This window comes from Kaistella gelatinilytica, from assembly GCF_015679325.1.
Taxonomy (GTDB): domain Bacteria; phylum Bacteroidota; class Bacteroidia; order Flavobacteriales; family Weeksellaceae; genus Kaistella; species Kaistella gelatinilytica.
This window is the reverse complement of the sequence record NZ_JADPVI010000004.1, coordinates 57,672-173,014: the sequence shown is the minus strand read 5'-3', so window position 1 is coordinate 173,014 and position 115,343 is coordinate 57,672. Positions and strand designations below refer to the sequence as shown.

Here is a 115,343-nt window from a genome sequence, read left to right as displayed (position 1 = left end):
AGCCCTGAATTGGATTTTCGCAAGAATAATAGAAACAAACACGCCACTGAAAGGTTCATTTGCTCATGGCGAAATTAGCGTCGACGTTCAAAAACAAATATTTTTTGGTCAAGCATTCATTGATGCTTTTCAATTACAGGAGGATGTTGATTATTTCGGAGGAGTTGCTCACCACTCAATTGATAAGTATATCTTCGAAAATAAAATTGAGGGAATTGATCAACAATTATTTGAAATTGTTACACCCTTAAAATCCGGAAAAATAAGGCATTTAAATTTAAAATATTTCCCTTTCATTGTTTATGAAGACGACAAAAAAATGTATGAGTATTTTGAAAAATTTAAATTCTCTGCATCTGGAAAGGCAAGGAAATATTTAGAAAACACAATTAATTTCTACGACGATTATTTAAAATCTTTAAAACTCCAAAAATTAAAAGATTAGATCTCTTCACCATTTTACTTTTTTTTAATAATCGTCATCTGATATGAAAAAATCTACGCTAAAGAAAATGGAAATTAAACCTATTAAAACCGAACAAGATTACAATCAGGCACTGGAAAGGCTTGAAGTAATTTTTGATGCAAGAAAAGGAACGAAAGAAGGAGATGAATTAGAAGTTTTAGGAATTCTTATTGAAAAATATGAAGATGATTATTTTCCGATTGATTTGCCTGATCCTATTGACGCTATAAAATTCCGAATGGAACAAATGAATTATTCTCAAAATGATTTGGCAAAAGTGATTGGTTTAAAAAGTCGTGCGAGCGAAATTCTCAATAAGAAACGAAAACTTTCTTTAGAGATGATTAGAAACTTACACACGATTATGAAAATTCCTACTGAAGTATTAATTCAGTCTTATTGATTTTTAAATCTGATATCACATTTTAAACATTTATATCACTTAATTTAAAACCGAATCTGCAGCCCGACTTGAACGGAGCTTTTTTTAATTGGTGGCTGAGCTTGTCGAAGCCACCAATTAAAAAAGCGGGAGTGGAAGGCGGAAATGTCTGCCCAAATAAAGAGAATTATTCGCGAACAAATTCGAGCAAAAACCAAACTTCAAAGACTATTTTGAAGTTTTTTTTATTTTGATGTAATATATTTCGGAAATTAGTTGTCTTACTTATAGAAACTAAACAATGACCCACGATATTTTTAAAAACACGGTATTCTGTCTCAAGGATGAGATGTATCGTTTTGCGAAAAGATTCGTGATCAGCAGTGACGAAGCTGAAGATGTAGTGCAGGATCTGATGATGAAATTCTGGCAGAAAAAAGAAGAACTTGCGGGTTTCGGAAATTTGAAATCTTATGCGATGAAGTCGGTGAAGAATGAATGTTTGAACCGCTTGAAACACGAAGATGTGAAAATGGGTTTCGCAGATTTTCAAAAACACAGAAGTGAAATTCATGAAGTGGAATCGAATAATATGAAAGACCAGATCATCGGTTTTATTAATCAGCTTCCAGAGAAGCAGAAAGCGGTGATTCATTTGAAAGATGTAGAAGATTTCGATGTTGTGGAAATTGCAGAAATTCTGGAAATGGAGCAAAATGCAGTTCGTGTAAATCTGATGCGGGCAAGAACAAAAGTAAAAGAACAAATCCTGAAACTGATGGATTTCGAAAATAGAATGATTGAAAATTTATAACAATTATTACCATGGAAAAAGATAGATCTCAAGATAAATATAAGGAAATTACCCAGGAACTTAAGGAAGAGAAAATGAACTGGGATTTCGAAGATTTTCTGAAAAAAACAGAAGAAAGTGAAAAAATAATTCCTCTGGTTAATAAAACGAAAGGTGGTTCCTTGTCGAAAACATTCTGGATGGCTGCAAGTGTAATTTTGCTTCTGTCAATAGGAATTTTCTTTAATTATGAAACTAAAAAATCGGTTAAAGAACAGGACAATTTGGTTCAAAATGAAATCCTGAAACAGAAAGATACTTTCCAACAGGAATCACAACTGGCGATCAACCTGACCAATGATTCTTTAAAAATAAAATCCGACAGCATTATATCTGATTCTACATCAACCGTTGATCAGAATGAGACCGATATTATGAATCAAATTTTGCCTAAACGAGGTCGCATCAGAAGAGAATCGAGACCGAGATATGCGAAAAATTCAACTCCGACTAAAACTGTATCCAAAAATGAAAACTCTGACTATAAATCTAATTACGTAATAATTAATGGTCAGAAAATAGAAAGTGAACAGGAAGCGATTGACTTGACGAAGTATTCCTTCCGAATTCTGTCTGAAAATGTATCGAAAACAGTGGCTCAAACCGATGTCCTAAACAACTTTAAAAATGATTACTAAAATATAATATCATGCAAAAATTACTTATCATATTCGCCCTTTTCTTTTCGCATTTTTTTCAAATTAATGCGCAGAAAGATAAACTGGATCAGCTTTTTGAAAAATATCAGGAAGCGGAAGGAGTTACCTCCATCAAAATTGCAAAACCAATGTTTAATATGCTCAACAAATTAAATATTGCCGACGACGAACTGTCTCAAATTAAACCGTTGCTCAGTAAAATTAATGGTTTGAAAATTCTGATCGTTGAAAAACCAAAAGTTTCTGCAAAGCCGGAAGATCAAAAACAGCAATTGCAGTTTCAAAAATTACAGGCCGACATTACAAGTTCCTTAAAAAACATGAAGTATGAAGAACTCATCACGGTAAATAACAAAGACAATAAAATAAAATTTCTTTCCTCAGATGCTGCGAATGGGATTTTAGATGATCTCTTGCTCAGCATTAATTCAGAAGGAAATACGATGTTGCTGATGCTGGAAGGAAAAATTTCGATGGATGATGTAAACAACTTAGTCAACGAAGCTCAGAATTCTACGCCGATCAGTTCAGTTACTTCCCAAAACATCAGTTCAAATGCTAATACGCAGGTTCGGAATGTAGGAAAATTTACAGGCGTTTCAGTTTCAAGCGGAATTAAAGTGAACTTCACGCAGGGAAATAATCAATCTGTTATTGTGGATACTGATTCAAATTTGCAGCAATATGTTTCGACGGAAGTTCAAAACGGAATCTTAACCATTGCAGTTAAAAATAAAGATAACAAGAATTTGAATTTCAAAAAGCTATTGGTCACTATTGAGGCGCCTCGACTTTCTTCTGTAAAAGTGAGTTCCGGATCATTGTTGACCACTTTAAATACCATTAATGAAAATGATTTCGAAACCAAAATTTCTTCCGGCGCCAATCTGAATGCAGATTTAAATATTGCGAACAGTGTAAAAGTGGATATCAGTTCCGGCTCCAGTGCAAGAATTGAGGTGAATTCTAAAACCATAGAAGTTGATGGTAGCAGCGGTTCAATGGCAACCATCGAAGGAAATGCAGAAAAAATCTCCATCGATTTATCGAGTGCAGCGGCTTGTAATGCGCAGAATCTGGTCGCAAAAACTGCAATGGTTCGTGCTTCTTCCGGCGCTACAGTCAAAGTTCATGCAACTGAATCTTTAAATGCCAATGCAACTTCGGGTGCCTCTATTCGGTACAAAGGAAATCCCCAAAATTTCCAGGGAGAAAAATCATCAGTGAGCGGCGGAAGTGTGAAACCTTTAAACTAATGTCATGAAAAAATTATATTCTTTAAGTGCTTTTTTATTACTAATAATTACACTTCAATCCTGCATTGTTTCTCAAAAACCAAAAATGGATTTCTTTGATCATTCAAATTATGATAACAAAGATGTAAAATTCATAAGTGTAAATGTGCCCATGTTTCTGGCAAAACCCATTGTGAAAAGAGCATTGCGCGAAGATGGTGAAAGCGAAGAACTCATTAACCTCATCAAAAAAGTATCAGACATCAAAGTAATGACGGTGGAAAATGGAAACGAAAATATGGTTTCTGATTACACAAAATATCTGACCAAAAACAATTACGAAGAATGGATGACGATAAAAAAAGATAAAGAAATCATCAAATTTCAGGCGAAACAAAAGGGAGAAGAAATCAGAAGATTACTCATCACAATAGCTTCCGAGAAGGATCTGGTTTATGTAGATGTTTCGGGAAAATTTACAGCAGATGATATTTCCAGAATTATTAATTATTCAGAGAAAAATGATATTAAGAAATTGGTTTCGAAATAGTTAGATTTCAGTAAGAAGCAGCCACAGATTTATTAGTGGCTGTTTCTTTTTATCAGGAACATATATTCAATTTCCATTAGTTTGTTAAGATTCCAGTTAAAAAAAGAGTATTCTATCATTCAATTAAAGTGTATTATTTGCTAACTTTGAATTAAATAACCAAATAAACTAAATCATGAAAACCCTTTTTCAAACCAAAGCCATCAATGCAGATGGAACTGCCGAAAGTGAAATGAGATATGTGTACGAACAAATAAACTTAGATCAGCCGACTGATATTTTAGTTCAGGTTCATCTTTCAAGTATGTTTATCAATCAACAAACTAATTCGTACTGGAATCTCGGAATAACGGTCGACAGTTATGAATTTGAAGAAAATGGCGCAAAAAAAACCGTCAATGTACCACCCTTTTCCGCCTGGAATAATCTTGAGATCTCAAAATGCAGTTGGGTAAAAGTTCGGCTTGAATATCAAAATGGTGGTTGCAGTGGAATCATCAATATTTTCAAAGAATCTTCTCTAAAACTTTCTTTAGAATAAATTAATGAAAATTAAAAATTTAAAATAACCGCATCCTTTTTTGCGGTTATTTTTTTTAAAAATTTTAAATATCAAATTAAATAATTAACAACAAAAACCAAAAACTTTCATTTTAAAAAAAAATAACTTAATTTCGCACAGAAAGTAAAAGATGTCTATTCACAACAAAATCGTAGAAACTGCCATCACTTTCGATGACGTTCTCTTAATTCCTGCTTACTCAGAAGTTTTACCTAATCAGGTTTCCCTAAAATCACGACTTTCCGATAAAATTACGCTCAATGTTCCCATCGTTTCCGCAGCTATGGATACGGTGACAGAAGCAGAAATGGCAATTGCTTTGGCGAGAGTTGGCGGTATTGGTTTCATTCATAAAAATATGCCGATCGAGGAACAGGCAACTCAGGTTTACAATGTAAAACGTTCTGAAAATGGGATGATCTCTGATCCTGTGACTTTATCGAAAGATCATACGTTAGCTGAAGCCAAGGAATTAATGACGAGATTTAAAATTTCCGGACTACCTGTTGTTGATGAGACGAATACTTTGATTGGAATTATTACGAACCGTGATGTCAAATACCAGGAAAATTTAGATTTGAAGGTTGAAGAATTAATGACGAAAGATAAACTCATCACTTCTGATAAAGCCACAAATTTAGATGAAGCCAAAGAAATTCTTCTGAAAAACCGCGTAGAAAAACTTCCTATTGTTGACAAAGACTTCAAACTTGTTGGCTTAATCACCATTAAAGATATCGACAATCAAATGGAATATCCGAACGCCAATAAAGATAAAAATGGTCGGTTGATCGTTGGAGCCGGTGTTGGAGTTGGTGACGACACCATCGATCGCGTTACAGCTCTGGTCAACGCTGGAGTTGATATTATCGCTGTTGATTCTGCGCACGGACATTCAAAAGGAGTTCTTGATAAAGTAACAGAAATTAGAAAACATTTTCCAGATCTTGATATTGTTGGTGGAAATATAGTCACCGCAGAAGCTGCGAAAGATTTAATTGAAGCGGGTGCAAATATTCTAAAAGTCGGTGTTGGTCCAGGTTCGATCTGTACAACCCGAGTTGTAGCCGGAGTTGGAGTTCCGCAATTGACTGCGATCTACAATGTGTTCGAATATGCTAAAACAAAAAACGTTGCTGTAATTGCCGATGGTGGAATTAAATTATCCGGAGATATCGTCAAAGCTTTAGCTTCCGGTGCAAGTGCCGTGATGCTCGGTTCTTTACTAGCCGGAACTGATGAAGCGCCGGGTGAAGAAATTATTTTCCAGGGTCGAAAATTCAAAGCGTATCAAGGAATGGGTTCACTTTCTGCCATGAGACGCGGTGGAAAAGAAAGATATTTTCAAAGTGAGGCCAAAAAATTTGTACCGGAAGGAATTGAAGGCAGAGTTCCACACAAAGGTAAATTAGAAGAAGTTGTATTCCAGTTAACGGGCGGAATTCGCGCGGGAATGGGTTACTGCGGAACGAAAGATATCGACACTTTACAAAAAGACGGTAAAATGGTGATGATAACCGGAAGTGGTTTGAAAGAATCTCATCCTCATGATGTGATCATCACGCAGGAAGCTCCGAATTATTCCCTTTAAAAAAAATAAAATATATAAAGCCGACTATTTAAAAAAGTCGGTTTTTTTTTCGGATTGCTCAAAATCAGTTTATATTTACGTTCTACAAAATCAGCAATGAAGTCTTACTACTTTCTTTTTCTTTTTCTGCTTTTCGGAAGTTGCGATGTGATTTCCAATGCTCCCAATTATGGCGGTACTTCTTCCTCAAATAATGAAGTACAGGAATTCAGAACTTTAATGGAGAAAGATCAAATCAATAAAACCCGCGTAAATGCTGAAGTTTTAACTTATTTATTGAATGATTCAGATCCTGCAGAAAAAAATACAGCAGCAGTTATCGAAAACAGGTCGAACTGTAATATTATCGTAAGAATGGTCGGAAAATCTAATAATCAAATCTACAATCTGCCGATTGCTGCAAACTCCAAAAATCAATTCGTCATTCAAAAAGGGAGTTATACCTTGAGATCAAATATTTGTGCTGCTAAATATTATTCCCAGAAGAATATTCTGGATCCGCTGAGTCTGAAACTTTCTAAAAATTAGTCAAACTGGAATAGAATGTTGAATGCACGGAAAGACCTGAAATTAGCAGAATAACGGTAAGCGAAACAATCATTTTTCATTTCTGATAAAACTCATATCTGAAAACTTTGAAATTAAATCTAATTCGGATAATTTTGTCCTATTAAAAAACAGTTAAATATCAATTCATGAAAAACATTCTTACAACCTTTGCACTCGCTCTTTTAGCGCTTCAGGCGTGCAAAAAAAATCCGAACGAAACTTCCGCAGCAAAATCAGAAAGCGCTGCAATGGACATTAAAGTTAGTGGCGAAACAGAAGACCAAAAACCTGTGAATCCTCCAACAGTTCCTGCACCGGTTGGTGACAGAGCTGCTAAAAAAGTGATCGTACATTTAGAGGCGACAGAAGAAGTTGGCGAACTTGCAGACGGCGCTACTTACAAATTCTGGACTTTTAACGGAACCGTTCCGGGATCATTTATCAGAATCAGAGTCGGCGACGAAGTTGAACTTCATTTAAAAAATGCAAGTAACAGTGTAATGCCGCACAATATTGATCTTCACGCCGTAAACGGTCCAGGTGGAGGTGCAGAAGCAACCAATGTTGCTCCAGGAAAAGAAGCGATCTTTAATTTTAAAGCTTTAAACCCGGGACTTTTTGTTTATCATTGTGCTGCAGCACCGGTTCCATTACACATTGCAAACGGAATGTATGGATTAATTTTAGTGGAACCAGAAGGAGGTTTAGCCAAAGTTGACAAAGAATATTACATTATGCAGGGTGAATTCTATACGAAAGGAAAAACCGATGATAAAGGTCTTCAGGAATTTGACCAGGACAAAGCACTCGACGAAAGACCATCTTATGTAGTCTTCAACGGCAAGAAAAACGCTTTAATGGGTGAAAAAATGCTTCAGGCAAAAGTAGGTGAAACAGTACGTATTTTCGTAGGAAATGCAGGACCAAACTTAGTTTCTTCTTTCCATGTTATTGGGGAAATCTTCGACAAAGTTTATGCAGAAGGTGGAACAAAATACAATGAGAATGTTCAAACCACAGTAATTCCTGCAGGTGGAGCAGCAATGGTAGAATTCAAAGTTGAAGAGCCGGGAGAATATGTGATCGTTGACCACTCTATTTTCAGAGCTTTCAACAAAGGAGCCATCGGTAAATTAAAAGTTACGGGAGAGAAAAATCCGAAAGTTTACCATAAAGTACAATAATCGAAAATCTTAAATATCAAATAAAAGAAACTGCCATGTCATCAATTTTCAAAATAGTTCTGTTCATCGGCGGTTTCTTTTTTATTCTGGTATCCTGCAATAAAAAGAGCACAGAAATTTCTACAAAAAAAGTTCCTGCTGCTATTACTCAGGAAGCCGCAATTCATCCGGACGTGAAAATGATCACCATCAAAGGCGGAAGTTATTTATCTTTTTACGGCGACAGTTCTCTGGTTAAAGTGGATGATTTTCTTTTGGATGAAAGACCTGTAACAAATAAGGAATTCCTCGATTTTGTGATCAAAAATCCGAAATGGAAACGCAGCAACATCAAAACTATTTTTGCAGACGACACGTACTTGAAAAATTGGCAAAATGACGAAACGCTTCCAAAAAATGCTGATCCAGATGCACCTATCACTTTTGCTTCCTGGTTTGCCGCAAAAGCTTACGCGAAAAGTGCAGGAAAAAGATTACCAACTTTAGACGAATGGGAATTTGTAGCAATGGCAGACGAAGAAACTGCAAATGCCCGAAAAAAACCTACGTATTCCGCTCATCTCATCAATCTTTACAATGAAAAATTAAGAGAGAAAAATAAGGTAATGATTTCAAAACCGAATTTTTACGGCGTTTACAATATGTTCGATCTGGTTTGGGAATGGACGGACGATTTCAATTCGATCATGTCGACCGCGGATTCCAGAAATGGAGAATTCGATGACAAAGGATTATTTTGTGCTTCAGCAGCAACGAGCGCAACGGATGTTCTGAATTATGCCTCGTTTATGAGATACGCTTTCAGATCAAGTTTAAAAGCCAATTTCACGGTAGAAAACTTAGGATTCAGATGTGCAAAAGACCTTCAAAAAAAATAAAATGAAAAATTTCACCATACTCATTTTCTCTCTTCTTTTCCTTTTTGCCTGCAAAGACAATTCTGAAAAACCAGAAGATATCAAAGTAAAAACTGCAGATTCTATCTTCTTATTAGATTCAAAGTGGCAAAATCAAGATGGCAAGGAAATTCAACTGAAAGATCTAAAAGGTAAAAATTTGGTTGTTGTAATGATTTTCACGAGTTGCCAAACAGCTTGTCCGCTTTTGGTAGCCGATATGAAAAAAGTAGAAGCTAAAATCACGAAAGACAAACTCAAAAATACTTCAATGGTGTTGATCACGATCGATCCGACGAATGACACGCCGGAAGTTTTGAAAAAATACGCTCAAAAAAGAGACATGTACGGTGAACCCTGGGTTTTCCTTCGCAGCGATCTTGAATCAACCCGGGAATTTGCAAATGTTCTGGCGGTGAAATACAAAAAAATTACGCCAATTATTTTCTCTCATTCCAATATCATTTCTATCTTTAACAAAAATGGAGAAATGGTAAGTCAGGAAGAAGGAACTGTAAATTCTGATGCGATCGCGAAAACAGTAAATGGTCTGAATTAAAATAACACTAAAAACAGCCATTAATGCCTGCTTAAGAAATTTTGCAGGTATTTTTTTTTGAAAATCTTTTGGTTTATTTCCCCAGTTTATCTTTAAAATCATCGATTCGAAAATCGGTTAAGGCATTTCCTTTTTCTATTTTTTCTTTGGAATATAATTTAAAATCATTTTCAGTTTTTTCTAAAAGATGATCATAAGGTCCAACCGAAGAAATTAGTTTAACCAGAACCGGCGAAATTTCTAAAGTGATAAAAAGCCCCATGATAAAAGCAGCAGCAACTCCTATAATCGCTGAGTTTTTACCCAATTCATCTAAAGCTTGAAGTCTTGCGGCAAAACCGTTGAACTGATCTTCGAAGGTTTCTGTTTTATCTCTTTCTTTTTCGATATTGGTATACACTTTTGAAACTTCTTTATCCAGATATTCCAGTCGGGGACCAATTTGTTTTTGATAATTTTCCAGATCCTGTCGACGCTGTTCTTTTAATTCAGCTTTTCTTTTGGCATTCGTTCCGTAACCAACTTTTCCACTGGTTAAGCCACTTTGTTTCCCTAAAATTTCTTTTTCTAATTCGACCGACGCAGAATCATAGGATTTTTGATACTCGACAACTTTGTTTTGAATTTGTTTTTTCTCTGTGTCAAATGGACCGGATTGCTGCAAAATCCTGCCGTTCATTTCGGCTTGAAGCTGGGTTTTATTTCTCTGAATAATGGTATTCAATTGCTTGTTAACTTCTTTTTCAAATATTTTCAATTCTAAAGGTTTCGAAATAATGATCCCTAAAAAAGTCGCTAAAATCAATCTCGGAATGGCCATCAAAATTTGATTCCACCAAGTCCCCGTTTTTTTGATGGAGGAAACAATATACCGGTCGAGATTAAAGATCATTAAACCCCAAAGAATTGCAAATGCCCCTGAAGTCCAGATATTATCGAAAATTGTAAACATCGCGTACCCGGCAGAAAGTGTTGCAAAAACTGCGGTGAACAAAACGATTCCGCCTATTCCGGCAAACTTATTCCATTCGCTCGGTGTTTTTCTTAAAATATGGATGTTGCTGCCGGAACAAATCATCAGAAATTTCTGAAACCAATTCATAGAATGAGCGGTTTGAATTACTGGATTTATTTTTTGATTTTTCATTGGTTTAAAAAATTAAAACTTTAACTAATCTGTCTTAGAAAACGCAACAATGTTACAGATAGTATTAGGTTTAGCCAAGTAAATCCTTTGTGTATTATTTGTAAATCAAATTTACAAAGTAAATAACTGAAAATTAAGAGATTGATCTATTTTAAACGATCGGGATTTTGTTTTAGAAAACTGTCCCATCCGGTGTAAGATTTATCAGTAGAGATGGTACCCGAATTGAAATGATGACAAACCGCAACTGCCAAACCATCGGAAGCATCCAAATATTTGGTGGGAAATTCTTTAAGATTTAAAAGGTTTTTCAACATTCCTGCAACCTGTTCCTTACTCGCATTTCCGTTTCCTGTGATCGCCATTTTAATCTTTTTGGGAGAATACTCAGTGATCGGAACATCGCGATAAAGAGACGCCGCCATTGCAACTCCCTGCGCGCGACCCAGCTTCAGCATCGACTGTACATTTTTTCCAAAGAAAGGAGCTTCCAGCGCAACCTCATCGGGATGAAACTCATCAATTAAAGACAAAGTTCTCTCGAAAATATATTTCAGTTTGGTTTCGTGATTCGGATATTTCTTTAGAATAAGTTCATGCATAGAAATCATTTCTATTTTGTTTCCTTTCACTGAGATCAATCCGAAGCCCATGATCGTGGTTCCGGGATCGATTCCTAAAATAATTTTTTCTGTTTGCACGCTGCAAAAATAATCCGTTTAATTTAATAACATCAGATAAATACTTATAATTTAGTATTTTATATTAATTTTGTTTAGAAATAATTGCGCTATGGTTCGACTTCTTTCCTTTTTTTACCTGATTCTGTTAATTTTGATGGGTTCCTGCAATGTACAAACTGCCGTGCCCAACAATACTGGTGCAATCCCGAAAAGCGTTGCCCCAGAAAACAGCATTATTTATCTTTTTTTTGGAATTGAAAAAACACCGTCCGGCTCTGAAAAAGTAACACATACCGAAACAAGAATAACAAAAGGAATTATAAAAAATACCTCCATTGACAACAAAGAAAATAAGGCAGGAAATCTCCTGATCACCATGCTCGGAAAAGGTGGGGAAATTTTGGAAGAAAGAATTATCGAAGATCCGCTCAATCCTGTTCTTGAAGTGTTTGCAGAAGATGGATTGAGTAAGAATAAAGTCAATTTATCAAAAGCTGAGTTCAGCGTAAGGTTTAATCAAAAAGGAGAGATCTCTTCCGTGAAAATTGAAAAAATTACTACAACCTCAAAAAACAATTTAATAACCTTAAAACTTTAAACGATGAAAAAAATTCTACTATTTTTGATGATGAGCCAGTTGTGCTTTTCTCAAGTTTTTGAAACCGTCCCCATTATAGAGAACGGACCCAGAGATAAAAGGATCAATATGGTGGTTCTGGGAGATGGATTTACTGCGGCGCAACAGGGAAATTTTATCGCAGATGCAACGACTCTGATCAACTACATTTTCGCAAAATCACCATATAATCAGTACAAAAACTATTTTAATGTTTACGCGATCAAAGTAATCTCTTTGGAATCCGGCGTAAAACATCCGGGAACGGCAACTGATGTGACAGAACCTGTATTTCCGGTAAGTAATCCCAATAATTTTTTAGGAACAACTTTCGACGTTGGTGTTCATCGCTGCGTATATTCGAACACGACCAATAAAGTAACCGGTGTTCTGGCGAGTAATGTGCCTGATTTTGACATTGCATTTGTCTTAGGAAATTCTCCGGAATACGGTGGTTGCGGCGGAACGTACGCTTTCCTGTCCAATCATCCTTCCGCGCCCGAAATTGTAGTGCACGAGCTTGGACATTCCTTCGGAAATTTAGCCGATGAATACTGGTTTTCAGGAACGGGTGAATCTCCAAATAAAACGAAAGACAATAATCCTGCAACCAACAGATGGAAAAACTGGTTAGGAATTAATTCAACCGGCATATTTCCGTATGAGGAAAGTCCGACCTGGTTCAGACCTAATCAAAATTGCGAAATGCGTTATTTAAACCGCGAATTTTGCTCAGTTTGCAAACAACAATTGATCGAGAGAGTTCATACTTTGCAAAATCCGATCGATTCCTTTACACCAAGCAATGCAGCAGCAATTAATCTTACTGCTCCGATTACCTTTAATGTAAATGAAATTTTACCGGTACCAAATACTTTAGCAAATTCCTGGAGTTTAAATGGAACCTCTTTGACGAAAACCTCAAACGCGACCACCATTAATCCTGCAAGTTTTAATATGGGAAATAATACGGTACTTTTTTCGGTCGTGGACAACAACAGTTTATTGAAGGTTGACAATCACTCTTCTCTACATGTTGGAACCGTTTCCTGGACCGTAACGAAAACACTTGCTGCAATTGATGTAAACGCTACGCAAAGAAATTTTACGCTTTATCCAAATCCTGTGAAATCCCAGATCTTTATTAAAGATCAAAATAAAAGTTTAAAGAATATCTCCGTAGAAATTCTTGATGCTTCAGGGCGAAGTTTAAGAACGCCGAAAGTAGAACTTTTGAGTTCAGGTGAAGTTTCCGTAGATGTTGAAGGACTTTTGCCACAAACCTATTTTATCAAAGTGTACGAAAATAAATCTTTGATCCTGACCCAAAAGATCATTAAAGAATAAATTTATTTTTTAATTCATAACAATCCGGATCCTTATGGAATTCCGGATTTTTTTATTTAAATTTTAATCGCAATAATTAGATATTTAACAAACATTTATAATTTTCAGTATCAATACATTAAAGAATAGTATTAAATTTGGTAATATTAAAAATAAAAACATGAAAAAACTTCTACTGGGTCTAAGTTTAATGGGAACATTCGCACTTTCCAATTTTACGTTTGCTCAAAAAACCGAAACTCCGAAATTTGTCGGAAACATTGAAGGAATAAAAGAATATTCTTTAACCAACGGAATGAGAGTTTTGTTGATTCCAGACGGTTCACAGAGCAATATGGTCGTTAACATTATTTACCATGTAGGTTCCAAAGATGAAGGTTATGGAGAAAAAGGAATGGCGCATTTGCTGGAACACATGCTTTTTAAAAGCACGAAAAACCTGGGTGATATTAAGAAACAATTATCCGACAAAGGCGGTGCTGCAAACGGAACCACTTATTATGACCGAACCAATTATTACGAAATTTTTCCTTCTAATGATGAGAATCTGAAGTGGGCAATTAATATGGAAGCCGATCGAATGATCAACGCGACCATTTTGCAAACCGACTTAGACAAAGAATTTTCTGTGGTTAGAAATGAATTTGAGATCGGGGAAAACAATCCTTCCGGCGTTTTGATGGAAAAGGTATTTTCTACGGCGTACATGTGGCATAATTACGGAAATTCTACGATTGGAAGCAAAGAGGATATCGAGCGAGTAAAAGCAAATACGCTCCGAAAATTTTACGAAAAATATTATCAACCCGACAATGCAACCCTGATCATTGCGGGAAAATTTGATGAAAACAACGCTTTAAAATATATTGCGGAAAATTTTTCAAACTTACCAAAACCAACCAGAGAACTGGGCGGAACTTACACAGTAGAACCACCACAAGACGGAGAAAAAACGGTAGTTCTGAACCGCGCCGGAGAAAGTAAACTGGTTGCCGCAGCTTATCATACTTCTGCGTACGCCGATAAAGATTTTGCAGCTTTGGCAGCTTTGAGTGAAATTTTAACAGGAAATCCTTCTGGATATTTATACAAAAGTTTGGTAGAAACACAAAAAGTTTCCGCGATCTGGGCTTATTCTCCAGAATCAAGAGATCCGGGGATGATGTATTTCAACTTTGATGTGCCGAAAGACAAAAATTTAGACGTCACTGAAAAATTGGTAAAAACTGAATTAGATAAAATCGCCACTACTAATTATACAGAAGAAGATTTAGCACGCGCAAAATCAAAACTTGTAAAACAGATTTCAGACACCAAAAATAATACGATCGGTTATGCGATCTCTCTGACGGAAATTGTCGGAGCAGGGAATTACAAACTGTCATTTTTATATCGCGACAATGTAGAAAAACTGACCCTTGCAGACATTAAAAGTGTGGCGCAGAAATATTTTAAAAGCAACAACAGAACAATCGGGCTTTTTGTACCGAGTGCCAATGAAATGCGGGTGAAACCTTCAGAATTTCAACCTGACCAAATCGCCTCTTTAACCTCTAATTATAAGGGAAAAGATTTAGAAAAAGAAGCTGCACCGTTTGAAGCTTCTATTGCGAATCTGAAGAAAAATGTAACAGAAGGCGTTCTTTCCAACGGAATGAAATATGGCCTCATCAATAAAGAAGTAAAAGGTGATAAAGTAATGGCTACTTTTAAGTTTCTGCTCGGAAACGAAAAAGATCTGGCCGGTAAAAATACAATTGGCGACTTAACTGCAGATCTTTTGAAAGCAGGAACCAAGACCAAAACAAAAGAGCAGATTCAGGATAAACTTGATCAATTAAAATCATCTATTGACACAAGAATTAGTGGACAGAACTTATTTATCAGTTTGTCAACTTACAAAAATAATTATCCGGAGGTGATGGATATTTTAAAAGATATGTTGGCTAATTCTACTTTCCCACAAAATGAATTAACTAAAACAATTTCAGAATATACGACTGCTTTAGAAGGTCAACTAAAAGATCCGCAAGCACTCGCGCAAAATGAGCTGCAACGCTTAGCAATGCCATATCCAAAAGAAAGCGTTTTTTACACTGCCTCTTTACAGGAAGAAATTGATAATACCAAAAAAGTCACCCGAGATCAAATCGTAAATTTCTACGAAAACATAATGGGTGCGAACACCGGATTCGGAACGGTTTTAGGAAATCTTGATCCGAAAATCGCAGCTTCTTCCTTAGAAAACACTTTCGGAAAATGGAATGCAAAATCGAAATACACCGAAATAAAACCTACCTATTTTGATACTAAAAAAATTGATAAAAATTTCTTGACGCCTGACAAAGAAAATGCCATGGCTTTAGGAACAGAAAGTTTTAAAATGGATCAGAAGAGTGCAGATTATCCGGCGCTACTTTTGGCTAATGAAATATTGGGAAGTGGCGGATTTTTATCGGCAAGATTACCGATGAGACTGCGTGAAAAAGAAGGAATAAGTTATGGAGTTGGTTCATTTTTAAATGTCCCTGTTTCTAATGATGTAGCGTCCTGGGGATTTTATGCCTTATTAAACCCGACCAAAAGAGATGCTGTAGAAAGTGCAGTGAAAGATGAAGTAAGCAAAGCTTTAAAAGACGGTTTTACCGCAGATGAAGTTACGACCAACAAAAAAAGTTACGCCAACATTCAGAAAACCATGTTGGGAATGGATAATACGCTGATCAATCTGGTGAATAAAAAATTACAGTACGGCGTTTCTCTAGATGAATATGACGCTTTAAATTCTAAGATTGCCAATTTAAAACAGGAGGAAGTAAATGCGGCACTGAGAAAATATCTGACTTTAGATCGTTTGACTTCTGTGTACGCAGGAGATTTCAATAAAAAATAAAATTCAAAAAATAAGATCAAATCCGGTTCAGAAATGGGCCGGATTATTTTTATTAGGTCCAAATGATTTAAGTCATTTTTAATAAAAATCCAAAAAAGATTACATACATAAGAAAATTATACATAGATTTGTTAGGTATTAAATTTTAGTCATGAAAAAAAATGGACTTTACAAAGGAACCTTACAGAATATCATTCTAAAACTTTTGGTTAAAGAAGTAAAAATGTACGGTTATCAAATGACCCAGCGCGCCAAAGAATTAACTCAGGGTGAGCTGGAAATGACTGAAGGTGCACTTTATCCAATACTTCATAAACTGGAAAATGACGGCATTATTTATTCAAGTATAGAAACCGTAAATGGTCGCGACAGAAAATATTATTTTCTTACGGAAAAAGGAAAAAAACAACAAGTTCAACAGGAAGCCGAAATGAAAAGTTATCTGTTTAATCTTAAAACCATTTTTGAAATATGATGACACTCTCTGAAAAAACACACATCCGTAATTATTTGATATCTAAAAAACTCCCGCTAGACGTGTTGATGGAAGTTACTGATCATTTTGAAATCCAAGTTGAATCATTACAACGCGAGGAAGAAATTTCTTTTGATGAAGCCTTTAAACTTACTAAAAATATCTGGCAAAAGGATTTCCGTCTCACGAAAAAATCATTTTTTTCCTTTGGAAAAGTACCTGTAATCGTAAAGGAAATTCAAAGAGAAATCAACAAGAAACTCCTTAAAAAGTCTTTAACGATAGCTTTTGTACTAATGTTATTGCAATTTCTTACTGCAAAGTTTATGATGAAAGATTACTATTTTATGATCAATGCAGTAATTTATGTTTTGTTAGGAATATTAATTGTGGTAATGATCCTCGTTTATGCTTTTTCAAGAATTAGTAAACAAAGAACAAGGGCAGAAAAATATTTCTACAATCAGCTGCTGAATATTTTTCTTTTATCTATTTTACTTGCAATTTTGGGTGTCTTCACAAAACTTCCAACCAATTCTTTTAAAGTGGTCTATGACTTTTTACACGGCTCTAATTTGTTTTCTACAGAGATTTTTATTGCTGCGGTCACAAGCATTGTATTCAAAACAGCAGTCACTTTTTATCTGTACTTCATGTTACAGGACCGCTCAGCTTCAATAAGGAAAGTTAAGGATTATGAGAACTCTTACTCTTAAATTCACAGAAATATGTCAAAACAATCCGGTTCAGAAATGGGCCGGATTTTTTTTGGGAAATTTTTCTGTAAAAAAGGGGAAATCTTTTTAACTTTAAACAATACGTGATGTCAAATAAAAAATCTTCTGTCTTATGAAAAAATTGTCAACTCTCTTCTCGTTTTTGCTGTTTTCAAATTTGTTTTTCGCTCAAATTCCCATCTTGGAAATTGCGGGGAAAAATGGAGATTATAAAATGAATAACGAGGTAATTCTTCAAAGTTTAAATTATGACATCAAGATCACTGGAAACATTTCTACCACCGTTGCAACAATGGTTTTCAAAAATAATTCCAGCAGAATATTAGAAGGTAGAATAACATTTCCTTTGCCGGAAAACGTTTCCGTAAGTGGCTATGCTTTAGATATTAATGGGAAATTACGCAATGCAGTTCCCGTTGAAAAAGCCAGGGCGAAAGAAGTTTTTGAAAGTATTGAGAAAAGAAGAGTTGACCCCGGAATTTTGGAAAAAGTAGAGGGAAATAATTTTCGGACGCGTATTTATCCCGTTCTCGCCAATGGAGAAAGAACCGTTCAAATTACTTATAATCAAGAATTAAAAAAATCGGGAAATAATCTCGAGTATTTTTTACCGCTGGATTATAAAGCTTCTATTCCTTTTTTTAGTTTAAAAACTACGGTTTTTGAAAACAGCACAATGCCACAATTAGAAGAAAGACCCGATGGAAGTTTTGATTTTAAAAAGAATGGAAATGTTTGGGTTGCGGAAATTAAAAAATCTAATTATAAAACGACAGAAAACCTGCGAATTAATCTTCCTCAAAATAATGAAGAAAATTCTGTTTTGATGCAGAAAGCGAGTGGCGATCAATTTTATTTTTTGGCAAATATCCCCGTGACGGCTTCTTCAATTTCAAAAAAAATTCCGCAGACGATCGGCATTATTTGGGACAATTCTTTGAGTGGTTTAAAACGCGATCACGAAAAAGAATTTGAGTTACTGGATGAATATTTTAAAGTGGCAAAAAATATCAATGTCAAATTATCACTTCTTAGCAATGAATTTGAAGAAAGCAAAAGCTTTAAAATTACTAATGGAAACTGGACGGAATTAAAAACTTTTTTAAAGACTCTAACCTACGATGGAGGAACAGACTTCGGAGAAATAAAGAGTCTGAATGTAGAGGAGTATTTTCTCTTTTCCGATGGCCTGTCTACTTTTGGAGATTTAAATCTAACTTTAAGAAAACCCGTTTATACCATCATTTCTTCGCCGAAATCTAACTTCAGTCAGATGAAATTCATCAGTTTAAAAACAGGTGGTGAACTCTTAAATATCAATCAAAACTCACCTCCGCAGGAGGTAAAAAAATTGCTTTTCCAAAATCTAAAATTTCTGGGTATTACACCTGGTTCGAATTTGAGTGAAGTTTATCCACAACTTCCACAAACTGTTAATAATAATCTGGTATTGACAGGGATTTCAAATCAGGGAAAAACTTCAATCACTTTACTTTTCGGCTTTGGAAATCAGGTTTCTCAAGAAAAAGTAATAACCATTAATGCTGAAAACCAAAGCACCAAAGACTGGGATATTTCGAAATTTTGGGCACAAAAAAAGATTTCTGAACTGGAGCTTTTTGGAGAGAAAAATAAAGAAGACATTCAGGAATTAGGTAAGCAATTTGGTATCGCCACCAATAGCACGAGTTTAATTGTCTTAGAAAATGTACAGGATTATGCACGTTACGAAATTTTTCCACCTGCAGAATTGCGGGCAGAATATGATCAAATCATAAAAGGAAACCGAGATCAAAGAGATGCCCGAATGACGAATTTAATGGAGAAAGCGGAACTGATGACAGAAGATCTGAAAAAATGGTCGAATACTGATTTTAAAAGTCCGAAAAAATATCCAAAACCATTGGGTCGTCAAAATCAAGCGCCATCAGTCAATAATTCTGAAGTTCACAACGAATTATCCGGTCAGGTTCAGGGGGTTCAAATTCGTGGAAATAATTCTGAAGAGAGGACTCAAGATATTCAGGAAGTAGTCACAGTTAGAGGAATTAGTTCAGCCAGTAATAAAAGCAGGAGTGACGATGAAGTCAGTAATGACAAATCCGCTGAAAAAGAAAACATCGCAAAAGGAAAGATCACAACCATCGATGTGAAATCTGATCAGGAATACATGAAGTTTTTTGACAAATTAAATTCCGCAGAAAGTATTTATACGCAATATTTGGTGCAAAGAAAAAATTACATTCAAACACCGACTTTCTATTTTGATGTGGCAAATCTGCTCTTTCAACAAAATAATAGAAAATTAGGTTTAAAGGTTTTGAGTTCAATTGCGGATCTGGATCTTGAAAATGAAGAACTGTACAAGCTCCTGGTTTACAAATTAAAAGAACAGAATATCAACGACAAACAAGTCTGGATCGCCAAAAAAATTATGGAGTGGCGACCGATGGATCCTCAGAGTTACCGCGATTATGCATTGGCATTGGAAGATGAGGGGAAACCACAGGAAGCATTGAATAATCTTTACAAAATTTTGAATAGATCGTACACGCAGGAACTCGCAAACCGAGATAACGGAATAGAAGAAACCATCATCATGGAATTGAATGAATTGATCTCCAGAAACGGTAATAAACTCGATCTAAGTAAAATTAATCCAAAATTAATAACAGATCTACCTGTCAATATTCGCGTCGTTCTGAACTGGAATAAAGACAATACCGATATTGATCTTTGGGTGACCGATCCGAACGGAGAAAAATGCATGTATTCTAATAAAAAAACGGCGCTTGGCGGAAGATTGAGCGATGATTTCACGGGAGGATTCGGACCGGAACAATTTTTATTAAAGAAAGCCATCAAAGGAAAATATAAAATAGAAACCAATTTCTATGGAGAAAACCAGGTGACTTTGAGTGGACCAACTGCAATCTTAGCGGAGATCTATCTTAATTACGCTACTGGTAAACAGGAAAGAAAACTCGTTATTTTTCAAAATCAGAAAAAATCAAAAGAAGGAAACGGCGATGGTGTTTTGATCGGAGAGTTCGAATTTTAATTTTTTTTTCATCGAGAAATTCACTATTGTTAAACTAAGTTAAATCTTACTATTCCTCGGAAATTGGAATGTTTTGTGCACTAATGAAGGAAATAACATTAAAAAATATTACAATGGAAAACGACAAAGTAGTTAGCTTATTAAACGATTTACTGACCAAAAATTACGACGCTGAGAAAGGATATAAAGAAGTTGCTGAAAAAATTGAGCACACTTCTCTTAAATCTTATTTTGATGCTCAAGCTCAAAACAGATATGATTTCGGACATCATATCAAAGAATTAATTTCAAAATATGGTGGCGAACCGCACAAAGGAACAAGTATTGTGGGAGATCTACACAGAACCTGGATCGCAATCAGAGACGCATTTACAGATGGAGACAATGCGATCTACGCAGAAGCAATTCGTGGTGAAGAAGCATTTTCCGCAGAGTACGGAGACATGTTAACCAAAGAAGTTTTACCACAAGATGTAAAAGATATGGTTCAAACTCAGAAAAATTCTGTAGACAAAGCTTTAGCATCATTAAAAGTGATGGATGGTTTTCAATCCTAAAAAATTTCAGAGATAGCATTAAAAAATGGTTTCGGCAGTGCTGAAACCATTTTTTTTGGAATGAAAACAAATCTATTAGAGCGAAGAAAGTGGTTTCAACATTTCCGTCCGCAACTCAACTACTTTGTTTTGAACTGAATCTGCAATCTTTTTCATTTCCTTATGCGGATTAAAAATCGCATTTTTTCCTTTCGCCTCATCAGCAATATTGGACAAAATGATGACTGAAGTTTTAGTTTCCGGATAATAAATATTGAGTGACGGCGCACCTTTTACATAACCCGAATGAAAATAAGAACGAGGTTCCATATTGTTCATCATAATTCCGAAACCATATTCCATTTTTCCAAAAACCGGATGATTTCTATCCGCTGATTTTTCAGTCATTTTTTTCAAAGTTTCCGGCTTCAGAATTTGTCCGTTATACAGTTTTGTATTCCAGAGATGAAGATCAGAAACGGTGGTCAAGATTCCGCCGGCAGGAACGGAGATCTCTTTGTTTGCTAGACGTTTCGGCATATTTGCAATTTCCTGAAGTTTTTTCGAATTCCCTAAGAAAGCTCCTGCAAGATGATTTCCCTGCGATAAATTAGCGGTAGAAGAATTGTTCATTCCAACTTTTTTAAAAAGTTCGAGCGCGTTTTCATCGTAAGATTTCCCTGAAATTTTTTCAATAATTTCGCCCAACAGCCGATATCCCTTGTTAGAATAATGAAATTTTTCTCCGGGTTTTGAAAGCAATCCATTTCCAGAATCACTGATTCCTGAGGTATGATTTAATAAATTCTTAATGCTGATATTTTCAAAGCCACCTTTTTCAAAGCCCTTCAAGTATTTTGAAATTTTATCTTCTGTGTTAAGATGGGCCTGATCTTCCTGAAGCAAAATAAGAACCGCGGTAAACTGTTTACTGATCGACGCAATTGCAAAAACCGAATTGCTGTCGAGCTTAGACTTATCCTTAAAATTTTGAAATCCTTCACTTTTTTGATATAAAATATTTTCACCTTTCAGAACTGCCACAGAACCATTGAAATGATATTTAGAAAAGACAGAATCAATTTGGGCAGTCAATAATTTTTTCTGAAAACTGTTGATCGTACTGTCGATCACTGCATCCCGCGAAATCGTTTTTTCCGCAATTTTTTCTGTTTCTGACTTACAGGAAAATAAAAGGATGAAAATAAACAGGAAAAATGTAGTTTTAAAATTCATATGAAATTGTCTTTTTTCAAATATAAAGAATGAAAAATAAATGACCTTTGATGAGACATAAATTTTTCAGAATTTTAAATAATTTTTCAGTTTAGACTAAAAAAAATCTCCCAAAATTTGAGAGATTTTAAGGTACTTGATCTTGAGGTTTTACAATGAAGATGCTCCGGCCTCTGCAACTGCGTGATCATTTTCAACAGAACTTCCGCTTACTCCGATCGCACCAATAATTTCACCATCGGCATTTTTCACCGGAATTCCACCTGGGAAAGTTATTAGACCACCGTTGGAATGTTCGATGTTGTAAAGCGAACCTCCGGGTTGAGAAAGATTGCCGATCTCCCCGGAATTCATATCAAAAAATCTTGCTGTTTTTGCTTTCTTAATGGAGATATCCAATGATCCTAACCAAGCGCCATCCATTCTTGCGAAAGCGACTAAGTTTGCACCACCGTCGACTACGGCGATATTCATTTTACAATCGATTGCTCTGGCTTTTTCCTGTGCTGCAGAAATTAATTTTTCAGCTTGCGATAACGTAATATTCATTTACTAAATTTTTTATTTGTTTAAATTTTTGCTTTTAAAAAGTATAAAAAAGACCCTCAAACCTATAAAAATTTGATGGTCATATGTATTAATTATTGTTGTTCTCTCAAGGAGCTACTTTTCGCACGTACAGCCTTTGCAGGTACAGTTGGTACACGTACATTTTTTACAGTCTCCTGATTTGCAAGATTCGCAGTTGCAGGTACAATTCGTGTTTTCCATAATTTCTATTAAATTAATATTAACGTAAATGTAAAAAATGATTTTCAAAGAAAGATCGTAATTATCTGATTTAACGAAAATTAACGTCATTGAAAAAATTAATAAAAAAAACCGTGTCAAGATTTTGAAGTTTGACACGGTTGGTAAATAGATGAAGATTTAAAAAATTGAACTACATATTTCTTCGATACATTCCGCCCACTTCAAATAAAGCATTGGTGATTTGTCCGAGTGAACAGTATTTCACCGCTTCCATCATTTTTGCAAATAAATTTTCATGATTGATAGCGGAAGTCTGCAGATCTTTCAAAATTCCGTCGCTTTTATCAGCGTGAGATTTCTGGAAGTTTTCTAAATTTTTTATTTGAACCTGCTTTTCTTCTTCCGTAGAACGAATAACTTCACCCGGACGAACCGTTGGCGAACCGTCTTTTCCAAGGAAAGTATTCACGCCGATAATCGGGAATTCTCCGGTATGTTTCAGCATTTCGTAATGCATACTTTCTTCCTGAATTTTCGAACGTTGATACATGGTTTCCATTGCACCCAAAACGCCGCCTCTTTCAGTAATTCTGTCGAATTCTGTATAAACTGCATCTTCTACCAAATCGGTTAATTCTTCAATAATAAATGAACCTTGTAAAGGATTTTCATTTTTCGCTAAACCTAATTCCTTATTAATGATGAGCTGAATTGCCATTGCTCGACGAACGGAGTCTTCAGTCGGAGTCGTGATCGCTTCATCATAAGCATTGGTATGCAACGAGTTACAGTTGTCATAAATCGCGTACAACGCCTGTAATGTTGTACGAATATCATTAAAGTCAATTTCCTGTGCATGCAGCGATCTTCCGGAAGTTTGAATATGATATTTCAACATTTGAGATCTTTCGTTCGCGTGGTATTTCAGCTTCATTGCTTTTGCCCAAATTCTACGCGCAACACGACCGATTACAGCGTATTCAGGATCCAATCCATTAGAAAAGAAGAAAGATAAATTCGGTGCGAAATCATTGATATTCATTCCGCGGCTCAAATAATATTCTACGTACGTGAATCCATTTGCCAAAGTAAATGCCAATTGAGAAATCGGATTTGCGCCCGCTTCTGCAATATGATACCCGGAAATTGAAACTGAATAAAAATTTCTCACTTTCTCATCGATGAAATATTGCTGAACATCACCCATCAATCTCAAAGCAAATTCGGTGGAAAAAATACAGGTGTTTTGTGCCTGATCTTCCTTTAATATATCTGCCTGAACCGTTCCACGAACATTTGCGATGGTTTCTGCTTTAATTTTATTATAAACCTCCGCATCGATCACTTCATCACCTGTAATTCCTAACAATTTTAAACCTAAACCATTATTTCCTTTTGGAAGTTCGCCTTCGTAAGCAGGTCTTTTCAAACCTTGATCATCAAATTTGGCTTTTAATTTTGCCTCAACTGCGTCCCAAAGATTATTTTCTGATAAGTATTTTTCGACATTCTGATCGATGGCCGCATTCATAAAAAAGGCGAGCAACATTGGAGCTGGACCATTTATGGTCATTGAAACCGAAGTCATGGCATTCACCAGATCAAATCCTGAATACAATTTTTTCGCATCATCTAACGTCGCAATAGACACTCCGGCATTCCCGATCTTCCCATAAATATCTGGTGGAAAAGCTGGATCCTGTCCATATAATGTAACCGAGTCGAAAGCTGTGGATAAACGTTTCGCGTCCATATCTGCGGAAACATAATGGAATCTACGGTTCGTTCTTTCCGGTCCACCTTCTCCGGCAAACATACGAGTTGGATCTTCTCCTGTTCTTTTAAAAGGAAATAATCCTGCCGTGTAAGGAAATTGTCCCGGTACATTTTCCTGACCTTTCCAACGAAGCAAATCTCCCCAATCCTGAAATTTCGGTAATGAAAGTTTTGGGATTTTTAAATGAGATAAAGATTCGTATTTGGTTTCGACTTTAATTTCTTTTCCACGAACAAAGTAAGAATAAGCGTCCTGTGACATTTCTTCTTTAAAGTTTTTCCAGCCTTTTAGAAAAGCGATATTTTCTTCAGAAAGTTCTTTCTTCGTTTTAAGAAAAACTTTTTCTAATTTTTCTACAGTATGCTGATCGTCGGTGATCAAAACTTTCGCGCCTTCAAGTAAATACATTTTCTTTGCGATCAAAGCCTGATTTTCTACTTCTTTGTCATAAGCGTGATTGCTTTCTACAATTTCAGAAAGATAACGAACTCGTTTTGGTGGAATTACAGTGGTGTCTTCAGAAATATTCTGCTCTACAAATTCTCTAAATTTAGGGGCAGTTTCACCAGTAGTTTCAACTAATTTATCGTTGACTTTATTAATTAAAGCATTGTATAATTCGGTCGTTCCATAATCATTGAACTGACTGGCTTTCGTAAAGAAGACCGGCATTTCCTCTAACGGTTTATCAAAAGCGGTATGATTTCTCTGATAGGTTTTACGAACAGCTTGCAAAGCATCTAAAGCGCCGCGTTTGTCGGATTTATTTAAAGCAATTAAATCTGCATAATCCAACATATCAATTTTCTCCAGCTGCGTCGAAGCACCATATTCCGGCGTCATCACATACATTGAAACATCTGCGATATCGGTAATTTCAGAACCGGATTGTCCAATTCCGGAAGTTTCCAAAATGATAACATCAGGTTTTGCTAATTTTAGAATATTTAAAGCAGAATGAATATAAGGCGAAACTGAAACATTATTTTCCCGAGTCGCCATTGATCGCATATAAACACGCGGATCATTAATTGAATTCATTCTGATTCTGTCTCCCAATAAAGCTCCACCTGTTTTCTTTTTGGAAGGGTCGACGGATACAATTGCAATTTTTTGTTCAGGATTTGACCTTAAAAAACGACGAACCAGTTCATCTGTTAAAGAAGACTTTCCTGCTCCACCTGTTCCTGTGATTCCGATAATTGGGATTTTAGAATCCGCTGCTTTTTCATCTATCGCTTTTACGAGATCTGGCTTTTCATCGGAGAAATTTTCTACGGCTGAAATAATTTCGGCAATTGATTTTGAATCTTCAAATTTTATTTTTTCTAAATCACGAATTTCGATTTTTTCACCCGTTGCAAAATCAGATTTTTGCACCAGATCGTTGATCATTCCCTGCAATCCCATTTCGCGACCGTCATCCGGAGAATAAATACGGTCGATCCCATAATCCATTAATTCTTTTATTTCTTCAGGAAGAATTACGCCGCCTCCACCACCAAAAATCTTAATTTGAGGCGCACCTTTTTCCCGCAGAAGATCGTAGATGTATTTAAAGTATTCGTTGTGGCCTCCTTGATAAGAAGTCAAGGCAATCGCATTTGCATCTTCCTGAATCGCACAGTCAACCACTTCTTCCGCAGATTTATCGTGGCCAAGATGAATAACTTCGGCTCCTGTAGCCTGAATCATTCTTCTCATAATGTTAATAGCAGCGTCGTGTCCATCAAATAAAGAAGCGGCGGTTACGACTCTCACTTTATTTTTCGGCGTATATTTTTCTTGATTCATAATATAATTTCGGTTGTCTTCAAAGATAATGAATTAAATAAAATTTTAAAAGTTATCTTAAACAATTGAATGAAAGAACTTTAAAATAAAATATCCTCTTCCAGGTTTAACAGAAAATCAATTTAAAGCCAGGGATTATTTAATTTTCAATATTTTTGCCAAAATTTAAAGATGAAAAGAGCACTCCTATATCTAGCAGGCGGAACCGCAGTCAGTTTTTTATTGAATTACTTTCTATTGGGAAGTCAAGGCTGGGAACTGGATCTGTATTACGGATTTGCGTTTGGTTCTGCGTGGGGAATGGCTTATTTTCTGGATGATCCAAAATTTACATTGCCTCAAAAACTGGGAATTTCTTTTCTTGGAATGGGCTTGTTAGTCCTGATCGGATTTTTGCTTTTCGGTCTGGAACTCGCTGTACCTTCAGTCATTAAATTCTCCATGGTTTTCGTTGCGTACTATTTGATCGCAAGCTTCAAACCTTCAAAATCACTTAGAAATTAGGCAATTTATCGTGCTATTAACCTTTAAAATAAAGAATGATCACCACTTCTAAGATTTTCTTTTCCAAATGATTGCAATAAATATTGGCAAAAGGTTTTCAGATAGAAAAATATTTCATAGCTTTGCACACCCTTTTTAAGGGAAAAATTATGTTTAATCGTAAACGAAAAAAGTGTGAATACATTAAGTTACAAAACCGTCTCAGCTAACAAAGCTACTGCAAATAAAGAATGGGTTGTGGTAGACGCTGAAGGACAACCTTTAGGAAGATTAGCTTCTAAGGTTGCAAAGATTTTGAGAGGTAAGCACAAAACGAATTTCACCCCTCACGCAGATTGCGGAGATAATGTGATCGTTTTGAATGCTGGAAAGATTACTCTTTCCGGAAACAAGTGGGCTGACAAAACTTACATTTGGCATACTGGTTATCCAGGTGGTCAAAAGTCAATGACTGCGCTCGAACTTCAAAAGAAAGATTCTTTGAAAGTATTGGAAAAATCTGTAAAAGGAATGATCCCAAAAACTAAATTAGGGAATCAATTGTTCAAAAACCTTTATTTATATGAAGGAACAGAACATAAACATGAAGCTCAGCAGCCGAAAGTAATTAATATTAACGAATTCAAATAATTAATATGTCAATAGTTCATAAAATCGGAAGAAGAAAAACTTCTGTTGCAAGAGTTTACGTGAGACCAGGTTCTGGTGCAATCACGATAAACAAAAAGGATTCTAAGGAATACTTCGGAACTGACGTTTTGGTTTACAAAGTGAATCAGGCATTTTTGTTAACAGAAACAGTAGGTCAATATGACGTAACTGTGAATGTTTTCGGTGGTGGAATTACAGGTCAGGCTGAAGCAATCAGACTCGCTATTTCTAGAGCTATGTGCGAAATCAATGAAGAAAACCGTTTGCTTTTGAAGCCGCACGGATTGCTTACAAGAGACGCAAGAATGGTAGAAAGAAAGAAACCAGGTCAGAAAAAAGCAAGAAAGAAATTCCAGTTCTCAAAACGTTAATATTCAACGTGAGATTTGGAGAAACGAGATCAGAGAATTTATTTTCTTATTTCAATTCTTTTTACAAAAATTTATTTTTAATCACAAAATGCCCCGTTAGTTTAGCACCCAAACATTTCTCCCATCAAAGAAATCGTTGATTGCATAAAGCGGCACGTAAACTAAAAACAAAAAAGAGACATGGCAAAAGCAAATGTTAAAGACCTTTTAGAGGCAGGAGTACACTTTGGTCACATGACCAGAAAGTGGAATCCAAATATGGCTCCATACATTTTTATGGAGAAAAACGGTATTCACATCGTAGACTTACATAAAACAGCTGTGAAATTAGACGAAGCTTGTTCAGCTTTAGAAAAAATCACTTCTGCAGGTAAAAAAGTTCTTTTCGTAGCGACTAAAAAGCAAGCGAAAGAAGTTGTAGCGAAATATGCAGCAGAACTTAATATGCCTTATATTACTGAAAGATGGCCTGGAGGAATGTTAACAAATTTTGTTACCATCCGTAAAGCGGTTAAGAAAATGAACCACATTGATAAAATGAAGAAAGATGGTACTTTCGAAACTTTATCTAAAAAAGAAAGACTACAGGTTGATCGTCAAAGAGCAAACCTGGAGAAAAATTTAGGTTCAATTTCTGACATGGTGCGTCTTCCATCAGCATTATTTATTGTTGATATCATGAAGGAACACATCGCTGTTACTGAGGCGAAGAAATTGGGAATTCCAATTTTTGCAATCGTTGATACTAACTCAGATCCAAGAAAAGTGGAATACGTAATTCCTGGAAATGATGATGCATCTAAATCTATTGATATGCTGTTGAGCGTAGTTTCAGCTTCAATCAAAGAAGGTTTGTCTCAAAGAAAAGCAGATAAAGAAAAATCTAAAGAAGAAGGAGAAAAAGTTTCAGCTGATGCTGATACAGATTTCGATTCTGAAACTCCTGCAACTGCAGCAGAATAAGATTTTATCTTCAAATATAAAAAGGTTCAGAATTATTTCTGAACCTTTTTTTGTGACTTGATCTTTGGTTTGCGAAAAGGCCTTACTTTCTATTAATAAGAAGCACCATTTTTATTTTGTGCATAAGTTCTACTCTGAGAGTTCACCACTGGATTATTTAGAATGACCAGCATATTTTTAGCGATCGATTTGGTAGAGGTATATAAGGCATCACAAACATTACTTCTCAGCTGATAGTCACCTTTCTTTATGACCACCGAATTTTCACCGTGTGCAGGAACGGCCAAATTATAAAATTCTTTACCCTGAATTCTTACGATCATGTTACAGTCCGAATTATTTTGCATCAAAAGAATAGCCTCTTTATTTGTAATATCATTTTCGAAAAGCTGATTTAATAATTTTACCGTTTTCTCGTCGTGCTTTGCAGAGTTTTCTGAAATGAGTATTTTAAATTCCTCCACTTCATTATTGTCCTTCTGCTGCATTACAGCTTTCGGAATTTCGATGTATGTAGGTTTTAAATTCAATACTTTCTGCTGATCTGGCTTCATCCATGCAGAATTTTTAAGCGCGATCAGTTTCGATTTCAACACCGTTCTTCTGCCATCATCGGGATGCGCAGTTTTCAGGAAATTTTCGATCTCCTTGATGTTTTTGCTGTTTAAAATATCTTTATTTTTTTTCTGTGCTGAAAGTGACAGACCCGTAACTACAGTGAGTGTAAAAATAATTTTCTTCATTAATGCTCTAACGGGAAATTATAATTTAAATTTGATATAGGTGATTGTTTTTCCTTTTGACTCGAATAAAGTTTCGTAATACGTTTTAATTTCTCTTAATAATGGTGTTTCCGGATCGAATTCTGGCGCTCCGTAAATGTCATGATTGGCAAAAAGAATTTCCCTGTTTTGACCCTGAAGCAAACCTAAAGTATAACCATGCAGAAATTCAGAATCAGTTTTCAAATGCATGATCCCGTCTTTTTTTAAAATTTTCTGATATCTTTCCAGAAATTCCGGATGCGTCATTCGATGTTTTGTCCGTCTGTATTTGATCTGAGGATCGGGGAAAGTGATCCAAATTTCATCAACCTCATCTGTTTCAAAAAAATTGTCAACCAGTTCAATTTGAGTTCGGAGAAATGCAACATTGGTCAGATCTTTTTCGATAGCTTCTTTGGCACCGAACCAAAATCTTGCTCCTTTAATGTCAATTCCAATAAAATTCTTCTCTGGAAATGCTTTTGCTAAACCAATGGAATACTCCCCTTTTCCACAACCCAGTTCCAAAACAATTGGATTACCATTTTTAAAAACTTCACTACGCCACTTGCCTTTTATATTAAAACCTTCGAGTGCTTCAGCTCTGGTTGGTTGAAAAACATTGGGAAGCGTTTTATTTTCGTCGAATCTTTTTTGTTTATTTTTACCCATTTCGTATTCAGTAACATACAATTTGTAATATTGCAGTTTTTTTTATTTTTAAATTTATTTTGCGGGAGAATCACCCAGTGCAACCATGATCGCCTTCTGCACAGTTTTCTGAGAAGCATACTGCGCTCCACAAACCAGACTGGAGAAAAGATAATCACCTTTTGAAATTACAATTGTATTTTGTGCATGCGCCGGAACTGCTAAACGATATTTGGTATTTCCCACACCGTCGATCCTCATGATGAGATTGCAGTCGGATTTATTTTCGATCATTACGATACTTTCTTTGCTTTCAGGATTATTATCAAACAGTGAATTAAGGATCTTCACGGTATTGTTCTTATGTTCGATGGGACTTACCGATAATAACATCTTAAACTCCTCAACTTCTGTATCTACGGAACTGCCAAAAGTTGTGGCGTTATTGGGTGTAGATTCGCTACCATAAACGGTCGTAATATAAGTGATCGAACTTCCATCTTTTTTTCTTAACTCTTCTTTGAATTTCGCGATTTGCTTCTGTCGGATAATTTCATTCAGCTCCTCGAAACTGATCCGTGTTGAAGCTCTTTTCCGCAGTAAGACAATTTTTTCCTGAAAATCTTTAACCCTTTGATCACCAACATGCGCAGTTCTGATGTATTCTTTGAGCATCTTCACCAGTTTAGGTTTCAGTACAGTTCGTTTCGGATCATCCGGATGAGCATCTCTTAGATAGGCATCGATCTCGTAAATATTGGTACTGTTAAGAATATTGCTGTAATCTTTAATCTTTTTCTGTGCAGAAAGATTAGAAAATGATAACAGGATTAAAAGAAAGAAAATATTTTTAAGGGAGAACATTTGACTTAAAATTTTGTACAATAAGACTCTTTCTCACTTGAGTCTGATTTTAAAATTAAATTATTGATAAACAGTTAGTTTAGCGAAATTAAAAAAAATATTGAATATCATCTTAGTTCAAGGATTAAACCTTATTTAAGATCCATCAGGTGGGAATTTTTTAATCTTCTTTGGTAAATGGGCAGGTATTTCTCAATATAAATCGCAATTGCTTCGTAGTTATTCGCTTTAATGTAAGGATATAAATTGTCTGAAGTATAGATGAACTGCAGGAAATTATCAATCAAAGGCGCAGGAATTTTTAAGTTCGTAAAATAATCAGTACCATAATAACTCTTAATTCCACTGATCGTAGAATTCATTTTTTCGTATTGCGTAGCTCGTTCTTTCTTTTTCCGTTCACCGGATAGAATATCGTAAATACTGTCTAAACCAAAAGTAAGTCCACCACCGGAAAGTCCAGCTACCGGAAGTTGAGTTGGCGTTCCGTCTCCTTTCGGAGAAGGAAGACCAAGCATTTTTTGAAGGGCTAAAGTTTTCTCTCCTGTTTTTAAGGAGCTTACGTCTTTTCGCAGATTTCCCGTAGGTCTGAATCTGCTGATAACAACTTCCTGAATATCGTAATAAGCGACTTTCAACTCCACAAAGTTATTGGTATTTTGAATGTTTTCTGCGGTGACCAAAACATCTTTTCTATCGGTAACAATTGACGTAAATCTGATCACGTCTCCTACTTTCGCCGGAATTTTAAATGCTCCAAAATAATCAGTGTACACTGTTTTTTGTGCCGTTATATTGGTAACATATACCTGATTCAGATAGTAAACAGAATTATCTCTGATGATAATATCCCCGGAAAAAAACTGGGCATTTACTTCTGTTAAAATAAAAAAAGTGGCAAGCAGAAAAAGTTTCTTCATATAGAGCGCAAAAATAATTGAATTTTCGCAGAAATACGCTAATATGGGTAAAATTTGGTGGTTAAAGTTTGGTTAAATAGTACCAAATACTGTTAAATAGATATGAAAAATAATTAAGTGAAGCGCAAAAAAAATCCCCAGAAAATTCTGGGGATTTCAATATTTAGAAAAAGTTATTATTTCTTAATAAATTTCACCTGGCTTACTTCACCACCGTTATCAACAGCGATTACATAAACACCTTTCACTAGTTGTGAAACCTGCACTTTATTGTCAACTATTTTTCCTTTCGCTACAACTTGACCTGCCATATTGACGATCGTGTAAGTTGCCTTGTCAGAAACTTTAGTAATATTTAACAAATCAATTGCTGGATTTGGATAAACCTGAGCAGATTGAACAGTCGCTGCATTTACTCCAAGTGTCGGAGAGATCAGTACTGCATAATCTTCTACTTCACCGTAAGTATAAGTACCGCAAGGTGATGTTTGAGGAGTACTAAATCTTAAAGCTACTCTCATTCCAACTGTTTTATCACCTGAATAAGCCGTTGCTGGAACAGCGAAAACTTGAGTTACAGGTGTTGTGCTATTTGCCGCTGTAGCCATCACTACTTCGTTCGCGTCAAAAGTTCCACTTCTATCAAAATCGATCCAAACAGTTACTGCTTCAGTATATGGAGTTCCTGTCCATGCTTTTGTTACAGAAAGGGTATTATTAGTTGTTCCTTTTGCCAATTTCACCAATCTTGTAGGATCTGCTGAATAATTGGTATAATTGGAAGCACCAGAAGTACTGTTTACTCCTGCTGCACCTTCTGCAGTAATTTTAACATTAGAAATATACTCATCATTTGAATTCGTAGACGTCAATGTACAATAAGCGATCATTGATGTCGTGAAATTAACAGTTGCGGAATAAGCACCGGTTGTACCAGTACAAACTGCTGCAACTTGCACATTATATGCAGTACCTTCTTCTAAACCTGTAATAGCATAAGTATTTGTTGCTACTGCTACTTCAGTCCACGTCGCATCTGCTGCTTTTTTGTATCTAACGATATAAGTTGCGGATGCAATTGGATCCCAAGAAACTGTTGCACCAAGTGTTGTAATTGAAGATGCTGCAAGTCCTGCAGGAGCAGTACCATCGCAAGCAACAAGTGCAGAAACAGTAACTGGAGCAACCGCATAAAATACGTTACCAATTGAAGAAATTCTAACTTTCAAAGCTGTATTGGTTGGCAAAGATGCGAAACTGAAATTCTCTGATCCATCATTTGGAGTAGATGCAGATAATACAGTCCATGTTGTACCATTATCCATTGTATAGTCAATTTTTACATTGGCTACATTAAATGGAGCAACATCAGTTCCTACTACATCCCAAGTTAATGGTCCTGGAGCGTTGTTATATACTTTCGTAGAAGTAATTTTGAAAGGTCCGTTTGCACTTACCGTCACTTTTTGTAAAGCATTTTGAGTTTGTCTCTGCTTAGGATCTGCAGGAGTGTCTCTTACAGTAACCCGGTAATTAGAAGCTCTTGCTACAGAAGAAACTGCTTCCCAACCGTTTGGATTACTTAATACTCCAGACATTACCGTTGCAAATTTCGGGAAGTATCTTTCTGGACTTGCAGTACCTGTGATCGATCTGAAACTTGCTCCAGAAGTTGTAGTTCCTAAATTAGTTTTTGAGATTGCAACTGTTGCGTTGTCAACTTCTTCCCAAGTATAGGTCATGGGGTTACCTTCTGGATCTGTTGCCTGAGCTGTTAACACAAATGCAGTTCCTTTTGGAATAGTAACATCTGGAAGTGGTGTAATAACCGCTGGATTATTAGCAACCGGCACTTCAACATCACAAGTTTTAGCTATTAAATTCGTTTGAACCTGGATGATAGAATTAATATGGAAATAAGCATCAGAATGTGCCTGTACATCCGTATTTGCTCCTGTAATCCCAGCATAACCCATGATCGTAGATCCAGAACCTGGTTCAACATTCTGACCTGTACCTTCAAGACCTTGAGAGAAAGTATGATTTGCTCCTAATTGGTGACCCATTTCGTGGGCAACATAATCAATATCAAAATTATCTCCCTGTGGGATTCCGTCTGCAGGAGAAGTAATACCTGAACCTTTTGCTTTAACACCTGGACCTGTTGGATCAATACAAACACAACCGATACAACCTGCATTTCCGCCGCCGCCTGAAGCCCCGAACATGTGTCCGATATCATAAGCTGCACTTCCGATAACAGTTGTTAGCGTATTCTGTAATTCTACATTCCAGTTTGCTAAGGTTGAATAAGGATCTGTTGCTGGATTTGTATAGATCAAAGCAGGGAAATCCTGAAGGATCAAATGTAAACCAAAATCCATTTCAAAAACACCGTTGCAACGGGTAATAGTAGCATTTATTGCTGTAACTGCACCTGCAACACCACCGAAGTAGGTCGTGTATTCACCATTTACAGACATTGCAAGACGCATTGTTCTGTATTTTTTATCAGATGCTCTGCTGAAATCACTTGGATTATTGGTAAAAGTTTTACCAGACATATACAACTTGTCGATTTGCTGCTTCGTTAAAGGAGCTTCACTTGTTGCACAAATAAAAGCTTTGTCAGCTTCAGATTTGTTTGTTTTTGGATGAACTCCGTAAACAGACTTGTCTTTATTTTGAGGCTCGATAAATTCATATTTTCCATTTCTCACTACCATCGACTGAAAATCGTTTGGAGCTACAGAAAAACGAATATGAGCAGTTGGATCATCGATACCTACTCCTACATAAGAGCCTAACTGGTAACGGTCTGCCAAACTTTTTACAACTACGGGTGCACTGTACACGGCAAATCTTTCAATTTTACCATCTAACGTAGGGATTTTAATTTCAACTGGAACCGAATTTTTTCCGGTTTCTTGCGCTTTGGCAAGTGTAGATCTCATGGATGCAAGATCTAGTGAATAATAACTTGTGACATTAGATGTCGCGCGAATTCTGTCACCTTGCATTGAGGTCGGGCTCCATTGTGCAAAAGCAGCCGTAGTCATCAATCCGCAAAGCAAAGAAGTAAAAATTTTCTTCATAAGATTAATTTATTAAAATTGTTCCCCAAAAGTAGATTTTTTTCCCTTCTAATCAAAATAAAAATGTTAAACTTTCTTGTATTTTTTAAAAAATAAGACAAGTCATAAGAACTATTAATAGCTTATTTATATCGTTATCACCGAAAATTTACAGAATATCTAAATGAACAAAAAAGATTAAGAAAATAGTTGTAAAATAACAGCAAAAAAAATATCGATAAGATATTCATTGCATAATATGTACATTCTTTAAAAGTGATAGGCAATGTTCCAGGAAAAGCCCATATTGAATTTCGCTGAACTTTTACCAAATCCCGGAACGATCATCGGTTTAATTTCATCCTGCGTAGTGGAATAAACCAAATATTTAGGCTGTACATTGACATCAATATAAAAAGGAGATTCAAAAAGCTGAACTCTGCCACCAATGGTAGCTTCAATCCAGTAAGAACTTTGAGAAGAGGGCGGGAAAGCGATAGAAGTTGCGCTTCCACCAAATCCACGCACCGGTACTGCTTTATATTCCTGCTTGTAAAATGAACCGCCTACTTTTCCGCCTGCGTAGAAACCGTTCAGTTCATTTTCGCGATCATTTGCCAACATATAAAAAGCGCCCAGTTTCAAAAAAGGACCATTGGCGGAAGCATCGTACTCATTTTTCTGATAAATATTTTTTTCAAAACCAGCCTCAGCCACGGCATGAATATTTTTGGTAATTCGGGACGAAACAAATCCCTGAAAAAGTTTACGATCAGAGAATGCTCCAATTCCCACATTCAAAAGATCAAAACCCACCATAAAATTGGGTTGATATTTCCATTTTGCCTTTAAAGAATCCTGGTCTTTTTTTTGTGCAAAACCAAAGGAAAACAAGAGGCTAAAAAAGAAGGTAAAAATGAGTTTTTGATTCATCGGTAATTTGGTTTTGATTCTGTTCAACAGCTAAGACAGGGTTCGGAACGTCTAGAACTGAAGTCACATTTTCGTATATTCTTTTTACTCCACACGCAGGAGAAACGTACTGCGATTTCGTGGTATAATTTATTTTAATTTCAGAAGTTACCGCCTTTTTCGTGATTCCCACATAAATTTTGGTAAAAGGAACATCATCAACCCGCAACGGGATTAGTACAGAATCAACTTTTGATTTAGCCACCACCGAAATAGGACCATTTCCATAATCTACATTCACGTAAAGCGAATCCATCGTTTTCAACTTGCCTGTAGACTGGGTTTTAAATCTCAGTTTCATTCTTGGAGTTGCTTCACCGCCGAGACAAATATCATCATCACTTCCGCAAGAAAAGAGGGAAATTAGAAAGAGCGAAATCAAGAATATTTTAAGAAATTTCATGAAACAAATGTAGAATTTAAATTTTTACCAAAAGTGCAATATTTTCTACGTGATGCGTTTGTGGAAACATATCGACCGGAAGGATTTTCACCAATTTATACTGCTCTTTCATCAAAGCCAGATCTCTTGCCTGTGTAGCAGAATTACAACTTACGTAAACAATTTTCTCCGGAGCCAGTTTCAGAATTTGCTCAACTACTTTTTGATGCATTCCGTCTCTTGGTGGATCAGTGATCAATACATCAGCTTTTGGATGATTTTCTAAAAATTCATCATTAAAAATAGCTTTCATATCACCACAATAAAAAGTACAGTTGTCTAAACCATTTAATTTGGCGTGTTCTTTTGCAGCTTCAATGGCTTCTGGAACGGATTCTATTCCAATAACCTGTTTCGCATTTCTCGCGACATATTGCGCGATCGTTCCGGTTCCGGTATATAAATCGTAAACAACTTCATGGCCTTTTAAATCGGCAAATTCTAAAGTTTTACGGTATAATTCTAAAGCCTGTTTGTAATTCGTCTGGAAAAAAGATTTCGGTCCGATCTTGAATTGCAGACCATCCATTTCTTCCATGATAAATCCTTCACCGAAATAAGTCTGAACATCCTGATCATAGATCGAATCATTTTGTTTTGAATTGATACAGTAAACCAACGTTTTGATCTGCGGGAACTTTTCCAGTAAGAAATCAAATAATTTCGTGCGGTTTGCCTCATCTTTCCGATACAGCTGAAACAAAACCATCCATTCTCCTTTGGAATTCTGACGGAGCATTAAAGTTCGAAGAAATCCCTTTTGTTCTTTAACATCGAAAAATTCTAACCCATTATTGATCGCATAATCTCTCACTGCAAGTCGAATAGAATTAGAAGGTTCTTCTTGCAACCAACATTCTTTCAGATCAAGAATCTTGCTCCACATTCCGGGAATATGAAATCCTAAAGCATCTCTGTTCCCAAAATTTTCTTCAGAACTGATCTCATACTGCGTTAACCAACGTGCATTGGAAAAAGAAAATTCCATTTTATTGCGGTAAAAATACTGCTCTTCACTTCCCAGAATCGGTAAAGTTTCGAAATCTTCTAAGCCGCCAATTCTTTTAATATTATTGAAAACTTCGTCCTGTTTAATATCAAGTTGTTTTTCATAAGAAAGATTTTGCCATTTGCAACCACCGCAAACTCCAAAGTGAATACATTTTGGTTCTACTCTGAAAGGCGACTTTTCTAAAATCTCTATCATTTCAGCTTCAAAATAATTTGATTTCGATTTCTTCACGCGTACATTGACCAGATCGCCCGGAACTGCGCCGGAAACCAGAACGGTTTTTCCTTCCTCAGTCCTTCCTACTGCAATACCTTTTGATCCTGCTGAAACCAATCTAATATTTTCTAAAACGATATTTTGCTTTTTTCTTCTCATGGAAATTTTAATGGTGGCAAAAGTAAGGTTTTAAAATAAAAAAAAGACGATAAATCGCCTTCTCTTTCAAATTAAGTGTTTAAAGAAAATCTTTAATATTTTGAAGCCTATCGATTTAGAAAACTTTCACCTCAAGCCTGGGCAAAATATTTAGGCCGGCTTCGCAGATAAAATAAACCTGTAATTCCACCTGAAATTAAAAATCCTAAAGTCCAGAGATATTTTCCTGGAATGTTGTTTCTGAAGACATCAGATATTAAAATTAGAGCGACAAGAAAACTGCACAGAAAAGCGATATACGTCAGAAATTTCCCGGCTGCGAGTGGAATTCCAAAAGATGTCAAATCGAATGACACTGTAAAAACGGTAAAAATTGCACCAAATAAGGCAAGCGGAATCAGAATGTTTGCGGGGATGAGTAGTTTTGTTTTCATAATAGAATTTTATCAAATATAAAAAAAAATTCCTGACAGAAAAATCTGCCAGGAATTATATGATTAATGAAATTTTTATTTCGTTGGAGCAGGTTGTGGAGCCTGCTGCTGTTGAGCCTGTGGTTGTGGCGCTAATAAATCATTTTGCAATTGTGCTTGTGGTTGAGCAGTCGGCGCTTTCAAACCAGAAACTTTATCTAATGCCGTTATCAATTCAGGATCTCCTAAATTATTAAAAAATCTGCTTGCAATTTTTCCGTCTTTATCTAAAACAACGAAAGAAGGAAGTTTGAAACCGTAAAGTCCTAGATCTTTCGCAACCTGAGAATTTAATCCACCATCAGCATAAACATTATTTCCAGGAAGTCCTTTTAACATTGCATTGCTGGTTTTGATGAACTGATCTTTGGTATCATCGAAATTCACATAAGTGAAATCCATTTTTGATTTGTAGAAATTAGCAACTTCTTTCAAAACAGGAATGGTAGCTTCAGAAATATAAGGATTCCAGGAAGCGTAAAACATTACTAATGTTGGTTTTCCTTTAACATCTGCCAGTTTAAAATCGCTGCCATCTTGCTTGATCAATTTTGCAGTTGGAACCGCTTCTCCGATTTTCGGTCCGCTAATTACAAACTGAAGATGCTCTAAATCTTTTTTGATCCCGGCGTCTTTGATCTTATCTTTAATGGTGTTTGCAACGGCAGCAGCATGTTCTGCAGTCATTCCCGGCGCAAGATCACCACCAATAACATATGCTAAAAGGTAATCTTTGGTAATTTGTGACAGGTCTTTTTTCGTATCTAAAAATCTAGAAAACATAGAAGAAGGAAGTTCGCCTTCTTTTTTATTAGTCGTACTAAATGTTTGAATTTCCGGACTTAATTTTCCTAAGAGATAATTTCTGTAAATAGGCTGCTCTTTTAATAATCGGTCGCTGTCGCCCTCCAATTTTTTTACAGCATCTTTGAATTTCTGAGAAGGTTTGTAAGCAACGTCCTGTGCAGCTTGTGCATGATTCGTTTCGTACTGATTCATCAATCCTAAGATACTTGCATTAAGTTCGTCTTTTTTCCATTTTACAACTTCGCTGTCCGCTGAAGTATTCTTTGCAGAAGCATCGATATTTTTTTCAATATCCGTTTTGATTTTGTCAGCTTCTTTCAAAAAGTTAGCTTCATCTTTCGCAACCAGTTCTCTTACATTGATTTTACCGGCGTAAGTCTGAATGAATTTTTGAACTTCAAGAAGAAAATCATTATTCTTTTTTGCATCACCAGTAATGGTAAATTGATTTGGGAAATTCTCAGCTTTACCGGAGATATTAAATGTCTGACCACCTTTTAGATAAACCATAGCAGTTTTTCCGGCGTAAGACATAATGTACATTCCGTCTTTCGGTGCATCGAAACTTCCGGAAAAACTTCCTTTCGCGTCAACACCCATATTTACAAGCGGTAAAGTTGCAACACCTGAAGCTTCTACAAATTCGATTCTTTCTAATGGAGAACCGCCTGCAAAATTACCTTTTACTTCTACTTTTTTTGAACATGATATCGTCGCAATCGCAACGAAAAGCATCAACAAATAATTTTTCATCTTTTAAATTTAAATTTCCGCAAAAATAGGTGTTTTATTTTGAATGTATCCCCTATCAATTCACAAAAAAACGTTAAGATTGATTTTTACACAAAAAAAATCGCCTTCAGTTAAAAAGGCGATTTAATTTTATAACAAAATAAAAATTTTATTCTTTCTCGATATTGGCAACTGCGAATTCTCTGTTCATTCTTGCGATCACTTCTAACGTAATTCCTTTCGGACATTCAACTTCACAAGCACCGGTGTTGGAACAGTTTCCGAAACCTTCTTCGTCCATTGCTTTCACCATATTCAGAACTCTTCTTTTCGCTTCTACTCTACCTTGCGGAAGTAAGGCGAACTGAGAAACTTTTGCACCAACAAATAACATGGCAGAACCATTTTTACATGTTGCGACACAAGCTCCACAACCGATACAAGCTGCTGCATCCATCGCTTTATCAGCATCTTCTTTCGGAACTAAGATCGCATTTGCATCTAAAGTATTCCCGGAAGTATTTACCGAAATAAATCCTCCTGCAGCCATTACTCTGTCAAAAGCACTTCTGTCAACTACAAGATCTTTGATCACCGGAAAAGCAGCGCTTCTCCAGGGTTCGATGTGAATTGTTTCGCCATCTTTGAACATTCTCATGTGTAGTTGGCAAGTTGTAATACCAGTATCCGGACCGTGAGGTCTTCCGTTGATATACAAAGAACACATTCCGCAAATTCCTTCGCGACAATCATGATCAAAAGCTATCGATTCTTTGCCGTCGTTGATCAATTGCTCGTTCAACATATCGAGCATTTCTAAGAATGATGATTCTGTAGAAACACCAGAGATCTTATGGGTTTCGAATTGTCCTTTTGTTTTATTATTTTTCTGTCTCCAAATTTTTAGAGTCAGGTTTAATCCTTTTTGTGTACTCATTTTCTTATTTACTTTATTGGAGATTATTTGTAACTTCTTGTTTTAACTTCGATGTTCTCATAGATCAAATCTTCCTTATGTAAAACTTCTTGCTTAATGTCGTTTCCTTGATATTCCCAAGCGGAAACAAATTTGTAATGTTCATCATCTCTTTCAGCTTCACCTTCAGGTGTTGCGTGATCCCAACGGAAATGTCCACCGCAAGATTCTTCTCTGTTCAAAGCATCGATCGCCATCAATTGTCCCAGTTCAAGGAAATCGGCAACTCTAAATGCTTTTTCTAATTCAGGATTCATGCCGTCTGCTTCGCCAAGAACTTTTACATTCTGCCAGAAATCTTTTTTAACCTCATCAATTTCTGCGATCGCTTCTCTTAAACCTTCCGGCGTTCTTCCCATTCCAACTTTATTCCACATAATGTGTCCTAATTTTTTATGGAAATAATCGACTGAATGAGTTCCTTTATTCGTCATGAAGAAATTCACTTTATCCTGAACGTCCTGTGCAGCTTTATCAAAATCAGCAGTATTCGTTGGAATTGCTCCCGTTCTAATATCTGCGGAAAGATAATCTGCGATAGTGTAAGGAAGTACGAAATAACCATCTGCCAAACCTTGCATCAAAGCCGAAGCTCCTAATCTGTTTGCGCCATGGTCAGAAAAATTAGCCTCACCAATCACGAAACACCCCGGAATGGTAGACTGCAAATTATAATCAACCCAAACTCCGCCCATCGTATAATGAACCGCCGGGTAAATTTTCATTGGAGTTACGTAAGGATTTTCACCTGTAATTTTTTCATACATGATGAAAAGGTTTCCGTATTTTTCTTCGATCCAGGCTTTACCCAAATCAATGATCTGCTGCTCTGTAGGATTGTGAACATTTTGTTCCTGTGCGGCTTCCTTTCCTTTTTTAATAATTTCTGTAGAGAAATCTAAGAAAACTCCTTCCTGAGTATCATTATTTTCGATTCCATAACCTGCGTCGCATCTTTCTTTTGCAGCTCTGGAAGCAACATCACGTGGAACAAGATTTCCAAAAGCTGGATATCTTCTCTCTAAATAATAATCGCGGTTTTCCGGGAGAATGCTTTCTGCTTTTAATCTGCCTTCGCGAATTGCAACTGCGTCCTCAATATTTTTAGGAACCCAGATTCTTCCTGAGTTTCTTAATGATTCTGACATTAAAGTCAGTTTCGATTGTGCTGTACCATGAACAGGAATACACGTTGGGTGAATCTGTACATAACAAGGATTTGCAAAGTAGGCTCCTTTTTTATGAATTTTCCAGGCTGCAGAAACGTTCGATCCCATCGCATTGGTAGAAAGGAAATAAACATTTCCGTAACCTCCGGAAGCAATCACAACTGCGTGTGCAGAATGTCTTTCAATTTCTCCGGTTACTAAATTTCTTGCAATAATTCCTCTTGCTTTCCCATCAACGAGTACCAGATCCAGCATTTCGTGACGGTTATACATTTTAATTCTACCTTTTCCTACTTGTCTGCTGACTGCGGAATAAGCTCCCAGTAAAAGCTGTTGTCCGGTTTGACCTTTCGCATAGAAAGTTCTTTTCACCTGAACACCACCGAAAGAACGGTTATCTAATTGTCCACCGTAATCTCTTCCGAAAGGAACACCTTGGGAAACACACTGGTCAATAATATTTGTAGAAACTTCTGCAAGTCTGTAAACGTTAGCCTCTCTTGAGCGGTAATCACCACCTTTGATGGTATCGTAAAACAAACGATACGTTGAATCACCGTCGCCCTGATAATTTTTCGCTGCGTTGATTCCACCTTGTGCTGCAATTGAATGTGCTCTTCTTGGTGAATCCTGGTAGCAAAATGCTTTTACATTATAGCCTTGCTCTGCTAAAGTTGCAGCAGCAGAACCTCCTGCTAAACCTGTTCCCACAACAATAATATCGATTTTATCTCGATTGTTTGGTGAAACAAGGTTCATGTGATTTTTATGATTTGTCCATTTGTCCGCTAAAGGACCAGCCGGAATTTTTGAATCTAATTTGCTCATTTTCAGAAATTTTGAATTTTTAATATACTCCCGAATTTCAAAATATAAATTTGAGGTCGCGAATACTTCGTGTTTTAAACTTTAAAATAAAATCTAAAATACTATTGAGTTAAAAAATGATATAATGCAATGAAAATAAATCCTGCAGGAATAAGGATAGAATACCAGGTCCCAACAGCTTTAATCACAGGTGTATATTTCGGATGTCTTGCACCGATCGACTGAAAAGACGATTGAAAACCGTGCGCTAAATGCAGTCCTAATAAAACAAAAGCAACAACATAAATTACTACCCGCCACAGATCTGCAAATTTCGCATGCATTTCTGGCCAGAATCTCGCTTGATCCGCTGTATTTCCTTCAATATATTTGAAGTTGATCTCATGCCACCAAAAGTCGTAGAAGTGAAGGCCTAAAAAAGCCAGAACAACCAATCCGGAAATGATCATGTTTCGCGACATCCATGTAGAATTCGCAGCACCATTGTTCATTCCGTACTTAATTGGTCTTGCACTTCTGTTTTTAAGTTCAAGAACAAATCCCATTACAAAGTGAAAGATAACTGCAAAACCTAAAATAGGCTGCATTAAAAACTGAACCAGTGGATTGTAACCCATAAATTCTGAAGCCGCATTGAAAGGGCCGTCAATTCCAAAAACCGAAAGTAAGTTCACCGAAAGGTGGATGATAAGGAATATGAGCAAAAACATTGCAGACAATGCCATTGCGTACTTTCTACCGATAGTAGAACTTGTAAATCCTGCCATAATTAATATTTAAATTGAATTTTCACAAAGTTAAAAAAATGTTAAGCTATTTCGAGATGAGAAAAGTCACAATCTTTTAGTTTGTAATCCTTCTAAATAAGATTGGATCGTTATTATAAAGTGTAGAAGGATATTTATTAGCAACAATAAATTTGCCATGAAGCGTCATTTTAAAATATATTTTACTCCATCAATATTGATCTGCTCAACTGATCTTGGAATTTGAACGATCTCAAAATTTTTGGTTCTTCTGGAAGTTAAATAGGGTTCGATAACAAATTGCTCAATTTTCTCAGGATTTGAATTTTCATGCATGATAAACCGAACTTTGTTGTTTCCTTTTACCGAAATAACTGCTTCTTTAAAATATTGATGGACTAAAACCTCATCGATCTGATCCGCTTTAAAATTTAAAACAAAACGCAATGCGATAAATGTCAAAACAAAATAAGTGACTCGAAGGAAGTTTTTTACATTGAATTTTAAAATCGCGAATCTTAATAAATAGATGATGATAAAAGCCACGAAAACCTCTAAAAGCGTCAGAGGAATGATCTTATAAAAAGCCAGATCGATCTCTGCGAAAAAATGAATTTCCTTCAACGTGTACGTTACGCAGAAATCATAAATCAAATTCAAGGAAGTGAACTGTAAAGAAAACGCGGTGAGCACCGTCATTAACAAAGCGAAAATAATTAAGATCTCTGAAAAAGGAATTATAACTAAGTTTGCGATAATTGAAATAAATGAATACTGATGAAAATAATAGATCACCAAAGGAAGTGTCGCCAACTGCGCCGAAATACTGATCGAAACAATGTTCATGAAAAAATTCTGAAAATTATTTTTCGGTTTTGGCAAATATTTCAAAATAGGTTGATTAAACCAGAATATTCCTAAAACCGCCAGAAAACTCAATTGAAATCCTACATCGAAAAGCTGATTGGTATCCGTAATTAAAATTGCGAGTCCCGCGATTGCCATAGAATGAAGCAGATCCGTTTTTCTTTGCAATAAAATAAAAGTGTAGTAAGCCGAGATCATCACGCAACTCCGAACGACAGAACTCCCGTAATCAATAAATATGGCAAAACTCCAGATCAATAAAAGCGAGATTATAATTTTGTAATTCTTTAATTTCGGTGGAAAGACTGGATTCAAAACAAGTAAGATCAACCAAAAAATAATCGCCATGTGAGAACCGGAAATCGCTAAAATATGCACCAGTCCAGATTTGCTGAAATCCCGAACAATCTCTTTATCCATTTCTGTGCGATCGGCGAGAATAATTCCTTTCGTAAATTCCCGACTTGCCTTACTTAAATTGGAATCGTCGATTTTACTTAAAGTTTCTAAACGTTTCTGACGAATTTTCTCCGCAAAAGAAAGATCATTTCGTTTACTGGATCGGAAAGAATTGGGCAAATAACTTTGAAAATAAATACCTTTTCTCCCCAGATATTTGCCGTAATCAAACTGAAAATCGCTGTATGGTTTTTCAATTTTGTTGATATAAATTTCGGCTTTGTAATAATGAAGATAATCAAAATCTTTTTCGTCTTTAGGAATTGACAATACACTTTTAAAAGATTCATTTCCTTTCCAGGCTTCAATTTCGTAGCGACGGCTTTTCTGATTGGAATTAAGCTTTTTAGTAATTTTGAAAATAATATTTTCTTTACTCTTTAAGTCTGGAAGTTGTGGTTTTTGCGAATTCAAAAAATGCGCGAAAATTCCCAAAGAGAAAAACAAAAGGAAAAGAGAAAGATGTCGTAACCGATAAAATAAGAATTTCTTAACAAGAAAAACGAAGAGCGAAAGAAAACATAGAATTAAAAACAAATAGATGTAATTACTTTCAACGTTGAAAGAATCCTGAAAGAAAATTCCAAGAATAAAACAAATACAAAGGATAAAAAGTGGTTGTTTTTGCAATGGTGTTTTCGTGTAAAATTATCAACTTCAATTGATAAAATTACGCGTGAAATCACCCTTTTATAATTATATCTGCGGCGTGGTCGCTTGCTCCTTTTCCGCCCAATTTTTGTCGTAAAAGTTCAAAATCCTGCAACATTTTTTCTCTGGAATTTCCGTCTAAAATCAACTGCAGTTCTTTAACTAAGTTTTTAGTATTAAGATCACTCTGAATCAATTCAGTCACAATTTTCTCATCCATAATTAAATTGACCAGAGAAATATATTTGATGTTTTTAACAACTCTTTTACCGATTTCATAGGAGATTCGGCTGCTTCTATAACATACAACTTCTGGAATATTGAGCAAAGCTGTTTCCAGAGTTGCAGTTCCTGATGTAACTAACGCCGCTTTCGAACATCGCAATAAATCGTAGGTTTTATTGGAAACAAAATGAACGTTTTCATCCACATATTTTTGGTAAAATTCTTTCGGCAAACTTGGCGCGCCTGCAATTACGAATTGATATTCTTTAAAATAAGGACGAACTGAAAGCATCAATTCTAACATCTTCGCCACTTCCTGTTCACGAGAACCCGGTAAAAGCGCAATAATTTCCTTTTCGTTTAAATTATTTTCCGCCTTAAATTTCTGAATATCTATTTCCTTTAAATCTGAAATCGCATCTAATAAAGGATGTCCTGTGAAATGCGCATCAACCTGGTGTTTTTTGTAAAAGTCTTTTTCAAACGGCAATATCACCAACATTTCATCGACAAATTTTCTAATTTTTTCTACACGACCTTCTTTCCAGGCCCAAAGCTGCGGCGAAATATAGTAGATGATTTTTATGCCTAAATTTTTTCCAAACTCTGCTATTCTTAAATTAAATCCAGGATAATCAACCAATATTAAAACATCGGGTTTATAATTCTGAATATCTTCTTTGCAAAATCTAATGTTTTTTAGAATTGTTCCCAAATTTTTGGCAACTTCAAGAAATCCCATGAATGCTAAATCCCGATAATGTTTCACGGGCGGAAATCCCGCAACTTCAGTCATTAAATCTCCACCCCAGAAACGAAATTCTGCAGTTGGATCTTTTCTTAAAAGTGACTTCATTAGATTGGAAGCGTGCAGATCTCCGGAAGCTTCTCCTGCGATAATGTAATATTTCAATTGATATTTTAAATTTAAATTTTAGTTTTAGGATCTTTCAACCATCAAATTAAAACCGATTATTTACCTTAATTTTGTTCAAAGATAAAATAAAAAAATGTCTGATTTAGAAATAAAAAATAAAATAGCCGAAAGCGGATTGGTCAATTTTGATCTCTCGCAACTGGTGCCAAAAGGAAAAAGAATCGGTATTGATTTAAAAGATTTCCTTTTCGAAGAACTGATTTTAAAGGAAAAAGATTTCAGAGAAAAAATCGAGAACATTAATGCAGAGGATTATAAAGATTGCTACGTTTACATTTATAATTCTGCAGATGCGATCGTTCCACTTTGGGCCTATTTTCTGCTGACCGCAAAACTGACGGAAACGGCAAAAAAAATAGTTTTTGGAAATCGCGAAGATCTAGAAGTTCTCTTGATGCATAATGCGGTGCAAACCTACGATTTTACAGAAATGATCGGTAAAAGAGTTTTGGTTAAAGGATGTTCCGATGAATCAATTCCCGAGAATGCGTATATCGAGCTGGTGGAACAATTGAAACCCCTCGTAAAATCTTTGATGTTCGGAGAAGCCTGTTCAAATGTCCCTATTTTTAAAAATTAAAGTTTAACATTTATTTAAGTTTTTGCAAAAAGTTTTAGGACTAATTTTTGATAACTTTGATTGTCAAATATCATTAACTTAATAATAAAACACTATGAGCTTACTCGACTTAATCACAGGCAGCACAGGAAATCAAGTTGCTTCTGATGCTGAAAACAAATTCGGAATCAGCAAAACGCAGGTTATCGCTTTACTGGCAGTTGCTGCACCACTGGTTATTTCTTACTTAAGAAAAAAATCCCAAGACAGTCCTGCAGATGCAGAAGCCTTGAATACAGCGCTTGATAAAGATCACGACGGAAGTATTTTAAATGATCCTTCTCAGGCAGCTGATCGGCAGCAAGAAGGAAGTTCAATTTTAGATCACGTTTTTGGAGATCAAAAATCAACGGTAGAAAATCAACTTTCACAGAATACGGGGATTTCAATGGATAAGATCGGACCGATTTTAGCCATGTTAGCTCCTGTCATTATGGGATTTATCGGGAAAGAAAAACAATCGAACGGTGTAACTTCCGGCGGTGGTTTAGGAGATCTGCTGGGCGGAATTTTGGGCAATGCAAGCAGCCACGTTCAGCAACAACAATCGCAAGGCGGCTCAAATCCTATAACTGATATTTTAGGAAGTGTTCTTGGCGGCGCGAACCAAAATTCAGGCGGTGGACTAGGAGGAATTCTCGAAAGCGTTCTTGGCGGTGGCAATCAGCAACAAGGTCAAGGCGGTTTGGGTGGACTTTTAGGCGGTCTCTTTGGCGGAAAATAATTCTACAAAAAATCAAATCATAAAAAAAACCGAGGATCATTCTTCGGTTTTTTTTATATCTACTCTTTAGTTTTCACCTCTTCGGTGTCTTCTTTTTTATCTGCTTTCGGTTTTGCAGCAGCTTTTGGTTTTTTTTCTACTTCTGCATTTTCAGTTTTCTCTGCTGGAGAAGCGACTGCTTTTTTCACTTTCTCCTTCGGCGCTTTTTTATCATTTTCATCTAATACTTTAACCGGGATTTCTATGACAGAACTGGCTTTTCTTGGTCTTTTGTTACCGTAGCTTCCCGCTATAATTTTTCCCTTTCTTGATTTTTTGTCTCCTTTTCCCATAATTAATTATTTTTAATGTATTGATTATACCAAAGTTAAAATAATAATTTGGCAAGCACTTCTTAAATAATCATAAAGTTTTGGGCGTGACCCTTTCCAGCGCTTATAATTATGCTGTAAATATTTCCAGCCGCTTGGGTCGGGCTTTCCATTACAATTCCTCATTCCACTTTGTTTCATTCCGGGATTTCCATTGCGATCCCTCACGCAGGGAATCGCTGAAAAATCACTTCTGAAAATCATCCAAAAAACTTATCTTTGCACCTGAAATTTCAGAGTAAATCTCAATTTCAATTTTAACTTCTAATATTTGAAAATTATGTTTCGTACGCACACCAACGGAGAATTAAACATCCAAAATCTTGATCAAACTGTTACTCTTTCCGGCTGGGTTCAAACCATCCGCGACAAAGGTTTTATGATGTGGATCGATCTTCGCGACCGTTACGGAATTACACAATTGGTATTTGATGCAGACCGTTCATCCGCAGAATTATTAGAAAACGCAAACAAACTCGGTCGTGAATTCGTCATTCAAGTTGAAGGAAAAGTCATTGAAAGAGTCAGCAAAAATCCAAAAATTCCAACCGGAGAAATTGAAATCCTTGTTGAAAAACTGACCATTTTAAATGCATCAGAAGTTCCACCATTTACCATCGAAGACCAAACTGATGGTGGCGAAGAACTGAGAATGAAATACAGATATTTAGACATCCGAAGAAATCCGGTGAAAGACAAATTAATTTTCCGTCACAAAATGGCGCAGAAAGTGAGAAACTATTTATCCGAACAAGATTTCATCGAAGTAGAAACTCCGGTTCTTATCAAATCAACTCCGGAAGGAGCGAGAGATTTCGTCGTTCCAAGCCGGATGAATCCTGGACAGTTTTATGCCTTGCCACAATCGCCACAAACATTCAAACAATTATTAATGATCGGCGGAATGGACCGTTATTTTCAGATCGTTAAATGTTTCCGTGATGAAGATTTAAGAGCCGACCGTCAACCGGAATTTACACAGATCGATTGCGAAATGGCGTTTGTAGAACAGGAAGATGTTTTGGAAATCTTCGAAGGAATGACCGCAACTTTATTGAAAGATATCGCTGGAAAAGAATTCGGCAAATTTCCAAGAATGACTTTCGCTGACGCCATGAAAAAATACGGAAACGATAAGCCGGACATTAGATTCGGGATGGAATTCGTGGAAGTGAATGAATTGGTAAAAGAAAAAGATTTCAAAATATTCGACGACGCAGAATTGGTAGTCGGAATCAATGTTGAAGGTTGCGCAGAATATACCAGAAAACAAATCGACGAATTGATCGATTGGGTAAAACGCCCACAAGTTGGCGCAAACGGAATGATTTGGATTAAATTCCAGAATGATGGTGTTGTTACTTCTTCCGTAAATAAATTTTATAACGAAGAAGATTTAAAGAAAATCACAGAAAAATTCGGAGCAAAAGCAGGAGATTTAATTTTCCTAATGTCCGGAAACGAAAATAAAGTAAGAACCCAACTTTCTGCCTTGAGAATGGAATTGGGAAACAGATTGGGATTAAGAAATCCAAAAGAATTCGCACCACTTTGGGTCATCGATTTCCCATTGTTAGAATGGGATGAAGAAACAAATCGTTATCACGCAATGCACCATCCGTTTACTTCGCCAAAACCTGAAGACGTTCATTTATTAAAAACCGATCCAGGAAAAGCCAGAGCAAATGCTTATGATTTAATCCTCAACGGAAATGAAATCGGTGGTGGTTCGGTAAGAATTTTTGATAAAGATCTACAGGCTAAAATGTTCAATCTTTTAGGATTCACCAAAGAAGATGCAGAAGCACAATTTGGATTCTTGATGAATGCCTTCCAATATGGAGCTCCGCCTCACGCAGGTTTAGCTTTAGGTTTTGACCGTTTGGTTGCTATTTTAGATGGCAATGAAGTAATTAGAGATTATATCGCTTTCCCCAAAAACAATTCCGGACGAGATGTGATGATTGATGCGCCAAGTGCGATTTCTAACGAGCAATTGGATGAGTTGGAACTTAAGTTAAATTTAAAAGCTTAAAACTTTACGCATTACTTTGCCTATTTTCTGATGAATGAAATTATGACGATCCAACTCTACTACGATGAAGATATAGAAAGAGAAAATCAAAAATTCTTATTTAAACTGACGTGGAAAAAATTTTTGAAAGATTGGAAAAAACTCGTACTTTTTACTTTAGTTATCGTGTTTTTGGGATTTTACCCGATAAAAAATTTCGATAGCAATTTGATATATTACCTTATTAGATTCGGAGCGATCTACCTTTTAATTTATTGGGTAATCATATTGCGTTCCTATATTAAAGCAAAAAAAGAATTTCAAAAAAAACTTGATCAAATGATCACCGAATTAAATAAGGCTGATCAAAATTTATTTGCAATTATTTTAAATGAAAATTTAATTGAAATTAAAAATCCTTTTAACAACTTTAGTTCCGTTTGGGACAAAACCAGCTATCAGTTGATTGAAAACAGGATTATAATAAGCTTTCTAAACAATACTTTAAATTTTGTGCTCGATCATTCTGAATTTAGAAATGCAGACTTTGAAATTTTGAAAGATTACATTCATGAAAAATCTTCTGAGCTATTTTAAGGCAATTTCGCCACTAAACTCTCCGGCAGTATTTTCAAAATAAAATAAATCATTTTCCATTTGAAATTCGGAACAATCCAGAAGGAATTCCCTGCATTTACAATATGTTTTGCGACATAATCTGGTTCCATCAAAAGGTTTCTATTCAATTCTAAACCTTCATTAATTTTGGTGTTAATATATCCGCTCACCAAAACATTAACGATAATATTTCTCGAAGATAATTCTTGTCGAAGTCCAGCCAAATATTGCGTGAACGCAGATTTCGTACTTCCATAAATGAAATTACTTTTTCTCCCACGAACGCCGGAAAGTGAGGACAGACCGACAATTCTTTCCAGATTTTTATTCGTTTCATCCGTCACAATAATATTCAGAATAGAAACTGCACCTATATAGTTGACTTCCATCATTTGTTTTGCACTTGTGAAATCGTGCAGCGCTTTTTGATTCTCCACTAAAAAACCTGCAGCATAAATTACGATGTTTGGTTTTCTTGGAAGTTCATCATAAAATTTTTGATGAGAATTAAAATCGGCTGCATCGAAATAATTGACTGTAATTTTTGAAGAATCTATATTATTTTCTAGAACGAAACTCTTCAAAGAATCGAGATTTCGAGAAGAAGCAATAATGAAAAAACCCATTTCCAGATATTGCAAAATGCATTGTTTCGCCACATCGGAATTAGCGCCTAAAATAAGAACTGTTTTGTTGGAATTATTATTCATCGACTATTTGGCACGAAGTCTCTCTTTAATTTTACCAATATTTTCTTTCGCAGAATCTTCTAAAATTAAACTCGCACTCATCAAAATTCTTTCGGGCATTAGCTGTTCGAAATGCTCCGTTCCTTCCCAGGAGACTTTTTTTATCAAAGCCAAAGCGTCTGAACTTCGACCAGAAAGAACTTCCATAAATTTTTCAATTTTAGCATCCATCTCCGGAATATTTTCAGAAACTGACTGATAAATATCGTGGCTTTCACACCATTCTGCACTGCGGAAATCAGCATCAATCGACATTGCAGAATAAGCGGATTTTCCAATTTTCCTTTCTACAAATGGTCCAATCACAAATGGTCCAATTCCTAAATTTAATTCTGTTAAAGCCAAAGCAGACTCTTTTGTGGCAAAACAATAATCTGCTGCGCAAGCAATTCCGACTCCACCGCCAGTTGTTTTTCCCTGAACTCTGACAATGACTAATTTCCCGCAAGATCTCATGGCATTTAAAACTTTAGCAAAACCTCCAAAGAATATTTTTGATTTTTCCAGTTCTTCAATTTCTAATAATTCATCGAAACTTGCACCGCCACAAAAGGATTTTTCTCCTTCGCTTTTTAACAAAATTGCTTTTACTTCTTTTTTTGCGCCTTCGTTTAAAATAGTTTGAGCGAGTAATTCTAAAATTTCTCCCGGTAAAGAATTACTTTTTGGAGTTCCAAAAGTGATTTCTGAGATATTATTCTTTAATTCTTGATTGACAAATCCGTTGTTCATTAGGCTTTATTTAGGGCGATTAAATATTTATCGATGTATAATTGTTTTTCCTTGCTTTTGTATTGCTGGATATATCTCGGATGCTCCAACACGGTCAGTTTATCAAAGAAATGTTCCTGCCTGTTGATCTTATCAATGAAGGTGGCGTTCTTTTTTCCTAAGATGAAAACTTCCGAAGTATCTAAACCCAAACTAATATGATCTTTTAAAGTTTGAATCATAAAAGGTTTTACGGCTTCGAAGAGTTTTTTATCATCATAATAATTAGCATTTAATCCACCCCGAATTGTTTTGCGAATAATTGCGAGCGGAAACGGAGAATTAATATAGAATTCCTTGTAAAAATTTTCCGGTCCGCCGAAGTTCATAATAACATCATAGAGATAAACTGAAGAAATTTCATGTGTGTGCGAGGATTTCATTTCAATTCCACAAACCGTTTCCAGTCTTTTTGTATCGGTAAAAGGAACGCCAGTAACTCCAGCTCCGTGGCGACTGGGATTAATTCCGATGATGAATTTTCTTTGGTTGTGATCATTGTAAAACTTTTTGTAAAAATCGGTCATCACAGTTAAAGTTTCGGGATTATCGAAGAAAGGATTGAGCACATCGAAACCTTCAGGAAGCTCTCCAGAATAATGTAATTTTTTATTGAATTCTACTACTTTTTCGCCGATGGTTTTTTTCAAAACAGTACCTTTAATTTATTTAGATAGCGTTCCTCAGGAACGCAAATACATTATTTCCAATTTAATTCTACAGAGATAAAGTTCCTCAGGAACATTTATCTTATTTACAAAATACTTTCTAAATTATCATCTTTAATAGATCAACTGCTTCTTCTCTTTTTTACTCCACCCAGCTTGACTTTGATATTTCCCAAAGAAAATTTTTAAATCTGCCTGGCTTTCGAAATCTACAAAATAGATTTTTTTGTCCGCCTGACTCGGATATTTCACAAAGAACCACTTTCCTTCGTTTCCTTCGGCTTGGCTTTGGTAATCGACTTTATAAACTTTTAAATCTGCCTGACTTTCATATTTCACTACATAAACTTTCACATCTGCTTCACTTTGGTAATCAACAGAAAAAACTTTCTGTGCAGGAAACTGCAAAGTAAAAAAAAGTCCAAAAATCAAGGCTAGATATTTTTCCATTTCATTTAACTTGTAAAAAGTCCGAATTGTTCAAAATGATGAGTCACATGTTTTTGGTGAAATAATTCCATCATCTCTTTATTTAAGTTTCCAAAGACGAAATGCAAATGTTCTGCATCTGGGTTTTCCCGGTAATAGATCTGATAATTCTTAACGGACTCTATAAAATGAGTTTTGGCTTCCTCTAGATTTTTATATTTCAATTCGGGTAATTTTCCGTCTTCTAAAAATGGTGCTGGGAAATCTTTAGGCATTTTATAAAAATTATAAAGGGAATCCTGATATTTCTCTAGTTGTTCCTCCGGAGTTTTACATTCAGAAGTTTCCAATTCGCCGGTGCTGTATTTCATGGTTGTTTCTAAATGTTCCAACATTTGTTGAGCATTCATTTGTCCCCAATTCGGTACAGATTTATCCGTTAAATTATTTAAACGTTTTGCAAAGTCTTTATAATCAATTTTAATAAAAGGAGATTTTTTCGCAACCAAAGTTAAAATCGTAGCGACACAAACAGTTTCTTCTCTTTGATTCACGACTTCAACCAACCATTTCACAACGCCGCTTGGAACGTTTCTTCCTTTTACACCTTTGTTGATTCTTTCTTTCGCCGTTAAATAAACGGTGATCGTATCTCCCGCATAAACTGGCTTAAAGAAATTGGCATTTTCCAAACCATAATTTGCGATAACCGGACCTTTTTTGCCAGAGACAAATAATCCTGCAGCGGCGGAAAGAATGAAATATCCATGAGCCACCGTTTTGTCGAAAATAGTTCCGTTCAGGGAAGTTGCATCGGTATGGGCATAAAAATGATCCCAAGAAACATTTCCAAAGTTTACGATATCTGCTTCAGTAACCGTTCTTCCGGCAGTTTCTAATGAATCACCGATTTCTACTTCTTCAAAATATTTTCTAAATGGATGTTTTTCCGAATAATTTGGAGTCGCTCCCTGCTGATAAACTTTGGTGATCGCTGTTAAAATATCTGGTGAACCTTGAATCGCTGTTTTTTGTAAGAAGAAATGAAGTCCGTTTAAACCACCCATTTCTTCGCCACCTCCTGCTCTTCCGGGACCGCCGTGCATTAATGTCGGCAAAGGTGAACCGTGACCTGTAGATTCTTTCGCATTATCGCGATTCAGAACAAAAATTCTTCCGTGCGTTGTTGCCATTTTCCAGGCAGTTTCTGCTACAAATTTTTCGTCGTGAGAAATAATGGAACCCACCAAACTTCCTTTTCCGCGTTTTGCTAAAGCTGCAGCTTCTTCCGCATCTTTGTACGGCATTATTGTGGAAACCGGACCGAAAGCTTCTACATCATGGGAAATGTTTTTTTCAAAAGGTTTGTCATTTAAAAATAATTTAGGACTCATAAATGAACCACTTTCGTAATTAGCATCTACCAGATTCTGTTTTCCGTCGTAAATTAATTCGGTTTCAGTTTTTAATAATTCTATTTTTTCAGAAACTTCAGCGAATTGATCTTTTCCCGCAAGTGCGCCCATTCTGGTTTCGCGGCTTAATGGATTTCCGATTTTTACCTGATCTAAAGATTTTATCAGCGAATTTTGAACATCTCCAATTAAATTTTCGGGAACTATAATTCTTCGGATTGCAGTACATTTCTGACCAGATTTGGTCGTCATTTCATTTCGAACTTCTTTAATGAAAAGGTCATATTCCGGAGTTCCGGGTTTTGCATCTAAACCTAAAATGGAGCAATTTAAAGAATCGGCTTCCATATTAAACCGCACTGAATTTTGCGCGATGGAAGGCATTGATTTTAATTTTTTTCCCGTGGAAGCAGAACCTGTGAAAAGCACAGAATCTCCGTCTTTCATATATTCCAGCATATTTCCGGCACTTCCACAAATGAGTTGCAGTGAACCTTCGGGAAGAATTCCGCTTTCAATAATATCCTCGAAAACTGCATGAGTCAAATAACTTGTTGGTGTTGCAGGTTTCACTAAACTTGGAACTCCGGCCAAAAGCGAAGTTGAAAGTTTCTCTAACATTCCCCAAACCGGAAAATTATAGGCATTTATTTGTACTGAAATCCCTTCACTTGGCGTGAGAATATGTGTTCCGAGAAAAGTTCCATTGGCTCCCAATTTCTGGGTATCGCCATCGACCCAAAATGGGGTGTTTGGTAACATTCTTTTTGCCAAACCGGAATAAGTGAAAAAAGTTCCGAATCCACCTTCGATATCTACCCAGGAATCTGCATGAGTTGCACCAGTTTTGTAAGAGATTTCGTAATACTTTTTCTTTCTCTCGAGAAGATATAATGCGATATTTTTCAACATTTCGCCCCGATCATAAAAAGTCATCGAAGCTAAATTTTTGTAACCAACTGTTCGACCAAAATCCAAAGCGTGTTCGAAATTAATTCCTTTCGTGTCAACAATGGCAACTTTATCGCCATTCACTGAATTATAGAGCTGTGTTCCGTCGCCGGATCCTTCGACCCATTCTCCGTATATATAATTTTTAAGTTTCATTATTGATTAGAATTTTTAAAATTATTAGTAATGATTTTAAATAAAAAATAGAGCAAAGTTAAAATAAAAACAAAATCGAGGGTGATCACCACCGCTGCAAAAACATTATAAATAAGAACTTTTTGATGCAGGAATTCTGCTGCTTTTTGATTATCAACATGTTCTAATGCCTCTGTAATTCCGATGCTTTGTCTGATGAGATAGAAAGCCAGAAAATTGAGTGGAAGTAAAATAATTATTCCGGAAATGGTCCATCTTTTCTTGGTAAAATTTTTAAACATTCACCGTTGTTTTTATCGTGTTAAATTACGAATTTTATCTTTCGCAGAGTAAACAGAAGTAATAAATAGGAGTAATATAAACCCGATGAAAAAGCGATATTCTCCGGGTGCGGGAAAAAACGCAAACTTAAAAAAAACATTAAGAACAAGAAGCGCGGCTAAACTTCTGACCCAAAGATCTTTGGTAAAGTAAAAAACTGCAATTAAACACACAAGTGAAATCAAGGTTATTTTTTTGAAATTAGTAATGTTATCAAGAAAAACCTGTCGGTATTCGTGAAATGAGAAATTTGCATTTCCGGTTATAATCATTCTTCTTTGGATAAAGGAATCATAGAAGACATCTTTCCAGCCGGGATAATTATTGATTTTTAAAATTAAAAAGTAAGTTGCCATCATTCCGACTCCAAAAACTATAGGCATCCAATTGATTTTTCTTTTTTTATATAAATGATAAAGAAAATATATCCCCAAATAACTAATCCCGAAAATGATAAAATCTGGTCTGGAAAAAATGACGAGCATTAAAATCATAAACTGGATGTATAATTCCTGCTTTTTCACTACGCTATAACCGAACCAAGTTAAAATTAAGACAGTCAACATATCGGGAGACGGAATTGTAGCGAGATATCTGAAAGGCGGAATCAGCAATACAATCAAGGTTAAAATAAAAGGAATTAATTTTTTATCTTTTAAAATTTCTTTGAAAATAGAATAAAGCACGAATCCAAAAATAAAAAAGGAAATAATATTGGGCAAAAACGCAGCAATTGGGAGGGAAAAACCGATTTTATGGAAACAGAAAATTAAGAATACGTAAAAAACTTTAATGGAATAATAGGAAATCTGGAGGTTGAAAGCGTCACCATTTTTAGAGATCCAATCATTCCAATTTCCTTTCACATGAAAGCCGACCATTTTCTCATACTGAAATTTTGGAGCTTCGCTTTTAATGAGTGCATAAACATTTTCTTGAATATTTAAATTATTGGAGGGATTTTCTACAAGGTAATAACTCCCTAAATATCCCGGCATATCCCATCCATACTCACGATTTTCAAAATTTAAATAAAATAGTACGAAACTTATTGTAAATAAAATTAGGAGATAAATTTTATTGCTCCATTTTTCAAAGGTCATAGGAAAAAAGGGTTAAAAGATGGTTATTAATTCTGAGGGTTAAATATAATGAATTTTAAATTTTGCGGGCATCTCATTTGAGCAAAAATCTGCGCCCCATATTAAACGGCACGTTTGAACTCTCCCGGTGCACTTGATCGCGAAGCGAGTAGTGAAAGCCGGAAAATGCGCGCTAGAAAAATTAGTAGAAAAGCCTTTAGAGGAAGTGAAGCATGCGCTAAGAAAAATTCCCTCTCAAAATAAATTGAAAGGGAATCTGTAAGTATTTGAAGAATTTATCTTTGGTTCATCTCCACGTAATCGCGTTTTTGAGCTCCCTGATAAACCTGTCTTGGTCTGCCGATCGGATCGTTGTGCAAACGCATTTCTTTCCACTGAGAAATCCATCCCGGTAAACGTCCTAAAGCGAACATTACAGTGAACATTTCTGTCGGAATTCCTAAAGCGCGGTAAATAATTCCGGAATAGAAATCTACGTTTGGATAGAGTTTTCTGCTTACGAAATACTCGTCTTCCAGCGCTACTCTTTCTAACTGACGTGCAATATCTAAGGCTTTGTCTTCGATTCCTAATGAATTAAGAATGTCATCTGCTGCTTTTTTGATGATGGTTGCTCTTGGATCGAAGTTTTTGTAAACTCTGTGTCCGAATCCCATCAAACGGAAATTATCGTCTTTATTTTTTGCTTTCTCTACATATTTTGCGACATTACCACCATCTTTTTCGATCATTTCAAGCATTTCGATCACTGCCTGATTTGCACCACCGTGAAGTGGACCCCAAAGTGCAGAAATCCCTGCGGAAACTGAAGCGAAAAGACCTGTATGTGCGGAACCAACCATTCTTACAGTTGATGTAGAGCAGTTTTGCTCGTGGTCTGCGTGAAGAATTAATAATTTATCTAAAGCGCCAACAACAACCGGATCTAAATGAAACTCCTGGTTTGGACGACGGAAACACATTTTGTAGAAATTCTCTACATAGTTTAAACTGTCATCACCATGATTGATGGAAAGTCCCATTTTTTTACGGTAAGTCCAGGCGCAAAGGTGAGAAAATTTAGCGATGAGCATTTCTGCAGCGTGATCCATATCTTCTTTTGAAGTTACATCAACCGCTTTTGGATTAAAGGCTGTTAAAGCAGAAGTTAGGGAAGATAAAACTCCCATTGGATGGGCTGAACGAGGAAAAACGTCGATGAGTCTTTTCATTTCGTCAGCAACGAAATTGTATTTCTTGATTCCTTTTTCGAAACCTGCAAACTGGTCTGAAGTTGGTAAACTGCCGTTCAACAATAGATAAATTACCTCGGTAAAATTCGATTTTTCTGCAATTTGCTCAATTGGATAACCTCTGTAATATAATTCTCCATTATCGCCATCTAAATAAGTGATATCACTGATCGTCGCTCCTGTATTTTTATATCCTAAGTCTAAAGTAATTAATCCGGTTTGGTCCCTCAATTTTGAGATATCGATTCCTCTGTCGCCGATTGTACTTTCTATGATGGGATACTCAAAGGCTTTCCCGTCATAATTTAATATAACTTTGTTATCTGACATTTTAATTTATTTTTTTACTAATTTATGAATATTAAGAGAAAACCACAAACGATTTTTCTCATTCCCGATTAATTCTATCTATTATCGCTTTATTTTGAAAGCATCCATTCCAGGGAAAATTGCTGTCTCCCCTAAAGCCTCTTCAATTCTCAAAAGCTGATTATATTTCGCCATTCTGTCTGAACGGGAAGCAGAACCGGTTTTGATCTGGCCGCAATTCATTGCAACCGCTAAATCAGCGATGGTTGAATCCTCGGTTTCTCCTGATCTGTGAGACATTACGGTGGTGTATTTGTTATTTTGGGCCATTTGCACAGCTGCCATGGTTTCAGACAAAGTACCGATCTGGTTTACTTTAATTAAAATAGAGTTTGCAATATCTCCGGCAATTCCTTTGGCTAAAATTTCGGTGTTCGTTACGAATAAATCGTCACCAACGATCTGAACCGTTTTTCCTAATCTTTCGGTTAATAATTTCCAACCTTCCCAGTCATTTTCATCCATACCGTCTTCGATTGAAATGATCGGATATTTGGAAGCCAGTTCAGCTAAATAGTCAACTTGCTCTTCGCGAGTTCTGCATGCACCATTTTCTCCTTCAAATTTTCTGTAATCGTATTTTCCATCAACATAAAATTCTGAAGCTGCAGAATCTAAAGCAAACATAATATCATCTCCAGCTTTGTAACCTGCGTTTGAAATTGCTTGTGTTAAAGTATCTAAAGCGTCTTCCGTACCATGAAATTTTGGGGCAAAACCACCTTCATCACCAACTGCGGTGGAAAGATCTCTCTTTTTTAAGATTGATTTTAATTCGTGGAAAATCTCTGTCCCTTTCTGTAACGCGTGAGAAAATGAATCTGCCTTTACGGGCATGATCATGAATTCCTGAAAAGCAATAGGCGCGTCTGAATGCGAACCGCCATTAATTACATTCATCATCGGAACAGGAAGTGTATTTGCATTTACACCGCCAATATATTTATACAAAGGAATTTTTAATTCTATCGCCGCTGCTTTTGCTACTGCTAAAGAAACACCCAGAATTGCATTTGCACCAAGGTTGGCTTTGTTTGGAGTTCCGTCTAACTCGATCATCAGCTGATCGATAAAATTTTGCTCAAAAACAGAAGTCCCAATTAATTCAGGAGCAATAACTTCTCTTACATTTTCTACGGCTTTCAAAACTCCTTTTCCGCCATATTCTTTAGCTCCATCGCGTAATTCTACGGCTTCATGTTCACCTGTAGAAGCTCCGGAAGGAACTGCAGCCCGTCCCATTGCACCACTTTCTGTGAAAACATCAACTTCAATTGTAGGATTTCCTCTGGAATCAAAAATTTGTCTTGCTTCAATGTAAGAAATGTAACTCATTGTATTTATTTTAAGTTTTATTAATGATTACAAATTTAGTTAAAATTGAATGATTGCCGTTGATTTCTGCAATGATTTTACCTGGGTTTGAGTTAAAATTAAGTTAATTGTACGGCTTAACTGAGAATTAGAAAAGTTATCATTAAATTTGAATTAACGACAAAATCACTACCAATGAAAAAGACAATCATCACCCTATCAACTTCCTTACTTCTGTTGACATTTAGCTGTAATAAAAGTACAGAGGGTAATAAAGGTGTTATCAAAAAGGAAAATGGATATTCGGAAAATCTGCCAAAAGACAGTTTAAGCGTTACCGAAAATGCCGGAAATAAAACTGCGCAGGAATATACTGAACGTTATGTTGCTGAGGATGGCTCATCTGCTTTGGTCACCTTTAAAAATACGGATAAAGAAAAAAGCATCAGCATTAGAAGCAATAACAAAACGATCTCTGCACCGGAGAAAAAGAAAACTTCAGATGGTACGATTTACGGAAACTACGATTTCGAGATTATGGCGAAGACCGACAGTATTACGATTACGCAGGGAAATAATATTATTAAGTTGAAGAAAGCGAGAGGACAGTAGGTGAAGACTCATGGAAAAAGAGCCAAGTGAAAAGATCCAAGTAAAAAGTAAAAATACCCAAGAAGAATTTGAGGATTTGAGGATTTGAGGATTTGAGGATTTGAGGATTTGAGGATTTGAGGATTTGAGGATTTGAGGATTTGAGGATTTGAGGATTTGAGGATTTGAGGATTTGAGGATTTGAGGATTTGAGGATTTGAGGATTTGAGGATTTGAGGATTTGAGGATTATCAAAAAGTTAAAAAAATTTTGGGAGATCAGTTGTTTTTTTCTAATTTGAAAAGACACTACTTTTACACGGTATTTCCTAGCCCCGATTGAAGCGGCATCCTTTTCTGAGGAGGCACGACGAGCAAAAGATATAGCCCTTCGACAGGCTCAGGATAAACTACAAGCGGGATTAAGCTACATAAAAAAAGCCATTCAAATTAATGAATGGCTTTTTAGTATATCAAAGTTGGGGATAATTATTCCGCAGCTTTTTCTTCTGTTGAATCAGCAGCTTCTGCTGTTGGCTCTTCAGTTTTAACTTCTTTGGCAGGGATCGTTGCTGCGTCAGCTACAGTTTCTGTCGCTTTTGGAGTCGCTCTTCTGCTTCTTCTTGTTACTTTTTTCTCTTCAGCATTCGGGTTGTAAAGCTCATTGAAATCTACCAATTCGATCATTGCCATATCGGCAGCATCTCCTTGTCTAAATCCTGTTTTAATGATTCTTGTATAACCGCCTGGTCTTGATGCAATCTTAGGAGCAACTGTTCTGAATAATTCAGTAACTGCTTCTTTGCTTTGCAAGTAGGAGAAAACCGTTCTTCTGTTGTGTGTAGTATCGTCTTTCGATTTTGTAAGGATAGGCTCAACGTACACTCTCAAAGCTTTCGCTTTTGCAACAGTAGTCATGATTCTTTTATGCTCAATAAGAGAACAAGCCATATTAGAAAGCATCGCACTTCTGTGTGAAGCTGTTCTAGATAAGTGATTGAATTTTTTACCGTGTCTCATTGTTATTTATTTGTCAGCGTCTAATTTATATTTAGCAACGTCGAAACCGAAGTTAAGACCTTTTGCATGCACTAATTCTTCTAATTCTGTTAATGATTTTTTACCGAAATTTCGGAATTTCATCAAATCAGACTTCGTGTAAGAAACCAGTTCTCCTAAAGTTTCTACTTCAGCAGCTTTCAAGCAGTTGAGTGCTCTTACGGACAAGTCCATATCTGTTAATTTAGATTTAAGAAGTTGTCTTGTATGTAAAGTTTCTTCATCGTATTGAATAGATGCTTTTACAGCTTCAGTCTCCAACGTAATTCTCTCGTCGGAGAACAACATGAAGTGATAAATTAATATCTTAGAAGCTTCAGTTAAAGCATTTTGAGGGGAGATGGAGCCATCAGTCTCAATATCTAAAACGAGTTTTTCGTAGTCTGTTTTTTGCTCGACACGATAATTTTCAACACTGTACTGCACTTTTTTGATCGGCGTAAAGATAGAGTCGATTGCAATGGTACCAATAGCAGCATTGTTCGTCTTGTTTTGATCCGATGGAACATAACCTCTTCCTTTCTCAACGTTGAATGTAATTTCGAATTTCACATCCTTGTTAAGATTACAGATGATCAACTCTGGGTTCAAAATTTCGAAACCTTGAATTGATTTTCCTAAATCTCCTGCAGTTACGGTCGTTTGTCCGGAAACTTTTGCAGAAACTGTTTCTGCCGTAGCAGCTTCAGTTTTAGCTTTAAGTCTTAACTGTTTAAGATTCAGAATAATTTCTGTAACGTCTTCTATAACACCCGGAATTGTTGAAAATTCGTGCTCTACGCCTTCTATTTTGATAGAGGAAATAGCATATCCTTCTAGAGAAGAAAGCAATACTCTTCTCAAAGCATTACCGATCGTAAGTCCGAAACCTGGCTCCAATGGTCTGAATTCAAATTGACCTTTGAAATCATCGGAGTTAAGAAGGATTACTTTATCGGGTTTAATAAATGTTAAAATTGCCATATAATTTGGGTTGAGCAAAAATTTGAAAAAATTATTATTTAGAGTAAAGTTCGACGATCAACTGTTCTTTCAAGTCTTCCGGGATTTGAATTCTCTCCGGAGCTGCGATGAAAGTACCTTGTTTAGTTTCGTCGTTGAATTGTAACCACTCATAACTTGACTTATAAGCTAATGAATCAGCAATAACTTCCAAAGATTTTGATTTCTCTCTGATTGCTACCACGTCTCCAGCTTTAAGCGTGTAAGATGCGATGTTTACTAATTCTCCATTTACTGTGATGTGTCTGTGAGAAACCAATTGTCTTGCACCGGCTCTGGTTTTCGCAAACCCGAATCTGTACACTACATTGTCTAATCTAGATTCACATAATTGCAATAGTACTTCACCTGTAACGCCTTTTGCTCGGTTGGCTTTTTCGTACATATTAGCAAATTGTCTTTCTAAAATACCATAGGTATATTTAGCTTTTTGCTTTTCCATTAACTGAACAGCATATTCGGATTTCTTAGATCCTCTTCTTTTGTTCACACCATGTTGTCCTGGTGGTTGGTTCTTTCTTTTCTCGAAGTTTTTGTCGTCTCCGTAAATTGCAGCACCAAATTTTCTTGCAATTTTCGTTTTAGGTCCAATATATCTTGCCATATTTTATAAGATTTTAGATTCTAGATTTTAGATTTTAGATCAGAATGGGTTTGCCATTAAGAATTTAAAACTAAAACATAAAATGATAGATTATACTCTTCTTCTTTTTGGTGGTCTACATCCGTTATGTGGCATAGGAGTCACGTCAACGATTTCACTAACTTCAATTCCTGAATTGTGAATAGTTCTGATGGCAGATTCTCTACCTGCACCAGGACCTTTCACGTAAACCTTTACTCTGCGTAGTCCAGCGTCATGAGCTACTGTAGAGCAATTTTCTGCAGCCATTTGTGCTGCGAAGGGAGTATTCTTTTTAGAACCTCTGAATCCCATTTTTCCGGCAGATGCCCAAGAGATTACTTCTCCGTTTTTATTCGTTAAAGAAATAATGATATTGTTAAAAGTTGCCTGAATATGAGCTTCCCCAATTGCTTCAACTTTAACTTTTCTTTTCTTAACTGCTTTTGTCTGTTTTGCCATAATTCTTACCGATTATTTACTTGCTTTTTTCTTGTTAGCAACAGTTTTTCGTTTTCCTTTTCGGGTTCTAGAATTATTTTTAGTTCTTTGTCCTCTTAAAGGTAATCCAAGTCTGTGACGTATTCCTCGTTGGCAACCAATATCCATCAATCGCTTGATGTTAGTTGAAGTTTCAGTACGCAATTCACCTTCTACTTTTACGTGTTCAGTGATGTAGGTTCTGATCAATGCCAATTCATCGTCATTCCATTCGTTGACTTTCTTGTCTTCGCTGATACCGGCGGCTTTAAGGATCTTAGAAGAAGTACTTCTTCCAACTCCGAAAATATAGGTTAAGCCGATAACGCCTCTTTTGTTCTTTGGTAAATCAATACCGGAAATTCTCGCCATAATTTAATTTTAGCCTTGTCTTTGTTTAAATTTTGGGTTCTTCTTGTTGATCACGAACAGAACGCCTTTTCGGCGAACGATCTTGCAATCAGCACTTCTTTTTTTGATAGATGCTCTAACTTTCATTCGTTACTTTTCTTTTTTAATTTTACAACGGTTAAATGAGATCTTACGGAATCATTCCCATTTTGTTTAAATTTAGAACTTCAATAAAATTATGTAATTCTACAAGTTCTCGTTTATAGTTAAATTCAGTTGACCTGAAATTAATATCTGAAGGTGATTCTTCCTTTCGATAAATCGTAAGGAGAAAGTTCTAATTTTACCTTATCTCCAGGTAAAAGTTTGATGTAATGCATTCGCATTTTACCAGAAATATGAGCGATAAGAACATGCCCATTTTCCAGTTCTACACGAAACTGCGCGTTCGAAAGTGCTTCCGTGATCACGCCGTCTTGTTCAATATGTTTTTGTTTAGCCATTTATTATTTACAGATTGTTGCTTGTTCTGGATAATTTCGACTGCATCAAGCCATCATAATGATGATTTAATAAGTACGTATTGATCTGCTGAATCGTATCCAGTATTACACCAACCATGATTAATAGTGATGTTCCACCGAAGAAAAGAGCAAATCTATCCGTCTGAACAAACGCTCCGTGCACTATTGCCGGAAGGATTGCAAAGATAGCTAAAAACATCGAACCTGGCAAAGTTATTTTTGAGAGGATATCATCCAGATAATCAGAGGTTTCTTTCCCAGGTCTTACCTTTGGAATTAGACCGCCGTTTCTTTTCAGATCATCTGCCATTTGATTCACAGGAATTGTGATCGCAGTGTAGAAGAAAGAGAAGATGATAATTAATATCGCAAATAATACATTGTATTGCCAGCTGAAAACATTTTTGAATCCTGCCAGGAATGTATTTGACTCATCAACTTTCGTTAAAAGTCCAGGAACAAACATTAAGGCCTGAGCAAAAATGATCGGCATAACTCCGGCAGCATTCACCTTTAAAGGAATCCACTGTCTTGCGCCCTGCATCAAATTTTTTGTTACTCCACCTCTTGCCTGTGCTCTGCTTACATACTGAATAGGAATTTTTCGCACTGCAACCGATAAAATAATCGCTAATAGTACTACAACCATCCAGAATAAAACTTCAATAAGAATCATGATCGTACCAAATCCTCCTTTTCCGGTTTGTGTAGCGATTTCCTGAATAAATGCTCCAGGTAGATCTGCTAAAATACCAACCATAATTAAGATCGAGATACCGTTTCCGATTCCTTTATCAGTAATTTTTTCTCCTAACCACATTGCAAATACGGAACCTGCTACCAGAATTACGATACTTGGCAACCAGAACATAATTGATTCCGGATGTACAAAATATGCAGAAGCAAACTGTGCATGCGGCAAAAACATCTGAGTGATCGAAGTAAGATAAGAAGGAGCCTGTACCAAACAAACTGCAATTGTTAACCATCTTGTAATTTGGTTCAAAGTATTTCTACCACTTTCCCCATCTTTCTGCAATTTCTGAAGGTACGGAATTGCCATACCCATCAACTGCACAATAATGGAAGCAGAAATATAAGGCATGATCCCGAGCGCCATAATTGAGGCTCTGGAGAATGCACCACCTGTAAACGAAGAAAGCAAGCCAAGAAGTCCTGCTCCTTGCTTGTTGCCTCCTTGCTGTTTGTAAATGTCCAAAAGATTTCCTACTTCTGACATGTTAATGGCAGGTAAAGAAATATAAGATGCGAATCTATACACAAGGATGATACCGAGAGTAAACATAATTTTATCCCTCAATTCCTTAAGACTCCAAATGTTTTTTAGTGTTTGTATAAATTCTTTCATTGTCGTAATTATAGAGTAATTGCTTTTCCGCCTGCTTTAGCAATTGCTTCTTCAGCAGATTTTGTGAATTTGTGAGCAGAGATAGAAACACCTGATTTCAATTCTCCTCTTCCCAAAATCTTTACGATTTCGTTTTTCTTCGCTAATCCGTTTTGTACCAATACTTCTTGAGTAAAGTCAGTGATGTTCTTAGTATCGGCTAACACTTGAATCGTATCAATATTGATCGCTCTGTATTCTTTTCTGTTTACGTTAGTAAAACCGAATTTAGGCAATCTTCTTTGCAAAGGCATTTGACCCCCTTCAAAACCGATTTTTTGTGAATAACCAGCTCTTGCTTGCTGACCATTGTGACCTTTCCCAGCTGTACCTCCTTTACCACTACCTTGTCCTCTACCGATTCTTTTAGTACTGTGTGTAGAACCTGCTGCAGGTCTAATATTATTTAAATTCATTATTTTTAGATTTGAGATTTTAAGATTAGAGAAAAGAGACTGTAATTTAATTAGAGTCTCTTGCCCCTTTGTCTATTTTCTATTTTACAACTACTACGAGGTGAGCTACTGAAGATACCATTCCTAAGATAGAAGGAGTATCATCATGTTCCACAACTTGGTGAAGTTTTTTTAATCCTAATGCTTCGAGCGTTCTCTTTTGAGTTTTGGTTCTACCAATAGCGCTTTTTACTTGTTTTACTTGAATTTTTGCCATTGTTTTATATTAACCGTTAAACACTTTATCTAATGAAATACCTCTCAATTTTGCAATTTCTTCAGGTCTTCTGATATCCAATAATGCTTTGAAAGTAGCTTTCACAACGTTATGGGGGTTAGATGAACCTTTAGATTTTGAAAGAATATCTTTGATTCCAGCAGCTTCAACTACCATACGAACAGTACCACCTGCGATTACACCTGTACCGTGAGTTGCAGGTCTCAAGAAGATATCTGCACCACCGTAACGAGCGGAAGTTTGGTGAGGAATGGTATGATTTACAACAGGAACTTTTACTAAATTTTTCTTAGCATCTTCTACTGCTTTTGCAATAGCTGAAGCTACTTCTTTAGATTTTCCTAATCCGAAACCTACGGTTCCAGCTTCATCACCTACAACCACGATTGCAGAAAACCCGAAAGCTCTACCTCCTTTGGTTACTTTGGTAACTCTGTTTACTGAAACGAGACGATCTTTAAGTTCTAATCCTCCCGGTTTTACTTTTTCTATATTATCTAGTCCTAACATATTTCCGAAATTTAATGATTAGAATTTTAGTCCGCCTTCTCTTGCACCGTCTGCCAAAGCTTTCACTCTACCATGATATACAAATCCGTTTCTGTCGAACACTATTTTTTCAATTCCTGCAGCTTTAGCCTTTTCAGCGATCGCTTTTCCAACTTCTGCAGAGATTTCTACTTTGTTTCCTTTAGCAGTCAACGCTCTTGACGAAGCTGAAGCTAAGGTTTTACCATCTTTATCGTCGATCAATTGAGCGTAAATTTCTTTATTGCTTTTGTAAACAGATAATCTTGGTAATTCAGCAGAGCCAGAGATTTTCCCTCTTACTCTTCTTTTAATTCTATTTCTTTTTTGTACTTTGCTTAGTGCCATGTTCTTAAGTTTAAAAATTAAGCAGATTTACCAGCTTTACGTCTTACAATTTCTCCAACGAATCTAACACCCTTTCCTTTATACGGCTCTGGTTTTCTGAAAGATCTGATCTTTGCAGCAACCATTCCTAATAATTGTTTGTCAAATGATGACAGAGTGATGACAGGGTTTTTACCTTTTTCGGATAAAGTTTCTACCACAATTTCTTTCGGAAGATCAAGTACGATCCCATGAGAGAATCCTAAAGCTAATTCTAATTTGTTTCCTTGATTAGATGCTCTATATCCTACTCCTACTAATTCTAGTTTTTTAGACCAACCTTCGGAAGTTCCTAAAACCATATTATTGATTAACGCTCTGTAAAGACCGTGTAATGCTTTGTGTGATTTTGATTCAGATGGACGGTCTAAAGTTAAGATTCCGTCTTCTTGTTTTAGAGTGATCCCCTCTTCTAATTGCTGTGTAAGTTCGCCTTTCGGTCCTTTCACAGTTACCAGTCCGTTTTTCTCGGTTACCGTAACATTAGCGGGAATTTCTATAATTGCTTTACCAATTCTTGACATTTTCCTTTGATTATTTATTAATAAACATAGCAGATTACCTCTCCACCAACTTTTTCCTGACGTGCTTTTTTATCTGTCATTACTCCTCTTGAAGTTGAGATAATAGCTATACCCAATCCGTTTAATACTCTTGGCAGTTCTCCTGACCCTTTGTATTGTCTCAAACCTGGTCTAGAAGCACGTTGAATGCTTTTGATAACCGGTTTGTTGGTTGTTTTGTCGTACTTTAAAGCGATTTTGATATTTCCCTGAACAGCGCTTTCCTCGAACTTGTAGTTCAAGATAAAACCCTGGTCAAACAAAATTTTTGTAATCTCCTTTTTGATTTTCGATGCAGGAATATCCACCACTTTGTGGCCTGCGCTTTGTGCGTTCCTTACTCTGGTTAGGAAATCTGAAATTGGATCTGTTACCATTTTTCTATTTTAAATTATTGGTTTGTGATGAGCAGTTTTGATAAGAGCTGAGTAAAAATTAAAGAGAGCCAAGACCGAAGTCTGTTTTCAAAATATATTTTCACCGCAATCAAATCAACTTGATCATCTCGATTGTTCTAAATTATTACCAACTTGCTTTTTTCACTCCCGGGATCAGACCGTTGTTGGCCATTTCTCTGAAAGTTACTCTTGAAAGACCGAATGTTCTCATGTAACCTCTTGGTCTTCCAGTTAATTTACATCTGTTGTGTAGTCTTACTGGTGAAGCATCTTTCGGCAATTTTTGTAAACCAAGATAATCATTAGCTTCTTTTAAAGCTTTTCTTTTCTCAGCATATTTTGCTACCGTAGCTTCTCTTTTGCGCTCACGCGCTTTCATTGATTCTTTAGCCATCTTTTAGTTCTTTTTGAAAGGTAAACCGAAGTGAGTTAATAATGATTTCGCTTCTTTATCAGTTTTCGCAGAAGTAACGAAAGTAATGTCCATCCCCTGGATTTTTTTTACTTTGTCGATTACGATCTCAGGAAAAATGATTTGCTCAGTGATCCCTAAATTGTAATTTCCTCTTCCGTCGAAACCATCAGCTTTGATACCGTTAAAATCACGGATTCGTGGTAAAGCTGAAGAAGCTAGTCTGTCTAAAAACTCATACATCTGGTTTGCTCTTAAGGTTACTCTCGCACCAATTGGCATTCCTTTTCTTAATTTAAAGGCAGCTTCATCTTTCTTAGAGATCGTTCCTACTGCTTTTTGACCAGTGATCATTGTAAGTTCTTCTACTGCATAGTCAACAATTTTCTTGTCGGCAGAAGCAGCTCCTAAACCTTGTGATACAACGATTTTAAGCAATTTAGGAACCTGCATAACAGATTTGTACCCAAATTCTTCCATCATTGCAGGAACAATTTTCTCTTTATATTGTTGTTTTGGTCTTACTATATATTCCATCGTCTTTTATAATTATAAAGTTTCACCGGTTGATTTCGCAACTCTTACTTTTTTATCACCGTCAACCTTAGATCCTGTTTTAGTCGTCTTACCGTTTTTGTCGATAAGCATTACATTTGAAATATGGATGGATGCTTCTTTTTCTACAATTCCGCCTTGTGGATTACCTGCAGATGGTTTAGTATGTTTTTTAACAATATTTAAACCTGCGATAATTACTCTGGCGTCTTTGCCTTCTTTTCTGATCACTTCAATAACCTCACCTTTTTTACCTTTAATTTCTTTCTTTCCGGTAGTGATGATTACGTTATCTCCTTTTTTGATTTTTAACTTTGTCATTTTTGTAAATTTTAAAATTAAAGTACTTCAGGAGCTAATGAAATAACTTTCATATATTCTTTGTCTCTTAGTTCACGAGCAACGGGTCCGAAAACACGTGTTCCTCTCATTTCACCTGCAGCATTTAACAAAACGCAAGCATTATCGTCGAACTTGATGTATGAACCATCTTTTCTACGTACTGCTTTTTTTGTTCTTACTACAACTGCTTTAGAAACAGTTCCTTTTTTCGCTTGTCCTTGTGGTGCAGAATCTTTGATAGTAACTACGACTTTATCACCAACTGAAGCATATCTTCTTCTAGTTCCTCCCAGAACTCTAATAACCAGTACTTCTTTGGCACCTGTGTTATCAGCAACTTTTATTCTTGATTCGGTTTGTAACATTACTTAGCTTTTTCAATGATTCGTACTAATCTCCATCTCTTACTTTTACTTAAAGGTCTTGTTTCTGTAATCATTACAGTATCGCCTTCAGTACACTCGTTGTTCTCATCGTGAGCGGTGTATTTTTTCGTTTTCAAAACGAATTTACCGTACATTGGGTGTTTTACTCTTGTAGTTTCACTAACAACAATGGTCTTTTCCATTTTATTGCTGGAAACGATTCCGATTCTCTCTTTTCTTAAATTTCTATCCATGATAAAATGAAATTCTTATTGTTGTTTTAGTGTTAGTTCAGTTTCCAGACGTGCGATTGTTTTTCTCATGTCTCTGATTTGAATAGGATTTTCAATTGGACTAATAGAATGAGACATTTTCATTTTATTGAAATCTGCTCTTATTTCAGTTAATTTGTTTTGAATATCTCCTGCGCTTAGATTTTTGATGTCAGCTTTTTTCATAATAATTCAGATTATTGAGGTTGAACAAAATCATTCGCCACTACAAATCTTGTAGTTACAGGAAGTTTCTGAGCAGCAAGACGCAATGCTTCTTTTGCTACTTCATAAGGAACACCTCCTACTTCGAACATTATTTTACCAGGTTTCACTACAGATACCCAATATTCTACGGCACCTTTACCTTTTCCCATCCTTACTTCGGCTGGTTTTTTCGTAATCGGCTTATCCGGAAATATTTTGATCCATAACTGACCTTCTCTCTTCATATATCTTGTCGCTGCGATACGCGCTGCTTCAATTTGTCTTGCAGTGATCCAAGCACCTTCGTTGGCTTTGATCCCGAAAGTTCCGTAAGCAAGTTGACTGCCTCTATGAGCAACCCCCTTCATTTTCATCTTGTGAACTTTACGGAATTTGGTTCTTTTTGGTTGTAACATAATCTATTAAATTTTAGATTTTAGATTTTAGATTTTAAAAAAGTAACGGTCATTTAAAACTGGCCTCTAAAATTTTTTAATTATTTTCTATCTCTTGGTCTTCTGTCTGGTCTGTCACCTCTTTCGCCACGATCATTTCTGTCGTTACGGTCGCCTCTTCCGGCAGGTGCTCCTTTTTTCTGTTGTCCTACTAGTGGCATTAAGTCACGTCTACCGTAAACTTCACCTTTCATAATCCAAACTTTCACTCCTAATTTCCCGTACTGAGTTAAAGCTTCACCGATATGGTAATCGATATCTGCTCTAAATGTTGACAAAGGAATTCTTCCGTCTTTGAAAGATTCGCTTCTTGCCATTTCAGCTCCGTTTAATCTACCAGAGATTTGAACTTTGATTCCTTCAGCTCCCATTCTCATAGTGCTTTGGATAGACATTTTAACTGCTCTTCTGTACGATATTCTGTTCTCGATTTGTTTTGCGATGCTGTCTGCAACTAAAACCGCGTCAAGTTCAGGTCTTTTGATCTCGAAAATATTGATCTGAATATCTTTATCCGTCAATTTTTTCAACTCTTCTTTTAATTTGTCAACTTCCTGCCCACCTTTACCGATAATTAAACCGGGTCTGGCTGTAGTAATTGTAATTGTAACCAGTTTTAAAGTTCTTTCAATATAAATTCTTGAAATTCCTCCTTTTGATAAACGAGCTTCAAGATATCTTCTGATTTTAAAATCTTCAGCAAGTCTGTCGCCGTAATCTTTACCACCATACCAGTTAGAGTCCCAACCTCTGATGATTCCTAATCTGTTACCTATTGGATTTGTTTTTTGTCCCATAACTTGATTATATAGTTTCTTTGTTACCCAAAATTAAAGTAATGTGGTTCGATCTTTTTCTGATTCTATGACCTCTTCCTTGTGGAGCTGGTCTTAGTCTCTTCAATTGTCTTGCACTATCAACCATAATTTCTTTTACGATTAAATTAGCTTCTTCAATATCCGCACCTTCATTTTTCAACTGCCAGTTGGCCATTGCAGAAAGTAAAACTTTTTCTAACTTGTTAGAAGCGTCTTTTTTCGAAAATTTAAGAATTGCCAAAGCTTTGTCAACTTCAACTCCTCTGATAATATCAACTACTAATCTCATCTTTCTTGGGGAAGACGGGCAATCGTTATGTAAAGCTTTCGCTACATCCTGGTTTGCTATTTTACGTGCCAAAGCACTTTCTCTTTTTCTTGATCCCATGATTATCTACCTCCTTTATTTTTGTTACCACCGTGACCTCTAAAAGATCTTGTCGGAGAAAATTCGCCTAACTTGTGACCTACCATGTTTTCAGTTACATAAACAGGGATAAATGATTTCCCGTTGTGTACTGCGATAGTTTGTCCTACGAAGTCTGGAGAGATCATTGATGCTCTAGACCAAGTTTTAATTACTGTCTTTTTACTAGACTCTATATTTGCCTGAACCTTCTTATCTAAAGTGTGAGCAATGAAAGGTCCTTTTTTAAGTGATCTTGCCATAATTATTTTCTTTTAGATACGATAAATCGGTTAGACGCTTTATTTTTAGTTCTTGTTTTGTAACCTTTAGACGGTTGTCCGTTTCTAGATCTTGGGTGACCTCCAGAAGATTTACCTTCACCACCTCCCATTGGGTGATCGACAGGGTTCATTACTACTGGTCTTGTTCTAGGTCTTCTTCCTAACCATCTGCTTCTACCTGCTTTACCAGAAACGGTAAGCTGATGATCAGAGTTAGAAACAGATCCGATCATTGCCATACATTCAGTAAGGATCATTCTGGATTCTCCTGAAGGTAATTTAACGATTGCGTATTTACCATCTCTTGAAGTTAACTGTGCCGATGAACCTGCACTTCTTGCCATTACTGCACCTTGACCAGGTCGCAATTCGATACAAGAAACAACAGTTCCCAAAGGAATGTTTTTCAACTTCATTGCATTACCAACATTTGGTTCTGCGGTTTCTGCAGAAATTACTGTCATGTCTACTTTGATACCGTTTGGAGCGATGATGTATCTCTTCTCTCCGTCTGTGTACTCTAATAAAGCGATGAAAGCAGTTCTGTTTGGATCGTACTCCACAGTTTTTACCGTAGCTTCAACATCGAATTTATTTCGTTTGAAGTCGATAATTCTGTATTTTCTTTTGTGTCCACCTCCGGTGTAACGCATGGTCATTTTACCAGTATTGTTACGACCACCTGACTTACTTAGACCAACGGTTAGAGATTTCTCTGGTTTGTTGGTAGTAATTTCCTCAAAGTTATTTACAACTCTGAATCTCTGTCCCGGGGTGATAGGTTTTAATTTTCTAACAGACATTACAATTATTTATAATTAATAAAATAGTATTTATAAAGCGAAGGTTATGACCTAAGCTGTTGCGAAAATATCGATCACTTCTCCTTCTGCAAGGGTAACGATCGCTTTTTTCAATTTGCTGGTTTTACCAACCTGCAATCCTTTTTTGGTATTTTTCGAAGAAACTTTCGGAGCGTAAATCATTGTTCTTACGTCTGAAACTTTCACACCGTAAAGTACTTCTATCGCTTTTCTAACCTGGATTTTATTCGCCTTTGGATTAACCAAGAAAGAATAAGCACCTCTTAGATCAGTAAGATAGTTGGCTTTCTCTGAGATGATGGGTTTAATAATAATAGACATGATTTATTTCTTTAAATTTTCTTGAAATTTTTCGATAGCACCTTCTAAAAAGATAATCTCACCTGCATGAACTAAGTCATAAGAACTAATTTCGTTATAAGTCAAAACTTTAGTTTTCGCTAAGTTTCTTGAAGACAAATAAACATTTTTGTTCGCTTCCGGTAAGATATAAAGAGCTTTTTTACCTTCGAATCCTAAGGCAGTATTCAAAGTGATAAATTCTTTGGTTTTAGGAGCATCAAAATTGAAGCTTTCTAATACCATGATAGAATTGTCTCTCATTTTTTGAGAAAGCACAGATTTTTTAGCTAATCTTTTCAAAGCTTTGTTCAGTTTGAAACGGTAGTCTCTTGGTTTTGGACCGAAAATACGACCTCCACCTCTGAAAACTGGAGATTTGATATCACCATATCTTGCAGAACCTGAACCTTTTTGCTTTTTCAACTTTTTAGTTGAACCAGCGATCTCGCTTCTTTCTTTTGATTTATGTGTACCTTGACGCTGAGCGGCAAGATATTGCTTTACTTCTAAGTAAACCGCGTGTTGATTTGGCTCAATTCCGAAAATTGTTTCGTCAAGAGTTACTTTTCTTCCGGTTTCTTTTCCTGATGTATTAAGTACTACTAATTCCATTTTCTAATAATTACATAAGAATTTTTTGCTCCCGGAACAGCTCCTTTTACTACTAAAAGATTTTGTTCTTGATCCACTCTTAACACTTGAAGGTTTTGTACAGTAACTTGCTTACCACCCATTCTTCCAGCCATACGCATTCCTTTGAATACTCTGGATGGATCGGAACCTGCACCAATAGAACCTGGGGCTCTTAATCGGTTGTGCTGTCCGTGAGTTGCTTGCATTACCCCCGCAAAGTTGTGTCTTTTTACAACCCCTTGGAAACCTTTACCTTTTGAAGTTCCTGTTACATCTACATATTCGCCTTGAGCAAACAGATCTACTTTCACTTCATCTCCTACGCTTAACTTTTCTACGAAAGCATGATAGAATTCTACCAATTTAGCTTTAGGAGTAGAACCAGCCTTTTTAAAATGGCCGATTAACGCTTTACCAACGTTCTTTTCACTCTTGTCATCGAAACCAAGTTGAGCAGCTTTGTACCCATCCTTTTCTATGGTTCTGACCTGTAAAACCGAGCAAGGACCTGCTTGAATAACGGTGCACGGCATATTTTTGCCGTTTTCGTCAAACAGAGAAGTCATCCCGATTTTTTTTCCAATAATACCTGACATTGTTTATATATATTATTTATATTCACTGATTGTCAATCAAGGTTGCTGTGATTTCTACGTTTGAAATAGGCGCACTTCTTCCTTAAATTGAGTGTGCAAATGTATGAAGATTTTTTGAAATGACAATATTACATGTAGAAATATTTTGATTTTTAACATATTAGTATTTTTTATACTTTTATCGAATGAAATTATTCCGATTAATTTTTCTTTTCGCATTTTTCCTCTCCTGCCAAAATTCTGAAAAACATTCTTACACCTTTTACTATTGGCGCACGACCCTTTCTTTAAACAATGCTGAAAAAGAAGCCTTAAAAAAATCAGACCTTCCTTATTTATACACGCGGTTTTTCGATATTGAAAAAGTAGATGGGAAATTTCAGCCAGTTGCCGTCATTACAAAAGACGAAAGCTTCAAAACCGAAAAAGAAATTGTTCCCGTTGTTTTTATTAAAAATGAAGTCTTCTACAATATCACTTTAGATGAAATTAATTTTCTCGCAAAAAACGTTTCTTCTTTAATTGCGAAAAAGCAAAAAGAATTTGGTTTCAAAATTTCAAAGGAAATTCAAATCGACTGCGACTGGACCGCTGGAACAAACAAAGAATATTTTGAGTTTTTAAAAGAACTAAAACAAATCAGCGCAAAAGAAATTACCTGCACCTTGAGATTGCATCAGGTAAAAAACAGCAAACTTTCCGGGATCCCGCCGGTTCATAAAGTTTATCTGATGTGTTACTCTACTTCCTCTCCTTTAGAAAACTCGACAAGAAATTCAATTTTAGATTTACCGACCTTAAGAGATTATCTGAAAAACATTGATAATTATCCTTTGGATCTAGATGTTGCTTTACCTATTTATTCCTGGGGAATTGTCACGAATCATTTTGGGAAACACAAACTCATCAATGCACTGTCGGCAAAAGATCTGGAAAACCCTAACTTTAAAAAAATCGGAAATCATAAAATTGAGATCTTAAAAGACGGTTTCTATTTCGGAAATTATCTGAACAAAGGTTTTACGATTAAAGTGGAAGAAATCACCGATGATCAATTACATGAAGTCAAAGCCTTTCTCAACAAAAAATTAAAAAACTACACTATTGTATATTATCATTTAGATGGTAAATTTGTTGACACCCACAAATTCTAGTTATGAAAAAATTGATCCTTTCCGCTACCGTATTATTTTTAATGTCCTCGAAAGTTGTGGCTTGTTCGTGGTATGATCCCGATTATGAATATTTCAATCTGTTTACACAAAGCATCATTAAAGATAAAACCTACCTGCCTTTTCTGCATACTTTATCGAATAGATTTTATGGTCATGAACATTTTGAAATCCCGAGTGAAAATATTGAAAGTTGGCAGAAGTTTTTTGGCAATACTTTAAGTTATGCTGAAACCCAAACTCTGGTTGAGAAAATGCCAATGAGCGATCTGAATTCTTTCAAAAAAGGAGTTTCTGGAAATACGATTCTTTCTAAATTGGTTTCTTATCAAAAATACGCGGAAGCAATTGATTATTTAATTGAGGCGAAATATCTGGAACCTTTCATGCGGATCAATTATGTAGAAAGTCCAGATTCTTTCTATTTTACTCCGGAACAGAATGATAAAAATGCGACGAAGCTTGATTATGCCAAAACAGTTTCCGCGTTAACCACACTTTATAATGCCGCAAAAAATCCGGAAATTAAACTGCGGTACGGTTATCAGTTGGTTCGGTTTAACCACTACACCAGAAATTACGAAGCTTCAACGCAGGCATTCAAAAAATACGTGGAACCGTTACAGTTAAAAACGGCTCCTTACTTTTTAGCTTTGGATCAATTGGCAGGCGCGCAACGAGGTTTGAAAATGACAGGCGAGGCAAACTGGAATTTTTTCCAGGTTTTTAAGAACAGTAAAAGCCGAAAAGAAAGCGCGTTTATTTCGATGCAATTAACAGATTCTGCCTCATTTAACAATTTGCTGAAAAGAGCGCAAACTCCAGAAGATAAAAACATGGCTTATTTTCTTTTGGGATATGAAGACTACAGCAATCCACTTCCGATGATGGAAAAAATGTACGAGAATGATCCAAATTCAGAGATCCTAAAAGTTCTCGCAGCTAGAAGTGTGAATGAACTGGAGAGAAGTTATTTGCCCACCTATTTTAATCCAACAAACACAGATAAGTCTACAATAAAATCTTCAGAGGCAAAAACTCCTGAAACCGCAAATGATCAAATTGAAAAAAAGGATGTAGGTTTTTGGCAAAAGATCAAAAATTTCTTCACGAACTTATTTTCATCCAGGCAAAATGAAACGTCCCCGAAAGGTTCTGGTCAAAGTGATGATCAGCTGCTTAACAATCCGAACCGAATTCCGTTTTACACGCAAAACCAGGTTTATGGCAGTGATGATAAATCAGCCAATTTTATTAATGATTTTGAAAAGTTGACCTCAAAGATAAAAGAGAAATCCACCGATGAATTCTGGCAAATTACTGATGCTTATCTTTCTTTTTTAAAAAAAGATTATGAAAAAAGCAAAGAAACTTTAGATCAGATCAAAACAACCAATCCGGAATATCTTACGCAGATTAACCGAATGAAAATGCTTAATGATATTGTATCGCAACCCGAAATTAATTCTGATTTTGAAGATCATTTGATGCAAGATTATAAAGATTTTTTCACCATTAAAGTCCCTAAAAAAGAAACAGATTCTTTGGCAGAAAACTACGGATATGATGAATATTCACAACCATCCACCAACGATTTCCTACGTGATATTTTAGCGAACCGATATTTTATTCAGGGCGATGATGCAAAATCATTTTTGATGAATAACCAGCTTTCTGATCTGCGTTATAATCCAAATTTAGACCTGACTAAAAAACTGGAAATTTTCTGTATTAAAAAAGATAAAACGAATTTCGAGAAAGAAATTATTGCGAAGAATATAAATGAAGTGGGAAATCCGGAAGCTTTTTTTAATGTTATCTACGGAGATTTCGCAATGCGTTCTGCAGATTTTGCGAGTGCCAAAAAATATTATGAAAAGGGCGAACAATTTTCCGGACTGCCTTTACCTGAAGGTCGATACGATTACGCAACCGACGACTATAAAAAATATACAGATACCAGTAAACTTTATAATGGTTTTAATAATATTTCGGGATTAATTTTCGGTCACAATGTTTGGGAAAGTTATCAGAGCAACGAAGATCAAAGTATGAAAGCGGAAGATTTCGTGAATCAATTTCCGCAGATCAAATCAAATATGACGAAGCTTGAATTGGCTATCGCGGTTCTGGATCTGCAGAAAATTGGAAATGGAAATGATGAAAGAGCGGCAAAAGCCAACCAACTCATTGGGAATTTATTGTACAACACTTCTATTCTCGGATATTACCGAGAGGTTTTCGTGATGGATTTTGATAATGCAAATGGTGGTAAAAATTATTTCGGTACAACCGAAAGTCCGTTTCAATATTATTATAAAAATTACAGCAATAATGTTTTTATAAAACCAGATAATTTTGATCTCGCTATTAATTTCTACAATAAAGCCTTGACAAACTCTAAAGATCAAGAACAGAAAGCGCGAATCCTTTTTCAAATGGCAAGTGCAGAACAGGGGAAATATTATCAGTATGAAGCGAAAAATTCTCCTGAAATTAACTATGATGATCCGGATTATTCTAAGAAGCAGGAAGATTTCATGAAAAATATGGCATTGACAAAAAACACTAAATACAGAACCTATTTCGCGGAGTTGAAAAAGAACTACGGACAAACGCAAACGGGAAAATCTTTGCAAACGAGTTGTTCGTATTTTGATTATTTCATGAAGAAAAACTAAACAAAAAAGGAATCAATGAGATTCCTTTTTTTATTTGAGATCCTTCGGGAATTTATAAATTTCTATAGCGCTAAAAGATATTTTTGATTGTTGTAAATTAAAAAGATCAATAAAATCTGAAGCATGATGACAAAGAAAATTTTCAACAGGAAACTATCTTTTGATATTTTATGGTTGAAGACGATCATTCCTAAAATCGATCCGATGGTTCCGCCGAAGAAGGTCAGCACTAATAAACTGTTTTCTGAGATCCTGTTTTGGTGTTTTTTGGCTTTGCGTTTATCGATGCCGAAAATAACTAGGGTGAAAATCGATATTCCGAAAATATAGGCGATGAGCATTTCTTTCATTGGGTGAAAATACTGAATTTTGGTTTTGCTTTTTATATTTAAACTTCACTGAATAACCTTGACAAGGTTGAGGAAAAGCTTTTGAAAATAAATAAAATCTTTGTTCTAGCCCCGATTGCAGCGGCATCCTTTTTTGAGGAGGAACGACGAGGAAAAGATAAAGCGGAAAGCGGGTGTGATCTTTGGGATTTGAAATGATCTGCTTGCTCCCACTGTAGCTAACAGATTTCACAGATCTGCACCGATTCTAAATATCAATTCTTCTACGAAAATTTGATAAAAAAAATCCCTGATCTTGCGAAGAGGGATTTTAAATATTAGGTAGATTTTTTCGAGCCACGACGAAATCGCGTCTCTACAATCATCATACTTTAATTTCTACGTCAACTCCTGAAGGAAGTTCTAATTTCATTAACGCATCTACAGTTTTAGAAGAAGATGAATAAATATCCATCAATCTTTTGTGTGCAGAAAGTTGAAACTGCTCTCTTGCTTTTTTGTTTACGTGTGGAGATCTCAACACAGTGAAGATTCTCTTATTCGTTGGCAAAGGAATTGGGCCATTAACAATAGCGCCAGTTGCTTTTACCGTTCTTACGATTTTCTCAGCAGATTTGTCTACTAAATTGTAATCGTAAGATTTTAATTTTATTCTGATTCTTTGTGACATTTTAATCTAATTTAAATATTAACCTCTTGCTTTTTCGATTACAGCTTCAGCTACACTTTGCGGTGCTGCTTCGTATTTTTCGAATTCCATAGATGAAGTTGCTCTTCCTGAAGAAAGTGTTCTAAGAGTAGTTACATAACCAAACATTTCTGAAAGCGGAACGAATCCTTTGATTACTTTCGCGTTGTTACGGTCATCCATTCCATTGATAGTACCTCTTCTTTTGTTAAGGTCACCTACGATGTCTCCCATGTATTCTTCCGGTGTTACCACTTCAATTTTCATGATAGGTTCCATGATTACAGGTTTTGCTTTTTTACCAGCTTCACGGAAACCGATCTTCGCTGCTAATTCAAAAGATAGAGCATCTGAATCCACCGGGTGGAAAGAACCGTCTTTTAAAACAATTTTAAAGCCTTCTACTTCGAATCCTGCTAAAGGTCCGTTTTTCAAACATTCTTTAAATCCTTTTTCTACAGCTGGTATAAATTCTTTTGGAACGTTACCACCTTTGATCTCATTTACAAATTCTAAACCTGCTTTACCATCTGTAGCTGGACCAATTGTGAAAACAATATCAGCAAATTTACCACGACCACCAGATTGTTTTTTGTAAACTTCTCTGTGATTGGCTTCCTGTGTAAGGTTTTCTTTGTACTCAACTTGTGGTTGACCCTGGTTAACCTCAACTTTGAATTCTCTTCTCATACGGTCAACAAGAATATCTAAGTGAAGTTCACCCATTCCTGAAATGATCGTTTGACCAGAAGCTTCGTCAGTTTTAACCTGGAAAGTAGGATCTTCTTCAGCTAATTTAGCCAAAGCATTACCCATTTTATCCTGGTCAGCTTTAGTCTTAGGTTCAACCGCGATACCAATAACCGGATCAGGGAAAACCATAGATTCTAAAACAATTGGATGTTTCTCGTCGCAAAGAGTATCACCAGTTTTGATGGATTTAAATCCAACCGCTGCACCAATATCTCCTGCTTCAATATATTCTACCGGATTCTGCTTGTTAGCATGCATTTGGTAAATACGTGAAATTCTTTCTTTGTTACCAGATCTTGTGTTCAAAACATAAGAACCTGCATCTAATCTTCCGGAGTATGCTCTAAAAAATGCTAATCTACCTACGAAAGGATCGGTAGCAATTTTAAAGGCCAATGCCGCGAAAGGTTCAGTAACGCTTGGTTTTCTTGTAACTTCTTGCTCAGTATCAGGATTAGTTCCTACGATATCATTTTTATCCATTGGAGAAGGCAGATATTTACAAACTGCATCCAACATGAACTGAACTCCTTTATTTTTAAAGGAAGAACCACAAGTCATTGGAATAATAGAAAGATCGATCGTTGCTTTTCTCAAAGCTTCATTGATCTCGTCTTCTGAGATTGAATCTGGATCTTCGAAGAATTTCTCCATCAAAGTGTCATCATAATCAGCAACAGCTTCAACTAATTTTTCTCTGTATTCCAGAACTTCCGCTTTCATGTCTTCAGGAATTGGCACTACTTCATAAGTTGCACCCTGTCCTGCTTCATCCCAAACGATTGCTCTGTTTTTAATTAGATCTACAACACCTTTAAATGTTTCTTCAGATCCAATTGGCAAAACGATAGGAACTGCATTAGAACCTAACATTTCTTTTACCTGCTTTACAACATTTAAGAAATCTGCACCTTGACGGTCCATTTTATTTACGAAACCAAGTCTCGCTACGTTGTAATTATCAGCTAATCTCCAGTTGGTTTCAGATTGTGGCTCAACACCATCAACTGCTGAAAATAAAAATACCAAACCATCTAAAACTCTTAAAGATCTGTTTACCTCAACCGTAAAATCTACGTGTCCAGGAGTATCAATAATGTTAAAGTGATAAGATTTAGATTCTGGAAGAACTTTACCTTGCGTTGTTGGAAAATTCCATTCGCAAGTAGTTGCTGCAGAAGTAATGGTAATACCTCTTTCAGCTTCCTGCTCCATCCAGTCCATTGTAGAAGCACCATCATGTACTTCTCCAATTTTATGATTAACTCCGGTATAGAATAAAATTCTTTCTGTAGTGGTGGTTTTCCCTGCATCAATATGTGCAGCGATCCCGATGTTTCTTGTTAATTTAAGATCTCTTGCCATTTCAGATTAGAATTTAAAGTGTGAAAATGCTTTGTTTGCTTCAGCCATTCTATGAGTGTCTGTTTTCTTTTTGTACGCAGCACCTTCTTCTTTTGCAGCAGCGATAACTTCAGAAGCTAATTTCATAGCCATTGATTTATCGTTTCTTGCAGTAGAATATTTAATTAACCATTTCATCGCCATAGAAATTTTTCTATCAGCTCTAATTGGCATAGGAATTTGGAAGTTTGCACCACCGATTCTGCGTGAACGTACTTCTACGTGTGGCATTACGTTAGTTAAAGCATCTTTCCAGATCTCCAAAGAATCTTTTTCGTTTTCTCCTTTTTTTGCTTCTACGATATCCATTGCATCATAGAATATTTTGAATGCGATTGATTTTTTACCATCAAACATCAAATTGTTTACAAATCTTGTTACCAGTTGATCATTAAATTTTGGATCAGGTAACAACGGTCTTTTTTTCGCTTTCGTCTTTCTCATTGTTTCGTTTCTTAAAAATTAATGATTACTTTTTCTTACCTTTTGCTGGTGCTGCAGCTGCCTGACCTGGTTTTGGTCTTTTGGCTCCGTACTTAGATCTTCTTTGAGTTCTTCCAGCTACACCTGCGGTGTCCAAAGCTCCACGAACAATGTGATAACGTACTCCCGGTAGGTCTTTCACCCTTCCTCCGCGTACCAATACTATCGAGTGCTCTTGAAGATTATGTCCTTCGCCGGGAATGTAGGCGTTGATCTCTTTACCGTTTGAAAGTCTTACCCTTGCAACTTTTCTAAGTGCAGAGTTAGGTTTCTTAGGAGTAGTTGTATATACTCTAGTACATACACCTCGTCTTTGTGGACATGAATCAAGGGCAGCCGATTTACTCTTCTTGGTAAGTGCGACTCTTCCTTTTCTAACTAATTGTTGAATAGTAGGCATTAAATTGCTTTTTATTTTAGGGTGCAAAAATAGGAATAATTTTTAAATCTACAATCATAAATATTTAATTAATAAAAAATTGCAGCATTCACCGACAGAAATTTATTTCAAAATTAGGTCAGAAGTATATAAAACCTGACTCTTATCTTTAATGGTATCGTACTTTAACCATTTGATCTGAGGATTGATCGTTCCGGCGATGGCGCGTTTAATATCTCCCTTCTGATTATTGGTATGTTTATACTGGAAAGTTTTATTAATGATCGGAAGGTGATAAGTTGTCAATGAAATATTTGCGCCCTCTTCATTATTAAATATAAATTTTTTATGCTGAAATTTTGCCATTTGAGGCTCGATCTGTTTCCGGTTCTTCAAATAATTTTCGGGCATTTTTAAAATGTAAAAAGTGAGGAAGACCAGAAAAAAACATCCAATTCTAAAAAGGAGTTTATCCGACTTTAAATTTTTGAAATAAATGATGAGAAAAGAGAAAAATAAAATAAAGTTCGCCGCAGCCAACATTCTTACATTCATCTCCTCGATCTGCTGAAAATATCCGGAAGCAAAAACAGCAATTGTATAAACTCCGGAGATGACCCAGAGCAACCGATGAAAATTTAAATCGATGACCGTTTTTTTTCTCTTGACTAAATTGATAAAATACCGCAGAAGCATAAAATCAAAAAGCATCAATAACACTTGAAAAGTCAGACTCACAAAACTATTAGAAGAAGGTTTAATTCCGATAAAAGGATCTACAACATTTGTTACGCCAAGAATATCGCGTAAAATATACACGGGATAATATTGAGCCGGTGCGCCACGAAGATTTTCTCCCGTAAAACTTCCATATATATAATGATTAAAAAGCAGATAAGCGAAAATCCCAGATCCGCTCCATAAAAGCACTTTAAAAAAATCTTTAATTAAAGCAGTAGATCGGTTTTTCAAAAACATCACCACCCAAAAAATTCCAAATCCAAGATAGATATAGATCCCGGAATATCGCACAGAGAATAAAAGAATAAATAATAAGGAGGCAAATATTATAAAAAACTTAGGTTTAATCCGGTCCTGAAATCGTTCATGAAAAAGATAGATCAAAAAATAGAGCATAAAAACAAATAAACCTTCGGAAACGGCATAGTTGAAAGCAAAAAAAAGCGTTTTACCTGCGAAGAGTAAAACGGTTTCTTTAAAATAAAATTTTCGGAAATAGGAAAATAGCAAGATCGCGATGATCATCGAAGTATTCAGCATTTTCGAAGCCCAGAAATAATCACCGAAAATCTTGTGAAAAAATTCGATCACTACGGGAAAGCCCAATGGAAAGAGGTTGGTCTCCAGTCTCGGCAGATCTGATGCGATCCCAAAATAAGAAAGGCTGTCTGCACCTATTCCGCCGGTCGCGTTAAAAAATGACTGGAAAAAATAAATTAAAACAATTGCAATCGATAAGAAAACATAATTCTTCATAAACACCTATAAATATTGACCTTTGTTTCGCAAATATGCGAATTTTAAAAATTTTATTTCAGATACCAACTTTTGATATATATTTGTAACTCAAAAAAACACAATTCAGTGAAGAAAATTCTATTCTTTTTATTAATTTCTCAACTCTTTTTCTCGCAAAAATACAGCATCTCATTTGCAGAAAGAGCGGCGCTTGTTAACCTCTACGCCTCAACTTCCGGGGAACAGTGGAGTCAACCCTGGGACCTGGAGAAAGATCCCAAATATTGGTATGGCATCAAAATTAAAAACGGCAACGTTACCGAAATAAATCTTCGCGGGAACGCTTTAAAAGGAAACTTTCCGGCTTTTGTGTCTCCATTGTCAAAACTACAGAAATTAGATCTGAGCTCCAATCAATTAGAGGGTGAAATTACACCTTCCCTTTCATCGTTTACGACTTTGGTTCGCCTGGACATCAGCAATAACCGATTAACCGGTGATCCGAGCACGACGATTTTACCCCTATTCAATTTGAAAGAAATTTCTGTCGGCAATAACCAGTTTATCTTCAGCGATATCAATAATTTTCTCCAAAATTTTTCAGCACTCGAAGTTTTAGATCTCTCGCATATCGGCTTAAATGCAGTACCTCAGAAGATTTCAACTTTAACAAAATTAGAGTCGCTTAACTTAAGCAATAATACAATTTCGCAAAATTTCAGCAACCTGTCAACGCTGATCAAATTGACTGAACTCAATTTATCCGGCAATCAACTGACCAAAATACCGACCGATCTTTCGAGTTTGACCGCATTAAATTCTCTGGATTTAAGTCATAATTTATTTACAACCAATTATTCCTCGACTTTATCAAATTTGAAAAATCTGGAGTGGCTTTCTTTGGCTTCGAATCAAATTACAACTTTCCCAACCGAACTTTCTCAACTGACGAAATTGGTTCATCTCAATTTTTCCGATAATCAAATATCTGGCGGTTTCGGTAGTCTTTCGGTTTTAAAATCGCTGGAACAACTCTATCTGGACAAAAATTTAATCGCAGGAAGTTTTCCGAGCCAATTGCTTCAACTCGATCAATTGCAGATGATCTCTCTGACCGGAAATCAACTGTCGGGCGAAATCCCGGATGAAATTCCAGCACTTACTTTCCTTGATAATAACAGATTTACAAAACAAGAAATCAAAAATTTTATCCTTAAAAACAAAGTTTTAGCAGATTTCACTTATTCGCCCCAAAGATATGATGAAATAAAAACGGTGAGCGCTACATTGGGAAGCACTGTTTCTTTGCCCCAATCACTTTCCGGCGATGAATATCAGTTCACCTGGTTCAAAGACCTTAGTTTAAAAACACCTGCAACAACAGAAAGTTATAATATCAACACCGTTAAAGATGAAGATTATTCAACCTATACGTGCGAAGCTTATACTTTTGAAACGCTTCCAAAAGCTTTGATGGAAATTTCTTTTTACCGCGAACCGGTGACTTTGGTGAAAGATCTGGCAACTTCAGAAGTGCAAATCGGTTTGGTCGTTTATCCAAATCCGGCTTCAGATTTCATCCATATCAAAACCTCAAAACTTGATATTGAAAAAGTGTTTATTTTCGATCTTGCGGGAAAATTGATAATGACCGAATATAAAAAAGACATCAACATCAGTCATTTGCCTTCTGCAAATTATATTATTTCTATTAAAACTTATGATGGCATAAAATCATTTAAGTTTATTAAAAAGTAATTTGTTCTGTCAATCTTTAAAAACACTTTCTATAGTTTTCATCAATTAGAAATTTTTGGGAAACCACTCTATCTTGCGTAGATTCGTAGAAATAAAATTTATGAACAATTCCAGAATCATTGGTTTAAACGAAACCGACTGTCTACAAATTTCAGAAAAACTCAATATACTTCTAGCCAACTACTCCGTTTTTTACCAAAATACAAGAGGCGCACACTGGAATATAAAAGGGGACCAGTTTTTTACGCTTCATCTTAAATTCGAAGAACTTTACAACAATTTAGTTTTAAAAATTGATGAAATTGCCGAACGAATTTTAACACTCGGTTCTACGCCAAATCACAATTATTCTGATTACCTCACGCTTTCAAACATCAAAGAAAGTAAAGAAGTTTCAGATGCGAAAAAAGATATCGAAAATATTTTAGCCTCCTTCAAAATCGTCATCGATTTACAAAGAGAATTGCTCGATGTAACCGAAAAAGCCGGCGACGAAGGAACAAATTCCCAAATGAGCGACTATATCACAGAACAGGAAAAAGAAGTCTGGATGTACAATTCTTATCTCGGAAAATAATTTAATCAAAATATTACTTTAAAAAATCGTCTTTCTAAGGCGATTTTTGTTTTGAATTTCTACATTTGTTTAAATATATTTTTCAACATGACTGAAGTTCGTTTAAAATCAATTCTCGACAACGATTTTTATAAAATAACCATGCAAAATGCCGTGGTCAAATTGTTTCCTAACGAAAAAGTAAAATACCAGTTTATCAATCGGGGAAAACATCATTTTCCTGCAGGTTTTGCCAACGAGCTCCGAAAATCTGTCAACGCAATGGCAGAATTAAAACTCACCAAAGAGGAGAAGGAATTTCTTCGCATCACCTGTCCTTACTTAGATTTGCCTTATTTAGATTTTCTTGGCGGTTATCATTACGATCCTTCTGAAGTGAAAATTGTGCAAACCGAAAATGACCTCGAAGTTACGGTTGAAGGCGAATGGTACCGCACCATTTTGTGGGAAGTTCCGCTTCTGGCTTTAATTTCTGAACTCTATTACGAAACCAATTCTCTGGAAAGAGAAACCAACGAGATCGTCATTCAAAAAACCTTAGAGAAAGCAAATCAACTCAATGAATTAGGCGTCACTTTCGCAGAATTCGGGACCAGAAGACGACATTCAAATCAAGTGCAGTCTTTGGTCGTTGAAGCTTTGACTCAAAACAATAAAACAGGAAGATTTATCGGTTCTTCCAACGTGCATTTTGCGATGAAATACGGCGTAAAACCCGTTGGAACGCATGCTCACGAATGGTTTATGTTCCACGCTGCAGAATACGGATTCAAAATGGCAAACGCACTTTCCCTCGAACACTGGGTCGATGTCTATCGCGGTGATTTGGGAGTCGCACTTTCCGACACTTATACCACAGAAGTTTTCTTTCAGCAATTCGATAAAAAATTCGCAAAACTCTTTGATGGTGTTCGTCACGACAGCGGTGATCCGATCGAATTCGCCAATAAAACCATTGCGCATTATGTAAAAAATGGCATCAATCCACTCTTCAAATACATCATTTTTTCAGATGGTTTAAATTTAGAAAAAGTCGAAGAAATTACTCGCGCTTGCAAAGGACGAATCGGAATTTCTTTCGGGATCGGCACCAATTTAACCAACGATGTCGGCTTAAAACCAATGAATATCGTCATGAAACTCATAGGCGCGCAATCTATCAACGGCGACTGGATTCCCACCGTAAAACTTTCCGACGAACATGGTAAATATACGGGTGACCCGAAAATGATCGAGCTGGCTAAAGAATTTTTAAGGATTAAAGATTAATTTTTTCAGGAGCTTGATCCCGCTCTCCACTATATCTTTTTCTTTTTGCCATCGCATCTTCCATCCTAAAAAAGAAAAAGGATGCCGTTGCGATCGGGGCTAAAAACCCCAAAAATATACCCTACTTTTATAAAGAAATTAAAATGGCATTTTACAGCAATTTTTCCGAAAATGATTTAAGAGAGGCATACAAGAATCAAGTTGATTATCAGGGAAAACCGAATGAAGAAATTCTTGCGGAAATTAAAAAACGCGGAGGACTTGAATCTTTAGTTTCAAAAATAAGACAAGAACAAAAGCATGTCGATGAGCGCAATAAAATCATTCGTGAAATTCATGGTCATTACATGAAAAAAAAATCAAAAGAAGAGTGTAACATATTGATAAAATCAGACCTCATTAGTGAAAGTGAAAAATTGGTACTTATTAATGAGAAATACACTCATATTCACAATCATTCAGAAAATTTAAAAATTGATTCAAAAACAATTGTAAAAAGCATTGCTGCAATATTTATCTCCTCCATTTTGACCTTTCTGATATTTCTTCTTTTTATCACTGTCATCAATTTCGCATTAATCGCATTTCTAGTTCCGATTTATATCATTAATTACTTAATAATAAAAGTAATTACGGGTAAAACCCGAAACAATATAATTATATTTCTAGCAACATTTTTTGCAACTTTACTGTCGGTCTTTTATCTTTATGTGCTCGTTTTATAAATATATCGAAAATCACTATATTTCTTTTTAAAACACAAACAATGAAAACAATCGAAGAAGTCATCAAAAAACTAGACGAAATAATTGCGTGGAGCATTACCAATAAAAGTCCGATCGGATATTTTGCCTGCACTTACCGAAGCATGACTTTAGCTGTGTTAGACGGCGTGAAAAAGAAAAAATTCGAAGATGGAAACAGAATGATCACTTTGGATCTTGCTTTTGCAGATCGCTATTTCGCAGCATTAGAAAATTATCAAAATAATAAAAAATGCAGCAATACCTGGTTTACGGCTTTCGAAGCTTCAAAAAATCAAGATCTTCTCATCATGCAGCATATTATCCTTGGAATCAATGCGCATATCAATTTAGATCTGGGAGTTTCCGCCGCGGCGATCATGCCTTACCGAAAAGTAAATCTTCTACAAAATGATTTTAATAAAATCAATGAAGTCATCGCTTCCATCAGTCAAAAAGTCCAGGATTCATTGAGCAAAATTTGTTATCCGATCGAACTTGTTGATCAGATTTCGCAAGGTCAGGATAATATTATTTTAGATTTTGCAATTTCAAAAGCCCGACAAACATCCTGGGCAACAGCGATTATTTTATCAAATTCGATTGCATTTATTCGTCCGTCTTTAATTAATATGATCGATAATGCAGCGACTCTGATTGCGCGAAATATTATCATTTCTGCCAAAACGCCACCAGAACTTTTAAAGAAAATGAAATCTTTCGAAAGCTCAGATATGGCAAAAAATATAGGAATTCTTTCTGCTACGAAATTCTAAAAAACTTTCAGTGAACTTTTCCACAAAGAACAAAAACCATTTTAAATCTTCCTATTTTTGAAATATGGAAATCACCACGTTAATTATTGGTATTACTCTCGGCGCTATTCTCGGTGCTGTTTTAATCTATTTTATTTTAAAATCTTCGAATATCTCTAGAAATTCTTACGACGAATTAAATGAAAACTTCATCAAGTCAAATGCTGATCTGAAAAATTCTAATTCGAAAAAGGAAGAACTTTTAGCGCAGAACTCAAATTTAATTTTAGACATAAAGAATTTCCAAAACGAGAAGGAAAATTTGATCACCATAAAATCACAACTTTCTGCAAAGAATGAAAATCTTCAATCTCTCTTAGAAACGCAGAAAGAAGAAATTTCAAAAATTCAGGAACTGGCAAAAATCGAATTCCAAAATTTAGCGAATAAAATTCTGGAAGAGAAAACAGAAAAGTTTACGACGCTCAACCAAACTCAACTCAAAACAATTTTAGAACCTCTTGGCGAAAACCTGGAAATTTTTAAAAAAAGGGTGAACGAAGTTTATGAAAATGAAGCGCGCGAAAGATTTTCTTTGAACAGCACCATCAAATTAATGATGGAACAAACGACGAAAATTAGTCAGGACGCCAACAATTTAGCCACGGCTTTGAAAGGTCAAAGCAAAACTCAGGGTGATTGGGGCGAAATGATTTTGGAACGAATTTTAGAAGACTCTGGATTAACAAAAGACCGAGAATATTATTCTCAATATAACATTAAAAATGAAGCCGGAGAAAATCAACGTCCAGACTTCGTCCTCAAACTTCCCGGGAATCAATTGGTTATTATCGATTCTAAAGTTTCTCTAAATGCTTACGAAAGAATGGTTTCTGCAGAAAATGAGGAGGACAGAAAACAAAATTTAAGTCTTCACATTGCTGCCGTAAAAAAACATATCGACACTCTTTCCCAGAAAAAATATGATGATTTAAAGGAATCCCTGGATTTTACGATCATGTTTATTCCGGTCGAACCAGCTTTTCTCACAGCGGTCCAATTTGATTCTCAACTTTGGAATTATGCCTATCACAAACATATTATTTTACTAAGTCCCACCAATTTAATAGCCTATTTAAAACTCATTTCTGATGTTTGGAAACGCGCAGATCACAATCAAAATGCGTTGGAAATCGCAGAACGGGGCGGGAAACTGTATGATAAATTTGTAAGTTTTGTAGAAAATCTGGAGAAGGTTGGTAAAAACATTGATAACGCAAAGAATTCTTATAACGATGCCTTCAAACAATTAGCGACCGGCAATGATAACCTGGTTACGCAAACTCAAAAGCTCAAACAACTAGGCGCGAAAAACAGAAAAACTTTACCCTCCACTTTAACTGAAAACGCTGATAATCAAATAGATTTCAGTGAATAGAATTTTTCTAAATTTGCACCATGCTAATTGAAAGTACCAATAACGAAAAAGTTAAAAATCTCACAAGATTACTTACAGACAATCGATTCAGGAAAAATTCTGGATTTTTTGCAGTAGAAGGAAAGCAGGAAAATCAACGCGCTCTGAATTTCGCACATCAAGCGGAGGAATTTTTTATTTGTGAAAGTATTTTTGATGACGATTTCCCAAAAGGAAAAGTCACGCTTGTGTCGGAAAAAGTATACGAAAAACTCGCTTATCGCGGAAGTTCGGAAGGAATTATTGGAATCTACAAAACAAAGACTGAAGATTTAAATAAGTTTCAACCCAAAGAAAATGCGTCTTTAATTATTGTTGAAAGCATCGAGAAGCCAGGAAATCTTGGCGCGATCCTTCGAAGTTGTGAAGCTTTCGGAATTGATGCTTTGATCGTAACTGATCCTAAAACAGATTTCTATAATCCGAATGTAATTCGTTCAAGTGTGGGCTGCTTATTTGGAATGAACATCTTTCAATCCAATAATGATGAACTTTTTCAATTTTTACAAAAAAACGGTTTTAAAATATTCACCACTTTGATGGATGAAAGCGCAGAAGATCTTTATAAAAGAGATTTTAACCAAAGAACAGCTTTACTTTTCGGAACCGAACACTCTGGTCTAAGTGATTTTTGGATCGGTAAAGGTGAAAATACCTTGATCCCAATGTCTGGAAGTATTGATTCTTTGAATTTGAGCAACGCGGTTGCGATAAGTTGCTATGAAATGTTAAGACAGCAGCTCGCCAAATACGATTAAGAAATAACGGTAAGAAATAATCAAAAAAAAACCGCTTCTCGAAAGAAACGGTTAATCTTTTTTATAAAAGTAGTTGCTAATTATTTCTTAACAGCGTCTTTTACAGCATCTTTAGCATCTTTAGTTGCTCCTTTAGTTGCTTCAGCAGCTCCTTTAGCAGCTTCTGCAGCACCTTTAGCAGCATCTTTGTTCATTTCAGCACCAGCAGCAGTAGTTGAAGAAGCAGCACCTTTAGCAGCATCAACAGTTACAGCAGCAGCAGAATCAATAACAGTAGCAGCAGAATCAGCTACAACAGCAGCAGAATCAGTTACAGCAACAGCAGCAGAATCAGCAGCGTTAGCAGTTTCTACAGTTTCAGTTTTTTTACAAGCTACAAGAGCTAATGCAGCGAAAGCAGCTACGAATAATGACTTTTTCATAATAATTGAATTTAAATTGTTTGTTATTTTAAAGATCGTGTTGTTCTAATTACTCATTTCGAACAGGACAAAGGTATACTCAGAATTAAATTTGTTTTAGAAAATTAATTGTAATATATTTGTAAAACAGTTTTACAAGAAAACAATATTGATTATCAACGATTTATACAATTTATAGGCATTGAGCGATTTAGATTTATTACACTTTGAACAGCTAAAAAACGAGGTCCAAACTCAATATCTAGCAAATCACACTCCTTCCTTCGATGATATTTCGAAATGGAAAGGTATTGATATCATTTATTTCCAGGAAGACCTGCGAAAAATCGCGAAAGGAAACATCAGCGAAAAATCTTTTTACACCTACTTTAAAAATTCACCCGTAACTAAACTGCCACGGATTGATATGCTCAATATCCTCTGTCTTTATACGGGTTACGTCTCATGGTACGACTTTAAAAAGAACCATCTTTTTGCAGATGAGATCTTAAAAGAACATGAAGAATTGGAAGAAGCAGAGATCAAAAAACTTGAGAGCGAAGTCGCAAATTCGGAAGATTTACCTGCTGACGACAGAAAATTTGAAAAAAGTGAAAAAGGAACAGTAAATACCTCAATAGATACTGGTGAAAATATTGATTTACAAAATAATAACACTGAAAATCAAAACCTTAAAGCAATTTCAGTAAAAGAAAATTCTGATAAAACTACAAATCCAAAATCAACAATTTCTCTTGTAAAAAAATATCTTTGGCTAAGTATTTCAGCAATTTTAGCAATATTAGTTGGATTATTAGGTTTTAAAGATGAACTCTTCAGCAAAAAATTCTACTACAGTTTTATTGATGCGGACCGAAATTCAAAGATCAACGCTGAATTGCAGGTTCAAATAATGAAAGACAATGAATCTCCTATCTTATACGTAGCAAAACCCAACGAGCCATTTGTTTATACAACCAAATCGAAAACGCTGAAAATGGTTGTATCTTCTCCTTATTACAGAACAGATACCATTCAAAGAAATTTGGAAAATGCACCAGAAGCTGAAAATATTGAGTTGAAACCAAATGATTACGCAATTATGCTCTTCTACTACTCAAAATCGATCAAAGATTTGAAAAAGAAAAGAGTTACATTGAATTACCTGATCAGCGATAATGCTCTTATATACCAGGTTTTCGACAATCAATTTTATGGAGTTGAAACGATGGACAAACAACGCTACATTAATTTGGTAACTTTACCTTCAACTTCTTTGGAAAAACTGGAAGTAATTGACACCCAAACGGATAAAGCTGGAAAAATAGTAATGATTAAATTTAAAATCGGAACAGATGAAGAAAAAAAATAATTTGATCGCAATGGTTTTTGCACTTTCTTTTCTAGTATTTTCCTGCAAGAAAGAAAACAGTGAAATATCTGATCTTCAAAAAGTTAGAAATAATAATAATGAAAAATCCTATCCTGTCACGAAAATGGACAGTGCGCAGGCAATTTCATTTATTACGAAACAAAAGATCCAGGAACTCTTCGATCTTTCTACGCTTTACACTTCCGGAAACCGCGACACCGAAATAGATTCTGTAATTTATGCCCAAATGAAAAGCTACTTTGCAGAAAGTGATTCCAATGAGTTAAAACCGATTTTAAATCAACTCGACAGTTTTAAAGTTAAAACTGCCAAAGTGGGAAACATCAGCGTAAAAAAAGAAATTAAAGGAAACGACACGCTGGATTTTGCAAAATTTGATGTCGAATATTTTGACAATAAAGAACGCTTAATCGGCAAATTTGAAAAGAATGCCCAATATATTTTAAAGCTTTCTCCTGTAAAATTTAAGAAAGAATTTAAGTTCTATTTCGTTGATTTCGATGTTAAACCTAAGAAAGACAGCACTTCAACTGGCGTAACTAAATAATCCAGCGGAAAATCTTTTTCCCAAACATCGTCAATATCTTCATTTGGTGCAAACAACCCTACGCCAACTTTGATCGAATTTGGATTGATACTTCCGAAAAAATTATCATAAAATCCTTTTCCATATCCTATTCTATTTCCGTGTTGATCGCAGTATAGTAAAGGCGTAATCACAAAATCGAAATCTTTTTCGCCAGAATCGATATTACTTTCAGGTTCTGTAATCCCGTAAAAGCTTTTGATGAATGCTGTTTCCTGATTAATTTCTACCGAAATAAGTTTTCCTTTAAAAATTTTTGGGACGAAAACCCGAATTTTATTTTTAAAGAAATAATCGATAAAAAATCGAGTATCAATTTCTTTTTTTTCCAGCATCGATAAGAAACAGTGCACCTTTTGATTCTCTTCCAGCGTGAATTTATCCAAAAAATGATGGAATATTTTTTCAGATAAAGACAAAACCTCATCTTGCGATAAGGTTTCTCGTTGTTCAATATATTTTTTTCTAAGTTCAGATTTTAACATCCTTAAAATTACAAAATTTTAAATTTGATCATGCTAAAACTTTAAATAATTTGTCAGATAATCGAATTCTAAAGGGAATCTCAAAGGTTACCTGATCTCCTTGTGTTGAAGTTTGGCAGGCTTTTCCATTTGCAAAAAGTTGAGTAATCGTCAATTCTTGTTCACCAGTTGTTGGACCAACGATCAAAACCTTATCACCTATCGAAAGCTCATTATTTTCAATTAAAAACTGGGCGATCTTTGATTTGGTATAATAATGTTCGGCTCTTCCCACCATTACTTTTTTGACAGCTATTTTTTGACGGATATTTTTTGCTTCAACTTGTGCTAAAGGTTTATCGGGTAAACTGCCGGAGTTTTTAAATTTCAAAGCTTCAGATTTTCCTTTACGAAAAACTTTATTCCCAACTTCTTTTCCCTTTCTTAATTTCACTTGTTCAGCAAGGGGCAAATGAATGATATCCAGACATTCGGTTGAACAGCAATTTTCCATCGCCGCTTTGCAGTCATCACACTGAATAAATAACAAATGACAACCTTCGTTCGCACAGTTCGTGTGATTGTCACAAGGTTTTCCACATTGATGGCATTGCGAAACGATATCATCTGTAATTCTTTCTCCCAATCGATGATCAAAAACAAAATTCTTCCCAATGAATTTACTTTCAATCGCTTCTTCCTTGATCTGACGCGTATATTCGATAATTCCGCCTTCTAACTGATACACGTTTTTAAAACCTTGATGCTTAAAATAAGCACTTGCTTTTTCACACCGAATTCCTCCTGTGCAATACATGAGCAGGTTTTTATCTTCTTTAAAATCTTGTAATTGCTCGTTGATAATGGGCAAACTTTCCCGAAAAGTTTCAACATCCGGCGTAATCGCACCTTCAAAATGACCAACTTCGCTTTCGTAATGATTTCTAAAATCGACTACGATCGTATTTGGATCTTCCAGTAAATTATTAAATTCCTGCGCTTTTAAGTGGATTCCTTTATTGGTTACATCAAAAGTATCATCATTCAAACCATCTGCAACGATTTTATGACGAACCTTTATGGTCAACTTTAGGAAGGAATGATCGTCTTGATCAATCGCTACATTCAAGCGAATTCCTTTCATGAAATCATAAACTTCCAGCGTATCGCGGAAAGCATCAATTTGATCAGCAGGAATACTCATTTGAGCATTAATACCTTCGTGTGCAACATAAATACGACCAAGAGCATCGAGTGCATTCCAGGCTATAAATAATTCGTCGCGAAATTTTTTAGGATCTGAGATTTTGGCGTACGCATAGAAAGACAAAGTAAGACGTTGCTTACCGGCTTCATCAATAAGTTGAGCTCTTTCTTCTGCGCTTAAGGTGTTATACAGTTGCATGCTATAAACGGTTTAAGTGAGAATTTTAAAGGTGCAAAGGTAAGAAATTTACTTTTGACATTAGAAACTTTCTGAATATTTTGGGCAGCTTTTTCCGCCTTCCGTTCCCTCCCGATTTTACATCGGGATGCACTCAAGTCGGGCTGCAAGTCTCGCTTCTTACTAATTAATTGTTTTGGTAAATATACTTCAACATATTTCGGTCAACTTCTGTAAAAGAAACTTTTCTTCTCGCCATAGCCAATTCGGCAACTTCATATGCTTTCTCTAATTTGAATTTTTCATCACCTTTCATTCCGCCCCAGGAAAAACTTTCAATTAAATTAGGTGGAAAACCGCTTTTGAAAATATTCGCCGCAACACCAACAACAGTTCCCGTATTCAATTGCGTATTGATCGCCGTTTTTGAATGATCTCCCATAATTAAACCCGCAAATTGTAAACCGGTATCTACAAATCTCTTTGTTCGGTAATTCCAGACTTTTACAGAAGCATAATTATTTTTAAGGTTAGAAGAATTGGTATCTGCGCCGATGTTGCACCATTCCCCGATCACAGAATTTCCTACAAAACCGTCATGACCTTTATTCGTATATCCGAAAATCACAATATTATTCACTTCACCACCCACTTTACAATATGGACCGATCGTTGTGGAACCGTAAATTTTTGCCCCCATGTTAAACTTCGATTCTTCGCAAAGCGCAATTGGACCACGAAGATTGCAGCCTTCCATCACTTCGGCATTTTTACCGATGTAAATTTTTCCGCTTTTCGTATTGATGGTGGAAAATTCTACACTCGCTCCTTCTTCAATAAATAAATTTTGAGCTTCACCCAAGAATCCATTCGTTTCCGACAATTCGGCGGAATTTCTTCCTTTCGTTATTAATTCGAAATCAAAATCAATGGCTTTATCATTAAAAGAAAACAGATCTGTTGGTTGTTTAAAGAACAAAAGTTTCTCATGAACATCTGTCATTTTTTCGATCTGCTTGAGAGAAAAATCTTTCATATTGATCTTTGCCGCAAGCAATTCATTGTCGTAAACCAACGCCTCACCGAGTTTCAAATCTTTGATTTGCAGCAAAATGCTTTCACTTGGCAAAAAATTCGGTACGATCAAAAGACTTTCTTTGTCTTCTGGCTTTTTAAATTTTTCCTGCAGATAATCTTCGGTCAGGTAAGAAACCTCTGAAATATTGAGTAATTTTTGCCATCTTTCAGAGAAAGTTAAAATTCCGCAACGCATTTCTGCAACGGGTCTTGTAAAAGTAAGCGGTAAAAAATCATCCCAAAACTGGGCGTCGGAAAAAACGAGCTGCATAGTCAAAATTTTAAATTCAAATTTTAGATTTTAGTTTTTCTAAGATCTAACCTCTATTATCAAGCGAATTTACAATAAAAAAAGTCTTTCAGAAAACCTGAAAGACTTTAAATATTCGTAAAAACCCGACTGATTATTGTGCGAATTTTTTGTATTTGTTCATGAATTTGTCAACTCGACCTGCTGTATCAACTAATTTCACTTTTCCTGTGTAGAAAGGGTGAGAAGTTGAAGAGATCTCCATTTTGATCAAAGGATACGTAGATCCTTCAAATTCGATTGTATCTTTTGTATCTGCAGTAGATTTGCAAAGAAAAGTCTCGTCGTTACTCATATCTTTGAAAACAACAAGTCTATAGTTTTCCGGGTGAATTCCGTTTTTCATAATAAAAATTTTAATAAATTAGAGTCTTGCTTCAGAAAGTAGTAATGGATATTCCTCTGCTAAATTTTAGACCGCAAAAGTACAAATATTTTTTCAATCTCCAAATACCTACAAGGATAATTTTTAAATTTTTATGTTCGACAATTTTAATTAAATTTGAAACTTCTACCTATTTTATATATCGATGAATAAATTTAAACTTTTACTTGGAGCCTCATTTTGGATTCTTCTAATGGCAGTAAGCTGTAACAGAGATGATATCAGTTTCGATAGTCCAACTCAACTCCTTCGTTTTTCTGCAGATACTGTTTTTTGCGATACTGTTTATAACCAGGTTCGTTCTGAAACGTATGCAGTGAAAATTTATAATAACGAAGATAAAGACGTTATGATTCCAAAAATTTCACTCGGAAGCGGAAATGCTTCGCTATACAGAATCAACGTCGATGGAAAAGCAGGGACCAATTTTACCAATATTCCTCTGAGAAAAAAAGACAGTCTTTATATTTTTGTAGAAATTGCGCCGATTGCAAACGCTCCGCAAGCGATTGCTGAAGACCAGATCAACGTTGAAACTCCAGCTGGAAAACAACATGTAACCTTATTTTCTGTGGTTCAGGATGCCGAATTCTATATCGAAAGTAAAACCAATCCGAATATTTTAACAACCGACACCAACTGGACGAACGAAAAAGCAAAAATTATTTTTGGGAATCTGAAATTAGATGCGAACAAAAAACTAGACATTCAGAAAGGAACGAAAGTGTATTTCTTTAAAAATGCTGCTTTGAAAATTGGTAAAAATGCAGAATTGAATGTTAAAGGAGAATTAAATAATGAGGTTGTGTTTCGTGGCGACAGAAGTGAAACAAAATACGATACCATTCCTAAAAACTGGCAAGGAATCTCTTTCGATGTTGGTTCAAGATTAAATATGAATTATGCCAGAGTTTTCGGCGGGACCAGAGGTTTAGAAATGAAAGAGACGACTGCGAACATTACCAACTCTATTATTCACACCCACCAGGAATATGGAATTTTTGCCGTGAAATCGACTATTACCGCTTCAAATTTAGTCATGAATAATTGTGGAGAAGCTGATTTAGGAATTTTTAAAGGGGGAATTTATAATATCACTCATTCAACACTGGCAAATTACTGGGATTTCAATAATTCTCTTCCTTCACTGGGAATTTATGCAACCAATGAATATGATAATGGAACTTCGATTGAGCAAGGCTCATTAATGCTTACTATTAAGAATTCTATTATTTATGGAAGTAAGGATAACTCCATCGTATTTAAACAAACATCTGGACAACCTTTTACAACTACATTTCAAAACTGTTTACTAAAATACGGAAGCACTTCAACTTATACGGTAGATGCAGCAACGATTAAAAATCAAGATCCGAAATTTGAAAATTATTTTACTCAAAAATTAAATTTGAGAGTAAAAGCTGATTCACCGGCGAAAGGAAAAGGCGCTATTTTATCAGGATTCCCAACCGATATTGCAGGAGTTACCAGAACAAATCCACCAACAATCGGAGCTTACCAATAAAATCTCCAGCTTCAATCTTGACTTTCGGAAACAACTAATTCGTGAATATGGAAATTACTAAACTTCAAAATGAAGTCGATGAGTGGATCAAAACAGTTGGTGTTCGCTATTTTAATGAACTGACCAATATGGCGATGTTGACCGAAGAAGTTGGGGAAGTTGCGCGAATTATCGCTAGAAGATACGGTGAACAAAGCGAAAAAGAATCTGATAAAACCAAAGATCTCGGCGAAGAATTAGCCGACGTTTTATTTGTCACGCTATGTTTAGCGAACCAAACCGGTACAAACCTTCAGGAAGCATTTGATAAAAAAATGAAGCTGAAAACAGATCGGGATAAAGACCGCCACCAAAATAATGAAAAACTGAAATAAATTTAAATTATTAAATGTTATTAGAAAAATCTAAATTATTAGGAAATAAAACCCTAGAAATCAGCGGTTCGAAAAGCATTTCGAATCGTTTGTTGATTTTGAATAAGTTGTTTGAAAATATAATTATTGAGAATCTGTCCAATTCTGAAGATACTCAACTTTTACAACATGCACTTGACAGTGATTCAGAAATTGTCGACATTCATCACGCTGGAACTGCGATGCGGTTTCTAACTTCATATTACGCAATTCAGGAAGGGAAAACGGTTATACTGACTGGTTCTGACCGCATGAAACAACGCCCGATCCAATTTTTAGTTGATGCTTTGCGGGATTTAGGCGCTGAAATTACGTACCTTGAAAATGAAGGATTTCCGCCGTTGAAAATCACGGGTAAAAAATTTGAAAAAAGTTCCGTGACGATTCCTGCGCATATTTCAAGTCAGTTTATTTCTTCATTAATGTTAATAGGTGCAAAATTAGAAAATGGTTTAGAAATAAATCTGGTAGGAAAAGTGACTTCAAAACCTTATCTCGAAATGACTCTGAAAATTTTGAGAACCATAGGAATTTCTTATCAATGGGAAGAAAACACCATTCAGATTTTTCCTGATATGCAGAATCCGATGAGAAACTCCCAAATTACTCCCTTCGTGGTGGAAAGTGACTGGAGTTCTGCTTCCTATTTTTACTCGGTTGCGGCGATCGCTCGAGACACCATTAATTTGAAATATTTTAAACCTTACTCTTTGCAGGGCGATTCTGTTTTACGGGAAATTTACTGGAAATATTTCGGAGTTAATACCATCTCAGAAGGTGCCGAATCGAAGATCTCCCTTTTCCCGGAAAATTATTTTAATTATCCCGAAAAAATTATTTTAGACATGAATGATTGTCCGGATATTGCGCAAACCATCTGTGTTACGGCGACTGCCATGAATATTCCGTTTGAAATTACAGGCTTATCAACATTAAAAGTAAAAGAAACCGACCGACTTTTAGCTTTAAAAAACGAACTGTTTAAAATAGGATGCATTGCAGAAATCACCGATGATTCTATTACTTCACAGAAATTTTTTGAGGCAAACGAAAGCATTTCCATCGCAACTTACAACGATCACAGAATGGCGATGAGTTTCGCACCATTTTGCCTGATTAAAAGTTTAAACATTGAAAACGAAGATGTTGTTAAAAAATCATATCCTGATTTCTGGGAAGATTTTGACAAGATCTTAGAAAAATTAGATTAAAAAATGACGATCATTATTACAGGAACTTCTAGCGGAATCGGTTTTGCTTTGGCTGAATATTTTGGAAAAAAAGGGCATCAGGTTTTTGGACTGAGCAGAAAACCCGCAAGTTCTGAACATTTCAAAACCATTCTTACTGATATCACCGATAACGATCAGGTTCAAAACGCTATTTCGGAAATTTTAAAAACCGAAAATAGGATCGATGTACTCATTAACAATGCCGGAATCGGAATGGTTGGAGCTGTAGAAGATTCTTCGCAGGAGGAAATTCTGAAATTATTTAATCTCAATCTGGTTGGTTCTGTACAAATGATGACGGCAGTTTTACCAAAAATGAGGGAACAGAAATCTGGAAAAATCATCAATATTTCCAGCATTGGTTCAGAAATGGGACTGCCTTTTCGAGGATTTTATTCAGCCTCAAAATCTGCTTTGGATAAAGTAACAGAAGCAATTCGTTACGAAGTTTCTCCCTGGAATATTGAGATCTGCGCTTTACATTTAGGCGACATTAAGACCAATATTGCAGAAAATCGGGTGAAAACTAAAGTTTCTGAACCATACCAAAAAACTTTCGAGAAAGTTTATAAATTGATGAACTCGCACGTCGATGAAGGTAGCGAACCTGAGGAAGTTGCAGCATACATCGAAAAACTATTGGCTAAAAAAAACTGGAAGGTTCACTATTACTTTGGGAAATTCGGACAAAAAATTGCTGTGCCTCTAAAATGGCTTTTGTCGCAAACTTTTTATGAGAAATTAATGAAGAAATACAATAACCTCAATTAACTTTTTGTCCATTAAATCATCAAATAAGATCATAATCGAATGTTAGTTAACATAATTTTTCGGTTTTCGCTTTAAAATGTATATTTACAAAAAAGAAATGCAAACTATGAAATCATTAGCAACAATAGCACTTACCTTATTTACTGCAATTAGTCTGAGTGCGCAGGCAAATTATTTTAATGAAGCGGTACGGTTTAATAAATTTATAGACCGCGTAAATGCTCCGAAAGGCTTAGCATTGGTTTACGCAGACATCGAGGGCAATGCTTATTTTGCAAAGAATTTCGTTTCTGCGAATATTGAAAACGCTACGAGTTTGATCAAAGCAAGATATAATACCTACACCGATACGGTAGAATTACAGAATAACGACGATATTTTCGAGCTGCCCAAATCTCAAAAATATGGCCGAATTTCTTTCTTAAATCCGAGCGCTGTACTTGTTTATGTTACAACTGGCAATATTCCACAAGGCTATTATTTTGAACTGGCAAAAGGGAAATATACGTTGCTCAAAAAGATGAAAGCTGAATTTCGAGAAGGTTCTCCTGCAGTAAATTCTTTTACGCCGGCAATTCTCCCAAGATTTGAGAATTTAAATCCTGTGTATTACATCAAAACAGAGACTGACGTTATTAAACTGACTAAAAATGTGAAAGATTTAGTGACTGCAATGCCTGATAAAAAAGATGCAATTACAGATTTCGTGAAGAAAAACAAAATCAAATTTAATGAGGATTCTGATCTTACAAGACTGGTCAATTTTCTCAACACTTCTAATTAAAAATTGAATCGTATTATTCTAACCTTTTCATTTTAAAGGTGATCTTTTTAAAAATAAAAATGCTTATTACGTTATGAAAACTATTTTTAGTTCTATTTTTCTTCTTTCTGTAATGGTTGGTTTACAAGCTCAACAGATCAGTTTGGGTGAAATTTCCAGAACCGCAAAATTCGGTAAACTGATCGATGAACAAAATAATGGCTCGACTAAAATTAAATATTCTGACATCAAAGGCATTCCTTATTATTATCCAGAATTTATCAATGCACGGATCGGTGACACATCAACTTCCGCCCCTATTCGATACAACAGTTTTTTAGATACCGTAGAAATTGTGAACAATGAAGATGTTTATCAGCTTCCAAAAGACGACTCCAATCCGTATTTAACTTTTACAACTACGAAAGAAAAATTAGTTTTCGTAAAAACAGATGATTTATATTCCGGCTATTTTTTTGAACTATCTGATGGAAAATACCGAATTCTAAAGAAAGTAATTACCAAATATCAACCGGCTGAACCGGCTCCGAATTCTATGATCGCTGGGAGTCCAGCTACATTTATTCCACAGAAACCTTTGTATTTTATCAGAACAGAAAACGGTTTCTTTAAAATTAATAAAAGTGCGAAGGAGTTAGCAAATCATTTCCCAGAGAAAGCAAAAGAAATTACCGATTTTATCGATAAACATAACATCAAATTGAACAAGGAGGAAGATCTCACAAAGTTAGGATCCTTCTTAAATCAATAAAATTTGCTAAAATAATAAAGTCACGTTTCAAAACCTGAAACGTGGCTTTTTCTTGTAAAAAACGCTCAGATTAAAAAAGTTCTGCAGCAATTTTCTTGATATTATCGCTTTTTCCCATCGAATAGAAATGCAAAACCGGAACCCCAAAATCCAATAATTCTCGACATTGGTTAATAGTCCACTCAATTCCAATTTGATTTACGGCTTTATTATCTTTGGCATTTTCTACCGCCGAAATTAAATCTTCCGGTAAATCAATTTTAAAAACCTTGGGCAACATTTGCAGATGACTTTTCGTCGCAATCGGTTTAATTCCCGGAATAATCGGAACGGTAATTCCAATCTCACGTGCTTGTTTCACAAATTCAACAAATTTTTTATTATCGAAAAACATTTGTGTCACCACATAATCAGCTCCTGCATCGACTTTTTCTTTCAGCCATTTTAAATCATAATTCATGGACGGCGCTTCAATATGTTTCTCCGGATAACCCGCGACACCAATACATAATTTATTATTTTCATCCAGAATATTTTCATCGTGCAAATATTTTCCGCGACCCAAATCATTCATTTGATGAACTAGATCCATCGCATTTTTATGACCGCCAGAAGTTGGCTCAAAATATTGCTGTCCTTTCATCGCATCACCGCGCAAAGCCATCACATTTTCGATTCCGAGATACATACAGTCGACCAAAAGATATTCGGTTTCTTCCTGCGTAAAACCACCACACAAAACATGCGGAACCGTATCAACATTGTATTTATGCTGAATTGCAGAACAAATCCCTAAAGTTCCGGGACGCATTCTCGTAATTTTCCGCTCCATCAAACCATTTCCTTTATCCAGATAAATATATTCCTCGCGAGAAGTCGTTACATCGATAAACGGCGGTTTAAATTCCATCAAAGGATCAATATTTTTGTACAAATCCTCGATGCCGATTCCTTTTTGTGGCGGCACGACTTCGAGGGAAAATAAAGTTTTTCCGTTTGCGTTTTTTATATGTTCTGTGATTTTCATAGTTTATTGTCATTGTTGGGTTTTCGAAACAATCTCACTTTAATTTTCAATATTTTTTGGGGCAGACATTTCCGCCTTCCGTTCCCGCTTTTTTTCTTGTAGGCTTCGGCTCTGCTCAGCCTACAAGAAAAAAGAGCTCCACTCAAGTCGGGCTGCAGATTCGGTTTTTCAATCAGTTTTGTATCAATTTAGAAGATTCCGCGTTTATTTTTTGATGATTCATTATTGATAATTGATTGCGCCCTTTCAGGGCTTCGCGATGGATTTTAATTTTTTTTCCAATGGGCTTCACCCATTGCTTTTGATAGCGCCACTTCGTGGCTTTTCTAATCTGCTAGATTCGGACTCAGCCATTTTCTGGCGAATTCCAGATCAACTCCTTTTCTTTCAGCATAATCTTTCAACTGATCTTCTTTTATTTTTCCTACCCCAAAATATTTCGCTTTCGGATTTCCAAAATAATATCCGGAAACGGCCGCAGTTGGAAACATTGCTAAACTTTCTGTCAGTTCTAAACCGATATTTTCTTTCACCTTCAAAAGATCCCATATAGTTTGTTTTTCCAAATGATCCGGACAAGCAGGATAACCTGGAGCAGGACGAATTCCTAAATATTTTTCAGCGATCAGATCTTCATTTTCTAAATTTTCATCTTCGGCATAACCCCAAAATTCTGTACGAACTTTGTAATGTAAAAATTCAGCAAAAGCTTCTGCGAGGCGATCTGCCAAAGCTTTTACAATAATCGCGTTGTAATCATCGCCTTCATCATAATATTTTTTAGCTAGCTCTTCCGTTCCAAAACCTGTTGTAACGGCAAAAGCTCCGACATAATCCTGTTTACCCGAAGATTTTGGAGCGATAAAATCACTTAAAGCTAAATATTCTTTTCCCGCAGATTTTTTCAGTTGTTGTCTCAAAGTATGGAATTTTGCCAGTTCATTTCCTTCTTCATTATAAACCAAAACATCATCTTGCTCATTAGAATTTGCTGGAAAAATTCCAAAAATTCCTTTTGCAGTAAATAGTTTTTCATCGAGAATTTTATCGAGTAAAACTTTTGCTTCATTAAATAATTCTGTCGCTTGTTCACCAACAACCTCATCAGTTAAAATCTGCGGAAATTTTCCGTGCAATTCCCAACTTCGGAAAAACGGTGACCAATCCATAAAATCTAACAATTCTCTTAAATCTTGATTTTCAATTACCTTAATTCCTAGGAATTTCGGTTTTGAAATATTTTCATTTGCCCAATCAATGGTGAAATTTTGTTTTCTAGCTTCTTCAATAGTCAAATAAACTTTTTCAATTTGACGATCTAAAAATTTCTGACGGAAATCTTCATAGTCAATTTTAAGATCAGCTTTATACTGAACATTATTGTGATCAAGCAATTGAGAAACCACGCCAACTGCTCTGGACGCGTCATTCACATGAACAACCGTATGTCCGTATTTTGGAAAAATTTTCACCGCAGTATGTGCCTTTGAAGTCGTGGCGCCTCCAATTAATAAAGGGAAATTTAAATTTTTTCTTTGCAATTCATCTGCAACATGAACCATTTCATCTAGACTTGGCGTGATTAATCCGCTCAAACCGATCACATCAACCTGATGATCGATTGCTGCCTGAATAATTTTTTCCGCCGGAACCATCACGCCCAAATCGATGATTTCATAATTGTTGCAACCCAAAACCACACTTACAATATTTTTTCCAATATCGTGAACATCGCCTTTTACGGTTGCCATGAGAATTTTTCCGTTTGGTTTTTGCTTTTCATCTTTTTCGGCTTCGATGTAAGGTTGCAAATAAGCGACGGCTTTTTTCATTACTCGCGCAGATTTTACAACTTGTGGCAAAAACATTTTTCCGCTGCCAAACAAATCACCGACAACGCCCATTCCGGTCATTAAATTGAGTTCAATAACATCTAAAGGTCGTTTGGAAAGAGATCTTGCTTCTTCTACATCTTCAATAATAAACCGATCCGTTCCTTTCACCAAAGCATGCGTAATTCTGTTTTGCAAAGTTTCTTTTCGCCATTCTAATTCTTCTACAAATTCTTTTTTGGTTGATTTTACTCTTTCAGAATAATCAAGAAGTCTCTCAGTTGCGTCCTCTCTGCGATCCAACATGACATCTTCAACCAACTCCAACAATTCTTTTGGAATTTCATCATACACTTCCAACATCGTCGGATTGACGATTCCCATATTCATTCCAGCTTTTATGGCGTGATAAAGAAAAACGGAATGCATCGCTTCCCGAACATTATCATTTCCTCTAAATGAAAAAGAAACATTGGAAACTCCGCCACTCACTGAAACATTTGGCAAATTTTCCCGAACCCATTTTGTAGCTTCAATGAAATCTATTGCGTTTCTCCGGTGTTCATCCATTCCGGTTGCTACAGGGAAAATATTGAGATCGAAAATAATATCTTCAGAAGCAAAATGTACTTGATTGACTAAAATATCATAGGATCTTTTGCAGATTTCTATCCTTCTCTCAAAATTATCGGCTTGACCATTTTCATCAAAAGCCATTACAATGACTGCTGCACCATATCTCTTTATTTTCTTCGCATGATCGATAAATTCTTTTTCACCTTCTTTTAAGCTGATGGAATTCACTACACATTTTCCCTGAACGACTTGCAAACCAGCTTCCAAAATTTCCCATTTGGAGGAATCGATCATAATTGGAATGCGGGAAATATCGGGTTCAGATGCAATTAAATTCAGGAATTTCACCATGGCAAATTTTCCATCAAGCAATCCATCATCGAAATTAACATCTAAAATTTGCGCACCACCTTCAACTTGATTTCGTGCGATATCAAGTGCTTCGGAATAGTTGCCTTCTTTAATTAGTCGAAGAAATTTCTTAGAACCCGCAACATTTGTTCTTTCCCCAATATTAATAAAATTGGATTCCGGTGTTATAATTAAAGGTTCTAAACCTGATAATTTTAAATATTTCATTTTTTTAATCTGTTTTAAAGCCACGAAGTGGCGCAATCATTAGCATTGGGTGAAGCCCAATGTTGTATATGGAATATGAATCAAAGCCCTGAAAGGGCGCAATCAATTTCACATTATTATCAATCCCAAATATATCTTTCATCATATTCAATATTATATTTCTTTATAAATCCTAAAAATTCTTCTTGAAATGATTTCCTTTTGTGATGTTCTTCCTGGTTGATAATATAATTTTTCACTACTTCTATTTCCGTTGGGTTTACAGAAAAAGCACCATAACCATTTTGCCAATAGAAATTTTCGAATTCCTTACCTTTTATTTTAATCCATTTTGAAGAATGAGATTTTACTTCTTCAATCAATTTCATTAAAGTAATTTTCTTCGATAATAAACATAAGATATGAACGTGATCTCTGTAACCACCGACTTGAATTGGATTGCATTCTAAATTTTTGCAAATACCGCCTAAATAATTACACAACTCTTCTTGTATTGCTTCTGTAATTAGAGGTTCTCTATGTTTGGTGGAAAAAACCAAATGCACATATATTTTGTTTAGGGATTGTGACATGTCGTATGATTTTATTTTAATATTTCATCGGGTAAATTTGATTGCGGTCTTTCAGACCTGTTCGTTATCTCTATTTAATTTTCATTGGGCTGCGCTACGCTTACCAAATGCTTTTGATTTCGCCACTTCGTGGCTTTATGGCCTTATTGCTTTATTGCTTTATTGCTTTATTGTTAAATTAAATATTTACTTATCTAAGATTTTATACTGATTTTTCTCGGTTCATAATCTTTCACCAAATCTGCAATTGCTTTAATGTGAGGCGGCGTCGTTCCGCAACAACCACCAATAATATTGATCAATCCTTTATCTGCATATTCGCGAATTTGTTCTGCCATAAATTCTGGACTTTCATCATATTGACCGAAAGCATTTGGAAGTCCTGCATTTGGATAAGCGGAAATAAAGAAGTCTGAATTCTTGGATAATGTTTCTAAATACGGTGTTAACTGTTTTGCTCCTAAAGCGCAATTTAATCCGACACTTAAAAGATTTAAATGCGAGATCGAAATGAGAAATGCTTCTGCGGTTTGTCCGCTCAAAGTTCGTCCGGAAGCATCGGTAATTGTTCCGGAAACCATAATTGGAATTTGAATATTTCTTTCTTCCTGAATTTCATCAATCGCGAAAAGGGCGGCTTTTGCATTTAAAGTATCGAAAATTGTTTCAACGAGAAGAATATCTGAACCTCCATCTAGTAAAGCTTCTGCCTGTTGTTTGTAAGCAATTCTCAATTGATCAAAAGTAATTGCCCGAAATCCCGGATCATTCACATCCGGGCTTAAACTTGCCGTTCTGTTGGTTGGACCGATAGAACCTGCAACGAATCTTGGTTTCGCTGGATTTTTTGCGGTGAATTCGTCGCACACTTTTCTCGCGATTTTGGCGGATTCAAAATTGAGTTCGTAAACCAATTCTTCCATGTGGTAATCTGCCATTGCGATAGTTGTTCCGGAAAAACTATTGGTTTCGATGATATCTGCATCGGCTTCTAAATATTTACGGTGAACTTCTTCAATGGCGCCTGGTTGCGTTAATGAAAGCAAATCGTTATTTCCCTTTAATGAATATTGCCAATCTTTGAATCTTTCGCCACGGTAATCTTCTTCCGTGAAATTGTAGCGTTGCAGCATTGTTCCCATCGCGCCGTCGAGGACGAGAATTCTTTCGTTTAGCGCTTTATATAATTCTGAGGTGTTTTTCATTTTTTTATTTTTAACTAAAGTATCCATTATTAGAAACTTATTGCAGCCCGACCTGAGTGGAGCTCTTTTTGCTGGAACAAAGTGGAAGCAAAAAAGCGGGAATGGAGGGCGGAAATGTCTGCCAAAATCATTCTAATCTAAAGCTTGTTTTAGATCATTAATTATATCATCAATATGTTCTAAACCAACGGAACAGCGCACCAATCCTGCAGTAATTCCGACTTGATTTCTCTCGGCTTCGGAAAGCTTAGAATGCGTCGTAGAAGCGGGATGCGTGACAATTGTGCGGGTGTCGCCGAGATTGGCGGAAAGGGAACACATTTTTATTTTATTGAGGAAATTTCGGCCGGCTTCGATGCCGCCTTTTACTTCGAAAGCGACGATATTACCACCTGCTTTCATTTGATTTTTGGCAGTTTCGTAATTGGGATGAGATTTTAAAAAGGGATATTTTACTAAAGAAAAATTTGGATGGGTTTCTAAAAACTCCGCAACTTTTAAAGCATTTTCGCAATGTTTGTCGACGCGAACCGCTAAAGTTTCTAAGCTTTTACTCAAAACCCAAGCATTGAAAGGCGACATTGCAGGTCCCGTATTTCGGGCGAAAAGGTAAATCTCCCTAATTAATTCCTTTTTTCCAACGGTAACGCCACCCATAACTCGCCCTTGACCATCGATTAATTTCGTGGCGGAATGAATGACCAAATCGGCGCCGAATTTTATGGGTTGTTGCAAATAAGGTGTTGCAAAACAATTATCTACGATGAAAATCAGATTGTGCTTTTTTGCAAATTTCCCTAATAATTCTAAATCTAAAACTTCGATCGCGGGATTGGTCGGCGTTTCGATGTAAAGGATTTTGGTTGAGGGTTTTACATATTTTTCAAGATCAGTTTCGTTGGCTTCAAAATAAGTGGTTTCAATATTCCATTTCGGGAAATATTTCGTGAAAAGTGTATGTGTAGAACCGAAAACGGCGCGGCAACTTAAAATATGATCGCCAGAATTTAGGAGCGCTCCAAACGTCGAAAAGATTGCAGCCATTCCTGTAGCAAAAGAATATCCATCTTCTGCACCTTCCAATTGAACCATTTTTTCGGTAAATTCATTCACATTTGGATTGGAAAATCGGCTGTAAATATTTTTCTGTTTTTCTTCGGCAAAACTTGCGCGCATATCTTCGGCATCCTGAAATACAAAACTTGAAGTTAGATAAAGTGGCGTAGAATGTTCATCGAAATGCGAACGTTCTGACTGAATTCGAACTGCTTGAGTTTCGAAATTTAAATATTGATTTTCCATAATTATTTATTTTCTGAAAGTCTTAAAATATCTCCGAAAACTCCTCTTGCAGTTACTTTTGCTCCTGCTCCAGCTCCCATGATCACAAGTGGATTTTCGCCATAACTTTCAGTGTAGATTTCGAAAATCGAATCTGATCCTTTTAATTGTCCCAGTGCAGAATTGGCAGGAACGGAAACTAATTGTACATCGAGTTCGCCTTTTTCTTGTTGGAGATCGCCGTGTAAATCTCCCACGAAACGCAGAACGTGATTTTCTTTTTGATTTTTTTTAACCGCGTCAAAATGTTCATCTAAAAGATTTAAACTTGAAATAAATGGGTCTTTATTTAATTTTAATAAATCTTCTGGAATTAAATTTTCAATTTTAATATCGCTGAATTCATTGCTCAAATCGAGTTCTCTGGCAAGAATTAACAATTTTCTCGCGACATCATTTCCGGAAAGATCTTCACGAGGATCAGGTTCTGTGAAACCTTTTTGCATGGCTTCTTTTAAAATCGTAGAAAATTTCTCATCACGCACTGAAAAATTATTAAAAATATAACTGAGGGAGCCGGAAAAAACCCCTTTAATTCTGGTAATATTTTCTCCTGACAGATGAAGCAATTTTATCGTATCAATTAAAGGCAAACCTGCTCCAACATTAGTTTCATAGAGATATTTTTTATTTCTCTTTGCTAAAACATGTCGAAAATCGCGATATTCAGAAATAGGTAATGTGTTAAAAATTTTATTGGAGGAAACCAAATCGAAACCATTTTCTGCCAGAGTGGTGTAATTTTTTACAAAATCTACACTGGCTGTATTATCGATGACGATCAAGTTTTCTAACTGATTTTTTTGAGAAAAGGAAATGAGTGATTCTACATTAGTTTCTTCTTCCGCGACCAAAATATCATCGGACCAACTTTCATTAAAACCCTCTTTATTAAAAGCCATTTTTCTTGAATTTGCAACGGCGACAATTTTCAGATTTAATTTTTTACGGTTTCGAATTTCTACCGCATTATTTAAAACCTGATCAATTAAAGTAGAACCCACTTTTCCGTGACCGATGATGGCTAGATGAACAGTTTTCGGTCTAGCGAAAATTTCCGCTTCGATAATGTTTTTGGCTTTTTCATCTTGGGAAGAAGTCACCACGATATTCATTTTATTTTCTGCTGCAACTTGATTTAAGATCAAAGGAAATATATTATTCCTCGCTAATTCTGACAATATTTTGGTTGAATCCTTCGTGACAAATCCCATCACTGAAACATTATTAATACTGTAGATCTGACTGACCTTACCCGATTTTCTTTCGTTTTCAAATTCATCGATCAAACAATTTACGGCTTTTTCAGAATCACTTTCGTTGACTAAAACTGAAATTCCGTTTTCTGCAGCTTGTTGAGAAATAACACCTACGCTGATTCTTGCATACGTCAAAGCTTTAAAAATTCGGCCGTCAATCCCAACTTCACCTAAGAAATTCTTTCCTTCAAATTTGATAATGGATTTATGTTTTAAAATTTTTATTTCCGTTCTATTTTTCATTGAAGATATTATTTAGTAAGTAATTAAGTTGATCGTATTCCATTAAAAAAGCATCGTGGCCGTGAATGGATTTAATTTCGTGATAGAAAACATTTTGTTTATTACTCTTTAAAAATTGATAGCAATTTTTCATTTCAAACGCTGGGAAAAACAAATCAGAATCTACTGCGATGAAATGAATATTGGCCTTGATATTTTTTAGTTTTTCGGGAGCTGCATTAATCGACATGAGTAAATTATTCATCAAACGGTAAGAACTTAAACTAAATCTTTCGCTTAACAATTTTCCATGGAAATTAAGCCAGTCGTGCGATTTTAGAATTTGCTTTTCAGTATCAAATTCGTTTTTGAAGCGGTGATTGAGAGATTCGGGAGTTCGATAGCATAACATCGCATGCAATCTTGCTTTCTGCAAAGGCTCTTCTTTTTGGTCTAAAAGAAATTGCTGAACCAAACATTGAGCATGCAACCAGTCAGAAGTTTTATAATCGCAAGCAATAGGAATAAAATGATCAGTTAAATCAGATTTAATTGCAATCATTTCCCAACCGATCGCGCCACCAATTGAACCACCAATTAGCGTATAAAGTTTAGGAATATTGAGAAATTCGAGACCTTTCAAAAAAATATTGGCGATGTCTTTTGTCGTGAAAACATTTTCTTCAGCGATGAGATTTCCATCGAAACCATTTCCGGGAATATTAAAGCAAATGGCAGAATAAATTTTTGTGTCAATAATTTTATCATCTCCAATTAATGAATTCCACCAACCATTTTCACCAGCAACTTCAGAGTTTCCAGTCAATGCATGATTCACCAAAATAATCGGAGCCGAATGTAATGGTGGTCCGAAAATTTGATAAGACAAATCAATATCGAGGATTTTTCCTGATACTAAATGTTGATTTTTGAGTTTGATATGTTGTAGCGGTGTTTTCAATTTTTCTTAAAATTAAAATTGAAAATGCTACCTGAGAAGGGTAAAAAAGTTTCTGTTATCTTCACCCAAATTGGGTAAGAATGTAGCACCTTCTCCGTTTCCGAAGGGTTGCCAAGGTTTCATAGAGTCTTATCTCTCCACCTTTCTTGATAACATTTTCAATATGTAAATGAACTAATCTGTTGCAAAGGAAGGAATTAAAATGATTACTCACAAACTTTTGAATTATTTTTATTCCTTAATTTTGCAGAAGAAATTTTAGGTAAAATGACAGAAAGAGAAAGAATGCTCGACAGTGACTGGAAAAAATGGGGACCTTATGTGAGCAACAGACAATGGGGAACGGTGCGCGAAGATTACAGCCCAAACGGAAATGCATGGGGTTACACGACCTACAACGACGCGATCAGCAGAGCTTATCGGTGGAGTGAAGATGGTATTGCAGGAATTTGTGACAGTAAACAACGCTTATGTTTTGCATTCTCTTTCTGGAATCGAAAAGATAAAATGATCAAGGAACGCTTTTTCGGATTAAGCAATTATGAGGGAAATCACGGCGAAGATCTAAAAGAAATTTACTACGAACTCGACAATACGCCAACTCATTCCTACATGAAATTGGTTTATAAATATCCTGTAAATGAATTTCCGTACGATGAATTAATTGCGGAAAATGGAAAGAGAACAAAGCAAGATCCTGAATTTGAGTTGATTGATACCGGGATTTTTAATGACAACAACTATTTTGATATTTTCATTGAATATGCGAAAATAAATCATGATGATTATCTTATTCGTGTAACTGCGATCAATAGAAGTGAGGCAAAAGCTCCTTTGTTCATTCTGCCAACCATTTGGTTCAGAAACAACTGGAGTTGGGGTCATGGAGAATATGAGCCTCAACTAAAATCTTCGGTAAGTGGCGATATTGAAATTCATCATGAGTCTTTACCAGTTATAAAATTATATTCAAGAGAGCAAAATACAGAAACACTCTTTTGTAATAACGAAAGCAATCCGGCTAAGATTGAAGGTGCGAGCAGCGACCCAAAATATTATAAAGATGGCATCAATAATTTTCTGGTTCACAATGATGAAGATGCTGTGAATCCTGAGAAAAACGGAACTAAAGCATGTTTCGTTATCGACACAGAAATAGAAGCGGGTGACTCTCAAACTTTTGATTTCAGATTGAGTCCACACGATATGGAAAATGCTTTTTTTGACTTCGACGAAGTTTTTAGTTTAAGAAAAAGTGAAGCCGAAGAATTTTACGCAACGCTTCAAAAAGATCTTAGCGACGAGGAGGAAAAAAACATTCAAAGACAAGCTTTTGCCGGACTTTTGTGGAATAAACAATTCTATCATTATAACGTTTCAAAATGGATGAAAGGTGATCCGAAACTGGAAGCGCCGAGAGATTTAGACAAGCATGTTCGAAATGTTGGTTGGGAACACATGCAGAATAAAGACATTATTTCGATGCCGGATAAGTGGGAATATCCGTGGTTCGCAACCTGGGATCTCGCATTTCACTGTGTTCCGTACGCCATTATTGATTCGGGGTTTGCAAAACATCAGCTCAAATTACTGACGAAAGAATGGTACATTCATCCCAATGGTCAACTTCCGGCTTATGAGTGGGATTTCAGC

121 protein-coding genes, 1 pseudogene and 1 riboswitch (2 of these 123 cut by a window edge) are annotated in these 115,343 nt (G+C 35.8%); of the genes and pseudogenes, 46 read left to right on the top strand and 76 right to left on the bottom strand.

Translation table 11 applies throughout. The features are described from left to right. The 12 genes from IV494_RS13550 to IV494_RS13495 all read left to right on the top strand — a co-directional run. Positions 1-445, top strand: the 3' portion of a protein-coding gene (locus IV494_RS13550) for a hypothetical protein (RefSeq protein WP_196080650.1). It extends 341 nt beyond the left edge of the window; 445 of the gene's 786 nt are visible here — the last part of the coding sequence; its start codon lies off the left edge, out of view; the stop codon is at positions 443-445. Between the two features lie 67 nt (positions 446-512). Beyond that, entirely contained in the window at positions 513-869 is a 357-nt protein-coding gene (locus IV494_RS13545) for a helix-turn-helix domain-containing protein (protein ID WP_196080796.1), read from the top strand. A gap of 280 nt (positions 870-1,149) precedes the next feature. Further along, positions 1,150-1,662 carry an RNA polymerase sigma factor gene (locus IV494_RS13540; protein WP_196080649.1) on the top strand — a complete coding sequence of 171 codons (513 nt, stop codon included), beginning with the start codon at positions 1,150-1,152 and terminating at the stop codon, positions 1,660-1,662. A gap of 11 nt (positions 1,663-1,673) precedes the next feature. Further along, on the top strand, positions 1,674-2,339 hold the full coding sequence (locus IV494_RS13535) for a hypothetical protein (RefSeq protein ID WP_196080648.1): 666 nt from the start codon (positions 1,674-1,676) through the stop codon (positions 2,337-2,339). 11 nt (positions 2,340-2,350) lie between these two features. Continuing rightward, positions 2,351-3,616, top strand: a complete 1,266-nt coding sequence (locus IV494_RS13530; protein WP_196080647.1) for a DUF4252 domain-containing protein — start codon at positions 2,351-2,353, stop codon at positions 3,614-3,616. Positions 3,617-3,620: 4 nt separating this feature from the next. Further along, positions 3,621-4,145, top strand: a complete 525-nt coding sequence (locus IV494_RS13525) for a DUF4252 domain-containing protein (protein WP_196080646.1) — start codon at positions 3,621-3,623, stop codon at positions 4,143-4,145. A 175-nt stretch (positions 4,146-4,320) separates the two neighbouring features. Next, complete coding sequence (locus IV494_RS13520; RefSeq protein WP_196080645.1) at positions 4,321-4,686, top strand: hypothetical protein; 366 nt, start codon at positions 4,321-4,323, stop codon at positions 4,684-4,686. 151 nt (positions 4,687-4,837) lie between these two features. Next, on the top strand, positions 4,838-6,298 hold the full coding sequence (gene guaB, locus IV494_RS13515) for an IMP dehydrogenase (RefSeq protein ID WP_196080644.1): 1,461 nt from the start codon (positions 4,838-4,840) through the stop codon (positions 6,296-6,298). A 96-nt stretch (positions 6,299-6,394) separates the two neighbouring features. Beyond that, positions 6,395-6,826: a DUF6759 domain-containing protein gene (locus IV494_RS13510; RefSeq protein ID WP_196080643.1), complete on the top strand. Its 432-nt coding sequence runs from the start codon at positions 6,395-6,397 to the stop codon at positions 6,824-6,826. A 167-nt stretch (positions 6,827-6,993) separates the two neighbouring features. Continuing rightward, positions 6,994-8,031: a copper-containing nitrite reductase gene (gene nirK / locus IV494_RS13505; RefSeq protein ID WP_196080642.1), complete on the top strand. Its 1,038-nt coding sequence runs from the start codon at positions 6,994-6,996 to the stop codon at positions 8,029-8,031. A 35-nt stretch (positions 8,032-8,066) separates the two neighbouring features. Then, complete coding sequence (locus tag IV494_RS13500) at positions 8,067-8,909, top strand: formylglycine-generating enzyme family protein (protein WP_196080641.1); 843 nt, start codon at positions 8,067-8,069, stop codon at positions 8,907-8,909. 1 nt (position 8,910) lies between these two features. After that, a complete protein-coding gene (locus IV494_RS13495; RefSeq protein ID WP_196080640.1) occupies positions 8,911-9,486 on the top strand; it encodes an SCO family protein in 576 nt (191 codons plus the stop codon). Positions 9,487-9,559: 73 nt separating this feature from the next. On the opposite strand, the gene IV494_RS13490 is transcribed toward IV494_RS13495, so the two are convergent. Further along, the gene (locus IV494_RS13490; RefSeq protein WP_196080639.1) at positions 9,560-10,633 is read right to left on the bottom strand and encodes a DUF4407 domain-containing protein; all 1,074 of its coding nucleotides are present in this window, start codon (positions 10,631-10,633) and stop codon (positions 9,560-9,562) included. 146 nt (positions 10,634-10,779) lie between these two features. Then, the gene (ruvC, locus tag IV494_RS13485) at positions 10,780-11,334 is read right to left on the bottom strand and encodes a crossover junction endodeoxyribonuclease RuvC (protein ID WP_196080638.1); all 555 of its coding nucleotides are present in this window, start codon (positions 11,332-11,334) and stop codon (positions 10,780-10,782) included. 91 nt (positions 11,335-11,425) lie between these two features. On the opposite strand from ruvC, the gene IV494_RS13480 reads away from it, so the two are divergent. From IV494_RS13480 to IV494_RS13450, 7 genes are all read left to right on the top strand, one after another. Next, on the top strand, positions 11,426-11,914 hold the full coding sequence (locus tag IV494_RS13480) for a hypothetical protein (RefSeq protein WP_196080637.1): 489 nt from the start codon (positions 11,426-11,428) through the stop codon (positions 11,912-11,914). A 3-nt stretch (positions 11,915-11,917) separates the two neighbouring features. Continuing rightward, the gene (locus IV494_RS13475; RefSeq protein ID WP_196080636.1) at positions 11,918-13,279 is read left to right on the top strand and encodes a M64 family metallopeptidase; all 1,362 of its coding nucleotides are present in this window, start codon (positions 11,918-11,920) and stop codon (positions 13,277-13,279) included. A 160-nt stretch (positions 13,280-13,439) separates the two neighbouring features. Further along, positions 13,440-16,172, top strand: a complete 2,733-nt coding sequence (locus IV494_RS13470) for a M16 family metallopeptidase (RefSeq protein WP_196080635.1) — start codon at positions 13,440-13,442, stop codon at positions 16,170-16,172. Positions 16,173-16,323: 151 nt separating this feature from the next. Then, complete coding sequence (locus IV494_RS13465; protein WP_196080634.1) at positions 16,324-16,647, top strand: PadR family transcriptional regulator; 324 nt, start codon at positions 16,324-16,326, stop codon at positions 16,645-16,647. Further along, positions 16,644-17,363, top strand: a complete 720-nt coding sequence (locus tag IV494_RS13460) for a hypothetical protein (RefSeq protein WP_196080633.1) — start codon at positions 16,644-16,646, stop codon at positions 17,361-17,363. The genes IV494_RS13465 and IV494_RS13460 overlap by 4 nt, the downstream gene beginning before the upstream one ends. Before the next feature lie 235 nt (positions 17,364-17,598). Continuing rightward, positions 17,599-20,445, top strand: coding sequence for a VIT domain-containing protein (locus IV494_RS13455; RefSeq protein ID WP_230380166.1), 2,847 nt, complete (start codon positions 17,599-17,601; stop codon positions 20,443-20,445). Positions 20,446-20,558: 113 nt separating this feature from the next. Beyond that, positions 20,559-21,002 carry a ferritin-like domain-containing protein gene (locus IV494_RS13450; RefSeq protein WP_196080631.1) on the top strand — a complete coding sequence of 148 codons (444 nt, stop codon included), beginning with the start codon at positions 20,559-20,561 and terminating at the stop codon, positions 21,000-21,002. A gap of 75 nt (positions 21,003-21,077) precedes the next feature. Here the strand turns inward: IV494_RS13450 and IV494_RS13445 are convergent, their stop codons facing one another. The 3 genes from IV494_RS13445 to IV494_RS13435 all read right to left on the bottom strand — a co-directional run bounded on the left by IV494_RS13445 (position 21,078) and on the right by IV494_RS13435 (position 26,541). After that, the gene (locus IV494_RS13445) at positions 21,078-22,217 is read right to left on the bottom strand and encodes a serine hydrolase domain-containing protein (RefSeq protein ID WP_196080630.1); all 1,140 of its coding nucleotides are present in this window, start codon (positions 22,215-22,217) and stop codon (positions 21,078-21,080) included. A gap of 150 nt (positions 22,218-22,367) precedes the next feature. Further along, positions 22,368-22,766, bottom strand: coding sequence for a GlcG/HbpS family heme-binding protein (locus tag IV494_RS13440; RefSeq protein ID WP_196080629.1), 399 nt, complete (start codon positions 22,764-22,766; stop codon positions 22,368-22,370). 394 nt (positions 22,767-23,160) lie between these two features. After that, a complete protein-coding gene (locus tag IV494_RS13435) occupies positions 23,161-26,541 on the bottom strand; it encodes a methylmalonyl-CoA mutase family protein (RefSeq protein WP_196080628.1) in 3,381 nt (1,126 codons plus the stop codon). A 171-nt stretch (positions 26,542-26,712) separates the two neighbouring features. Here IV494_RS13435 and IV494_RS13430 point away from each other — a divergent pair, with 171 nt between their 5' ends. The 4 genes from IV494_RS13430 (at position 26,713) to rpsB (ending at position 29,030) form a co-directional block, all read left to right on the top strand. Next, positions 26,713-27,045 (top strand): hypothetical protein, encoded by a 333-nt coding sequence (locus IV494_RS13430; protein WP_196080627.1) that lies wholly within the window; start codon positions 26,713-26,715, stop codon positions 27,043-27,045. Positions 27,046-27,219: 174 nt separating this feature from the next. Further along, on the top strand, positions 27,220-27,675 hold the full coding sequence (gene rplM / locus IV494_RS13425) for a 50S ribosomal protein L13 (RefSeq protein ID WP_034721149.1): 456 nt from the start codon (positions 27,220-27,222) through the stop codon (positions 27,673-27,675). Between the two features lie 5 nt (positions 27,676-27,680). Beyond that, positions 27,681-28,067 carry a 30S ribosomal protein S9 gene (gene rpsI / locus IV494_RS13420; RefSeq protein WP_039348997.1) on the top strand — a complete coding sequence of 129 codons (387 nt, stop codon included), beginning with the start codon at positions 27,681-27,683 and terminating at the stop codon, positions 28,065-28,067. Between the two features lie 180 nt (positions 28,068-28,247). Continuing rightward, entirely contained in the window at positions 28,248-29,030 is a 783-nt protein-coding gene (gene rpsB, locus IV494_RS13415; RefSeq protein ID WP_196080626.1) for a 30S ribosomal protein S2, read from the top strand. Positions 29,031-29,122: 92 nt separating this feature from the next. On the opposite strand, the gene IV494_RS13410 is transcribed toward rpsB, so the two are convergent. From IV494_RS13410 to lpxB, 15 genes are all read right to left on the bottom strand, one after another. Further along, positions 29,123-29,773, bottom strand: coding sequence for a DUF6759 domain-containing protein (locus tag IV494_RS13410; RefSeq protein WP_196080625.1), 651 nt, complete (start codon positions 29,771-29,773; stop codon positions 29,123-29,125). Between the two features lie 18 nt (positions 29,774-29,791). Further along, positions 29,792-30,466: a tRNA (guanosine(46)-N7)-methyltransferase TrmB gene (trmB, locus tag IV494_RS13405; RefSeq protein WP_196080795.1), complete on the bottom strand. Its 675-nt coding sequence runs from the start codon at positions 30,464-30,466 to the stop codon at positions 29,792-29,794. A 54-nt stretch (positions 30,467-30,520) separates the two neighbouring features. After that, the gene (locus IV494_RS13400; protein WP_196080624.1) at positions 30,521-31,309 is read right to left on the bottom strand and encodes a DUF6759 domain-containing protein; all 789 of its coding nucleotides are present in this window, start codon (positions 31,307-31,309) and stop codon (positions 30,521-30,523) included. Between the two features lie 131 nt (positions 31,310-31,440). Beyond that, positions 31,441-32,229 carry a hypothetical protein gene (locus IV494_RS13395; RefSeq protein WP_196080623.1) on the bottom strand — a complete coding sequence of 263 codons (789 nt, stop codon included), beginning with the start codon at positions 32,227-32,229 and terminating at the stop codon, positions 31,441-31,443. A 176-nt stretch (positions 32,230-32,405) separates the two neighbouring features. Then, entirely contained in the window at positions 32,406-35,324 is a 2,919-nt protein-coding gene (locus tag IV494_RS13390) for a reprolysin-like metallopeptidase (protein ID WP_196080622.1), read from the bottom strand. Positions 35,325-35,573: 249 nt separating this feature from the next. After that, positions 35,574-36,236: a DUF6048 family protein gene (locus IV494_RS13385; protein WP_196080621.1), complete on the bottom strand. Its 663-nt coding sequence runs from the start codon at positions 36,234-36,236 to the stop codon at positions 35,574-35,576. After that, complete coding sequence (locus IV494_RS13380) at positions 36,202-36,678, bottom strand: DUF6452 family protein (RefSeq protein WP_196080620.1); 477 nt, start codon at positions 36,676-36,678, stop codon at positions 36,202-36,204. Before IV494_RS13380 ends, IV494_RS13385 begins: the two co-directional genes overlap by 35 nt. 16 nt (positions 36,679-36,694) lie before the next feature. Beyond that, on the bottom strand, positions 36,695-38,104 hold the full coding sequence (gene rlmD, locus IV494_RS13375) for a 23S rRNA (uracil(1939)-C(5))-methyltransferase RlmD (RefSeq protein ID WP_196080619.1): 1,410 nt from the start codon (positions 38,102-38,104) through the stop codon (positions 36,695-36,697). A 131-nt stretch (positions 38,105-38,235) separates the two neighbouring features. Next, positions 38,236-38,538, bottom strand: a complete 303-nt coding sequence (locus IV494_RS13370; RefSeq protein WP_196080618.1) for a hypothetical protein — start codon at positions 38,536-38,538, stop codon at positions 38,236-38,238. 75 nt (positions 38,539-38,613) lie between these two features. After that, a complete protein-coding gene (locus IV494_RS13365; RefSeq protein ID WP_196080617.1) occupies positions 38,614-40,137 on the bottom strand; it encodes a TlpA family protein disulfide reductase in 1,524 nt (507 codons plus the stop codon). A 148-nt stretch (positions 40,138-40,285) separates the two neighbouring features. Beyond that, on the bottom strand, positions 40,286-41,053 hold the full coding sequence (locus tag IV494_RS13360) for a succinate dehydrogenase/fumarate reductase iron-sulfur subunit (RefSeq protein ID WP_196080616.1): 768 nt from the start codon (positions 41,051-41,053) through the stop codon (positions 40,286-40,288). 23 nt (positions 41,054-41,076) lie between these two features. Beyond that, positions 41,077-43,089 carry a fumarate reductase/succinate dehydrogenase flavoprotein subunit gene (locus IV494_RS13355; RefSeq protein ID WP_196080615.1) on the bottom strand — a complete coding sequence of 671 codons (2,013 nt, stop codon included), beginning with the start codon at positions 43,087-43,089 and terminating at the stop codon, positions 41,077-41,079. Between the two features lie 101 nt (positions 43,090-43,190). Beyond that, entirely contained in the window at positions 43,191-43,856 is a 666-nt protein-coding gene (locus IV494_RS13350; protein WP_196080614.1) for a succinate dehydrogenase cytochrome b subunit, read from the bottom strand. Between the two features lie 165 nt (positions 43,857-44,021). Continuing rightward, on the bottom strand, positions 44,022-45,698 hold the full coding sequence (locus IV494_RS13345; protein WP_196080613.1) for a ComEC/Rec2 family competence protein: 1,677 nt from the start codon (positions 45,696-45,698) through the stop codon (positions 44,022-44,024). 145 nt (positions 45,699-45,843) lie between these two features. Further along, positions 45,844-46,950: a lipid-A-disaccharide synthase gene (gene lpxB, locus IV494_RS13340; protein ID WP_196080612.1), complete on the bottom strand. Its 1,107-nt coding sequence runs from the start codon at positions 46,948-46,950 to the stop codon at positions 45,844-45,846. A 97-nt stretch (positions 46,951-47,047) separates the two neighbouring features. Between lpxB and IV494_RS13335 the strand changes: the two genes are divergently transcribed. Then, positions 47,048-47,554, top strand: coding sequence for a DUF2480 family protein (locus IV494_RS13335; protein ID WP_196080611.1), 507 nt, complete (start codon positions 47,048-47,050; stop codon positions 47,552-47,554). A 94-nt stretch (positions 47,555-47,648) separates the two neighbouring features. After that, positions 47,649-48,317 (top strand): DUF937 domain-containing protein, encoded by a 669-nt coding sequence (locus IV494_RS13330; RefSeq protein ID WP_196080610.1) that lies wholly within the window; start codon positions 47,649-47,651, stop codon positions 48,315-48,317. Between the two features lie 256 nt (positions 48,318-48,573). Here the strand turns inward: IV494_RS13330 and IV494_RS13325 are convergent. Further along, positions 48,574-48,649 (bottom strand): annotated as a pseudogene (locus IV494_RS13325) (30S ribosomal protein THX); the annotation flags it as partial. Between the two features lie 319 nt (positions 48,650-48,968). Between IV494_RS13325 and aspS the strand changes: the two are divergent. Further along, positions 48,969-50,723, top strand: coding sequence for an aspartate--tRNA ligase (gene aspS / locus IV494_RS13320; protein WP_196080609.1), 1,755 nt, complete (start codon positions 48,969-48,971; stop codon positions 50,721-50,723). A gap of 42 nt (positions 50,724-50,765) precedes the next feature. Then, positions 50,766-51,299: a hypothetical protein gene (locus IV494_RS13315; RefSeq protein WP_196080608.1), complete on the top strand. Its 534-nt coding sequence runs from the start codon at positions 50,766-50,768 to the stop codon at positions 51,297-51,299. Here IV494_RS13315 and IV494_RS13310 read toward each other — a convergent pair. The 9 genes from IV494_RS13310 to eno form a co-directional block, all read right to left on the bottom strand. Further along, positions 51,296-52,030, bottom strand: a complete 735-nt coding sequence (locus IV494_RS13310; RefSeq protein WP_196080607.1) for an SDR family NAD(P)-dependent oxidoreductase — start codon at positions 52,028-52,030, stop codon at positions 51,296-51,298. The two genes, IV494_RS13315 and IV494_RS13310, sit on opposite strands and share 4 nt — an antisense overlap. A 3-nt stretch (positions 52,031-52,033) precedes the next feature. Beyond that, entirely contained in the window at positions 52,034-52,801 is a 768-nt protein-coding gene (locus IV494_RS13305; RefSeq protein ID WP_196080606.1) for an enoyl-CoA hydratase/isomerase family protein, read from the bottom strand. Continuing rightward, complete coding sequence (locus tag IV494_RS13300) at positions 52,801-53,490, bottom strand: SMUG2 DNA glycosylase family protein (protein ID WP_196080605.1); 690 nt, start codon at positions 53,488-53,490, stop codon at positions 52,801-52,803. The genes IV494_RS13305 and IV494_RS13300 overlap by 1 nt, the downstream gene beginning before the upstream one ends. Positions 53,491-53,622: 132 nt before the next feature. After that, positions 53,623-53,958, bottom strand: coding sequence for a DUF6150 family protein (locus tag IV494_RS13295; protein WP_196080604.1), 336 nt, complete (start codon positions 53,956-53,958; stop codon positions 53,623-53,625). A gap of 5 nt (positions 53,959-53,963) precedes the next feature. Further along, positions 53,964-56,462: a phenylacetic acid degradation bifunctional protein PaaZ gene (gene paaZ / locus IV494_RS13290; RefSeq protein ID WP_196080794.1), complete on the bottom strand. Its 2,499-nt coding sequence runs from the start codon at positions 56,460-56,462 to the stop codon at positions 53,964-53,966. Continuing rightward, positions 56,459-56,740, bottom strand: coding sequence for a hypothetical protein (locus IV494_RS13285; protein ID WP_196080603.1), 282 nt, complete (start codon positions 56,738-56,740; stop codon positions 56,459-56,461). The genes paaZ and IV494_RS13285 overlap by 4 nt, the downstream gene beginning before the upstream one ends. A gap of 12 nt (positions 56,741-56,752) precedes the next feature. Beyond that, entirely contained in the window at positions 56,753-57,883 is a 1,131-nt protein-coding gene (locus IV494_RS13280) for a hypothetical protein (protein ID WP_196080602.1), read from the bottom strand. Between the two features lie 275 nt (positions 57,884-58,158). Beyond that, entirely contained in the window at positions 58,159-59,445 is a 1,287-nt protein-coding gene (locus IV494_RS13275) for a citrate synthase (protein WP_196080601.1), read from the bottom strand. An 81-nt stretch (positions 59,446-59,526) separates the two neighbouring features. Beyond that, on the bottom strand, positions 59,527-60,819 hold the full coding sequence (gene eno / locus IV494_RS13270) for a phosphopyruvate hydratase (RefSeq protein WP_196080600.1): 1,293 nt from the start codon (positions 60,817-60,819) through the stop codon (positions 59,527-59,529). Between the two features lie 174 nt (positions 60,820-60,993). Between eno and IV494_RS13265 the strand changes: the two genes are divergently transcribed. Then, positions 60,994-61,410 carry a hypothetical protein gene (locus IV494_RS13265; RefSeq protein ID WP_196080599.1) on the top strand — a complete coding sequence of 139 codons (417 nt, stop codon included), beginning with the start codon at positions 60,994-60,996 and terminating at the stop codon, positions 61,408-61,410. Positions 61,411-61,877: 467 nt separating this feature from the next. Here IV494_RS13265 and rplQ read toward each other — a convergent pair whose 3' ends face one another. The 28 genes from rplQ to rplC all read right to left on the bottom strand — a co-directional run bounded on the left by rplQ (position 61,878) and on the right by rplC (position 75,914). Then, positions 61,878-62,408: a 50S ribosomal protein L17 gene (gene rplQ / locus IV494_RS13260; RefSeq protein ID WP_196080598.1), complete on the bottom strand. Its 531-nt coding sequence runs from the start codon at positions 62,406-62,408 to the stop codon at positions 61,878-61,880. Between the two features lie 6 nt (positions 62,409-62,414). After that, positions 62,415-63,410, bottom strand: coding sequence for a DNA-directed RNA polymerase subunit alpha (locus tag IV494_RS13255; protein ID WP_196080597.1), 996 nt, complete (start codon positions 63,408-63,410; stop codon positions 62,415-62,417). Between the two features lie 34 nt (positions 63,411-63,444). Further along, positions 63,445-64,053 (bottom strand): 30S ribosomal protein S4, encoded by a 609-nt coding sequence (gene rpsD / locus IV494_RS13250; protein ID WP_196080596.1) that lies wholly within the window; start codon positions 64,051-64,053, stop codon positions 63,445-63,447. Positions 64,054-64,143: 90 nt separating this feature from the next. Further along, complete coding sequence (gene rpsK / locus IV494_RS13245) at positions 64,144-64,533, bottom strand: 30S ribosomal protein S11 (protein ID WP_039349111.1); 390 nt, start codon at positions 64,531-64,533, stop codon at positions 64,144-64,146. Positions 64,534-64,545: 12 nt separating this feature from the next. Next, positions 64,546-64,923 (bottom strand): 30S ribosomal protein S13, encoded by a 378-nt coding sequence (gene rpsM / locus IV494_RS13240; RefSeq protein WP_039349114.1) that lies wholly within the window; start codon positions 64,921-64,923, stop codon positions 64,546-64,548. Positions 64,924-64,932: 9 nt separating this feature from the next. Continuing rightward, positions 64,933-65,049: a 50S ribosomal protein L36 gene (gene rpmJ / locus IV494_RS13235; RefSeq protein WP_007839480.1), complete on the bottom strand. Its 117-nt coding sequence runs from the start codon at positions 65,047-65,049 to the stop codon at positions 64,933-64,935. A gap of 140 nt (positions 65,050-65,189) precedes the next feature. Continuing rightward, complete coding sequence (gene infA, locus IV494_RS13230) at positions 65,190-65,405, bottom strand: translation initiation factor IF-1 (RefSeq protein WP_031503426.1); 216 nt, start codon at positions 65,403-65,405, stop codon at positions 65,190-65,192. 7 nt (positions 65,406-65,412) lie between these two features. After that, complete coding sequence (gene secY, locus IV494_RS13225; RefSeq protein WP_039349117.1) at positions 65,413-66,795, bottom strand: preprotein translocase subunit SecY; 1,383 nt, start codon at positions 66,793-66,795, stop codon at positions 65,413-65,415. 8 nt (positions 66,796-66,803) lie between these two features. Further along, positions 66,804-67,250, bottom strand: a complete 447-nt coding sequence (gene rplO / locus IV494_RS13220) for a 50S ribosomal protein L15 (protein ID WP_039349122.1) — start codon at positions 67,248-67,250, stop codon at positions 66,804-66,806. Between the two features lie 79 nt (positions 67,251-67,329). Continuing rightward, positions 67,330-67,506, bottom strand: coding sequence for a 50S ribosomal protein L30 (rpmD, locus tag IV494_RS13215; RefSeq protein WP_196080595.1), 177 nt, complete (start codon positions 67,504-67,506; stop codon positions 67,330-67,332). A gap of 9 nt (positions 67,507-67,515) precedes the next feature. Further along, complete coding sequence (gene rpsE / locus IV494_RS13210) at positions 67,516-68,037, bottom strand: 30S ribosomal protein S5 (protein ID WP_039349128.1); 522 nt, start codon at positions 68,035-68,037, stop codon at positions 67,516-67,518. An 18-nt stretch (positions 68,038-68,055) separates the two neighbouring features. Next, the gene (gene rplR / locus IV494_RS13205; RefSeq protein WP_039349130.1) at positions 68,056-68,403 is read right to left on the bottom strand and encodes a 50S ribosomal protein L18; all 348 of its coding nucleotides are present in this window, start codon (positions 68,401-68,403) and stop codon (positions 68,056-68,058) included. 17 nt (positions 68,404-68,420) lie between these two features. Then, complete coding sequence (gene rplF, locus IV494_RS13200; RefSeq protein WP_039349132.1) at positions 68,421-68,966, bottom strand: 50S ribosomal protein L6; 546 nt, start codon at positions 68,964-68,966, stop codon at positions 68,421-68,423. 17 nt (positions 68,967-68,983) lie between these two features. Continuing rightward, entirely contained in the window at positions 68,984-69,382 is a 399-nt protein-coding gene (rpsH, locus tag IV494_RS13195) for a 30S ribosomal protein S8 (RefSeq protein WP_039349134.1), read from the bottom strand. A 145-nt stretch (positions 69,383-69,527) separates the two neighbouring features. After that, positions 69,528-69,797 carry a 30S ribosomal protein S14 gene (gene rpsN / locus IV494_RS13190; RefSeq protein WP_039349136.1) on the bottom strand — a complete coding sequence of 90 codons (270 nt, stop codon included), beginning with the start codon at positions 69,795-69,797 and terminating at the stop codon, positions 69,528-69,530. Between the two features lie 3 nt (positions 69,798-69,800). Then, entirely contained in the window at positions 69,801-70,352 is a 552-nt protein-coding gene (rplE, locus tag IV494_RS13185) for a 50S ribosomal protein L5 (RefSeq protein WP_196080594.1), read from the bottom strand. Positions 70,353-70,364: 12 nt separating this feature from the next. Further along, positions 70,365-70,691, bottom strand: a complete 327-nt coding sequence (rplX, locus tag IV494_RS13180) for a 50S ribosomal protein L24 (RefSeq protein ID WP_039349140.1) — start codon at positions 70,689-70,691, stop codon at positions 70,365-70,367. A gap of 17 nt (positions 70,692-70,708) precedes the next feature. Then, positions 70,709-71,077 (bottom strand): 50S ribosomal protein L14, encoded by a 369-nt coding sequence (gene rplN / locus IV494_RS13175; protein WP_039349143.1) that lies wholly within the window; start codon positions 71,075-71,077, stop codon positions 70,709-70,711. Then, complete coding sequence (rpsQ, locus tag IV494_RS13170; RefSeq protein ID WP_126337186.1) at positions 71,077-71,334, bottom strand: 30S ribosomal protein S17; 258 nt, start codon at positions 71,332-71,334, stop codon at positions 71,077-71,079. Before rpsQ ends, rplN begins: the two co-directional genes overlap by 1 nt. Positions 71,335-71,346: 12 nt before the next feature. Beyond that, positions 71,347-71,535: a 50S ribosomal protein L29 gene (rpmC, locus tag IV494_RS13165; protein WP_196080593.1), complete on the bottom strand. Its 189-nt coding sequence runs from the start codon at positions 71,533-71,535 to the stop codon at positions 71,347-71,349. 11 nt (positions 71,536-71,546) lie between these two features. Beyond that, positions 71,547-71,972: a 50S ribosomal protein L16 gene (gene rplP, locus IV494_RS13160; RefSeq protein ID WP_196080592.1), complete on the bottom strand. Its 426-nt coding sequence runs from the start codon at positions 71,970-71,972 to the stop codon at positions 71,547-71,549. Between the two features lie 80 nt (positions 71,973-72,052). Then, entirely contained in the window at positions 72,053-72,808 is a 756-nt protein-coding gene (gene rpsC, locus IV494_RS13155; RefSeq protein WP_196080591.1) for a 30S ribosomal protein S3, read from the bottom strand. 7 nt (positions 72,809-72,815) lie between these two features. After that, positions 72,816-73,217 (bottom strand): 50S ribosomal protein L22, encoded by a 402-nt coding sequence (gene rplV, locus IV494_RS13150; RefSeq protein ID WP_196080590.1) that lies wholly within the window; start codon positions 73,215-73,217, stop codon positions 72,816-72,818. Between the two features lie 2 nt (positions 73,218-73,219). Beyond that, positions 73,220-73,498 (bottom strand): 30S ribosomal protein S19, encoded by a 279-nt coding sequence (gene rpsS / locus IV494_RS13145; RefSeq protein ID WP_039349160.1) that lies wholly within the window; start codon positions 73,496-73,498, stop codon positions 73,220-73,222. Between the two features lie 2 nt (positions 73,499-73,500). Further along, positions 73,501-74,322, bottom strand: a complete 822-nt coding sequence (gene rplB / locus IV494_RS13140) for a 50S ribosomal protein L2 (protein ID WP_196080589.1) — start codon at positions 74,320-74,322, stop codon at positions 73,501-73,503. Between the two features lie 51 nt (positions 74,323-74,373). Beyond that, positions 74,374-74,664 carry a 50S ribosomal protein L23 gene (rplW, locus tag IV494_RS13135; RefSeq protein ID WP_039349165.1) on the bottom strand — a complete coding sequence of 97 codons (291 nt, stop codon included), beginning with the start codon at positions 74,662-74,664 and terminating at the stop codon, positions 74,374-74,376. Between the two features lie 3 nt (positions 74,665-74,667). Continuing rightward, complete coding sequence (rplD, locus tag IV494_RS13130) at positions 74,668-75,297, bottom strand: 50S ribosomal protein L4 (RefSeq protein ID WP_196080588.1); 630 nt, start codon at positions 75,295-75,297, stop codon at positions 74,668-74,670. Further along, positions 75,288-75,914 (bottom strand): 50S ribosomal protein L3, encoded by a 627-nt coding sequence (rplC, locus tag IV494_RS13125; protein WP_196080587.1) that lies wholly within the window; start codon positions 75,912-75,914, stop codon positions 75,288-75,290. Before rplC ends, rplD begins: the two co-directional genes overlap by 10 nt. Positions 75,915-76,099: 185 nt before the next feature. On the opposite strand from rplC, the gene IV494_RS13120 reads away from it, so the two are divergent. Both IV494_RS13120 and IV494_RS13115 read left to right on the top strand, forming a co-directional pair. Then, entirely contained in the window at positions 76,100-77,068 is a 969-nt protein-coding gene (locus IV494_RS13120) for a hypothetical protein (protein WP_196080586.1), read from the top strand. A 2-nt stretch (positions 77,069-77,070) separates the two neighbouring features. Continuing rightward, on the top strand, positions 77,071-79,767 hold the full coding sequence (locus IV494_RS13115) for a hypothetical protein (protein ID WP_196080585.1): 2,697 nt from the start codon (positions 77,071-77,073) through the stop codon (positions 79,765-79,767). Positions 79,768-79,829: 62 nt separating this feature from the next. Here the strand turns inward: IV494_RS13115 and IV494_RS13110 are convergent, their stop codons facing one another. The 6 genes from IV494_RS13110 to IV494_RS13085 all read right to left on the bottom strand — a co-directional run bounded on the left by IV494_RS13110 (position 79,830) and on the right by IV494_RS13085 (position 85,321). Beyond that, positions 79,830-80,117 (bottom strand): DUF1294 domain-containing protein, encoded by a 288-nt coding sequence (locus IV494_RS13110; protein ID WP_196080584.1) that lies wholly within the window; start codon positions 80,115-80,117, stop codon positions 79,830-79,832. A gap of 364 nt (positions 80,118-80,481) precedes the next feature. Next, complete coding sequence (gene rpsJ, locus IV494_RS13105) at positions 80,482-80,787, bottom strand: 30S ribosomal protein S10 (RefSeq protein ID WP_039349183.1); 306 nt, start codon at positions 80,785-80,787, stop codon at positions 80,482-80,484. 18 nt (positions 80,788-80,805) lie between these two features. Further along, positions 80,806-82,923, bottom strand: a complete 2,118-nt coding sequence (fusA, locus tag IV494_RS13100; RefSeq protein ID WP_196080583.1) for an elongation factor G — start codon at positions 82,921-82,923, stop codon at positions 80,806-80,808. Positions 82,924-82,929: 6 nt separating this feature from the next. Then, positions 82,930-83,406, bottom strand: a complete 477-nt coding sequence (gene rpsG / locus IV494_RS13095) for a 30S ribosomal protein S7 (protein WP_039349189.1) — start codon at positions 83,404-83,406, stop codon at positions 82,930-82,932. 25 nt (positions 83,407-83,431) lie between these two features. Continuing rightward, a complete protein-coding gene (gene rpsL / locus IV494_RS13090; protein WP_039349192.1) occupies positions 83,432-83,845 on the bottom strand; it encodes a 30S ribosomal protein S12 in 414 nt (137 codons plus the stop codon). A 102-nt stretch (positions 83,846-83,947) separates the two neighbouring features. Continuing rightward, on the bottom strand, positions 83,948-85,321 hold the full coding sequence (locus tag IV494_RS13085; RefSeq protein WP_196080582.1) for a hypothetical protein: 1,374 nt from the start codon (positions 85,319-85,321) through the stop codon (positions 83,948-83,950). 108 nt (positions 85,322-85,429) lie between these two features. On the opposite strand from IV494_RS13085, the gene IV494_RS14915 reads away from it, so the two are divergent. The 7 genes from IV494_RS14915 (at position 85,430) to IV494_RS13050 (ending at position 92,640) form a co-directional block, all read left to right on the top strand. Continuing rightward, positions 85,430-87,061 (top strand): leucine-rich repeat domain-containing protein, encoded by a 1,632-nt coding sequence (locus tag IV494_RS14915; RefSeq protein ID WP_196080581.1) that lies wholly within the window; start codon positions 85,430-85,432, stop codon positions 87,059-87,061. A 100-nt stretch (positions 87,062-87,161) separates the two neighbouring features. Continuing rightward, complete coding sequence (locus tag IV494_RS13075) at positions 87,162-87,638, top strand: Dps family protein (protein WP_196080580.1); 477 nt, start codon at positions 87,162-87,164, stop codon at positions 87,636-87,638. A gap of 87 nt (positions 87,639-87,725) precedes the next feature. Continuing rightward, positions 87,726-88,907 carry a nicotinate phosphoribosyltransferase gene (gene pncB, locus IV494_RS13070; protein ID WP_196080579.1) on the top strand — a complete coding sequence of 394 codons (1,182 nt, stop codon included), beginning with the start codon at positions 87,726-87,728 and terminating at the stop codon, positions 88,905-88,907. 143 nt (positions 88,908-89,050) lie between these two features. Further along, a complete protein-coding gene (locus tag IV494_RS13065; RefSeq protein WP_196080578.1) occupies positions 89,051-89,632 on the top strand; it encodes a hypothetical protein in 582 nt (193 codons plus the stop codon). 41 nt (positions 89,633-89,673) lie between these two features. Beyond that, the gene (locus IV494_RS13060; RefSeq protein WP_196080577.1) at positions 89,674-90,426 is read left to right on the top strand and encodes a DUF5995 family protein; all 753 of its coding nucleotides are present in this window, start codon (positions 89,674-89,676) and stop codon (positions 90,424-90,426) included. 64 nt (positions 90,427-90,490) lie between these two features. After that, complete coding sequence (locus IV494_RS13055) at positions 90,491-91,843, top strand: DNA recombination protein RmuC (protein ID WP_196080576.1); 1,353 nt, start codon at positions 90,491-90,493, stop codon at positions 91,841-91,843. A 20-nt stretch (positions 91,844-91,863) separates the two neighbouring features. Next, positions 91,864-92,640 (top strand): TrmH family RNA methyltransferase, encoded by a 777-nt coding sequence (locus tag IV494_RS13050; protein ID WP_196080575.1) that lies wholly within the window; start codon positions 91,864-91,866, stop codon positions 92,638-92,640. An 80-nt stretch (positions 92,641-92,720) separates the two neighbouring features. Here IV494_RS13050 and IV494_RS13045 read toward each other — a convergent pair whose 3' ends face one another. Beyond that, positions 92,721-93,062 (bottom strand): hypothetical protein, encoded by a 342-nt coding sequence (locus tag IV494_RS13045; RefSeq protein ID WP_039349217.1) that lies wholly within the window; start codon positions 93,060-93,062, stop codon positions 92,721-92,723. A 181-nt stretch (positions 93,063-93,243) separates the two neighbouring features. On the opposite strand from IV494_RS13045, the gene IV494_RS13040 reads away from it, so the two are divergent. Further along, complete coding sequence (locus IV494_RS13040) at positions 93,244-94,413, top strand: hypothetical protein (RefSeq protein ID WP_196080574.1); 1,170 nt, start codon at positions 93,244-93,246, stop codon at positions 94,411-94,413. Next, a complete protein-coding gene (locus IV494_RS13035; RefSeq protein ID WP_196080573.1) occupies positions 94,397-94,981 on the top strand; it encodes a hypothetical protein in 585 nt (194 codons plus the stop codon). Before IV494_RS13040 ends, IV494_RS13035 begins: the two co-directional genes overlap by 17 nt. On the opposite strand, the gene IV494_RS13030 is transcribed toward IV494_RS13035, so the two are convergent. The 4 genes from IV494_RS13030 to IV494_RS13015 all read right to left on the bottom strand — a co-directional run bounded on the left by IV494_RS13030 (position 94,918) and on the right by IV494_RS13015 (position 98,601). After that, positions 94,918-95,505, bottom strand: coding sequence for a 5-formyltetrahydrofolate cyclo-ligase (locus tag IV494_RS13030; RefSeq protein ID WP_196080572.1), 588 nt, complete (start codon positions 95,503-95,505; stop codon positions 94,918-94,920). The genes IV494_RS13035 and IV494_RS13030 overlap by 64 nt on opposite strands. A 28-nt stretch (positions 95,506-95,533) precedes the next feature. Next, positions 95,534-96,889, bottom strand: a complete 1,356-nt coding sequence (gene trhO, locus IV494_RS13025) for an oxygen-dependent tRNA uridine(34) hydroxylase TrhO (protein WP_196080571.1) — start codon at positions 96,887-96,889, stop codon at positions 95,534-95,536. A gap of 166 nt (positions 96,890-97,055) precedes the next feature. After that, positions 97,056-98,216: a GlmU family protein gene (locus IV494_RS13020; RefSeq protein ID WP_196080570.1), complete on the bottom strand. Its 1,161-nt coding sequence runs from the start codon at positions 98,214-98,216 to the stop codon at positions 97,056-97,058. A 133-nt stretch (positions 98,217-98,349) separates the two neighbouring features. Then, positions 98,350-98,601, bottom strand: a complete 252-nt coding sequence (locus IV494_RS13015; RefSeq protein ID WP_196080569.1) for a type B 50S ribosomal protein L31 — start codon at positions 98,599-98,601, stop codon at positions 98,350-98,352. Between the two features lie 232 nt (positions 98,602-98,833). On the opposite strand from IV494_RS13015, the gene IV494_RS13010 reads away from it, so the two are divergent. From IV494_RS13010 to IV494_RS12985, 6 genes are all read left to right on the top strand, one after another. Beyond that, positions 98,834-100,165, top strand: coding sequence for a hypothetical protein (locus tag IV494_RS13010; protein WP_230380162.1), 1,332 nt, complete (start codon positions 98,834-98,836; stop codon positions 100,163-100,165). A gap of 47 nt (positions 100,166-100,212) precedes the next feature. Then, positions 100,213-100,539, top strand: coding sequence for a nucleotide pyrophosphohydrolase (locus tag IV494_RS13005; RefSeq protein WP_196080567.1), 327 nt, complete (start codon positions 100,213-100,215; stop codon positions 100,537-100,539). 14 nt (positions 100,540-100,553) lie between these two features. Further along, entirely contained in the window at positions 100,554-101,789 is a 1,236-nt protein-coding gene (locus tag IV494_RS13000) for a 3-phosphoshikimate 1-carboxyvinyltransferase (protein ID WP_196080566.1), read from the top strand. 3 nt (positions 101,790-101,792) lie between these two features. Beyond that, a complete protein-coding gene (locus tag IV494_RS12995; protein ID WP_196080565.1) occupies positions 101,793-102,581 on the top strand; it encodes an SDR family oxidoreductase in 789 nt (262 codons plus the stop codon). 106 nt (positions 102,582-102,687) lie between these two features. After that, on the top strand, positions 102,688-103,365 hold the full coding sequence (locus tag IV494_RS12990) for a hypothetical protein (protein ID WP_196080564.1): 678 nt from the start codon (positions 102,688-102,690) through the stop codon (positions 103,363-103,365). A 73-nt stretch (positions 103,366-103,438) separates the two neighbouring features. Then, positions 103,439-104,116: a hypothetical protein gene (locus IV494_RS12985; protein ID WP_196080563.1), complete on the top strand. Its 678-nt coding sequence runs from the start codon at positions 103,439-103,441 to the stop codon at positions 104,114-104,116. A gap of 70 nt (positions 104,117-104,186) precedes the next feature. On the opposite strand, the gene metF is transcribed toward IV494_RS12985, so the two are convergent. The 7 genes from metF to IV494_RS12950 form a co-directional block, all read right to left on the bottom strand. Beyond that, positions 104,187-105,143 carry a methylenetetrahydrofolate reductase [NAD(P)H] gene (metF, locus tag IV494_RS12980; protein WP_196080562.1) on the bottom strand — a complete coding sequence of 319 codons (957 nt, stop codon included), beginning with the start codon at positions 105,141-105,143 and terminating at the stop codon, positions 104,187-104,189. Positions 105,144-105,469: 326 nt separating this feature from the next. Beyond that, positions 105,470-108,130 (bottom strand): methionine synthase, encoded by a 2,661-nt coding sequence (gene metH / locus IV494_RS12975; RefSeq protein WP_196080561.1) that lies wholly within the window; start codon positions 108,128-108,130, stop codon positions 105,470-105,472. A 119-nt stretch (positions 108,131-108,249) separates the two neighbouring features. Further along, positions 108,250-108,702, bottom strand: a complete 453-nt coding sequence (gene tnpA / locus IV494_RS12970) for an IS200/IS605 family transposase (RefSeq protein WP_196080560.1) — start codon at positions 108,700-108,702, stop codon at positions 108,250-108,252. Positions 108,703-108,896: 194 nt separating this feature from the next. Continuing rightward, entirely contained in the window at positions 108,897-109,907 is a 1,011-nt protein-coding gene (locus IV494_RS12965) for a homocysteine S-methyltransferase family protein (protein ID WP_196080559.1), read from the bottom strand. 132 nt (positions 109,908-110,039) lie between these two features. Next, positions 110,040-111,209 carry a trans-sulfuration enzyme family protein gene (locus IV494_RS12960; protein WP_196080558.1) on the bottom strand — a complete coding sequence of 390 codons (1,170 nt, stop codon included), beginning with the start codon at positions 111,207-111,209 and terminating at the stop codon, positions 110,040-110,042. A 2-nt stretch (positions 111,210-111,211) separates the two neighbouring features. Further along, positions 111,212-112,750, bottom strand: a complete 1,539-nt coding sequence (locus tag IV494_RS12955; RefSeq protein ID WP_196080557.1) for an ACT domain-containing protein — start codon at positions 112,748-112,750, stop codon at positions 111,212-111,214. Then, positions 112,740-113,690 (bottom strand): alpha/beta fold hydrolase, encoded by a 951-nt coding sequence (locus IV494_RS12950; RefSeq protein WP_230380160.1) that lies wholly within the window; start codon positions 113,688-113,690, stop codon positions 112,740-112,742. The genes IV494_RS12955 and IV494_RS12950 overlap by 11 nt, the downstream gene beginning before the upstream one ends. A 52-nt stretch (positions 113,691-113,742) precedes the next feature. Further along, positions 113,743-113,846, bottom strand: a riboswitch (SAM riboswitch). Positions 113,847-113,957: 111 nt separating this feature from the next. Between IV494_RS12950 and IV494_RS12945 the strand changes: the two genes are divergently transcribed. After that, a protein-coding gene (locus IV494_RS12945) for an MGH1-like glycoside hydrolase domain-containing protein (RefSeq protein ID WP_196080556.1) crosses the window boundary here: on the top strand, positions 113,958-115,343 show its 5' portion. 1,236 nt of this gene lie beyond the right edge of the window; only the first 1,386 of its 2,622 coding nucleotides appear in the window; the start codon lies at positions 113,958-113,960; the stop codon falls past the right edge of the window.

Bases quoted from the DNA above. Each gene is read 5' to 3' on its own strand.
- IV494_RS13525 (WP_196080646.1), top strand. From the start codon at position 3,621: ATGAAAAAATTATATTCTTTAAGTGCTTTTTTATTACTAATAATTACA.
- rplN (WP_039349143.1), bottom strand. From the start codon at position 71,077: ATGTTACAAACCGAATCAAGAATAAAAGTTGCTGATAACACAGGTGCC.
- rplQ (WP_196080598.1), bottom strand. From the start codon at position 62,408: ATGAGACACGGTAAAAAATTCAATCACTTATCTAGAACAGCTTCACAC.
- IV494_RS13285 (WP_196080603.1), bottom strand. From the start codon at position 56,740: ATGTTTAAAAATTTTACCAAGAAAAGATGGACCATTTCCGGAATAATT.
- IV494_RS13500 (WP_196080641.1), top strand. From the start codon at position 8,067: ATGTCATCAATTTTCAAAATAGTTCTGTTCATCGGCGGTTTCTTTTTT.
- rpsG (WP_039349189.1), bottom strand. From the start codon at position 83,406: ATGAGAAAGACGAAAGCGAAAAAAAGACCGTTGTTACCTGATCCAAAA.
- rplP (WP_196080592.1), bottom strand. From the start codon at position 71,972: ATGTTACAACCAAAAAGAACCAAATTCCGTAAAGTTCACAAGATGAAA.
- IV494_RS13055 (WP_196080576.1), top strand. From the start codon at position 90,491: ATGGAAATCACCACGTTAATTATTGGTATTACTCTCGGCGCTATTCTC.
- rplE (WP_196080594.1), bottom strand. From the start codon at position 70,352: ATGGAATATATAGTAAGACCAAAACAACAATATAAAGAGAAAATTGTT.
- aspS (WP_196080609.1), top strand. From the start codon at position 48,969: ATGTTTCGTACGCACACCAACGGAGAATTAAACATCCAAAATCTTGAT.
- rpmJ (WP_007839480.1), bottom strand. From the start codon at position 65,049: ATGAAAGTTAGAGCATCTATCAAAAAAAGAAGTGCTGATTGCAAGATC.
- IV494_RS13120 (WP_196080586.1), top strand. From the start codon at position 76,100: ATGAAATTATTCCGATTAATTTTTCTTTTCGCATTTTTCCTCTCCTGC.
- IV494_RS13065 (WP_196080578.1), top strand. From the start codon at position 89,051: ATGGCATTTTACAGCAATTTTTCCGAAAATGATTTAAGAGAGGCATAC.
- IV494_RS13410 (WP_196080625.1), bottom strand. From the start codon at position 29,773: ATGAAGAAAATTATTTTTACACTCACTGTAGTTACGGGTCTGTCACTT.
- IV494_RS12985 (WP_196080563.1), top strand. From the start codon at position 103,439: ATGAAAACTATTTTTAGTTCTATTTTTCTTCTTTCTGTAATGGTTGGT.
- pncB (WP_196080579.1), top strand. From the start codon at position 87,726: ATGACTGAAGTTCGTTTAAAATCAATTCTCGACAACGATTTTTATAAA.
- rpmD (WP_196080595.1), bottom strand. From the start codon at position 67,506: ATGGCAAAAATTCAAGTAAAACAAGTAAAAAGCGCTATTGGTAGAACC.
- rpsS (WP_039349160.1), bottom strand. From the start codon at position 73,498: ATGGCAAGATCACTTAAAAAAGGACCTTTCATTGCTCACACTTTAGAT.
- rplO (WP_039349122.1), bottom strand. From the start codon at position 67,250: ATGAATTTAAATAATATTAGACCTGCAGCAGGTTCTACACACAGTACT.
- IV494_RS13310 (WP_196080607.1), bottom strand. From the start codon at position 52,030: ATGAATAATAATTCCAACAAAACAGTTCTTATTTTAGGCGCTAATTCC.
- IV494_RS13060 (WP_196080577.1), top strand. From the start codon at position 89,674: ATGAAAACAATCGAAGAAGTCATCAAAAAACTAGACGAAATAATTGCG.
- IV494_RS13050 (WP_196080575.1), top strand. From the start codon at position 91,864: ATGCTAATTGAAAGTACCAATAACGAAAAAGTTAAAAATCTCACAAGA.
- rplR (WP_039349130.1), bottom strand. From the start codon at position 68,403: ATGGCACTAAGCAAAGTACAAAAAAGAAATAGAATTAAAAGAAGAGTA.
- rpsH (WP_039349134.1), bottom strand. From the start codon at position 69,382: ATGGTAACAGATCCAATTTCAGATTTCCTAACCAGAGTAAGGAACGCA.
- IV494_RS13545 (WP_196080796.1), top strand. From the start codon at position 513: ATGGAAATTAAACCTATTAAAACCGAACAAGATTACAATCAGGCACTG.
- IV494_RS13530 (WP_196080647.1), top strand. From the start codon at position 2,351: ATGCAAAAATTACTTATCATATTCGCCCTTTTCTTTTCGCATTTTTTT.
- rplW (WP_039349165.1), bottom strand. From the start codon at position 74,664: ATGTCTATTATTATTAAACCCATCATCTCAGAGAAAGCCAACTATCTT.
- IV494_RS12990 (WP_196080564.1), top strand. From the start codon at position 102,688: ATGAAATCATTAGCAACAATAGCACTTACCTTATTTACTGCAATTAGT.
- rplV (WP_196080590.1), bottom strand. From the start codon at position 73,217: ATGGGATCAAGAAAAAGAGAAAGTGCTTTGGCACGTAAAATAGCAAAC.
- rpsE (WP_039349128.1), bottom strand. From the start codon at position 68,037: ATGTTAGGACTAGATAATATAGAAAAAGTAAAACCGGGAGGATTAGAA.
- IV494_RS13495 (WP_196080640.1), top strand. From the start codon at position 8,911: ATGAAAAATTTCACCATACTCATTTTCTCTCTTCTTTTCCTTTTTGCC.
- IV494_RS13275 (WP_196080601.1), bottom strand. From the start codon at position 59,445: ATGTCAGATAACAAAGTTATATTAAATTATGACGGGAAAGCCTTTGAG.
- rplB (WP_196080589.1), bottom strand. From the start codon at position 74,322: ATGTCTGTTAGAAAATTAAAACCTATCACCCCGGGACAGAGATTCAGA.
- rpsM (WP_039349114.1), bottom strand. From the start codon at position 64,923: ATGGCGAGAATTTCCGGTATTGATTTACCAAAGAACAAAAGAGGCGTT.
- IV494_RS13280 (WP_196080602.1), bottom strand. From the start codon at position 57,883: ATGACCTTTGAAAAATGGAGCAATAAAATTTATCTCCTAATTTTATTT.
- IV494_RS13455 (WP_230380166.1), top strand. From the start codon at position 17,599: ATGAATAACGAGGTAATTCTTCAAAGTTTAAATTATGACATCAAGATC.
- IV494_RS13470 (WP_196080635.1), top strand. From the start codon at position 13,440: ATGAAAAAACTTCTACTGGGTCTAAGTTTAATGGGAACATTCGCACTT.
- IV494_RS13115 (WP_196080585.1), top strand. From the start codon at position 77,071: ATGAAAAAATTGATCCTTTCCGCTACCGTATTATTTTTAATGTCCTCG.
- IV494_RS13015 (WP_196080569.1), bottom strand. From the start codon at position 98,601: ATGAAAAACGGAATTCACCCGGAAAACTATAGACTTGTTGTTTTCAAA.
- IV494_RS13465 (WP_196080634.1), top strand. From the start codon at position 16,324: ATGAAAAAAAATGGACTTTACAAAGGAACCTTACAGAATATCATTCTA.
- rpmC (WP_196080593.1), bottom strand. From the start codon at position 71,535: ATGAAAAAAGCTGACATCAAAAATCTAAGCGCAGGAGATATTCAAAAC.
- IV494_RS13110 (WP_196080584.1), bottom strand. From the start codon at position 80,117: ATGAAAGAAATGCTCATCGCCTATATTTTCGGAATATCGATTTTCACC.
- IV494_RS13265 (WP_196080599.1), top strand. From the start codon at position 60,994: ATGAAAAAGACAATCATCACCCTATCAACTTCCTTACTTCTGTTGACA.
- trmB (WP_196080795.1), bottom strand. From the start codon at position 30,466: ATGGGTAAAAATAAACAAAAAAGATTCGACGAAAATAAAACGCTTCCC.
- rpsN (WP_039349136.1), bottom strand. From the start codon at position 69,797: ATGGCTAAAGAATCAATGAAAGCGCGTGAGCGCAAAAGAGAAGCTACG.
- rplC (WP_196080587.1), bottom strand. From the start codon at position 75,914: ATGTCAGGTATTATTGGAAAAAAAATCGGGATGACTTCTCTGTTTGAC.
- rplF (WP_039349132.1), bottom strand. From the start codon at position 68,966: ATGTCAAGAATTGGTAAAGCAATTATAGAAATTCCCGCTAATGTTACG.
- IV494_RS13475 (WP_196080636.1), top strand. From the start codon at position 11,918: ATGAAAAAAATTCTACTATTTTTGATGATGAGCCAGTTGTGCTTTTCT.
- IV494_RS13435 (WP_196080628.1), bottom strand. From the start codon at position 26,541: ATGAATCAAGAAAAATATACGCCGAAAAATAAAGTGAGAGTCGTAACC.
- IV494_RS13075 (WP_196080580.1), top strand. From the start codon at position 87,162: ATGAACAATTCCAGAATCATTGGTTTAAACGAAACCGACTGTCTACAA.
- IV494_RS13360 (WP_196080616.1), bottom strand. From the start codon at position 41,053: ATGAGTACACAAAAAGGATTAAACCTGACTCTAAAAATTTGGAGACAG.
- metF (WP_196080562.1), bottom strand. From the start codon at position 105,143: ATGAAAATCACAGAACATATAAAAAACGCAAACGGAAAAACTTTATTT.
- eno (WP_196080600.1), bottom strand. From the start codon at position 60,819: ATGAGTTACATTTCTTACATTGAAGCAAGACAAATTTTTGATTCCAGA.
- IV494_RS13535 (WP_196080648.1), top strand. From the start codon at position 1,674: ATGGAAAAAGATAGATCTCAAGATAAATATAAGGAAATTACCCAGGAA.
- IV494_RS13335 (WP_196080611.1), top strand. From the start codon at position 47,048: ATGTCTGATTTAGAAATAAAAAATAAAATAGCCGAAAGCGGATTGGTC.
- IV494_RS13045 (WP_039349217.1), bottom strand. From the start codon at position 93,062: ATGAAAAAGTCATTATTCGTAGCTGCTTTCGCTGCATTAGCTCTTGTA.
- guaB (WP_196080644.1), top strand. From the start codon at position 4,838: ATGTCTATTCACAACAAAATCGTAGAAACTGCCATCACTTTCGATGAC.
- IV494_RS12960 (WP_196080558.1), bottom strand. From the start codon at position 111,209: ATGGAAAATCAATATTTAAATTTCGAAACTCAAGCAGTTCGAATTCAG.
- rpsD (WP_196080596.1), bottom strand. From the start codon at position 64,053: ATGGCAAGATATATTGGACCTAAAACGAAAATTGCAAGAAAATTTGGT.
- IV494_RS13480 (WP_196080637.1), top strand. From the start codon at position 11,426: ATGGTTCGACTTCTTTCCTTTTTTTACCTGATTCTGTTAATTTTGATG.
- rpsK (WP_039349111.1), bottom strand. From the start codon at position 64,533: ATGGCAAAACAGACAAAAGCAGTTAAGAAAAGAAAAGTTAAAGTTGAA.
- rpsC (WP_196080591.1), bottom strand. From the start codon at position 72,808: ATGGGACAAAAAACAAATCCAATAGGTAACAGATTAGGAATCATCAGA.
- rpsI (WP_039348997.1), top strand. From the start codon at position 27,681: ATGTCAATAGTTCATAAAATCGGAAGAAGAAAAACTTCTGTTGCAAGA.
- trhO (WP_196080571.1), bottom strand. From the start codon at position 96,889: ATGCAACTGTATAACACCTTAAGCGCAGAAGAAAGAGCTCAACTTATT.
- IV494_RS13010 (WP_230380162.1), top strand. From the start codon at position 98,834: ATGGCAGTAAGCTGTAACAGAGATGATATCAGTTTCGATAGTCCAACT.
- IV494_RS13005 (WP_196080567.1), top strand. From the start codon at position 100,213: ATGGAAATTACTAAACTTCAAAATGAAGTCGATGAGTGGATCAAAACA.
- IV494_RS13540 (WP_196080649.1), top strand. From the start codon at position 1,150: ATGACCCACGATATTTTTAAAAACACGGTATTCTGTCTCAAGGATGAG.
- IV494_RS13355 (WP_196080615.1), bottom strand. From the start codon at position 43,089: ATGAGCAAATTAGATTCAAAAATTCCGGCTGGTCCTTTAGCGGACAAA.
- IV494_RS13520 (WP_196080645.1), top strand. From the start codon at position 4,321: ATGAAAACCCTTTTTCAAACCAAAGCCATCAATGCAGATGGAACTGCC.
- secY (WP_039349117.1), bottom strand. From the start codon at position 66,795: ATGAAAGAATTTATACAAACACTAAAAAACATTTGGAGTCTTAAGGAA.
- IV494_RS13510 (WP_196080643.1), top strand. From the start codon at position 6,395: ATGAAGTCTTACTACTTTCTTTTTCTTTTTCTGCTTTTCGGAAGTTGC.
- rpsJ (WP_039349183.1), bottom strand. From the start codon at position 80,787: ATGTCACAAAGAATCAGAATAAAATTAAAATCTTACGATTACAATTTA.
- IV494_RS13400 (WP_196080624.1), bottom strand. From the start codon at position 31,309: ATGTTCTCCCTTAAAAATATTTTCTTTCTTTTAATCCTGTTATCATTT.
- rlmD (WP_196080619.1), bottom strand. From the start codon at position 38,104: ATGAGAAGAAAAAAGCAAAATATCGTTTTAGAAAATATTAGATTGGTT.
- IV494_RS13450 (WP_196080631.1), top strand. From the start codon at position 20,559: ATGGAAAACGACAAAGTAGTTAGCTTATTAAACGATTTACTGACCAAA.
- IV494_RS13000 (WP_196080566.1), top strand. From the start codon at position 100,554: ATGTTATTAGAAAAATCTAAATTATTAGGAAATAAAACCCTAGAAATC.
- IV494_RS13390 (WP_196080622.1), bottom strand. From the start codon at position 35,324: ATGAAGAAAATTTTTACTTCTTTGCTTTGCGGATTGATGACTACGGCT.
- IV494_RS13430 (WP_196080627.1), top strand. From the start codon at position 26,713: ATGAAAAGAGCACTCCTATATCTAGCAGGCGGAACCGCAGTCAGTTTT.
- IV494_RS13295 (WP_196080604.1), bottom strand. From the start codon at position 53,958: ATGGAAAAATATCTAGCCTTGATTTTTGGACTTTTTTTTACTTTGCAG.
- IV494_RS13020 (WP_196080570.1), bottom strand. From the start codon at position 98,216: ATGCAGCTCGTTTTTTCCGACGCCCAGTTTTGGGATGATTTTTTACCG.
- IV494_RS13460 (WP_196080633.1), top strand. From the start codon at position 16,644: ATGATGACACTCTCTGAAAAAACACACATCCGTAATTATTTGATATCT.
- rplD (WP_196080588.1), bottom strand. From the start codon at position 75,297: ATGGAATTAGTAGTACTTAATACATCAGGAAAAGAAACCGGAAGAAAA.
- IV494_RS13370 (WP_196080618.1), bottom strand. From the start codon at position 38,538: ATGAAAACAAAACTACTCATCCCCGCAAACATTCTGATTCCGCTTGCC.
- tnpA (WP_196080560.1), bottom strand. From the start codon at position 108,702: ATGTCACAATCCCTAAACAAAATATATGTGCATTTGGTTTTTTCCACC.
- IV494_RS13085 (WP_196080582.1), bottom strand. From the start codon at position 85,321: ATGAAGAATTATGTTTTCTTATCGATTGCAATTGTTTTAATTTATTTT.
- IV494_RS13380 (WP_196080620.1), bottom strand. From the start codon at position 36,678: ATGAAATTTCTTAAAATATTCTTGATTTCGCTCTTTCTAATTTCCCTC.
- IV494_RS13385 (WP_196080621.1), bottom strand. From the start codon at position 36,236: ATGAATCAAAAACTCATTTTTACCTTCTTTTTTAGCCTCTTGTTTTCC.
- IV494_RS13255 (WP_196080597.1), bottom strand. From the start codon at position 63,410: ATGGCAATTTTAACATTTATTAAACCCGATAAAGTAATCCTTCTTAAC.
- IV494_RS13365 (WP_196080617.1), bottom strand. From the start codon at position 40,137: ATGAAAAATTATTTGTTGATGCTTTTCGTTGCGATTGCGACGATATCA.
- IV494_RS13305 (WP_196080606.1), bottom strand. From the start codon at position 52,801: ATGAACAACGGATTTGTCAATCAAGAATTAAAGAATAATATCTCAGAA.
- IV494_RS13490 (WP_196080639.1), bottom strand. From the start codon at position 10,633: ATGAAAAATCAAAAAATAAATCCAGTAATTCAAACCGCTCATTCTATG.
- rplX (WP_039349140.1), bottom strand. From the start codon at position 70,691: ATGACAAAGTTAAAAATCAAAAAAGGAGATAACGTAATCATCACTACC.
- metH (WP_196080561.1), bottom strand. From the start codon at position 108,130: ATGAAATATTTAAAATTATCAGGTTTAGAACCTTTAATTATAACACCG.
- infA (WP_031503426.1), bottom strand. From the start codon at position 65,405: ATGGCTAAACAAAAACATATTGAACAAGACGGCGTGATCACGGAAGCA.
- IV494_RS13035 (WP_196080573.1), top strand. From the start codon at position 94,397: ATGAAGAAAAAAAATAATTTGATCGCAATGGTTTTTGCACTTTCTTTT.
- IV494_RS13030 (WP_196080572.1), bottom strand. From the start codon at position 95,505: ATGTTAAAATCTGAACTTAGAAAAAAATATATTGAACAACGAGAAACC.
- nirK (WP_196080642.1), top strand. From the start codon at position 6,994: ATGAAAAACATTCTTACAACCTTTGCACTCGCTCTTTTAGCGCTTCAG.
- rpsL (WP_039349192.1), bottom strand. From the start codon at position 83,845: ATGCCTACTATTCAACAATTAGTTAGAAAAGGAAGAGTCGCACTTACC.
- rpsB (WP_196080626.1), top strand. From the start codon at position 28,248: ATGGCAAAAGCAAATGTTAAAGACCTTTTAGAGGCAGGAGTACACTTT.
- IV494_RS13440 (WP_196080629.1), bottom strand. From the start codon at position 22,766: ATGAATATTACGTTATCGCAAGCTGAAAAATTAATTTCTGCAGCACAG.
- IV494_RS13395 (WP_196080623.1), bottom strand. From the start codon at position 32,229: ATGAAGAAACTTTTTCTGCTTGCCACTTTTTTTATTTTAACAGAAGTA.
- IV494_RS13330 (WP_196080610.1), top strand. From the start codon at position 47,649: ATGAGCTTACTCGACTTAATCACAGGCAGCACAGGAAATCAAGTTGCT.
- IV494_RS12995 (WP_196080565.1), top strand. From the start codon at position 101,793: ATGACGATCATTATTACAGGAACTTCTAGCGGAATCGGTTTTGCTTTG.
- IV494_RS13445 (WP_196080630.1), bottom strand. From the start codon at position 22,217: ATGAATTTTAAAACTACATTTTTCCTGTTTATTTTCATCCTTTTATTT.
- IV494_RS13350 (WP_196080614.1), bottom strand. From the start codon at position 43,856: ATGGCAGGATTTACAAGTTCTACTATCGGTAGAAAGTACGCAATGGCA.
- IV494_RS13315 (WP_196080608.1), top strand. From the start codon at position 50,766: ATGACGATCCAACTCTACTACGATGAAGATATAGAAAGAGAAAATCAA.
- fusA (WP_196080583.1), bottom strand. From the start codon at position 82,923: ATGGCAAGAGATCTTAAATTAACAAGAAACATCGGGATCGCTGCACAT.
- IV494_RS12965 (WP_196080559.1), bottom strand. From the start codon at position 109,907: ATGAAAAACACCTCAGAATTATATAAAGCGCTAAACGAAAGAATTCTC.
- IV494_RS12955 (WP_196080557.1), bottom strand. From the start codon at position 112,750: ATGAAAAATAGAACGGAAATAAAAATTTTAAAACATAAATCCATTATC.